This is a genomic window from Halorhabdus rudnickae (genome assembly GCF_900880625.1).
GTDB classification, from domain to species: domain Archaea; phylum Halobacteriota; class Halobacteria; order Halobacteriales; family Haloarculaceae; genus Halorhabdus; species Halorhabdus rudnickae.
The window spans coordinates 1,295,034-1,405,959 of sequence record NZ_CAAHFB010000001.1 but is presented as its reverse complement, the minus strand read 5'-3'; the positions used below and the strand labels follow the sequence as shown (position 1 = coordinate 1,405,959).

At 63.6% G+C, this 110,926-nt stretch carries 116 protein-coding genes, 1 tRNA gene, 3 pseudogenes and 1 CRISPR repeat array (1 of these 121 running past the window's edge); of the genes and pseudogenes, 50 read left to right on the top strand and 70 right to left on the bottom strand.

The genetic code is table 11. The features are described from left to right. Positions 1-490: 490 nt before the first annotated feature. From BN2694_RS17905 to BN2694_RS07010, 3 genes and pseudogenes are all read left to right on the top strand, one after another. A pseudogene (locus BN2694_RS17905) lies at positions 491-595 on the top strand (TCP-1/cpn60 chaperonin family protein); the annotation flags it as partial. Positions 596-717: 122 nt separating this feature from the next. Then, positions 718-1,188 (top strand): carotenoid biosynthesis protein, encoded by a 471-nt coding sequence (locus BN2694_RS07015; RefSeq protein WP_135663731.1) that lies wholly within the window; start codon positions 718-720, stop codon positions 1,186-1,188. Between the two features lie 413 nt (positions 1,189-1,601). Next, a complete protein-coding gene (locus BN2694_RS07010) occupies positions 1,602-2,309 on the top strand; it encodes an RAD55 family ATPase (RefSeq protein WP_135663730.1) in 708 nt (235 codons plus the stop codon). A gap of 11 nt (positions 2,310-2,320) precedes the next feature. Here BN2694_RS07010 and BN2694_RS07005 read toward each other — a convergent pair whose 3' ends face one another. Next, positions 2,321-3,097 carry an SAM hydrolase/SAM-dependent halogenase family protein gene (locus BN2694_RS07005; protein WP_135663729.1) on the bottom strand — a complete coding sequence of 259 codons (777 nt, stop codon included), beginning with the start codon at positions 3,095-3,097 and terminating at the stop codon, positions 2,321-2,323. Between the two features lie 39 nt (positions 3,098-3,136). Next, positions 3,137-3,709: a nicotinamide-nucleotide adenylyltransferase gene (locus tag BN2694_RS07000; protein ID WP_135663728.1), complete on the bottom strand. Its 573-nt coding sequence runs from the start codon at positions 3,707-3,709 to the stop codon at positions 3,137-3,139. Positions 3,710-3,878: 169 nt separating this feature from the next. Between BN2694_RS07000 and lonB the strand changes: the two genes are divergently transcribed. Both lonB and BN2694_RS06990 read left to right on the top strand, forming a co-directional pair. Next, positions 3,879-5,945, top strand: a complete 2,067-nt coding sequence (lonB, locus tag BN2694_RS06995) for an ATP-dependent protease LonB (protein ID WP_135665493.1) — start codon at positions 3,879-3,881, stop codon at positions 5,943-5,945. Position 5,946: 1 nt separating this feature from the next. Then, positions 5,947-6,810: a CPBP family intramembrane glutamic endopeptidase gene (locus BN2694_RS06990; protein ID WP_135663727.1), complete on the top strand. Its 864-nt coding sequence runs from the start codon at positions 5,947-5,949 to the stop codon at positions 6,808-6,810. A 4-nt stretch (positions 6,811-6,814) separates the two neighbouring features. On the opposite strand, the gene BN2694_RS06985 is transcribed toward BN2694_RS06990, so the two are convergent. Together BN2694_RS06985 and BN2694_RS06980 are read right to left on the bottom strand one after the other, a co-directional pair. After that, complete coding sequence (locus tag BN2694_RS06985) at positions 6,815-7,279, bottom strand: MGMT family protein (RefSeq protein WP_135663726.1); 465 nt, start codon at positions 7,277-7,279, stop codon at positions 6,815-6,817. A 32-nt stretch (positions 7,280-7,311) separates the two neighbouring features. After that, complete coding sequence (locus BN2694_RS06980; protein WP_135663725.1) at positions 7,312-9,258, bottom strand: restriction endonuclease; 1,947 nt, start codon at positions 9,256-9,258, stop codon at positions 7,312-7,314. A gap of 184 nt (positions 9,259-9,442) precedes the next feature. On the opposite strand from BN2694_RS06980, the gene BN2694_RS06975 reads away from it, so the two are divergent. After that, entirely contained in the window at positions 9,443-9,637 is a 195-nt protein-coding gene (locus tag BN2694_RS06975) for a hypothetical protein (protein ID WP_135663724.1), read from the top strand. 174 nt (positions 9,638-9,811) lie between these two features. Here BN2694_RS06975 and BN2694_RS06970 read toward each other — a convergent pair whose 3' ends face one another. After that, on the bottom strand, positions 9,812-10,966 hold the full coding sequence (locus BN2694_RS06970) for a hypothetical protein (RefSeq protein ID WP_135663723.1): 1,155 nt from the start codon (positions 10,964-10,966) through the stop codon (positions 9,812-9,814). 125 nt (positions 10,967-11,091) lie between these two features. Then, positions 11,092-11,592, bottom strand: coding sequence for a FlaD/FlaE family flagellar protein (locus BN2694_RS06965; RefSeq protein WP_135663722.1), 501 nt, complete (start codon positions 11,590-11,592; stop codon positions 11,092-11,094). Positions 11,593-11,791: 199 nt separating this feature from the next. Here BN2694_RS06965 and BN2694_RS06960 point away from each other — a divergent pair, with 199 nt between their 5' ends. Both BN2694_RS06960 and BN2694_RS06955 read left to right on the top strand, forming a co-directional pair. Then, positions 11,792-12,703 (top strand): ParA family protein, encoded by a 912-nt coding sequence (locus tag BN2694_RS06960; RefSeq protein WP_135663721.1) that lies wholly within the window; start codon positions 11,792-11,794, stop codon positions 12,701-12,703. Then, positions 12,700-13,779 (top strand): chemotaxis protein CheW, encoded by a 1,080-nt coding sequence (locus tag BN2694_RS06955; RefSeq protein ID WP_135663720.1) that lies wholly within the window; start codon positions 12,700-12,702, stop codon positions 13,777-13,779. Before BN2694_RS06960 ends, BN2694_RS06955 begins: the two co-directional genes overlap by 4 nt. A 13-nt stretch (positions 13,780-13,792) precedes the next feature. On the opposite strand, the gene BN2694_RS06950 is transcribed toward BN2694_RS06955, so the two are convergent. The 10 genes from BN2694_RS06950 to BN2694_RS06905 all read right to left on the bottom strand — a co-directional run bounded on the left by BN2694_RS06950 (position 13,793) and on the right by BN2694_RS06905 (position 24,248). After that, on the bottom strand, positions 13,793-14,935 hold the full coding sequence (locus BN2694_RS06950; RefSeq protein ID WP_135663719.1) for an NAD(P)/FAD-dependent oxidoreductase: 1,143 nt from the start codon (positions 14,933-14,935) through the stop codon (positions 13,793-13,795). Between the two features lie 117 nt (positions 14,936-15,052). Then, entirely contained in the window at positions 15,053-16,024 is a 972-nt protein-coding gene (gene mvaD / locus BN2694_RS06945) for a phosphomevalonate decarboxylase MvaD (protein ID WP_135663718.1), read from the bottom strand. A gap of 223 nt (positions 16,025-16,247) precedes the next feature. Then, positions 16,248-17,741 carry an NADH-quinone oxidoreductase subunit N gene (locus BN2694_RS06940; protein WP_135663717.1) on the bottom strand — a complete coding sequence of 498 codons (1,494 nt, stop codon included), beginning with the start codon at positions 17,739-17,741 and terminating at the stop codon, positions 16,248-16,250. Then, on the bottom strand, positions 17,741-19,273 hold the full coding sequence (locus BN2694_RS06935) for a complex I subunit 4 family protein (protein WP_135663716.1): 1,533 nt from the start codon (positions 19,271-19,273) through the stop codon (positions 17,741-17,743). The genes BN2694_RS06940 and BN2694_RS06935 overlap by 1 nt, the downstream gene beginning before the upstream one ends. Then, complete coding sequence (gene nuoL, locus BN2694_RS06930) at positions 19,274-21,307, bottom strand: NADH-quinone oxidoreductase subunit L (RefSeq protein WP_135663715.1); 2,034 nt, start codon at positions 21,305-21,307, stop codon at positions 19,274-19,276. It abuts the gene before it with no gap. Between the two features lies 1 nt (position 21,308). After that, entirely contained in the window at positions 21,309-21,611 is a 303-nt protein-coding gene (nuoK, locus tag BN2694_RS06925) for an NADH-quinone oxidoreductase subunit NuoK (protein WP_135663714.1), read from the bottom strand. Continuing rightward, a complete protein-coding gene (locus BN2694_RS06920; protein WP_210408925.1) occupies positions 21,611-21,934 on the bottom strand; it encodes a hypothetical protein in 324 nt (107 codons plus the stop codon). The genes nuoK and BN2694_RS06920 overlap by 1 nt, the downstream gene beginning before the upstream one ends. Then, positions 21,931-22,215: an NADH-quinone oxidoreductase subunit J gene (locus BN2694_RS06915; protein ID WP_135663713.1), complete on the bottom strand. Its 285-nt coding sequence runs from the start codon at positions 22,213-22,215 to the stop codon at positions 21,931-21,933. Before BN2694_RS06915 ends, BN2694_RS06920 begins: the two co-directional genes overlap by 4 nt. 135 nt (positions 22,216-22,350) lie before the next feature. Continuing rightward, positions 22,351-23,169, bottom strand: a complete 819-nt coding sequence (locus tag BN2694_RS06910) for an ABC transporter permease (RefSeq protein WP_135663712.1) — start codon at positions 23,167-23,169, stop codon at positions 22,351-22,353. Further along, the gene (locus BN2694_RS06905) at positions 23,166-24,248 is read right to left on the bottom strand and encodes an ABC transporter ATP-binding protein (RefSeq protein WP_135663711.1); all 1,083 of its coding nucleotides are present in this window, start codon (positions 24,246-24,248) and stop codon (positions 23,166-23,168) included. Before BN2694_RS06905 ends, BN2694_RS06910 begins: the two co-directional genes overlap by 4 nt. A gap of 145 nt (positions 24,249-24,393) precedes the next feature. Between BN2694_RS06905 and BN2694_RS06900 the strand changes: the two genes are divergently transcribed. Further along, on the top strand, positions 24,394-25,089 hold the full coding sequence (locus BN2694_RS06900; RefSeq protein ID WP_135663710.1) for a hypothetical protein: 696 nt from the start codon (positions 24,394-24,396) through the stop codon (positions 25,087-25,089). A 36-nt stretch (positions 25,090-25,125) separates the two neighbouring features. On the opposite strand, the gene BN2694_RS17030 is transcribed toward BN2694_RS06900, so the two are convergent. Beyond that, positions 25,126-25,299, bottom strand: a complete 174-nt coding sequence (locus tag BN2694_RS17030) for a hypothetical protein (RefSeq protein WP_167879975.1) — start codon at positions 25,297-25,299, stop codon at positions 25,126-25,128. A 154-nt stretch (positions 25,300-25,453) separates the two neighbouring features. Between BN2694_RS17030 and BN2694_RS06895 the strand changes: the two genes are divergently transcribed. The 3 genes from BN2694_RS06895 (at position 25,454) to BN2694_RS06885 (ending at position 26,700) form a co-directional block, all read left to right on the top strand. Further along, positions 25,454-25,939, top strand: coding sequence for a DUF456 domain-containing protein (locus BN2694_RS06895; RefSeq protein WP_135663709.1), 486 nt, complete (start codon positions 25,454-25,456; stop codon positions 25,937-25,939). 63 nt (positions 25,940-26,002) lie between these two features. After that, positions 26,003-26,272 (top strand): AbrB/MazE/SpoVT family DNA-binding domain-containing protein, encoded by a 270-nt coding sequence (locus BN2694_RS06890; RefSeq protein ID WP_135663708.1) that lies wholly within the window; start codon positions 26,003-26,005, stop codon positions 26,270-26,272. Then, the gene (locus BN2694_RS06885) at positions 26,272-26,700 is read left to right on the top strand and encodes a type II toxin-antitoxin system VapC family toxin (RefSeq protein ID WP_135663707.1); all 429 of its coding nucleotides are present in this window, start codon (positions 26,272-26,274) and stop codon (positions 26,698-26,700) included. Before BN2694_RS06890 ends, BN2694_RS06885 begins: the two co-directional genes overlap by 1 nt. A 199-nt stretch (positions 26,701-26,899) precedes the next feature. Here the strand turns inward: BN2694_RS06885 and BN2694_RS17900 are convergent, their stop codons facing one another. The 10 genes from BN2694_RS17900 to BN2694_RS06840 form a co-directional block, all read right to left on the bottom strand. Continuing rightward, entirely contained in the window at positions 26,900-27,031 is a 132-nt protein-coding gene (locus tag BN2694_RS17900; protein WP_280176668.1) for a hypothetical protein, read from the bottom strand. Positions 27,032-27,152: 121 nt separating this feature from the next. Next, positions 27,153-27,614 (bottom strand): NuoI/complex I 23 kDa subunit family protein, encoded by a 462-nt coding sequence (locus tag BN2694_RS06880; protein ID WP_135663706.1) that lies wholly within the window; start codon positions 27,612-27,614, stop codon positions 27,153-27,155. A gap of 61 nt (positions 27,615-27,675) precedes the next feature. Further along, positions 27,676-28,737: a complex I subunit 1/NuoH family protein gene (locus tag BN2694_RS06875; protein WP_394346575.1), complete on the bottom strand. Its 1,062-nt coding sequence runs from the start codon at positions 28,735-28,737 to the stop codon at positions 27,676-27,678. Beyond that, positions 28,734-30,416, bottom strand: coding sequence for an NADH-quinone oxidoreductase subunit D (locus BN2694_RS06870; protein ID WP_135663705.1), 1,683 nt, complete (start codon positions 30,414-30,416; stop codon positions 28,734-28,736). The genes BN2694_RS06875 and BN2694_RS06870 overlap by 4 nt, the downstream gene beginning before the upstream one ends. Beyond that, on the bottom strand, positions 30,413-31,111 hold the full coding sequence (locus BN2694_RS06865; RefSeq protein ID WP_135663704.1) for an NADH-quinone oxidoreductase subunit B: 699 nt from the start codon (positions 31,109-31,111) through the stop codon (positions 30,413-30,415). Before BN2694_RS06865 ends, BN2694_RS06870 begins: the two co-directional genes overlap by 4 nt. Positions 31,112-31,114: 3 nt before the next feature. After that, on the bottom strand, positions 31,115-31,519 hold the full coding sequence (locus BN2694_RS06860) for an NADH-quinone oxidoreductase subunit A (RefSeq protein WP_135663703.1): 405 nt from the start codon (positions 31,517-31,519) through the stop codon (positions 31,115-31,117). A 127-nt stretch (positions 31,520-31,646) separates the two neighbouring features. Next, positions 31,647-32,069 (bottom strand): hypothetical protein, encoded by a 423-nt coding sequence (locus tag BN2694_RS06855; RefSeq protein WP_135663702.1) that lies wholly within the window; start codon positions 32,067-32,069, stop codon positions 31,647-31,649. Between the two features lie 75 nt (positions 32,070-32,144). Continuing rightward, positions 32,145-32,786, bottom strand: a complete 642-nt coding sequence (locus BN2694_RS06850) for an AIR carboxylase family protein (RefSeq protein WP_135663701.1) — start codon at positions 32,784-32,786, stop codon at positions 32,145-32,147. Positions 32,787-32,848: 62 nt separating this feature from the next. Continuing rightward, positions 32,849-34,042, bottom strand: coding sequence for a 5-(carboxyamino)imidazole ribonucleotide synthase (locus tag BN2694_RS06845; RefSeq protein ID WP_135663700.1), 1,194 nt, complete (start codon positions 34,040-34,042; stop codon positions 32,849-32,851). Positions 34,043-34,124: 82 nt separating this feature from the next. Next, positions 34,125-35,954, bottom strand: a complete 1,830-nt coding sequence (locus BN2694_RS06840; RefSeq protein WP_135663699.1) for a flippase activity-associated protein Agl23 — start codon at positions 35,952-35,954, stop codon at positions 34,125-34,127. A 185-nt stretch (positions 35,955-36,139) separates the two neighbouring features. Between BN2694_RS06840 and BN2694_RS06835 the strand changes: the two genes are divergently transcribed. After that, positions 36,140-37,339, top strand: coding sequence for a pyridoxal phosphate-dependent aminotransferase (locus BN2694_RS06835; RefSeq protein ID WP_167879974.1), 1,200 nt, complete (start codon positions 36,140-36,142; stop codon positions 37,337-37,339). A 7-nt stretch (positions 37,340-37,346) separates the two neighbouring features. Here the strand turns inward: BN2694_RS06835 and BN2694_RS06830 are convergent, their stop codons facing one another. The 3 genes from BN2694_RS06830 to BN2694_RS06820 all read right to left on the bottom strand — a co-directional run bounded on the left by BN2694_RS06830 (position 37,347) and on the right by BN2694_RS06820 (position 38,859). Beyond that, positions 37,347-37,802, bottom strand: coding sequence for a hypothetical protein (locus tag BN2694_RS06830; protein ID WP_135663697.1), 456 nt, complete (start codon positions 37,800-37,802; stop codon positions 37,347-37,349). 75 nt (positions 37,803-37,877) lie between these two features. After that, on the bottom strand, positions 37,878-38,306 hold the full coding sequence (locus BN2694_RS06825; protein WP_135663696.1) for an adenylyltransferase/cytidyltransferase family protein: 429 nt from the start codon (positions 38,304-38,306) through the stop codon (positions 37,878-37,880). A 43-nt stretch (positions 38,307-38,349) separates the two neighbouring features. Continuing rightward, a complete protein-coding gene (locus tag BN2694_RS06820) occupies positions 38,350-38,859 on the bottom strand; it encodes a Mov34/MPN/PAD-1 family protein (protein WP_135663695.1) in 510 nt (169 codons plus the stop codon). A gap of 124 nt (positions 38,860-38,983) precedes the next feature. Here BN2694_RS06820 and BN2694_RS06815 point away from each other — a divergent pair, with 124 nt between their 5' ends. Next, entirely contained in the window at positions 38,984-40,900 is a 1,917-nt protein-coding gene (locus BN2694_RS06815) for a DHH family phosphoesterase (protein WP_135663694.1), read from the top strand. 20 nt (positions 40,901-40,920) lie between these two features. Here the strand turns inward: BN2694_RS06815 and BN2694_RS06810 are convergent, their stop codons facing one another. From BN2694_RS06810 to BN2694_RS06800, 3 genes are all read right to left on the bottom strand, one after another. After that, entirely contained in the window at positions 40,921-42,582 is a 1,662-nt protein-coding gene (locus BN2694_RS06810; RefSeq protein ID WP_135663693.1) for a phospholipase D-like domain-containing protein, read from the bottom strand. A gap of 73 nt (positions 42,583-42,655) precedes the next feature. Then, entirely contained in the window at positions 42,656-43,933 is a 1,278-nt protein-coding gene (locus BN2694_RS06805; RefSeq protein WP_135663692.1) for a HEAT repeat domain-containing protein, read from the bottom strand. A gap of 104 nt (positions 43,934-44,037) precedes the next feature. After that, a complete protein-coding gene (locus tag BN2694_RS06800) occupies positions 44,038-44,748 on the bottom strand; it encodes a protein sorting system archaetidylserine synthase (RefSeq protein WP_135663691.1) in 711 nt (236 codons plus the stop codon). Positions 44,749-44,880: 132 nt separating this feature from the next. On the opposite strand from BN2694_RS06800, the gene BN2694_RS06795 reads away from it, so the two are divergent. From BN2694_RS06795 to msrA, 3 genes are all read left to right on the top strand, one after another. Next, a complete protein-coding gene (locus tag BN2694_RS06795) occupies positions 44,881-45,321 on the top strand; it encodes a plastocyanin/azurin family copper-binding protein (RefSeq protein WP_135663690.1) in 441 nt (146 codons plus the stop codon). A gap of 81 nt (positions 45,322-45,402) precedes the next feature. Beyond that, positions 45,403-46,020 (top strand): class I SAM-dependent methyltransferase, encoded by a 618-nt coding sequence (locus BN2694_RS06790; RefSeq protein ID WP_135663689.1) that lies wholly within the window; start codon positions 45,403-45,405, stop codon positions 46,018-46,020. Between the two features lie 201 nt (positions 46,021-46,221). Continuing rightward, positions 46,222-46,887 (top strand): peptide-methionine (S)-S-oxide reductase MsrA, encoded by a 666-nt coding sequence (msrA, locus tag BN2694_RS06785; RefSeq protein ID WP_135663688.1) that lies wholly within the window; start codon positions 46,222-46,224, stop codon positions 46,885-46,887. Between the two features lie 199 nt (positions 46,888-47,086). Here msrA and BN2694_RS06780 read toward each other — a convergent pair whose 3' ends face one another. Genes BN2694_RS06780 through BN2694_RS06765 form a run of 4 tightly spaced genes read right to left on the bottom strand, consistent with a single transcriptional unit; the run spans position 47,087 to position 49,515 of the window. After that, positions 47,087-47,707, bottom strand: coding sequence for a 30S ribosomal protein S3ae (locus BN2694_RS06780; protein WP_135663687.1), 621 nt, complete (start codon positions 47,705-47,707; stop codon positions 47,087-47,089). Beyond that, on the bottom strand, positions 47,700-47,936 hold the full coding sequence (locus BN2694_RS06775) for a KEOPS complex subunit Pcc1 (protein WP_135663686.1): 237 nt from the start codon (positions 47,934-47,936) through the stop codon (positions 47,700-47,702). Before BN2694_RS06775 ends, BN2694_RS06780 begins: the two co-directional genes overlap by 8 nt. Further along, positions 47,929-49,050, bottom strand: coding sequence for a recombinase RecJ (locus tag BN2694_RS06770; RefSeq protein ID WP_135663685.1), 1,122 nt, complete (start codon positions 49,048-49,050; stop codon positions 47,929-47,931). The genes BN2694_RS06775 and BN2694_RS06770 overlap by 8 nt, the downstream gene beginning before the upstream one ends. Continuing rightward, the gene (locus tag BN2694_RS06765) at positions 49,051-49,515 is read right to left on the bottom strand and encodes a 30S ribosomal protein S15 (protein ID WP_135663684.1); all 465 of its coding nucleotides are present in this window, start codon (positions 49,513-49,515) and stop codon (positions 49,051-49,053) included. Between the two features lie 418 nt (positions 49,516-49,933). On the opposite strand from BN2694_RS06765, the gene BN2694_RS06760 reads away from it, so the two are divergent. Further along, positions 49,934-50,005, top strand: a tRNA-Ala gene (locus BN2694_RS06760). A 498-nt stretch (positions 50,006-50,503) separates the two neighbouring features. After that, positions 50,504-51,989: a CRISPR direct-repeat array (repeat unit 30 nt; unit sequence GCTTCAACCCCACGAGGGTCCGTCTGAAAC). Positions 51,990-53,070: 1,081 nt separating this feature from the next. Here BN2694_RS06760 and BN2694_RS06755 read toward each other — a convergent pair. The 8 genes from BN2694_RS06755 to nirK form a co-directional block, all read right to left on the bottom strand. Further along, on the bottom strand, positions 53,071-54,300 hold the full coding sequence (locus tag BN2694_RS06755) for an MFS transporter (RefSeq protein ID WP_394346574.1): 1,230 nt from the start codon (positions 54,298-54,300) through the stop codon (positions 53,071-53,073). Between the two features lie 225 nt (positions 54,301-54,525). Next, positions 54,526-56,307, bottom strand: a complete 1,782-nt coding sequence (locus BN2694_RS06750; protein WP_135663682.1) for a hybrid sensor histidine kinase/response regulator — start codon at positions 56,305-56,307, stop codon at positions 54,526-54,528. Positions 56,308-56,596: 289 nt separating this feature from the next. Then, positions 56,597-57,370, bottom strand: coding sequence for an SDR family NAD(P)-dependent oxidoreductase (locus BN2694_RS06745; RefSeq protein WP_135663681.1), 774 nt, complete (start codon positions 57,368-57,370; stop codon positions 56,597-56,599). 111 nt (positions 57,371-57,481) lie between these two features. Beyond that, positions 57,482-58,594, bottom strand: a complete 1,113-nt coding sequence (locus BN2694_RS06740) for an asparagine synthase C-terminal domain-containing protein (RefSeq protein WP_135663680.1) — start codon at positions 58,592-58,594, stop codon at positions 57,482-57,484. 2 nt (positions 58,595-58,596) lie between these two features. Then, positions 58,597-59,283, bottom strand: coding sequence for a PHP domain-containing protein (locus BN2694_RS06735; RefSeq protein WP_135663679.1), 687 nt, complete (start codon positions 59,281-59,283; stop codon positions 58,597-58,599). A 107-nt stretch (positions 59,284-59,390) separates the two neighbouring features. Then, complete coding sequence (locus BN2694_RS06730) at positions 59,391-60,548, bottom strand: TIGR04347 family pseudo-SAM/SPASM protein (RefSeq protein WP_135663678.1); 1,158 nt, start codon at positions 60,546-60,548, stop codon at positions 59,391-59,393. Next, positions 60,545-60,799 (bottom strand): Htur_1727 family rSAM-partnered candidate RiPP, encoded by a 255-nt coding sequence (locus tag BN2694_RS06725; protein WP_135663677.1) that lies wholly within the window; start codon positions 60,797-60,799, stop codon positions 60,545-60,547. Before BN2694_RS06725 ends, BN2694_RS06730 begins: the two co-directional genes overlap by 4 nt. A gap of 218 nt (positions 60,800-61,017) precedes the next feature. Then, on the bottom strand, positions 61,018-62,133 hold the full coding sequence (gene nirK / locus BN2694_RS06720) for a copper-containing nitrite reductase (RefSeq protein ID WP_210408924.1): 1,116 nt from the start codon (positions 62,131-62,133) through the stop codon (positions 61,018-61,020). Between the two features lie 201 nt (positions 62,134-62,334). Between nirK and BN2694_RS06715 the strand changes: the two genes are divergently transcribed. The 5 genes from BN2694_RS06715 (at position 62,335) to purL (ending at position 66,199) form a co-directional block, all read left to right on the top strand. Further along, entirely contained in the window at positions 62,335-62,712 is a 378-nt protein-coding gene (locus BN2694_RS06715; protein ID WP_135663676.1) for a winged helix-turn-helix domain-containing protein, read from the top strand. Continuing rightward, positions 62,709-62,990 (top strand): DUF7521 family protein, encoded by a 282-nt coding sequence (locus BN2694_RS06710; RefSeq protein WP_135663675.1) that lies wholly within the window; start codon positions 62,709-62,711, stop codon positions 62,988-62,990. The genes BN2694_RS06715 and BN2694_RS06710 overlap by 4 nt, the downstream gene beginning before the upstream one ends. 116 nt (positions 62,991-63,106) lie before the next feature. Next, positions 63,107-63,406: a DUF7521 family protein gene (locus tag BN2694_RS06705; protein WP_135663674.1), complete on the top strand. Its 300-nt coding sequence runs from the start codon at positions 63,107-63,109 to the stop codon at positions 63,404-63,406. 96 nt (positions 63,407-63,502) lie between these two features. After that, complete coding sequence (locus BN2694_RS06700; protein ID WP_135663673.1) at positions 63,503-63,985, top strand: halocyanin domain-containing protein; 483 nt, start codon at positions 63,503-63,505, stop codon at positions 63,983-63,985. Between the two features lie 69 nt (positions 63,986-64,054). Next, positions 64,055-66,199: a phosphoribosylformylglycinamidine synthase subunit PurL gene (purL, locus tag BN2694_RS06695; RefSeq protein ID WP_135663672.1), complete on the top strand. Its 2,145-nt coding sequence runs from the start codon at positions 64,055-64,057 to the stop codon at positions 66,197-66,199. Between the two features lie 44 nt (positions 66,200-66,243). Here the strand turns inward: purL and BN2694_RS17025 are convergent, their stop codons facing one another. The 4 genes from BN2694_RS17025 to BN2694_RS06680 all read right to left on the bottom strand — a co-directional run bounded on the left by BN2694_RS17025 (position 66,244) and on the right by BN2694_RS06680 (position 71,457). Beyond that, positions 66,244-66,393 (bottom strand): hypothetical protein, encoded by a 150-nt coding sequence (locus tag BN2694_RS17025; RefSeq protein WP_167879973.1) that lies wholly within the window; start codon positions 66,391-66,393, stop codon positions 66,244-66,246. Further along, positions 66,394-67,659, bottom strand: a complete 1,266-nt coding sequence (locus tag BN2694_RS06690) for a Coenzyme F420 hydrogenase/dehydrogenase, beta subunit C-terminal domain (protein ID WP_135663671.1) — start codon at positions 67,657-67,659, stop codon at positions 66,394-66,396. Continuing rightward, entirely contained in the window at positions 67,659-70,031 is a 2,373-nt protein-coding gene (locus tag BN2694_RS06685) for a rhodanese-like domain-containing protein (RefSeq protein WP_135663670.1), read from the bottom strand. The genes BN2694_RS06690 and BN2694_RS06685 overlap by 1 nt, the downstream gene beginning before the upstream one ends. A 460-nt stretch (positions 70,032-70,491) precedes the next feature. Next, positions 70,492-71,457, bottom strand: a complete 966-nt coding sequence (locus BN2694_RS06680) for a sensor histidine kinase (protein ID WP_167879972.1) — start codon at positions 71,455-71,457, stop codon at positions 70,492-70,494. Positions 71,458-71,657: 200 nt separating this feature from the next. Between BN2694_RS06680 and BN2694_RS06675 the strand changes: the two genes are divergently transcribed. From BN2694_RS06675 to BN2694_RS06660, 4 genes are all read left to right on the top strand, one after another. Further along, positions 71,658-71,936 (top strand): hypothetical protein, encoded by a 279-nt coding sequence (locus BN2694_RS06675; protein ID WP_244605379.1) that lies wholly within the window; start codon positions 71,658-71,660, stop codon positions 71,934-71,936. Between the two features lie 55 nt (positions 71,937-71,991). After that, positions 71,992-73,374, top strand: coding sequence for a hypothetical protein (locus BN2694_RS06670; protein WP_210408923.1), 1,383 nt, complete (start codon positions 71,992-71,994; stop codon positions 73,372-73,374). 64 nt (positions 73,375-73,438) lie between these two features. Beyond that, positions 73,439-73,951, top strand: coding sequence for a hypothetical protein (locus BN2694_RS06665; protein WP_135663667.1), 513 nt, complete (start codon positions 73,439-73,441; stop codon positions 73,949-73,951). Then, positions 73,948-74,211, top strand: a complete 264-nt coding sequence (locus tag BN2694_RS06660) for a DUF2249 domain-containing protein (protein WP_135663666.1) — start codon at positions 73,948-73,950, stop codon at positions 74,209-74,211. Before BN2694_RS06665 ends, BN2694_RS06660 begins: the two co-directional genes overlap by 4 nt. Positions 74,212-74,248: 37 nt before the next feature. Here BN2694_RS06660 and lysW read toward each other — a convergent pair whose 3' ends face one another. Both lysW and BN2694_RS06650 read right to left on the bottom strand, forming a co-directional pair. Continuing rightward, the gene (gene lysW, locus BN2694_RS06655) at positions 74,249-74,413 is read right to left on the bottom strand and encodes a lysine biosynthesis protein LysW (protein ID WP_135663665.1); all 165 of its coding nucleotides are present in this window, start codon (positions 74,411-74,413) and stop codon (positions 74,249-74,251) included. Between the two features lie 80 nt (positions 74,414-74,493). Beyond that, positions 74,494-74,736, bottom strand: a complete 243-nt coding sequence (locus BN2694_RS06650; RefSeq protein ID WP_135663664.1) for a hypothetical protein — start codon at positions 74,734-74,736, stop codon at positions 74,494-74,496. 971 nt (positions 74,737-75,707) lie between these two features. Between BN2694_RS06650 and BN2694_RS06645 the strand changes: the two genes are divergently transcribed. Next, on the top strand, positions 75,708-76,082 hold the full coding sequence (locus BN2694_RS06645) for a hypothetical protein (RefSeq protein ID WP_135663663.1): 375 nt from the start codon (positions 75,708-75,710) through the stop codon (positions 76,080-76,082). A 62-nt stretch (positions 76,083-76,144) separates the two neighbouring features. Here the strand turns inward: BN2694_RS06645 and moaA are convergent, their stop codons facing one another. Next, complete coding sequence (gene moaA, locus BN2694_RS06640) at positions 76,145-77,272, bottom strand: GTP 3',8-cyclase MoaA (RefSeq protein ID WP_135663662.1); 1,128 nt, start codon at positions 77,270-77,272, stop codon at positions 76,145-76,147. Positions 77,273-77,429: 157 nt separating this feature from the next. Between moaA and BN2694_RS06635 the strand changes: the two genes are divergently transcribed. Genes BN2694_RS06635 through BN2694_RS06620 form a run of 4 tightly spaced genes read left to right on the top strand, consistent with a single transcriptional unit; the run spans position 77,430 to position 80,090 of the window. Further along, complete coding sequence (locus tag BN2694_RS06635; protein ID WP_135663661.1) at positions 77,430-77,900, top strand: DUF6735 family protein; 471 nt, start codon at positions 77,430-77,432, stop codon at positions 77,898-77,900. Between the two features lie 46 nt (positions 77,901-77,946). Beyond that, the gene (nucS, locus tag BN2694_RS06630) at positions 77,947-78,732 is read left to right on the top strand and encodes an endonuclease NucS (RefSeq protein ID WP_135663660.1); all 786 of its coding nucleotides are present in this window, start codon (positions 77,947-77,949) and stop codon (positions 78,730-78,732) included. A 45-nt stretch (positions 78,733-78,777) separates the two neighbouring features. Continuing rightward, entirely contained in the window at positions 78,778-79,794 is a 1,017-nt protein-coding gene (locus tag BN2694_RS06625; protein ID WP_135663659.1) for an NAD(P)/FAD-dependent oxidoreductase, read from the top strand. Positions 79,795-79,838: 44 nt separating this feature from the next. Continuing rightward, positions 79,839-80,090 carry a hypothetical protein gene (locus BN2694_RS06620; protein WP_135663658.1) on the top strand — a complete coding sequence of 84 codons (252 nt, stop codon included), beginning with the start codon at positions 79,839-79,841 and terminating at the stop codon, positions 80,088-80,090. Positions 80,091-80,148: 58 nt separating this feature from the next. Here the strand turns inward: BN2694_RS06620 and BN2694_RS06615 are convergent, their stop codons facing one another. Beyond that, positions 80,149-80,808: a hypothetical protein gene (locus BN2694_RS06615; protein WP_135663657.1), complete on the bottom strand. Its 660-nt coding sequence runs from the start codon at positions 80,806-80,808 to the stop codon at positions 80,149-80,151. A 153-nt stretch (positions 80,809-80,961) separates the two neighbouring features. After that, a complete protein-coding gene (gene nikR, locus BN2694_RS06610) occupies positions 80,962-81,459 on the bottom strand; it encodes a nickel-responsive transcriptional regulator NikR (protein WP_244605378.1) in 498 nt (165 codons plus the stop codon). 106 nt (positions 81,460-81,565) lie between these two features. Between nikR and BN2694_RS18005 the strand changes: the two are divergent. The 6 genes and pseudogenes from BN2694_RS18005 to BN2694_RS06585 form a co-directional block, all read left to right on the top strand. After that, a pseudogene (locus tag BN2694_RS18005) lies at positions 81,566-82,174 on the top strand (energy-coupling factor ABC transporter permease); the annotation flags it as partial. 66 nt (positions 82,175-82,240) lie between these two features. Further along, positions 82,241-82,498, top strand: coding sequence for a PDGLE domain-containing protein (locus BN2694_RS18125; protein WP_394346582.1), 258 nt, complete (start codon positions 82,241-82,243; stop codon positions 82,496-82,498). Next, complete coding sequence (gene cbiQ / locus BN2694_RS06600) at positions 82,485-83,279, top strand: cobalt ECF transporter T component CbiQ (protein ID WP_135663655.1); 795 nt, start codon at positions 82,485-82,487, stop codon at positions 83,277-83,279. The genes BN2694_RS18125 and cbiQ overlap by 14 nt, the downstream gene beginning before the upstream one ends. Beyond that, positions 83,276-84,082 (top strand): energy-coupling factor ABC transporter ATP-binding protein, encoded by an 807-nt coding sequence (locus BN2694_RS06595; protein WP_135663654.1) that lies wholly within the window; start codon positions 83,276-83,278, stop codon positions 84,080-84,082. Before cbiQ ends, BN2694_RS06595 begins: the two co-directional genes overlap by 4 nt. 38 nt (positions 84,083-84,120) lie before the next feature. After that, positions 84,121-85,221, top strand: coding sequence for a M20 family metallopeptidase (locus tag BN2694_RS06590; protein WP_135663653.1), 1,101 nt, complete (start codon positions 84,121-84,123; stop codon positions 85,219-85,221). Between the two features lie 45 nt (positions 85,222-85,266). Further along, on the top strand, positions 85,267-86,760 hold the full coding sequence (locus tag BN2694_RS06585) for a carboxypeptidase M32 (protein WP_135663652.1): 1,494 nt from the start codon (positions 85,267-85,269) through the stop codon (positions 86,758-86,760). 47 nt (positions 86,761-86,807) lie between these two features. Here BN2694_RS06585 and BN2694_RS06580 read toward each other — a convergent pair whose 3' ends face one another. Continuing rightward, positions 86,808-87,410, bottom strand: a complete 603-nt coding sequence (locus BN2694_RS06580) for a YIP1 family protein (RefSeq protein WP_135663651.1) — start codon at positions 87,408-87,410, stop codon at positions 86,808-86,810. An 87-nt stretch (positions 87,411-87,497) separates the two neighbouring features. On the opposite strand from BN2694_RS06580, the gene BN2694_RS06575 reads away from it, so the two are divergent. Continuing rightward, positions 87,498-88,313 (top strand): HesA/MoeB/ThiF family protein, encoded by an 816-nt coding sequence (locus BN2694_RS06575; protein WP_135663650.1) that lies wholly within the window; start codon positions 87,498-87,500, stop codon positions 88,311-88,313. Between the two features lie 100 nt (positions 88,314-88,413). Further along, on the top strand, positions 88,414-88,776 hold the full coding sequence (locus BN2694_RS06570; protein WP_135663649.1) for a hypothetical protein: 363 nt from the start codon (positions 88,414-88,416) through the stop codon (positions 88,774-88,776). Here the strand turns inward: BN2694_RS06570 and BN2694_RS06565 are convergent, their stop codons facing one another. Further along, the gene (locus BN2694_RS06565; RefSeq protein WP_135663648.1) at positions 88,777-89,070 is read right to left on the bottom strand and encodes a DUF6432 family protein; all 294 of its coding nucleotides are present in this window, start codon (positions 89,068-89,070) and stop codon (positions 88,777-88,779) included. A 100-nt stretch (positions 89,071-89,170) separates the two neighbouring features. Between BN2694_RS06565 and BN2694_RS06560 the strand changes: the two genes are divergently transcribed. Beyond that, entirely contained in the window at positions 89,171-90,040 is an 870-nt protein-coding gene (locus BN2694_RS06560; RefSeq protein ID WP_135663647.1) for a DUF7093 family protein, read from the top strand. 48 nt (positions 90,041-90,088) lie between these two features. Beyond that, the gene (locus BN2694_RS06555) at positions 90,089-90,484 is read left to right on the top strand and encodes a DUF5611 family protein (RefSeq protein ID WP_135663646.1); all 396 of its coding nucleotides are present in this window, start codon (positions 90,089-90,091) and stop codon (positions 90,482-90,484) included. Positions 90,485-90,502: 18 nt separating this feature from the next. Here the strand turns inward: BN2694_RS06555 and BN2694_RS06550 are convergent, their stop codons facing one another. The 4 genes from BN2694_RS06550 to BN2694_RS06535 all read right to left on the bottom strand — a co-directional run bounded on the left by BN2694_RS06550 (position 90,503) and on the right by BN2694_RS06535 (position 94,079). Next, complete coding sequence (locus BN2694_RS06550; protein ID WP_135663645.1) at positions 90,503-90,862, bottom strand: cell division protein SepF; 360 nt, start codon at positions 90,860-90,862, stop codon at positions 90,503-90,505. 80 nt (positions 90,863-90,942) lie between these two features. Next, the gene (locus tag BN2694_RS06545) at positions 90,943-91,920 is read right to left on the bottom strand and encodes a phytoene/squalene synthase family protein (RefSeq protein WP_135663644.1); all 978 of its coding nucleotides are present in this window, start codon (positions 91,918-91,920) and stop codon (positions 90,943-90,945) included. 262 nt (positions 91,921-92,182) lie between these two features. After that, on the bottom strand, positions 92,183-92,422 hold the full coding sequence (locus BN2694_RS06540) for a hypothetical protein (protein ID WP_135663643.1): 240 nt from the start codon (positions 92,420-92,422) through the stop codon (positions 92,183-92,185). Positions 92,423-92,768: 346 nt separating this feature from the next. After that, positions 92,769-94,079, bottom strand: coding sequence for an RNB domain-containing ribonuclease (locus tag BN2694_RS06535; protein WP_135663642.1), 1,311 nt, complete (start codon positions 94,077-94,079; stop codon positions 92,769-92,771). A 176-nt stretch (positions 94,080-94,255) separates the two neighbouring features. Between BN2694_RS06535 and BN2694_RS06530 the strand changes: the two genes are divergently transcribed. Together BN2694_RS06530 and pan2 are read left to right on the top strand one after the other, a co-directional pair. Further along, positions 94,256-95,002 (top strand): hypothetical protein, encoded by a 747-nt coding sequence (locus BN2694_RS06530; protein WP_135663641.1) that lies wholly within the window; start codon positions 94,256-94,258, stop codon positions 95,000-95,002. A gap of 142 nt (positions 95,003-95,144) precedes the next feature. Next, positions 95,145-96,371 carry a proteasome-activating nucleotidase Pan2 gene (gene pan2, locus BN2694_RS06525; protein WP_135663640.1) on the top strand — a complete coding sequence of 409 codons (1,227 nt, stop codon included), beginning with the start codon at positions 95,145-95,147 and terminating at the stop codon, positions 96,369-96,371. A 34-nt stretch (positions 96,372-96,405) separates the two neighbouring features. Here pan2 and BN2694_RS06520 read toward each other — a convergent pair whose 3' ends face one another. Next, positions 96,406-97,020, bottom strand: coding sequence for a DUF309 domain-containing protein (locus tag BN2694_RS06520; RefSeq protein ID WP_135663639.1), 615 nt, complete (start codon positions 97,018-97,020; stop codon positions 96,406-96,408). Between the two features lie 110 nt (positions 97,021-97,130). Between BN2694_RS06520 and BN2694_RS06515 the strand changes: the two genes are divergently transcribed. The 3 genes from BN2694_RS06515 to BN2694_RS06505 all read left to right on the top strand — a co-directional run bounded on the left by BN2694_RS06515 (position 97,131) and on the right by BN2694_RS06505 (position 100,900). Beyond that, positions 97,131-98,456 carry an NRAMP family divalent metal transporter gene (locus tag BN2694_RS06515; protein ID WP_135663638.1) on the top strand — a complete coding sequence of 442 codons (1,326 nt, stop codon included), beginning with the start codon at positions 97,131-97,133 and terminating at the stop codon, positions 98,454-98,456. Next, a complete protein-coding gene (locus tag BN2694_RS06510) occupies positions 98,453-99,013 on the top strand; it encodes a hypothetical protein (RefSeq protein ID WP_135663637.1) in 561 nt (186 codons plus the stop codon). The genes BN2694_RS06515 and BN2694_RS06510 overlap by 4 nt, the downstream gene beginning before the upstream one ends. A gap of 105 nt (positions 99,014-99,118) precedes the next feature. Beyond that, the gene (locus tag BN2694_RS06505) at positions 99,119-100,900 is read left to right on the top strand and encodes an ArnT family glycosyltransferase (protein WP_135663636.1); all 1,782 of its coding nucleotides are present in this window, start codon (positions 99,119-99,121) and stop codon (positions 100,898-100,900) included. Positions 100,901-100,910: 10 nt separating this feature from the next. Here the strand turns inward: BN2694_RS06505 and BN2694_RS06500 are convergent, their stop codons facing one another. The 9 genes and pseudogenes from BN2694_RS06500 to BN2694_RS06460 form a co-directional block, all read right to left on the bottom strand. Next, a complete protein-coding gene (locus tag BN2694_RS06500; RefSeq protein WP_135663635.1) occupies positions 100,911-101,231 on the bottom strand; it encodes a rhodanese-like domain-containing protein in 321 nt (106 codons plus the stop codon). A 70-nt stretch (positions 101,232-101,301) separates the two neighbouring features. Further along, positions 101,302-101,850 carry an NUDIX hydrolase gene (locus BN2694_RS06495; RefSeq protein ID WP_135663634.1) on the bottom strand — a complete coding sequence of 183 codons (549 nt, stop codon included), beginning with the start codon at positions 101,848-101,850 and terminating at the stop codon, positions 101,302-101,304. Next, positions 101,847-102,239 carry a hypothetical protein gene (locus BN2694_RS06490; protein ID WP_135663633.1) on the bottom strand — a complete coding sequence of 131 codons (393 nt, stop codon included), beginning with the start codon at positions 102,237-102,239 and terminating at the stop codon, positions 101,847-101,849. The genes BN2694_RS06495 and BN2694_RS06490 overlap by 4 nt, the downstream gene beginning before the upstream one ends. Next, positions 102,240-102,716 (bottom strand): DUF5809 family protein, encoded by a 477-nt coding sequence (locus BN2694_RS06485; protein WP_135663632.1) that lies wholly within the window; start codon positions 102,714-102,716, stop codon positions 102,240-102,242. A gap of 24 nt (positions 102,717-102,740) precedes the next feature. After that, complete coding sequence (locus BN2694_RS06480) at positions 102,741-103,181, bottom strand: DUF5810 domain-containing protein (RefSeq protein ID WP_135663631.1); 441 nt, start codon at positions 103,179-103,181, stop codon at positions 102,741-102,743. A 37-nt stretch (positions 103,182-103,218) separates the two neighbouring features. Further along, a complete protein-coding gene (gene rimI, locus BN2694_RS06475) occupies positions 103,219-103,710 on the bottom strand; it encodes a ribosomal protein S18-alanine N-acetyltransferase (RefSeq protein ID WP_135663630.1) in 492 nt (163 codons plus the stop codon). Positions 103,711-103,952: 242 nt separating this feature from the next. Continuing rightward, on the bottom strand, positions 103,953-106,583 hold the full coding sequence (locus BN2694_RS06470) for a methyl-accepting chemotaxis protein (protein ID WP_135663629.1): 2,631 nt from the start codon (positions 106,581-106,583) through the stop codon (positions 103,953-103,955). 49 nt (positions 106,584-106,632) lie between these two features. Next, a pseudogene (locus tag BN2694_RS06465) lies at positions 106,633-106,830 on the bottom strand (IS1595 family transposase); the annotation flags it as partial. 229 nt (positions 106,831-107,059) lie between these two features. Beyond that, positions 107,060-109,033: an aconitate hydratase gene (locus tag BN2694_RS06460; RefSeq protein ID WP_135663628.1), complete on the bottom strand. Its 1,974-nt coding sequence runs from the start codon at positions 109,031-109,033 to the stop codon at positions 107,060-107,062. Positions 109,034-109,228: 195 nt separating this feature from the next. Between BN2694_RS06460 and BN2694_RS06455 the strand changes: the two genes are divergently transcribed. The 3 genes from BN2694_RS06455 to BN2694_RS06445 all read left to right on the top strand — a co-directional run. Then, entirely contained in the window at positions 109,229-109,693 is a 465-nt protein-coding gene (locus BN2694_RS06455) for a deoxyuridine 5'-triphosphate nucleotidohydrolase (protein WP_135663627.1), read from the top strand. Positions 109,694-110,044: 351 nt separating this feature from the next. Beyond that, a complete protein-coding gene (locus BN2694_RS17400; protein WP_210408922.1) occupies positions 110,045-110,710 on the top strand; it encodes a helix-turn-helix domain-containing protein in 666 nt (221 codons plus the stop codon). 166 nt (positions 110,711-110,876) lie between these two features. After that, positions 110,877-110,926, top strand: the start of a protein-coding gene (locus tag BN2694_RS06445; RefSeq protein ID WP_244605376.1) for a HalOD1 output domain-containing protein. Its footprint extends 238 nt past the window's final position; the window shows 50 of its 288 coding nt (coding positions 1-50); the start codon lies at positions 110,877-110,879; its stop codon lies off the right edge, out of view.

The following is a 110,926-nucleotide window of genomic DNA, read 5'->3' as shown; positions in this document are numbered from 1 at the left end:
CAATCACGCGTGTACGCACACGGGTCTAATCCGATTTCTGGCGGATTTCGGGACAAACGTACAAGGACACCCACCTAACTTGCGAACGACTCTGCGGGTCGCCACAGTCGTTTCTCATCCGAGCCTATTACGGATCTAAGTGGGTCTATCTTCACGTTTCTGACGGGGGGATCCGACTTTCATACACGTTTCTGTTGCTGTTAAGACGACAGTTTTGATGGATTTTGTGTATTCTTTTGCAAGACATGGTGGAGTAATGTATACAACCGTAGATTGGTGGGAACAAGACCCTTCTCGGCACGCACTCCAATATGGTACTGATATCGTAGAAGGGGGATGCACGTACCATCACAATGTGACTGCCAACCACACGCGCCTCCCTAACATACTTTTGTGACTACGTCGATAAAGCAAATTGCCATACGGTGAACGCCCCCACGTCATAGATGACTGAATCCACACAGTAGTGATGTGGGAATCGCAAGACGGCTACGGCGTGATCGACCCCGCCGCGGTCAAGCACGAGGCCGTCGAGTCCGCCACCGAGGCCGCGACGATGATCGTCCGCATCGACGACGTCATCGCCGCGAGCTAACGCCGACTCAGTCTTCCGTTTCGACGGACACGCACCTTTGGCTGCTTCCTGATTGTCGTCGTCTCTTCCTCTCCGAGCGTCCGTGCGGTCGACTGAAAGCCCCGGACGCTCTATGAACGAACGTGTCATCAACTCGCCCGTTCGCCCTCGGTACGGTCGTGGTGGGTTTTGTCGCACTCGTCCATGCGTTTCTCACCTGGCCACCCGAAGCCGTGATTGCCCTCTTCGGCGGCGGAGCACTGGTCGCGTTCGTCGCCGAGGCCGTCGTGATCAATCTCGGACTTCTCGAACACCACGTCGACCCGAAAATCTACGGCGTGCCAGTCTACGTCCTCTTTGGCTGGACGGGAATCGTTTACGTCGCCTTCCGCGTGGCCCTGCTCGGGACTGGGGAGTGGCTGGCGGTCGCCGTCGCCGCTGCACTCGCGGCAGGCTACGATCTACTCGCCGATCACAGAGGCGTCGCAGACGGCTACTGGACCTACACTGATGACTTCCCAGGACCACGATTCCGTGGCGTTCCATGGTGGAACTACGTCGGCTGGATCGTGATCAGCTCGACCACGGCGGCGCTGGCGGTGCCGTTTCAGTGAGATGATGGGAGTACATCCAGAGAGACTCGTTTCTGCCGGTCGGTTCGTTCCGACATCCTGACGGGCGGCTATTCTGGGCCTGTAATCGACTGCCCTATCGGACGGCTTTCCCGGACAGCCGACGTTCGGACGATCTCCGCTAACTGCGCAGTTCAACGACCTGTGGCGTATCTCCACCGGTCTTTCACCCTTCTCAGGACACCTTCGGCGCGATGAGCGCCTCGGCGTTCTCCCGCCGGGTATCCGTTCGTCCCTTTCCAGCACAAATTGTCGCTTTCATCACTACTTTGTTAGTGAATGTCTCTCAATGTATGCAGGGGAGGGAACCTGAACGTCCAGATATGTCAATCAAATAGGGGTATCTGCACGTGTGTGTTGTAAACACAGTATAATTCATATGAAAGAGCGGGTGAATGACAATGAGGGACAACGTTTCGACGGGGATTACCGGACTGGACCGACGGCTCGACGGTGGACTCCAGCCCGGAAACCTCTTGGCGATCGTGGCGCCGCCGGACAGCGAGAGTGAGCGACTGCTGCACGTTCTCATGCAAGAGCGGCCGTCGCTGTATCTCTCGACGTTACGTCCCGTGGCAGCCATCGAAGATCACCTTGACCGTGCCAACGGCGGCATCGACGCCGCGGACGTCAGGTACGTTGGAACTCACGCGAACATGGACACCGAGTTCGTGGCTGAGTTGACCGGCGATCGATCGTACACGATGTCGTTTGATGACTCCCGGGCACCGTTCGATGCCATCTACGAGGAGATACGGACGGTCGATAGGCAGTCGAACGTGATCGTCGATCCCATGACTCCACTGGAGGCGAGCGACCGGCGCGGCACGTACCAGAGCGTCCTGAACCAACTCAAGGAGCGAGCCCTGGACACCGACAGCGTGGGAGTGCTCCACTGTATCGAACACGACCACACTCCACCGCTCCGGGAGATGACGCTCAACGTGGCGGACGCAGTCTGGCGGTTCGACCTCGTCTCGGGGTCAGACGGGATCGAGTACCACTTGCGGATCCCCAAAAATCGTAGCGGGGCGGTCATCGACGAGGAGATAACGATCCTGTTCGGACGCGAAATCTCCATCGACGACAGTCGGACTATCTAACGGCGTCGGCCTCACGTCCAGCGGAGTCGGACCCGGGACCCCGTCGAGACGCTGAATCGTTCGTCACCCCAGCCCTGATTGACTGCGAGTTCGACGTTCCCGTGGCTGCCGACCGTGACGACTCGGTTGTCGATGTCTACTTCGGCGTAGGTCCGCCGGACGGGCGCCCAGGCGCCGTTGATGCTCACGGCCTCGCCGAAGCGATCTGCCAGCACCTCGCCCGGGACGTTCGTGATCGCATTGCCGAAGTCGTCGACGACCAGCACCTCGCCGTCGGCGCCGTCCTCGCGGATCGTCGGGTCGGGGAACGTCAGGTCTGCGTATTCCTCGACAGGGGAAAACCGGTCGTGGCGTTCGAGTCCCTCGATTCCAGTCTCCTGGACGGTCGCCGCGGCCGGCGCGAAGACGTCTCGGCCGTGGAATGTGACGCTTTCCGGATCGTCGTCGGTATACTCGAATACCTCGATCTCGCCGGGTCCGTCCGTGTCGTCGGCAAGTGTGCGCGCGGCCGGGAGGAGAACGCCGTTGTCGGGGCCGACGAGGCCGTGCCCGCCGGCGCGGATCGCCAGTGCTGCCCGGTCGGTCCCGACGCCGGGATCGATCACGACGAGGTGGACGGCGGGCGGGAAGTACGGCAGGACTTCCCGGAGCCAGAAGGCGGCCGCCCGGACGTCCTGGCGGGGGAGCTCGTGGGAGACGTCGAGCAATCTGGCGTCGGTCCGGCTGGCGAGGACACCCTTCATCGCCGCAGGATAGGGTGATCCGAAGTCGGAACTGAGTGTGATCATCGGCGGGAAATAGGCGCGTGTCCGGGAAAGATGTCCGGGCTACTCGACGTTTCGGTGGCTGTCCCCGCGTTTGCCGTTGGTCGCTTCCCAGCGTTCGACGACGTCCGACTGGGAGATCGTTCGGAGGCGCTCGACGCCGTTGCACTCCTCGATGACCTCGACGACGGCGTCGGGGACGCGGTCGCGCCACTGATCGCCCTCGATGATGCGTTCGCGGATCTCGCTGCCCTCTAGGCGCTCGCGATCGAACATCCGCGACTGCCGCACCTCGATGTTGGCTTCCTCGAACAATTGGATTACCAGGGGATTGTTCGAGTACGCGAGATCGAAGTTCGGACACATGCTCTGGACGTGACTCACCCATACCGAGTGCCGTTCGAGGTCCTCGATGGGGACGACGTAGGTCGGGAGGCCGAACTCGGCGACGGCCTTGTTGACCATCATGATACGCTCGCCTGCGGTGAATGGGTCGTGGACGGTGTGGGAGTTGCCCGCGCTCCCGATACCGAGAACGAGTTCGTCGATCTCTCCATCGGCCGCGATGCGTTCGACCATCGTGTGGTGGCCGTTGTGATAGGGCTGGAAGCGGCCGATGTAGAACCCGCGGCTCATATCCAAGTACAGGCGAGGAGTTTTGATAAACCCGGCGGGTCAGAGTGCGGGGCGGCTATCGGGAACGAGACAGTGCAGTCTTGCGGTTTTCGCCGGCTGGCAAACCGGGTCGTGAGGAGAAAGTATATGAATCGACAGCACTTGTCTTTCGATGACTGACCCGTTCAAAATGAGCGAGAACATCGATACCGACGATCCGCCGCCCGACGACGAGGACACTGTCTCGGAGTCCCCCGCTTCCGGGACCGAGGACTCGTCCCCGGCGGACGCCGGTCCGACAACCGAGGGCGACGACGGGATCGACGATCTCGGCAGCGACGTCACGGTCGACGAGGAGGCGGTCGTCGCTGCCGACGAGGAGGACATACTCGGCGGGCTGGACGTCGAGACCACTGAAGACATCGAGGTTCCCGATCGGCTGGTCGATCAGGTTATCGGGCAGGACCACGCCCGTGACATCGTCAAGAAGGCGGCCAAGCAGCGTCGCCACGTCATGATGATCGGCTCGCCCGGTACGGGCAAGTCGATGCTCGCGAAGGCGATGAGCCAGTTGCTCCCACAGGAGGACCTCCAGGACGTTCTCGTCTATCACAACCCGGACGACGGCAACGAACCGAAGGTCCGGACCGTCCCGGCGGGCAAAGGCGAACAGATCGTCGACGCCCACAAGGAAGAGGCTAGCAAGCGCAACCAGATGCGATCGTTCCTGATGTGGATCATCATCGCGGTTGTCATCGGCTACTCGCTGTTCCTGGCCGGGCAGGTCTTGCTCGGCATCCTCGCCGCAGGGGTCATCTACCTGGCGTTCCGCTACGGTGCCCGGGGCAGCGACGCGATGATTCCGAACCTCCTGATCAACAACGCCGACAAGCAGACTGCGCCCTTCGAGGAGGCGACGGGGGCCCACGCTGGGGCGCTGCTGGGAGACGTCCGTCACGATCCCTTCCAGTCCGGCGGCATGGAGACGCCCAGCCACGACCGCGTCGAAGCTGGCGCGATCCACAAGGCCAACAAGGGCGTGCTGTTCGTCGACGAGATCAACACCCTGGACATCCGCTCACAGCAAAAGCTGATGACCGCGATCCAGGAGGGCGCGTTCTCGATCACCGGCCAGAGTGAGCGCTCTTCAGGTGCGATGGTCCAGACTGAACCCGTCCCGACGGACTTCATCATGGTCGCGGCGGGGAACCTCGATGCGATGGAGAACATGCACCCGGCCCTGCGCGACCGGATCAAGGGCTACGGTTACGAGGTGTACATGGACGACACCATCGACGACGAGCCAGAAATGCGCCGGAAGTACGCTCGCTTCGTCGCCCAGGAAGTCGAGAAAGACGGTCGCCTGCCCCACTTCACCGAGGAAGCTGTCGAGGAAGTCATCCTCGAGGCGCGCCGGCGCGCCGGCCGCAAGGAACACCTCTCGCTGAAACTCCGGAACCTCGGTGGTCTCGTCCGCGTGGCGGGCGACATTGCGCGTGCCGCAGACAAGGAGTACACCGAACGCGAGGACGTCCTCCAGGCCAAGGACCGCTCGCGCTCGATCGAGCAGCAGCTCGCGGACAACTACATCGAGCGCCGCAAGGACTACAAGATGACTGTCAACGAGGGCAGCGCGGTCGGCCGTGTCAATGGCCTGGCTGTTATGGGCGAAGACTCTGGCATCGTCATGCCCGTCATGGCGGAAGTCGCCCCCTCACAGGGACCGGGCGAAGTCATCGCGACCGGGAAACTCCAGGAGATCGCGATGGAGGCCGTCCAGAACGTCAGCGCAATCATCAAGAAGTTCTCAGACGAGGACATCAGCGAGAAGGACATTCACATCCAGTTCGTCCAGTCCTACGAAGGCGTCGAGGGCGACTCCGCTTCGGTGACGGTCGCGACAGCCGTCATCTCCGCGCTGGAGGACATCCCCGTCGAGCAGAACCTCGCGATGACCGGCTCGCTGTCGGTCCGTGGTGACGTGCTCCCAGTCGGCGGTGTCACCCACAAGATCGAGGCTGCCGCCAAGACCGGCCTCGACAAGGTGATCATCCCCAAGGCCAACGAGCAGGACGTCATGATCGAGGACGAGTACAAAGACCAGATCGAGATCATTCCGGTCTCACATCTCTCTGAGGTGCTCGAGGTCGCACTCGCGGGTGAACCTGAGAAGGACAGCCTGGTGGACCGGCTGAAGTCGATCACTGGTCAGGCCCTCGAACGGAAGGTCGGCCCGACCAACCCGAGCCCGCAGTAGCGTGACCCGGTGGGCCGGATTCGTCGGCCTGACCGCGCTGCTCATCTCCGTTTTGCTGGTGTTGACACGTCTCACACAGCGGCTGGTCGAGTCCGATCCGCAATTCCGGGACTCCGCCGAATCGACGGGCTCCGCCGGTCGGGGAGCAGACGACTCGCCTACGATTCCGAGCGAAGACGAATCTGTTGGGGTGTCATCACTCGACGACGGCACCGTGGTCGGTTCGACTGACCGTCCGGATGCCACCACTGGGACAGCGGAGTCGCTATCGACCGCCGCACTGGTGGCTAACGTCGCACTCACGCAGGGAACAGTCGCGGTCGTCGTGGCGGCTGGCGCGTGGTACTTCGACGTTCCGCTCGACGCGCTCGGCGTCACTGCCGCCCCTGCCAGCGTGGGTCTCCGGGCTGTTTTGACGGGCCTCGTCGTCGGTGTCGTACTCTGGTTTGGTAGCGAGGTCATGACGGCGTTGAGTGAGGCGGCCGGGTTCGGTACCGACGAGGGGCTCCGGGAACTGCTAGCCCCTGAAACGACCGGGGGATGGCTCGCCCTGCTAGGGTTCGCTCTACCGATCGTTGCCGTCAGCGAGGAGTTGCTCTTCCGGGCGGCGGCGATCGGCGTTCCCGCGGCCGGGCTGGGAACCTCGCCGTGGGTGCTGGCGATCGTCTCTTCGGTCGCCTTCGGGTTCTGTCACGGGATCCAGGGACAGGCCGGTGTACTCGTCACTGGTCTCCTCGGCCTCGCGCTGGCCGGTGTGTACGTCTCCACGGGGAGTCTGCTGGTCGTGATCGTCGCCCACTACGTTCTCAACGCGACGGAGTTCCTCGTCCAGGAGGGACTGGGCGTCGATCCGATCGGCGGCTGATCGCCTATGCCAGCCCTTCGATCGAGCACAGTTGCTGTTCGACGGCCGGCGGTGCTCCGCTCGGTCCGTCGGCCACGCGATGGTCGGGAACCAGCAGGGGGACAGGATTCTCGGCCAGGGACGTTCGAACGAGCGAGACATCTTCTCCGCGTTCGGGATCGAGACCCGGTGTCATTCGTGTGAGTTGCTCGACGCTGACTCCCTCGCCGTAGGGGATCGACCGGAGCGTCTCCAGCACGTCCCGACGGTCGGTCGGCATCGTCAGCGCTACTTCCCAACCGGAGAAGTCGATGTCCTCGCCCTCGAAGTAGGCGGTGATCTCCTCGAGGAGCGGGTGCTCGTCGTCGGCGTCTGCCGGCGGTGAATCGGGGAAGGAAACGGCGATCACGCGGCCGCTTGCGAACCCGAGTTGGACGGCCCGGTTCAGGAACGCGACCTCGCGAGCGACGATACCGGACGTGTCTTCCATACGACGACGTCGGTCGACGTGGACTTGAAGATTCACCCTTGTGAGTGACCTTCGGGGACGCTGTCGACGTCGATCGCGGAATCTACACCGGTCGAGCGAGCCAATTCGTCGAGTCGAGCGGCGTCAATCAGCGTGATACGCCGGATCATCGCCGTCTCGAATGCCGACGGATCGACCGGATCGGTCGTCACCAGTACCGGCGTGGGATCGTCACTGCGCTCTTTGGCCACGCTGTCGAGTCGACGAACGTCCCTGGCCCCGAGCGGCGCGTTCTGACACCGAACAGACAGGAGTATCGGACGCGATTCGTCCGGCCGCCTGGCGATACCGTCGGCCGTATCGTCGTCGATCCGTTCGACCGACCACCCAAGCACCTTCCAGATGTCAACGGCCGTTTCCAGCACCGCCTCGTCGACAGTGGATTTGGTTGTCTCTTCGGTCCTACCGGGCGGTCCCCGAACCGCCGCTTCGTCGGCGGGTTGGTCCCCGTTCCCGGACTCGACGGTGTAATGGGAACTTTCGAGCGTTGCAGCCCCATCGACGTCTGTTTCGTCGGCGTTGTCCTCTGGCTTGGCGTCCGATTCGTTGGTGGCCTCCTCGCCGTCACTGGCCTCGGGTTTCGAAACTTCGTCGGCGTCTGTCTGGCCGCCACCGTCTTCGGTTTCCGGGTCGTCGACCGAGTCCCGTTCGTCGTCCCCGAGCGAGTCGATTCGGGATTCGACGTCCGAGAGCCGGTCGCAGAGTGCGTCGACCGCCGACGGGGCGAGTTGCTGTGCCGTCGAAATCGCCGCCTCCAGGTGGTCGACGGCGTCGGCGAACGCGGCGCGTGCCGCCTCGACCTGTCCTTCCTCCAGACGGCGGTTCGCCTCTTGACACCGCTGGTCGGCTGCGTGTTTTCGGGCCGTCAATAATCCGGAAACGGCCGTTTCGAGGTGGTCTCGGATACCCTCGGACTCGCCGTCGAAGCGAGACTGTTCGCGCCCCCAGTCCAGTTCGAGTACTGTCCGGAACTGCTCGTGGGCGTCCCGCCAGTGGTCGATCGCCACTTCGGGGTTCTCGGCCCGTTCGGCGGCCCGCTCGGTCGCGAGTGCTCGACGGATCGGTGCCTGCCCAAGCCGTTCGAGGTCCCGTTCGATAGCGGCGAGATCCTCCCTGACCGGTGTTGCCATCTTCTCCGGAAGGTCTCCCTCGAGTACCGACTCGAGTAGTCCCTGTGCACGTTCGTAGCCGTCGGCCGCCTGTTCGTAGGCCCCTTCGTGCCAGCGTCGCTCGGCTCGTTTGACGTGTGATCTGGCGCGATCGCGGACCAGGTCTTGCTGTTCCTCGAGCCATGCCTCTCGTACTGACGTCAACCGCTGTTCCATGGCCGGGACGGAATCATCGAACGTCTCCTGGACGTCCCGGGCGGTCGAGAGGGCCGTCTGGGCCCGTTCGCAGGCTTCCTTTGCGGTTTCGATGTCCTCGGTCGTTCTGGCGCTCTCGGCCGCTGAAACAGCGTCTCGGGCTTTCGTGAGGTGGGCTTCGAACCGTGCCCAGGCGTCGGCAGCCGTCTCGATATACGACGCGACGTCTTCGGCGTCGACTGTCTCCGGATAACAGTGCCAAGTAACTCCGCTTTCGGTCCGGAGGGTCACTCGAGAGCGACGGAATCCCGTCTCGGATTCGACGTCTTCGACAGCGTCGAACGATACCTCGAACGACCGGTCGCCGTCGCCGTCACCGACGACCATCACCGCTCGTCGGCCCGTGAGCGCGAGGAGTGCTCGGTAGCCCGAGCCGGGGCTATGTACCGTCTCCGTCCCGTCCGTTTCCTGGACGATGCCCCGATGGCCACTTGCGAAGGCCATCCGCGGCTGTTCAGCGGCGTCGAGATACGTTTCCAGTGGTCGCTCGGCGAGGTATCCCTCCCCCAGCAATCCGCCGCTTCCGGTCTCCGTCAGGAGCGCGTCGTCGACGATGCCCCCGTCGTCGGCCGTCATATCAAGGTATTCCATCTGCCGTGTAATGGTTCTACGGGTGGCTTTTCCGTCAGTGAAGACATCGATTGTGCCGTCTCAGCAGTTACTCGGACGGTGCTCGTTGCCGCACAGGCCGGCACGTCGGCTGACCGACGGACGGCTGTCTGACAGCCATTTACGTGGGTGTTGTCGGAATACGGGTGTAATGCCACGGCTCGTACTGTCGCTCCCGACGGAACTGGGCCCCGGACGGACACCCCGGTCGGACGGGGCGTTCCGGACCGACTCGGCGGCCGACTGTCGTTCACTTGACCGGCCACATCCAGACGACGGGCTTGACGATCAGCCACGGATCGAACAGTGGCTTTCGTGCTGGACGGACGGGGCCGACCGGCGATAGAACGGACGCTCTACAGGCGGAGCAGGCCGAGTGCCTCGGGGCTTGACCCCGAGGCGGTTCCCTGCATGGGAGAGGGAAGATCTATCTTGTGGTCACGAGCGTAGAGATATAATGGTAAGATCACAGTGATCGCACGACCGCCTGCGGGGGCTGAAAACCAGTCGGAGATCCGTCTCAGTTCTCGGTCGATCTTGCGGCGATGCGTTGGGCACCGATCGTCGCGGCCAGATCCGGTTCCGGCGGGGCGATCGCTTCGACGTCACGGTTGAGTGCCTCGCTGGCTCGCTCGGAAAACTCGTCGACGATGCCCGGGATGCAGGCCATGCCGCCGGTGAGCACGATCGGTTGGTCCAGGGCGAGTTGGTAGACCTTCATGTGGTCGTTGGCGAGTTCGGGCAGGAACGTGTTGGCGAACTCTTCGACGACCTCGTCGACGTACTCGTCGACGGCGTCCATAACGGAGCGTTCGATCGTGAACTCGTGGGCGCCGCCGCCGGGCTGCTGGATCACGTCCGTAAACGGCTCGAAGTTCTGGAAATCAGCGTGTTGTTCCTTGTACTCGCGGGCCGTCTGGGCGTCGATGTTGACTCGCCCCTGCGTTTCGGCCTCGACGTAGTTTGCGATCCGTCGGTCGATCTCGTTGCCCGTAACGGCACCAGTCGTGAAGGGTGCGAGTTGTTCGCCACGGCGGTACGCGGAGGCCTCGAGGTTGGTCGAGCCCATGTTTACCGCGAGGAAAATCTCGTTGATGGCCTCGAGGTCGTCGCCGAACGCGGGGATCGCACCACACAGCGATTCGGGATAGCTCTGGATGAAGTCCTCGCCGATCCCGCTTTCCTCGACGACCGACTGGAGGTTGGCCAGCCCCCGCTCGTTCTCGATGGTCGGGATGGCGTAGACGACGCCGCTGTTCGCGGGCACATCGTTGGCCTCGATGACCGACTGGAAGAACCGACGGGTGAGATCTGCACCCGCCTCGTCCTCGGGGAGGCCCGAGCGCAGCGTGAACTGAACGCGGTCAGGGTACTGTTCAGCGGCGTCTTCACCAAAGATAACCTGCTCCTCGCCGCTGATCGCGTCCTCGTAGGTCGCCAGACAGGTCAGCGTCCGGACGGTCTCCAGGTCGCCGTCCGCGCCCGGCATCGCCAGGACGGTCCTGGTCGAGCCGAGCTTGACGCCGACCGGGATCGGATCCCCGGACGGTTCCGTGTCCGCCTCGCTATCGGCCTCGGTGTCGTTGGGTTCCTCGGCAGACTCTTCGGCCGTGGCCGCTTCCTCCTCGTCCGCTGGGTCACGCTCGTCGTCTGTTTCAGCGTCGTCGACACTCATACGGTGGCGGCTTGTCTCCGCGGCAGTATATAACTACGTGTCGAAAATTCAGTCCTGATATCGGCGGACCTCGACGGGCTGGCCGACCACGGTTCGTTGACGGGCTGGGCGGTTCGACGTCCCAGTCACTGCATCGACGTGAGTTTCGCGATGTGGACCAGGCTCAACAGATGGTCGTCGATCGAGAGATCCTCGCCGTCTCCTGCTTTCTCGTCGAGGCCGAGCAAGTAGTCCTCCAGGTCGTCGCTGACGTCGTCGGTGATCCAGCCGACATCGGCGTAGTAGTCGATGGCCTCGTTGGCCCCACGGAACCCGGCCGTCTCCAGCAGGAAGGCCAGCCACTCGAAGACGACGAGTTCGCCAGCATAGCTCTCTGGGAGCCCACGCAGGTACGGCTTCTCCAGTTCGCCACCGACCATGCTCTCCATGGGAAGCAACTGCCGGTAGAGCTGGGACCGGTACCCATCGTCGCCGAGGATGTCGCCGCCGAGACCCCCGGTTTCCAGCCCGGACGTCGGCGTCTCCGCCTCGACGTCCTCGTCGCCGACCGGGATCGTGGCGCCGCCGCGCTCGCGGGCCATCTTCCGGAGTTCGTCGAGGTCGTAATCCTTCGGATTGATCGTCATAGTCGTCCCTACCGAAACGTTACGGCCACTCTATGTTAAATGTTGCAGTACGGTCGGACGCACGTCTGACGGCCCGAAGCCGTCGAATCCGGCCGCTGTCCGTTTCCCGGCCACCGCACCGACGTCACCCGATTTCAGCATTTGATACCCGCGAGCGTATTTTTATTAGTTGTCGAACCCGATGTTCGCCCATCCGAGAATGAACAGCGAGACAGCGGCCCGTCCGCCCACGGTTTGTGTGACCAACGCGAAGGGCGGAACGGGCAAGACGACCATCGCGATCAACGTCGCGGGGGCGCTCAACGAACGGGGACACGATGTCCTGTTCGTCGACGTGGATCCGCAGGGCAACGCGACGGAAGGGCTCGGTCTTCTCGACGCCTACGACGCCGAGCCGCCGACGCTGTTCGACGTGTTGACCGATCACCAGGCCCGGGCGAACGTCGGTGATCTGATCGTCGAACACGAGGAGATGGACGTTCTGCCGAGTTCTATCGACCTGCTGCAGGCCGAACACGAACTGACGATCGCCGACTTGCTGGCCTGGACGAAGACCGACGACTCGGTGGCCGTCGATCCTGACGCGTTGGGCGACCTGGCGATCAACGTCACTCCCGACGGGGTTACCGGCGAGCACGCGCTTGATACTCTCGCGCTGGCGCTGGCTGAACTCGATGGCGAGTACGACTTCGTGATAATCGACTCGCCCCCGTTTTACGGGAAACTCACCGACACAGCCATTTTTGCGGCTCAGAACGTTCTCGTGCCAGCGTTGACGGAGGCGACCTCCGAGCGGGCGATCGAACTGTTGATCGATCAGATCGCCGCCCTGGAGGGGCAACTCGACATCACCGTCGACACCGTGGGTGTGGTGGCAAACCGGGTCGAACAGACCAACGAGGACGCCACGATGCTTTCGTGGCTCGAGGAGGTGTTCGCCGACTACCCTGTCTGGGAAGTGCGCAAGCGCGTTGCCCTCCAGCGGGCTTTCTCGGCCGGTACATCTATCTTCGCCTACGAGAAACGCGTGGACATGGAAGACGTCTTTCTCAGCATCGCCGAGCACTTCGAGACACACTTCGAGACGACTGCCCCTGAGGTGACAGCATGAGCGACGACGAGGACGAACGGATGGATCGTGCGCGCCGAATCCGAGACTTACGGGAGGGAACGCGCGGTCGCGGGAATGGGGACGATCGTGACGCGTCCGACGGCGCCCCTGACGAGGAGAGTAACTCCGCCGATGCGACTGTTTCCGACGGGAGCGAACCGTCCGCGGACGGTGGCGACGGGCCGGTCCAGAGCGACGACGCTGGTGCGTCCAGCGCAAGCGACGAGGCCGCCGAGCGCGACCCAGACGATCGACAGACCAACGCGAGTGAGGGCAGTGACGACGGCGACGGAGAGACGGCTGCTGGCGAACCGGACAGCGCGACCAGTGAGGAGGCCGAAGATGCCGGTCAAGGGACACCGGCACCCGGGGAGGGCGACTCGGAGCTGGATGATGACGCCGAACCCTCGGAGACGGTAGCCCCGTCGGATGGCGACGGCGTGGAGGACAGCGCCCTCGCCGCTGCCCAGGCGGCCGCCGCGGCTGCGAGCGAGTTCGAGGGGGATGGCGATGTCTCGGCGGAGGCCGACAGCGCGGCTGCAGAGACGGCATCCGCCACGACTACGGCCGACTCACCCGCGGATTCACAGGAAGAGACAGCCACACCGGCCGGAGCGACGGTCGCGGACGCGGAGGTCGACCAATCCACTGAAGCGGAGACTCGCGTTCTGGAGTTCCGTCTGGGTGAGGAACTCTACTGTCTGGATATCGAGTACGTCGAGGAGATCGTCCGCGAGGAAACAGTTACCCGCGTCCCCAACACCCCGGACTACGTCAGCGGCGTGGTCGACCTTCGCGGGCAGATCACGACGATCCTCGATCCCAAGACGTCGATCGGGATGGAACGCACAGACGACGATCAACTCATCGTCGTCTTCGACGCGGAGACCTTCGACGATCACGGCGCAATCGGCTGGCTCGTCGACGAGGTCAACCAGGTGACGCCGATCGCCGAGAGCGAGGTCAAGGAGTCACCGATTCAGGAACCGTACATCAACGGCGTCATCGAGCGCGACGACGAGTTCGTCATCTGGACGACGCCGGAACTCGCACTCGACGTCGACGGAGACGCGTAGCGTCCCTCGTCGGTTACGCTTCTGTGAGGGCCTCTTTGACGTGTTCGACGGCCTCACGGACGGCACCGATACGCGAGAGGTGTTCGGCGCCGACGAGTGTCTTCATCCCGACTGCCGCCGTCCCGGTCAGTACTTTCGGCCCCACTTTGGCGACGGCGTCGTCGCCGACGCTAATCGTCCATCCCGACTCGTCGTAGCGATAGCGCTCTAGCCGTGGCTCGAAGTCCGCATTGCCCGAACGGCGGTGCTCGAGAATCGTCGCCACGTTCCGGGCCGCAACCGAAGCCTGTCCGGTCGCCGCCTGGGCGGTCGCCGGCACGACGCGTCCGTCGGCGTCGATCACCCGCACTGCGTCACCCAGCGCGAACGTGCGTTCTCCCACCCGTAGGTTCGCTCGCACGTCGGGCCGTTCGTCACCGAGCGCGCTCGAACCCGTGATCCCGCCGGTCCAGACGAAACAGTCGTACTCGATCGAGCCGCCCTCGGCGACCTGTATCCGGTCTGCACTTGCCCCGGTGATCGTGACGCCGGTCTCGACGGTGACGCCGGCCGAGACGAGCGCTTTGCGGACGGCGTCCTGGAGACGATCGTCGTAGCCTGGCGGGACCGAATCAGCCTCTTCGAGAAGCCGGATGTCGAGACGGTCGGCAGCGCCACGTTCCCCAGCCAGCGCGGCGAGTTCGCCCGCTACCTGGACACCTGTGAGTCCGCCGCCTCCGACCACTACCCGTCCGTCGTCCGACAGCGACTCGAGGAACGCCGATCTGACTGTCTGTGGGTCGCCGGGCCGGTGGAGTGTGACGGCGTGGTCGGCGACGCCGTCGAGTCCGTAAAACGCCGGTTCGGAACCGATACACACGGCCCCGACATCGTACTCGATCGTCTCGCCGTCGGCCAGCGTCGCCACACCGGTCTCGGCATCGAGGTCGGTGACTCGGGCCTCTCGGACGGTCGCCCGATCGAACAGTTCCTCCAGCGACAGCGTGAGGTCCCCCAGGACCTCGGGACGGCGGATCGACCGATGGAGCAGGTGACGGACGATGTGAGTCCCCGATTCGTCGACGACGAGCAACTCGTCGTCGGACGACAGCGATCGTTCCAGCCGACGGGTGACACTGACGCCGGCATACCCTCCGCCGAAGATGGCGACACGCATGGGCTTGATTGGCACGCCAGTAGCCTAAAGGCACGGACCCGTTTCGTCGGGTCCCCACCAAACCCGCCGAAACAGCGCTTCGTGGGAATGAATCGACTCAAGCGTCCGTGGTGACCCTCAGAACAGCGCTGCGTCGGCATTGCGGACGCGTGCGGGCCCGCCGACGCGCCAGACACGCGTCTCGATCCCGAGGTCGCTGATTGTCGACTCCACCTGATCGACGTGCTCGGCTGTGGTGTTGATGTAGATACTCGCGCCGGTGTCGCCCGAGAAGTAGACCGGGACGCCGTCCGAGCGAAGGTTCCGCACGGTTTCGAAGACCGCCAGACTCTCGGGCTGCCAGTATACCCACCCGCTCGGGCCGGTCATCGTCGTCGCCGCCAGCGAGAGCGTATCGTGCTCGGCGATCTCGAAGGTCCGCTCGAAGTCGCCGCGGCCGAGCGCGTCGCGCATGTCCGCGAGCTGTTCGTGAACGTGAGCGAGTCGGCCCTGGAACATGTGGCTGTCTTCAGCCTCTGCGTGGGCCGCCTCGGTCTCCTTGTATGCGGGGATCACTGCGCCGACGATCCGCACGTCGTCCTCGAAGTCGACATCGAGCCGTTCCGAGCGACAGTCGGCATCGTTGCTGCCCGCTCGGAGATCAGAGAACCCGCCCGTGACCGCCCGCGCCGCGGACGTCGATCCCCGACGAGCGATCGTCGAAATTTCAGGGTGCGTGAGCTCAAGGTCGGTGGCTTCGACCAGGGCGGTCGCCAGTGCGGCAAAGCCCGACGCCGAGGAGCCAAACCCCACGTTCGTCGGGAAATTGTTCTCGCTTTCCATCCGGACGGCGTGATCGATCCCGGCCCGCTCGCGGACGTGATCGACGACGGTCCGGATGCGTTCGGCGCCACGCCCGTCGACGCGGTCGCCGTCGATGACGTAGGTGTCCTCGTTGCGATCGGGTTCGAAGGCGACGGTCGTCGTGGAGTTACTCGGTGCAGTACAGAGACTGATCGAATCGTGATACGGCGTCCGCAGGTCGGGATCGCGTATCCCGTGGTACTTCACCAGTCCCTGGATCGGGTGGGCCGTCGCTGTCGCTTTCATACCCGCTTGTGTTCCTGCCGGCACTTAGATACCGCGTAATCGGAAACCCGTCCGGCCCTCCGAAAGCGACGGGGCCGGTTCGGATTCGTTGCGTGAACAGCGCGATCTCCACTCGGAAATCAAACGACGATCCGCCGAGCACCACTCGACGACCGTCCCGACGGAGCCGACAGCGAACGTGGAGTGCCGCGGATGACGGTTTGCAGGTTCTATCCGGTCGGCCCTACACCAGCGCGCCCGCAGCGGCGATCGCTTGGTCGCTTGCGAGCCCGAAGGCCGGAAGCAATAGGACCGTGACGACCGCCGCGACGACGATGGCCACATAGAGCCCGACAGGATAGGACTCGATCTCGAACTCCTGGGTCGGTTCCTCGACCCACAGCGCCTTGACGACCCGCGAGTAGTAGAACAGCGAGAGGGCGCTGGCGATCGCCCCGACCGCGGCCAGCCACCACAGGCCGGCCCCGACCGCGGCGCCAAAGAGGACGTACTTCGAGAGGAAGCCTGCCCCGACGGGCAGGCCGGCGAGGCTGAACAGGAACACCGTCATCGCCACCGAGGCGACCGGTGCTTCCGTGGCCAGTCCGGCGTAGTCCTCGAACGTTCGGCCGACGTCCCAGTACTCCGCCAGGGCGACGAACAGGAACGCGCCGGTGTTCATGAAGCCGTAGACCAGCAGGTGTAGCATGCCAGCCCCGAGCACGAGGTCGGCGTTGGCCGTCGGCGTCAGTGCCGCCAGCGCGATCAGGACGTACCCGGCGTGGCCGACCGACGAGTAGGCGAGCATGCGCTTGACCGACTCCTGGGTGGCGGCCGCGAAGTTACCCAGGATCATCGTGGCGACCGCAAGCACCTGGAATAGGACGAGCCAGTCGATGGTACTCGCGACGGCCTCCAGCGGGAACGCAGTCGTGAAGATCCGGAAGGCCAGGACGAATCCGGCGGCCTTCGACGCCGAGGAGATGAACGCCGAGATGGGCGTCGGCGCGCCCTCGTAGGCCTCGGGCGCCCAGAAGTGGAACGGGACGCTGGCGGTCTTGAACGCGACGCCACCGACGACCATCACGATTCCGACGCCGAGAATCCCCGGCAGTGCGGTCGGATCGACCGCGCCTGCGACGGCGTCGAACTGCAGTGACCCGGTCGCGCCGTATACCAGACTGATCCCGTAGGCGAAGATCGCTGACGAGAGCGCCCCGACGAGGAAGTACTTCAGTCCGCCCTCGACGCTGCCGCGGTTGTCCTTGAGGTAGGCGACCAACGCGTAGGAGGGCAGACTCGACAGCTCCAGCGCGATGAAGGCCGTCGCGAAGCTATCGACCGAGCCAAGCAGCGTCATGCCGGTCGCCGCAAGGAAGAGCAACGAGAAGTACTCCGCCTGGTAGGGCTCGCCGTCGATGTAGTCGTAGCTCGCGAGCACGACCAAGGCGAGGACGCTGGCGACAATCGTCCCGAGCACCAGCGTCATGCCGTCGACCAGCAACTGGCCGCCAAACAGGTCGATCGGCGTAGTCTGACCCGTTCCCGCAAGCAGGTACCAGACGTTGAACCCGAGGGCGGAAAGCGCCCCGAGCAGGCCGACGCCGGTCAGCAACGCCGGACTCGTCGTGTCGGGTTCCGGTTCGATACTGTCGATCACGAACAGAGCCAGCGCCGTCGCCCCCAACACGAGAGCGGGTGCCAGCGCGGCCCAGGTCGGGAGATCGATCACAGCCATTAGACACCACCTCCGAGTTCGAGGATCGGACCAATCGCGTCTTGGATCATCCCGTAGAAGAGGTCAGGAGCGACCCCCAGGGCGATCACGCAGGCCAACAGGACCACGAGCGGCGCCACGTCGTGGACGGGCGCCCGCCCGAGTTCATAGTCGGTCTCCAGGGAGAACGGTCCGAACAGCGTCCGCTGCATCGCGAGAAGCAGGTAGCCCGCCACGATCACGATCCCGAACATCGCGAGAGCGGTGAAGATCGGCGCACCCGGCAGCACCGTCGAGGGGAACGCCCCGAGGAAGATCAGCACCTCGGCGGCGAACCCGCTCATGAGGGGCAGGCCCATGTACCCGAACGCGGCGGCGACGAAGATACCGGCCGCCACGGGCATTCGATCCGCGAGTCCGGACATGTCCCCGACCATCCGCGTGTGGGTCTGGTTGTAGATCACGCCGACGACCATGAACATCAGCCCCGAGATGAACCCGTGGCTGACCATCTGGAAGGTCGCCCCGCCCAGCCCGTGGACGGTGTAGGCGATCAATCCCAGCAGGACGTACCCCATCGACGAGATCGAGGAGTACGCGACGATCCGCTTGAGATCGCGCTGGGCCAGCGCGAGCAGCGCGCCGTAAATCACGCTCACCACCGCGAAGATCGCGATGATCTCTGCGTTGGCTTTCGCGACCTCTGGCAGCATGGTGAAGTTGAATCGCAGCAGTGCGTAGGTCCCCATCTTCAGGAGGACCCCCGCCAACAGGACCGACACCGGCGTCGGCGCCTCGACGTGGGCGTCCGGCAGCCAGGTGTGAAACGGCACCATCGGGACCTTCACTGCGAAACCGGCGAACATGGCGATGAAGGCCGCGCCCTTCAACGCGCCCGGCCCGAGACCCGCGAACTCGCCGAGTGCACCGGCGTTGAGTGCCTGGGCGATCTCCGGGAGGCCCAGCGTCGTGACGCTATCGCCCAGCCCGAAGACCAGCGCGATGAAGCCGATGAACATCGCCAGGCTGGCGACGTTGGTGTAGACGAAGAACTTGATCGCGGCGTACTTCCGGCGCGGACCGCCCCAGATGGCGATCAGGAAGTACATCGGGACGAGGACGACTTCCCAGAAGACGAACCACAGGAAGAAGTCAAGCGCCCCGAACACGCCGAGCAGTCCCGCCTCGAGCAAGAGCACGAGTGCGTAAAACTGCGACTGACGCTCGTCGATCGGCGTCCAGGCCGAGACGATCGCCGCCGTGGTCAGAATCGTCGTCAGGATTACCAGCGGCATGCTCACGCCGTCCAGGCCGACGTGCCACTGTAGCTGATAGCCCGCCAGATCGATCCATCCCATCGTGGTCTCGAAGGCTGGTTCGCCACCCGAGAGCAACGCATTGGCGACCCCGTCGAAGGCCGACCACAGGTAGAGACTCCCAAGGAGTGGCACGAGACTGAGGAGAGCGGCGAGTTTCCCGGCGTAGCGATTCGGCGCTAGCGCGACGATCCCGGAACCGACCAGAACACTTGCGAGGAGTGCTTCCAGTAGCATTCAGAACCACCCCTCGAGGAGTCCGAAGGCGACCAGCAACGCGACCAGCGAGAGGGTGATCAGCGTCGCGTAGTGAGTCACGAGCCCCGTCTGGATCCGGCGGATGCGTTCGCCGCCGAAGAGACTCACGCTGCTGACCGCGTCGACGATGCCGTCGATAACGCTCTGATCGAACGTGTCCGCCGCCCGCGAAAGCGGGAGCGTCACGTCACGTGCGAGCCAGACCTGATACTCGTCCTGGTAGTAGTTGTTCATGAGCAACGTCTTCAGCGAGCCGAGTTTGTCCGTGTGTTCCTCGGGGTCCGGGACGGCGTACAGACGGTAAGCGATCCCGGCGCCGAGCAAGGCCAATCCGAGCGAGACCGCGGCGCCCGCGAGGACAGTTCCGGTTTCTCCCAGGGGATTCGTGGCCGTGTAGCCCGCGTAGTGATGGAGGAGGTCTCCGTAGTGGTGGACGGACGTTCCGAACGAATCGGGGGCCATGTCCAGCCAGTCGTGCAGGAACGTCAGGTGGATGCCCGTGACCTTCTCGACCGGTGCGAGGTTGATCACGCCCGCGACAGCCGCCAGGATTCCAAGCACAGCGAGCGGGAGCTTGACGTTCCAGCGGACGCCGTGGGGGTCCTCGGCGGTTTCGGTCCGGGGTTCACCGTGGAAGGTGAGAAAGACCATCCGGAAGGTGTAGAAGCCGGTGAAGGCGACGGCGAGCAGACCCATCGCGTAGCCAGCGAGCAACAGCGGCGAGCCGCCCAGCCCGTGGATCAGGGTCTCGTAGAGCACCTCGTCTTTCGACCAGAAGCCGGCGAAGGGGAAGATGCCCGCCAGCGCGAGCGAGCCCGAGAGGAACGCATAGTAGGTGACGGGCATCCGGTCTTTCAGCCCACCCATGTCCCACATGTTCTCGTTGTGATGCATGGCGATGATGACTGCACCGGCCCCCAGGAACAGCAGGGCCTTGAAGATCGCGTGTGTCGTGAGGTGGAAGACCGCAGCGACGTATCCGCCGCCACCCAGCGCGAGCATCATGTAGCCGTACTGGCTGATCGTCGAGTACGCCAGCACCTGCTTGAGTTCCTGTTTGACCAGCGCCATCGACGCCGCAAACAGCGCGGTGAAGCCGCCGACCAGCGCGATCACGCCCAGCGCCGTTGGGCTGAGCAGGTAGAAGCCGTACATCCGCGCGACGAGGTAAACCCCGGCGGCGACCATCGTCGCGGCGTGGATGAGCGCCGAGACGGGGGTCGGACCTTCCATCGCGTCGGGCAGCCACGTGTGTAAGGGGAACTGGGCGGACTTGCCGATCACGCCGCCCAACACGAGCAATCCGAGCACCGTGAACCAGGCCTGTTCACCCAGGCCGAAGTACGTCGTCACGCTGTGCTCGCCTGCCAGGGCTTGCTCGGCCATGTGCGGGAAGCTCTCGGCCCCGGCGAAGAGGCCGGTACCGAAGGTCGCGAAGATCCCGACAGTCCCGACGAGGAAGAAGTAGTCCCCGAAACGGGTGACGAGGAAGGCTTTCTTCGCCGCGGAGGATGGCCCTTCCTCGCGGAACCAGAAGCCGATCAGCAGATACGAACAGAGACCGACCAGCTCGAAGAACATGAACGCCATCAGGAGGTTGTCCGCGAAGACGAACGCGAGCATGCTAAAGGAGAACAGGCCGAGTTCGGCGTAGTACCGCGGGAGCCCGGTCTCGCCCTCGTCGTTCATGTACCCCAGCGAGAAGACAAAGACCAGCAGGGCGATCAGCGAGACGATCACGAGCATCAACGCTGACAGCGGGTCGATGAGAATGCCCAGATGTAGCGAGAGTGTGTCCTGTCCCGTGACGAAGGTATAGAGATCGGCGTGATACGTCTCCCCACCCGCGACGGTCACCAGCGCCCAAATCGAGAGAACGAGCGAGCCGGCCAGGGCGGTGATGCCGGCCAGGGCGCCACGTTTCGGGAGGTAGTTCCCGCCAAACAGCGCAACCACGAACGCTGCAAGCGGTAACAGTGCGATCGCCGGCGCGAGATCGAATGCTCCTGTCATATTACCTCCGCATCGTCGTCGGCACCGTCACGTCGATGCCACCGAAGTTCCGGTCCAAGACAAGGATGATCCCCAATCCGATCGCCACCTCGGCGGCTGCCAGTGCCATCACGAACAGGGCAAAGACCTGTCCGGTGAGATTGCCGTAATGCAACGAGAACGCGACGAAGTTGATGTTCGCGGCGTTGAGCATCAGTTCGACCGACATCAAGAACATGAGGGCGTTCTTGCGGGTCAAGATGCCAAAGACACCGATGGCGAAAACGGCCGCCGACAGCAGGAGATAGCCGAGGATGCCGACCATCACTTCTCACCCCCCTCACGGACGCGATCCAGCACCGAGCCATCCTCCCGACGGGCCAGCAGGATCGCGCCGTCGAGGGCGGCGTCCAGTGCGATCGCGATCAGGACGAACGAGACGAGAAAGCCCTCAGTCACGATCGGGGACTGCCCGGCCATGTCGAACAGCGCGTAGCCGATCCCCGCCGTGATGCTGACCCCGGCCTCGAAGCCGGCCGCGTCGGGGAACGTCGCGCTGACGAACACTGCCGCGAGAACGCCGAACAACGCGAGCGCGGCCACCGCGCCCACCGGGTTCAGATCACGGACCATCCGCGGGCGGCTCACTGTCTCACCCCACGTTGATCCATCTCCGGATCGTCATCACTCCCTCGCGTCAACATGACGGCGAAGGTTATCAGGATGAGGACGCCGCCGACGTACACCAGGACCTGCATCGCCGCGACGAACGGCGCCTGGGCCATGACGTAGTGGACGGCAACACTGAGCAGCGCCACGCCGAGCAACAGCGCCGAGTGCCAGACGTCCCGGGCGAGGACGACGCCGAGGCTTGCCCCGACGGTCGTCAGCGCAAAAAGCCCAAACGTGACTGTCTCGAGTACTCCCATGCTAGGTCTCTTTGCGCCCGCCCGCCCTTTGAAGATTTCTTTATCCCGTAAATAATCCGGCAAATGAGGCCGGCTTCTGGCGTGCTGGCCCGTGATACGGCCGAATCTCCGTCCCAACCCGCCGGGGGCACCTGTTCAATAGTCCCCGAGAACCCCCAGACGGCGCGCCCGTCGGGTCGTCAGGACAAATCCGAGATAGCCAAGCGCGAGGTAGCCGATTGCCGTGCCGAACAGAATCAGCAGGGCGACCGGTTCAAACTCCCAGAGACGGACGTTATCGGTCATCGCTTGCTGGAGCATCGTACTCGATTGTGCGAGCGGGAGAAACGCGGCCCAGGATATTTCGAACACCGGGGCCGAGATCAGTCCAATGAATGCGAACTGCAGGAGAGTCGTAACGTTCCCGATGCGCTTATACAGCACGCCTAGCCCGCCCATCGCCAGGCCGATCCCCAGGACAGACGCGATCCCACACCCGGCGATCACGACCACCGTCAGGACGTTCACATCCAGGCCCGTCCCGGATATCAACAGCATCGACGCGAGGATCACCGACGACGTGAGGAACGTTCGGAACACGACGGCGACCGCCTTGGCCGCCATCACCGGGCCGAAGCCAAAGGGTGTGATATAGTGACGCTCGAGGGTTCCCCAACTCGCTTCGGACTGGACGGCACTCATCGCGCCCATGTAGGCACCTTGTGAGAGTGTCCAGAGGAAATAGCCCACGATCAGCCCCTCGATCGTATCAGTCAGGGCCTGTCCGGCGATCATCTGCCCGCCGTAGAACATCAGCGCGAAGAAGAACACGCCCATCACGAGCCCGAGAACAGCATTGACCGGGTATCGGAGCCAGATCAACAAATCCCGATAGATCACGGCCCGCATCAGGTGATAGTACCCACCAGCGGACGACTGACCACCCTCTCGACCGTCACGTTCGGCAGTTGTCATGGATTGGGCCCCCGATCGACGGCAGGTGGCGACGAACTCGTCCCGTCATCGTCGCTCGTGATCTCGAGGAAGACGTCATCGAGGTCGGGCTGCACCGTTTCGACGCCAGCGAGTACCACGTCATTTGCCTGCAATCGTTCCATCAGCCGATAGAACCGATCCGAGTCCGCCGCGACTTCGAAAGTAACCTGATCGCCCCGCTGTTCGACGCTCGTGAGGTCGAACTCCGAGCGGAGCGCCTCGACCAGTGAATCCTCGATATGACGAAGCCTGATCCGATACCCTGTGGTTTCGAAGCCATCGAGCAAGTTCGGGACTGTATCGTCGACGATGACGCGCCCCCCGTTCATGATGATCACACGATCACAGACCGCCTCGATAACGTCCATATCGTGGCTTGAAACCAGTAGCGTCAGGTCGTGTTCCCCAGCGAGACGGACCAGTTCCTGCCGAATCGTCATGGAACTCTCGACATCTAACCCAAGCGTCGGCTCGTCGAGAAACGCAACCGAGACGTCACTAGCGAGGACACTCGCCAGCGAAACCTTCTGTTTCATGCCCCGGGAGAGATCCCTGACCTGTGTATCTGCTTTCGATGCGATCTCCAAGGCGTCCAGCAGCTCGGTGTGGCGCTCCGTCAAGGCATTTGGATCGTGGCCACGAATGGCGGCAAAGTATCGAAGGTTCTCACGGACGGTGAGTCGCCAGTAGTCGTTACGTGCCCCCTCTAGCATCGCATCGACGTGCTCGTAGGCACGCCGCGGATGCTCGTCGACGTCGATCCCGTTGACTCGAACAGCACCAGCGTCAGGTCGAACGAGCCCCAAAATCGACTTGATCGTCGTCGTCTTCCCGGCACCGTTCGGACCGAGCAACCCGACTACGTCTCCGGACTCGACGGTGAACGAGACGTCCTCGACTGCGGTAACCGCGTCCGCGCCGCTCCCGAAGGACTTCGAGAGTCCCTGGACCGAAAGGGCCGGCGTTTCGGCATCGCTCCGGGGCTGTTGGGTCGGTCGACTACCGGAGCGACGATCCCGAGAGGAGTGCTGGCTCGCTTGTTGTGGGGGACCAGTCATCGATTCCGTTTCGGCTTTGTCCAGCGGTCCTGGTAAATGTATCTCACATCTCGGCGAGGCGTTTGCGTGATCGTCGCTCCGTGGATGGTCAAACAACGACTTGGCTCTCCAGAACGTATTTTCCGAAATCGCTCTCAGTGCATATATGGCGTTCGAGCGTAAACACGTCCTTCCACTCGCACTCTTCACTGTCCTCGTCGTTGGGGGCTGTCTCGGTCCGATCGGAAGCGCCGGTGAGGGCACACCGACGGCGACCGACGATCTCGCACAGCAAGCCCCAGACGACACGGACTCGGATAGCGACGACGGCCCACGCGAAACCGCGATCGATTTGAACGACTCTAGATCCGGTCCCGGTCTGGCCGACCCGATTGCGACGAACGACACGCTCGACCGGAGCGAGATTACGTACTACCCCGACAACGACACGATCCGGTATGTGGCTGCCTACCGCCATACCAACCACGAGGAGGTCCCCAACGGGACGGAGACGCCCGATCGTGAGCCGGTCTACGAGTTCGTCCCCGTCGAGGAGTGGCTGGCGGTGCAAGCGCCCTACGCCGGCGCGGACGCCGTCCACGAGCGGGTCACGTCCCGACTCGAGGGCACTCACAGTCTCTCGACCGGCGTCTCCGCGACGGACAACGGGACAAGGGTCACCGTGGCGACCCGGACGCTGTTGTCCCGGGACGGCGAGATACTCGCGAGCCCGGACGTGACGTTCGACCGGGTACAGACAGTCACGCCGACGAACGTGACTATGACGATCGACATCGGCGAGCACTCGCTTACCCACACGTACCCCGTCGAAGTCCAGCGGATGGTGGTACAACAGGAGTGACACGCGAGTCGATCCGCCAGGATCCCGTCGTGGTCGTCAGGAAACCCCGCGTTCGAAAATGAGGCCGACCGTCGTCCCTTCGCGTGCGATCGTCTCGGTGAGTTGCCAGCCCTCTCTGGCGTACTCGTTGATGATCGCATCCAGGTCGCCCATCGCCTCCCTGGTCGTCTCCGTCTCGTGGATTGTGTAGACGTATTGTTGATCGGACATACCCGAGAGTTGGTGTCCCAGCGTGAAAAGGGCTCACATGGTGTGCCACACTGCTACAGGGTGCTGTTGCACGGCGACGAAACGTCACCACGGGACTGTCGTCACGTTCACGGCCCGTCGGTGGAGATTTCCCTGCCCGGCGACGACGTGACGTATGGAAATCACCCTCTTCCTCCTGATCGCGCTGGCGTTGCTTCTCGGCGGCGTCATAGGGAGTTTCGTTCCGATGGTTCCCGCAGGCCTGCTCTCGATCGGCGGAATCGTCGTGTACTGGTGGAGCACGGGCTACGTGACCCCCGGACCGCTCGTGCTCGTCGGGTTCGTCGCCGTCGGGTTGGTCGTCGTCGCTGTCGACTACTTGGCGGGCGCGATGGCCGCCAAGGCCGGCGGTGCCTCGACACTGAGTAGTCTGGCCGGTGCCGTCGTCGGGTTCCTGTTGTTCTTTGTCCTCGGGCCGGTGGGGATCGTCCTCGGCATCACCGCCACGGTGTTCGCACTCGAACTCTACCGGGGACGGGCCAGCAACGAGAGCCTGCGGGCGGCCGGGTACGCCTTGATCGGAACGCTCGGCTCAAGCGTGATGCAATTCGTGCTAACGCTGTCGATGCTGGTGGCGTTTCTCGTTGTTCTCGTCATCTGATGGCACGGGAAGACACTCACATGTGGCGCAACATGTATAACGCGAGCATCTGTACTATCGCGTATGGCAACCGAAAGCGTCCCCGAGGAAACCACGGTCAGCGACCGGGGTATGGTCACGATCCCGGCGGATCTCCGACGCCGACTCGACATCGAACCGGGTGACAAACTCCGATGGGACACCGATGAAAAAGGAAATCTTTCCGTCGAAGTCGTGAAACAGTGCTACGGCGCGTTCGACGATTTCGAGCCGGTATCAATGGGTGGAGGCGGGTCTGAAACGCACGATCTCGCCGGTCACGAAGACGAACCGGCGTTTTCGGAGACGAACTGATGGCAGCCACAGTCGTCGATACAGGTATTCTCGTCGCAATGGCGGACGCCGACGACGAACACCACGACGTCGCCATGGAGATCGTCCGTGGAATGGATCGTGGTGACCTCCCAACCGGCCGGGTGACGAACTACGTTGCGCTCGAAACATTGAACTGGATCCACTCACGGAAACGCCACGGAAAGGCCGTAGAGACGTACGAACGCCTGAACCAGTCTGCTGGATTCGAGGTACTCCACGCGGCACAGAAGGACTTCACCAGCGCTTTGAACCTCTTCGGAACCCACACAGGACTGTCGTTCGGAGACGCAACTATCGCCGCGTACATGCAACGTGAGGGGATCGAGTACCTGTACTCCTTCGATGACGACTTCGATGTCGTCGAGCACATTACACGTCTCGAAACAGCGGCCGACCCGTTCAGCTGATCGGCCACCACCTTTTTCTGCGTCGGGTTCGCGCGGAGCGTGAACCTCTCTCTGCTCACGGCGGCGAAGCCGCCGTATGCTCGCGGGCCGATGGCCCGCTCGCATGTACGTGGAAGCGAAGCTTCCACGCTATTCGCATGGTCAGCGGGACCTTCGGTCCCGCTCGACTTGAAAAACGTGGGCCAAAAACCCCTGGCACTCACTCCGTTCGTGCCAGTGAACCGCGGCGCTTCGCGCCGCGGATGCCATTGATAGTCGACTTCGCCTTCTCCTCGCCAATCCAGGCCCCGCGATCCGGTTCTTGCGATTCCAGCGAGTCGACACCCTCCACCTTTTTCCCGCTCGGGTTCGCGCGAAGCGCGAACCTCTCGCGGCAAAAATCTGGACCAAAAATGACAGTCCCTCACGTCCGTTCGGGACTGAGAAACGCGGCCTTCGGCCGCGTACGCTTTCTACTGGTAATCCACTTCGCCTTCGCCCTCGCCGACCCAGCTACCACGGTCCGGTTCCCGCGATTCCAGCGGGTCGATATCCTTGTACCAGGGGACGTTCTTGAGTTGTTCTTTGTTGTAGGCCAGATCGTCCTTGGTGTCGCCGGTGAACTCGAAGTTCTGGGTCAGCAGAATGGCATCGGTCGGGCAGACTTCCTCACAGAGCCGGCAGTAGATACACTGGCCGACGTGGAGGTTGTACTGCTCGCCGTTGCGCTGGTCATCCATGACGATCTGGATGGTGTCGTTCGGACAGACGTTCTCACACTGGCGACACCAGATACACCGCTCCTGACTGTACTTGTGGACGCCCCGGAACCGGGGGCTGACCTCCGGCGCAGTCTCGGGATATTTCACCGTGAAGGTCTTGCCGTCCAGGGCGTGTTTCATCGTCGTCGCGAGTCCTTTGAGAATGCCGATCATTGCGTATCACCTCTGATGGCGTCGGTGGTCGTCCAACCGAGAGGGACCGTCGGGGGTGCCATCAGGCGATCACCCCGACGATAACGGCCGTCAACACCAGGTTGAGCAGCGAGAGCACGAGCAGGCCCTTCCAGCCGATTTCGATCAGTTGATCGATGCGCACCCGGGGCACCGCCGAGCGGGCCCACTGGGTGAACAGGAATACCGACCAGATCTTGATCGTGAACCAGACGATGCCCGGCAGGACCGGCCCGGCCGGCCCGCCGAGGAACAGCGTGGCGATGATCGCCCCACCGAGGAAGATATGGATGAACTCCCCCAGGTAGAACAACACGAAGTAGACGCTGGAATATTCCGTCTGGTATCCGGCGACGATCTCGGTCGGCGCTTCGGGGATGTCGAAGGGATTCCGGCCCACTTCAGCGAGGTTCGCAGCCATGAACAGCGCGAACGCGAAGGGGTTGACGAACGCGAACCAGTTGGGAATCGCGACGGGCCCGAGGGCCAACAGCGTCCCTTCCTGGGCGGCGACGATCTCGCTGAGTCGGAGCGATCCCGCAAAGAGAACGACCGAGGCCCCCGTCAACACGAGGGGAATCTCGTAGGCGATGTTCTGGGCGACGGCGCGCAGTCCGCCCAGAAACGAGTACTTGTTGTTCGAGGCGTATCCCGCCATCAACAGACCCAGCGAGGCGATCGAGGCGACTGCGAAGACGTACGCCAGTCCGATCTCGGGATCGGCTACCTGGATGCCCGAGCCCATCGGGATCACGGCGAAGCCGAGCAACGCAGATCCCGCGAGGACGATCGGGGCCAGATCGTAGGCCGGGCGGTCAGCGTTCTCCGGGATGATGAGTTCCTTCGAGAGCAACCGGACCGAGTCGACAACGATCGTCCCGATGCCGGCTGGCCCGATCCGGTTGACTGAAATCCGGTCGGTGAAGGCGGCAGTGATCTTTCGCTTGGCGTAGGGACCGGCGACTGCTGTGTTCAACAGGACGAACGTACCGACCAGTCCTGCCGCGAGGATCGATATACCGAAAACAACGAGGGGATTGCCGGTCCCCAGGCCGAGCAGGTCGAGGATGCGGTCGGTCAACGTGAAGGCCTGCAACGGGATCATCGGTCAACCTCCCCGAGCACGATGTCGAGGCTCCCCAGCGAGGCGACCATGTCCGGGATGTACTCGCCTTCGGACATGACCGGCAGCGTCTGGAGGTTCGAGAAGCAGGGACTGCGGATCTTGAAGCGCGCGGGTTTGTCGGTGCCGTCGCTGCGGATGTAGATACCGAGTTCACCTTTCGCACCCTCGACGGCCCGGTAGATCTCTTTGTCCGGGTCGGGTCGGAGCGTCCGGGGGACGTTCGACTGGATCGTTCGGTCGTCTTCGGGCCAGTCTTCCAGCAGGTCGGCACACTGCCTGATGATCTTCGCCGACTCCTCGACTTCCTTGAGACGGACGAGCAGTCGAGCGTAGTTGTCACAGCCGTCCTCCGTGATGACGTCCCAGTCGAGTTCGTCGTAATAACCGTAGGGGTCGTCCCGCCGGAGGTCGTAATCGATCCCTGATCCGCGGGCGACCGGCCCCGTCGCGCCGTAGGATTTGGCGGTCTCGGGCGGGAGGATCCCCGTGTCCACGCAGCGCATCTGGAAGATCTCGTTGCCCGAGATGAGGTTGTGATACTCCTCAAGGCGGTCCGGAATCTCTGCCGTGAACTCCCGGACTTTATCCAGGTACTCCTCGCGGGGTTCCGGCAGGTCCCAGGCGACTCCGCCTAACCGGAAGTAGTTGAACATGAGCCGCTGGCCGGTCAGGTCCTCCAGTAGGTTCTGGACGACTTCCCGGTCGCGGATGGCGTACATGAAGATGACCGTGAAGTCGCCGTACAGATCCAGGCCGAACGTCCCGACGGCGAGCATATGCGCGGCGATCCGCGTGAGTTCGGCGCCCATCGTCCGCAGTACCTGGGCGTACTCGGGGACGTCGATGTCCGCGAGGTCCTCGGCGGCCCGCGCGTAGGCCCACTCGTTGAGCAATCCGCCGGGCGTGTAGTCCCACCGGTCGGGGTAGGGCATGATCTGGTGGCGGTAGGTGCCCTGCTCGCACATCTGCTCTTCAGAGCGATGGAGGTAGCCGATGTCGGGATCCAGGTCGACGATCTGCTCGCCGTCCAGGACCGTCTTTACGTGCAGGACACCGTGAGTAGCCGGATGGTGTGGACCGATGTTGACGAACATCGTGTCCGCGTCCTCGCCGTCTCCGCGATGGTCTTCCTCAAGTGGGTTAGCGTGTTCTCGCAGCGGGACGACCTGTGGCTGGGTCTGGTTGTAGCGTTCCGAGAGGGGGTGTCCCTGCCAGGTTTCGGGCAGGAGGATCCGTCGCAGATCCGGGTGGCCCTCGTAGTTTATGCCGACGAGGTCGTAGGCCTCCCGCTCGTGCCAGTCCGCGGTGTCGTAGACCGAGGCAGCCGATTCGCTGACCGGGTTGTCCTTGCTGGTCGGGACGACGACGCTGAGTTCCTGGGTCGGATCCTCGAACTTCTTGAGGTGGTAGATCGACTCGAAGCGATCGTCGTACTCCTGGGCCGTCACCGCCGAACAGTGATCGAAGCCGGCCTCCTCCTTCAGCGTCGAGAGGACTGCCTGGACTTCGTCCGGCCGGATCACGAACCCCTCGGCGTTTTCGTGGGTCTCACGGTCGAGGACGTGCCCGTCCAGTAGTGTCTCGAGTTCGTCGTAGTCCAGCCCGTCCTCGTCGACGCCGACATCGGGCTCTGTGGGGGAACGATCCTGCAAACTCATGGCGAATCAACCCAGTTGTACCGCATCACTAGATCGTCTTCGTCGATCTGATCGGCGAGGTGCTCGACGAGTTCGTCCTCCTCGAGATCGCCGAACTCCTCGAGTTCGTAGGGCTTGACCACGACAGGCGAGGACTCGCCGTTGGCGATGCGCTCTTGTAGTTTCGCGACGCCGTAGACCAGCGCCTCGGGACGGGGTGGACAGCCCGGGACGTGAATGTCGACCGGAATGACCTCCTCGGCGCCCTTCACGACGTTGTACCCTTCCTGGAAGGGACCTCCGGAGATGGTACACGACCCCATGCCAATGACGAACTTCGGTTCGGGCACTTGGTCGTAGACACGCTTCATCCGCGGAGCGAACTTCGAGACGATCGTCCCTGGGACGATCATCACGTCCGCCTGCCGGGGCGAGGCACGGGGGACGCCCGCGTGGAAGCGATCGAGGTCGTGTTTGACCGCGTAGGTGTGCATCATCTCGATCGAGCAGCAGGCGATCCCGAACTGCAACATGAACATCGACGAGCCCCGGACCCAGTTCATGAACTGGTCGAACTTCGTGAGGATGAACGGCGAGGAGCCAAAGGCCTCCCGAAGCCGGGAGTTAAAGCGGTCGTCGACCCCCTCGCCCATACGGGCCTCACGAGTCGATTTCGTCTCGATGCTGTCGGCCGGCGGTGTATGCTCGCTACTCATGTGTCACTCGCTGTACTGTCGCTGTGCGCGCGGACTGCGCACCCACCTGACTGCGCCGTTACGCCACGCCCAGGCGAGGCCGACGGCCAGAATACCGATGAATACCACCATCGGTAGCAGGGCGGGGCCGAGGCCGACGGCGTCGACCGCGTCACTGTAGATGACCGTCCAGGGGAAGATGAGGACAGTCTCGATGTCGAAGACGACGAACAGCAACGCGACCATGTAGTACTGGATGTTGAACCGGATCCGCGTGTCGCCGGTGGGCACCTCGCCGCTCTCGTAGGTGGCTCGTTTGCTCTGTTCGGGGACGCTCGGGCGGAGCAGGGCCGAGACGGCCATCATCGCCAGTGGGATGGCCAGGCCGACCACCGCCAGGGCCCCGATCGCGATCCAGGGATTGCTCATTCGGTCTCTCTGGATCGGTTTGGGAGCGGTCCCACATAAGGGTTCAGTGTTTCAGCGGGAATCGCCCGCAGTAGCGGGCTATGTTGCCGTTTTCGGGATGTTGGATGGATCGAACTGTCGGGTCAACCTAACACCAACTTTGCACAAAGTCGGCCGCGAGTGCGTCGTCGCCACTCGGTCGATCGACCCACACGGTGAGGTTCTCGACGTCGTCTGCACAGCCGGACGGATAGTAGTGGTAGTGATCGAGGGAGTTTCCGTTGACTGCAACGCGAACGATGTAGCGACGCGCGGGGACGGCGTTGTCGTGTTCGGCTTGCTCGCCGGGTGCAAGCTGGTGGTGCCACCATTTGACCCGGGCGTCCACGAACTCCCTGCGATCGCGTCTGAGCAGCGAGACGGCGATCAGATGTTCCCGATCGTCGGCGTTTCCCACGGAGACCGAGAGGGTGTTCGACTCGGAGTCGAGGACCGAACAGCCGGCGAGCGCGGCCGGGACGGCGGCCGCCGTCCCCTGGAGGATCGCCCGCCGGGAGTGCTTGGAGGGCATTGGACGCGTCTGGGGCCACCGGCAGAAAGTGCCTTGTGGTCGCTACCCCTTGCCGAAAACCACACTACGGTGGAGTCACTCGTCTCTGAAGTCCGGCGTCCCGTTCTCGTGGAGAGTCCGCGAAACCTCGCCGACGTCCTGCTGGAGACCGTCGTGATAGTCGAGGAGACGATCCCGAAGTTCGGGGTGCTTTCGAGCGAGCAACTGGACGGCCGAGAGGGCAGCGTTGAATGACTTGCCCGCGTCGACGGCCACGAGCGGCGCGCCCTGTGGCATCCCGATCACCGAATCGACGGATTTCTCCTGGACCGGCACGCCGATCACTGGCAGCGGATAGGCGATCGAGGCTGTCATGTTCGGCAGGTCCGCGCTCTTCCCGCCCGCGCCTGCGATGATCACGTCCAGCCCACGATCCTCGGCGGTCTCGGCGTAGGCGTACATGAGTTCGGGCGTCCGATGAGCCGAGACGACGAACGTCTCGAAGCTGAACCGCGCCTCCGGCGGCGCTTCGTAATCGGTCTGTTCCTCGAAGCCCAGTTTTTCGGTCAACACATCGTGGGCTCCCGGCCGGCCGGCCTCGGAACCGGCCATAACGTCGAGGTCCGAGTCCGACCCCATGATGATCCCGATCTCCGGTGTTTCCTCTGTCGGGCGGTCCATCCTGGCCTCTGCTTCGAGTTGGTCGATCAACGAGTGGACGCTCTGGGCGGTCGTCATGCGGGAGTCTGTTCGTGGACGGTGCCTAACTCTGTCGGGATCAGTCGACCGCACCTGAGACATCAGTCCGACCGAAATGTCAACTTGTCTCGAATATCCCGCGTCCGTGCGAGTAGCTCGTCTGGAGCGTCGTCGTCTCCGACAGCCGTGATATGCCCCATCTTCCGCAGGCGATGAACTTCCCGCTTGCCGTAATAATGCATTGCCGCGCCGTCGGCTTCGAGAACGACATCGACGTTCCGGAGCGTCGCGTCCTGGCGCTGTTCGACGTCGCCCAGGACGTTCGCAGTCACCGTCGGCGAGCGGCGGTCGGTCGCCCCCAGGGGCCAGCCAGCGACCGCCCGAAGGTGCTGTTGGAACTGTGAGGTCAGCGAGCCTTCGATCGTCCAGTGTCCCGAATTGTGCGGTCGCGGAGCGATCTCGTTGAGCAGGACGTCACCGTCCGCCGTCTCGAACAACTCGATCCCGAAAACTCCCCGGCCGTCCATCACATCCAGGACGTCCAGGGCGACTTCCCGGGCGCGTTGACGAACCGCGGGATCGGCCCGGGCCGGCGAAACCGTCTCCCGGAGGATCTCCTCGCGGTGGATTGTCTCGGTGACGGGAAACGTATCGCGCTCGCCGTCGCCCTGGACCCCCATAACGGCGAGCTCACGCTCGAAATCGACGAAGGCCTCGACCATCGCCGCGCCAGACGGATCCGCCGGGCTCGCGTCGGGAGCGGCCTCGACGATCGTCTCGAAGGCGCCCGCTACGTCGTCCGGTGACTCGATCGGGACGTTCCCGCGGCCGTCGTACCCGCCCTCGCGGGCCTTCAACATCGCCGGATAGCCCAACTCCCCGAGTGCGTCCCGGAGTTCCTCGAGGGAGTCGACGCCCCGGAACCGCGGGACCGGAACTCCCGCGTCCTCGAGGCGACGCTTCTGGACGAGTTTGTCTTCGATGGTCCGGAGCGTGTCGGGATGGGGATGGACCGGCGTCCCCGTTTCCTCGCTCACCGCTTCCAGAACGCCCGTCCCGGCGAGTTCGATCTCGTAGGTAAGGTAGTCGACGCGTTCGGCGAGTTCACGGAGTGCCTCCCGGTCGTCGAAGTCGGCGACGAGTTGCTCGCGGGCGACGGGCGCGGCCGGGGCCTCGGGTGTCGGATCGATTACGATCAGATCCATCCCCAGTGGTGGGGCCGCCTCTCCGAGCATCCGTCCGAGTTGGCCGCCGCCGACGACGCCGACGGTCGGGCCGGGCAGGGTCGTTTGCATGTGCGAGGGATTCAAGCGGTGACGGTTAAGCGTTTCAAAACCGGGTGAACGACGGTTTTCGATCCGCGGCGGCGACGCCGGATCAGTCCGACTGCCAGTCCTCGTGGATCCAGAACGTGGCTTCCGAGCCGTGCGTCCGGAGCCGGTACGTGAGATCGCGATAGTCCTCCGCCAGCGCGTCGTCCGAGAGAGTGCTATCGGCGTCGCGGGTGATCACGACGGGGACGGGATCTTCGCCGCCCGTCCGCTCGAAGAGCGTTCCGGTGTCGTTGACGCAGTCGCTTTCGGCGTCGTAGGCTACGAGGTACCAGTTCAGCGGGAGCGTGTTGCCCCATTCGGTACAGACCGGCCTGAAATTGAAGTCGGCACTCTCGGGATCGTCTCTGAGATAGCCACCGTCGTCTGTACTCCCGTCGTAGATGAGTACGTCCGTCCCGTTGTGCTCGGCAGCGATCGTCTGGAGCTGCTCTAAGGCTGGCCGAAGATTGTCCCCTGGCTGGGCGTACTGAACGATCGGGTTGTCCTCGGCGCGGTTGTTCGGTGCGTAAGCCGTAGTCAGTGCCGTCGAGACGACCACCAGTCCAACGAGTCCGACGACCATCACCGCGAGGCTGGCGTCGACTCGATCTCTCGACCGAACGGCGTCGAGTCCCCAGTGACTGACCATCCCAAGACCGACCGCGGCCGGGATTGCCAGCGGAACCAGTACGTGGGTCATCCCCCACGCCCAGCCGGTATCGATCGACAGCGCCAGGGGATACCCGACCATCGACGCCCCGCCGGCATAGAACATGAACAACACCAGCGGCCGGCTCTCGGTGACGGCGTATCGTTCTCGAAGGAAGCCGACGATTGCGAACCCAACGAGCGGGGCCGCCTTGAGGGCCATCCCCCGGGCCATCCCGCCGATCCGCGTCAGATAGTCGCCGACCGTGAGTTCTTGGACGCCGCCGCCCCAGGAAACGTATTCGGGGACGGCGTAAGTGAGTGTGTGCCCGACTAGCTCGGGGAGCTTCGTCGGATCTCCGACAGCGTCCCACAGCCCAACGTTCGAACTCGGATCAGTGGGCGGATAGGTGAGTCCGTCGAGTCCGGCACCACGCGGTGCGAAAAAGAGCACGAACAACCCGACGAAGACCACCGCGAGCGCGATGGTGTGGCCGACGTATCGCGCGACAGTCGGACGGTTCAGGGCGGCGACTCGTTCGCGTGCCGCTGCCACCTTGCTCGCCGCGAATCCGAACCCACTCCGGTAGTTCCGCGGTCGGAACATCGTTGCGTCCAACAGCAACGCGCTGGCCCCGAGCCACGTGAGGACATACAGGATCGCGTTCTCCTTCGAGGCGACGCCGAGCGCCAGGGTGACTATCGCCGCATAGAGGTACCGCGGCTTTCGCGAGGCCTGGAGGCGCAGGAGGAAGCCGAACGTGGCGAACATGAACGTCGCGACCAGCAGGTCGCTGCGCATGAACCGCGAGTAGTACAGCAGGACGGGGTTCGCCGAGAAGAATGCAGCCAGGACGACCGTCTCGATGTCGTCGAGGTGGTCGCGGTACAGCAAGGCGGTAAGCGGGAGCAGTCCCCCGACGATGGCAACCGGGACGCGCGTGGCGAAGTCGTTCGTTCCGAGGAGATCAAACAGCACGCGACCAGCGTGTTGAATGAACGGGCCGTGGATGATGTACCGATAGGTGAAGTGACCGGTCTCGCGGGTGTAATCCACCCAGTGGGCCACGCGAGCCTCGTCCCAGTGGGCGACGCGAAACCCCAGGAAGGCAAAGCGGGCGAGCAGTCCGGCGATCGTCAGCGCGACGACGGCGACGACGACCGGACGTGCGCGGACGAACGCAGTGATCCGACCGACGGCGCCGCCAGGAGCGGGGGCGTCGGCGGCGTCTGCAGACTCAGACATATTGGCTTGCTGTGCGCCGGGGGATTAGAATCCTTCTGGTATCGCGCTTCTCGAAAAACGGACCCGTTCGAGGTGTGGCCGCCCATCGGAGCGGTACATCTATTAGCGCCGCGGAGCCAGGACAGAGCACGACCACGGGTGTGCCGGTCCCCCGAGCGTGATCGGCGACCCCGCAGGGAGACACTATGCACATGGACTTCGCCGAGCGCGTCACACGAGTCGAACCGAGCGCGACCATCGCGATCAGCAACCTCGCCGCCGAACTCGAGAGCGAGGGCGTCGACGTTGTCGACCTGAGCGTCGGCGAACCGGACTTCGATACGCCCGAGAATATCAAAGACGCCGCAAAGACGGCGATGGACGCGGGAGCGACGGGTTATACGCCCTCTGATGGCATCCCCGAACTCAAGGATGCCATCGTCGAGAAACTGCACGCCGACGGTCTCACGCAGTACGGCACGGAGAACGTCCTCGTGACGCCCGGCGGCAAGCAGGCGCTTTACGAAGTCTTCCAGACGCTGATCGACGGTGCTGACGGGCGTGGCCCGTCAGCTAGCGGGACTTCGTCCCGCTCTGGCGACGAGGTTTGTCTCCTCGATCCCGCGTGGGTTTCCTACGAAGCGATGGTCAAACTCGCCGGTGGATCGCTTGCGCGCGTCGACACTGCCGCTCACGGTTTCGATCTCGAACCCGCACTGGACGACCTGGAAGCGACTGTCTCCGACGAAACCGAACTGCTCGTGGTCAACTCGCCCGGCAACCCCCATGGCTCGATCTACACCGACGTTGCCCTGGAGGGCGTCCGGGACCTGGCTGTCGAGCACGACATCACGGTCATCTCTGATGAGATCTACAAGGAGATCACCTACGACGGCCACGAGGCGACCAGTCTAGGCACCCTCGACGGGATGGAAGACCGAACGATCACGCTCAATGGGTTCTCGAAGGCCTACGCGATGACGGGGTGGCGGCTGGGCTATTTCGCCGGCCCAGCGGAACTCGTCGAGCAGGCCGGAAAACTCCACTCTCATTCGGTGACGTGTGCAGTCAACTTCGTCCAGCATGCCGGGGTCGAGGCCCTGAACAACACCGACGAGAGTATCGATGAGATGCGTTCGGCGTTCGAAGCGCGCCGGGACATGCTGGTTGAGCTCTTTGCCGAGTACGGGAAGGATGTCCCCGAGCCGGAAGGTGCGTTCTACATGATGCTCCCCGTCGGCGAAGACGATCAAGCATGGGCCGAGGAAGCTGTCGAGGAGGCTCATGTCGCGACTGTGCCCGGCAGCCCGTTCGGGACGCCGGGGTACGTTCGACTCTCCTACGCTGCGAGTCGAGAACGGCTTCGGGAGGGCGTCGAGCGACTGGCCGAGGCGGACCTCTTGTAGTTCTCTCTCAGCCGACCAGCTTCACGACCCCGCCGGCAGCGATAGCGCTACCTGCCCCAAGCGTGACGAGGATCCCGATGCCCGGATCCGTGAACGCCCCGACGAGTTCCCCTTCCATGCCACCGCCGAAGACGGCTCCAGGCGAGACGACGAAGATCACGGCGACCAATGCGATCACGACGCCGGCCACGATCTCACCGATACGAGCGAGGTCGTTGTCCGGCACGCCGAGGGTCAACACGACGGCCACGACCGCCAGCCCGATCGTCAGGATCGGGCTGAAGAGTGGGAGTACCGCGTCCGAAATCATGTCGAAACCGTTCGCACTCTGCCCGTCACCGAAGCCGCCGGTGATCGTGAGCCAGGGAAGGACGGCCCCGACCACCGCAACCAGCGCACCGACTCCGATCAGTCCCGTTCCGGCATCGAATCGCCCACTGGAATACCCTGTCTGCATTGACATATGTGGCTGACTGCATGAGCACGCTACCTAAACGTTGTGGCCTGCTATTGCGTGTTCGAGTGATTGGGACTCGCCTCACTCGTGTCTCGCGAGAATTCGTTCGACGATTCGGCCCGTCGAGAGCACCGCACCCTCGTAGTCGGGTTCGTACGCGCTGGCACGGCGGACTGTACAGTCGATCTCGCGCTCGGCGAGCGCATCAGCGATGTCCTTGCGGTCGTGATGCTGATCGTAGCCCAATACCAGCACGTCGGGGTCGATCCGCTCGACGGGGACGAAGATGTCATCCGGATGGCCGAGGTGTGCCGCGTCGACGGGCTCCAACGCGGCGACCATCTCTCGGCGCTGGCGGTCCGGCAGGATCGGCGGTTGCTTGTGCGTGACGTTCTCGCCACGGGCGACGATGACGTGCAGTCGATCGCCTCTGCCGGCCGCTTCCTGGAGATAGTGCAAGTGGCCGGGGTGCAACAGATCGAAGGTGCCCTGGGCGAGCACGTCGGTCATCGAGCAGTCACCTCACCGCGGGTGGTCCACCCGCACCGTGGGATCATCGCCAGCCCTCCCGGCTTTCGCTCTCCTCGCGGAGTTCCTCGTCGATGTCCGCCTGAGTGAAGTCGAAGAAGGACTCCTCGGGCGGGTCGATGTCGACAACGTCCAGGTCGATGGGCTCGCCCTGACTGTCGAAGGCCTGCCAGTCGTCGCGTTCGTAGGGGGCGCCGACGATGATGTGGACGTCACCGCGCTGAAAACTCGCCAAATCGGCGTCGCTGGGTCTGAGGACACCGTTGGGGTGGGAGTGGATCGATCCCACGCTCTGGATGTCGTTGGGGATCATGCTCGTCTTGACGGTCGCGCTGACGGGATTGGATTCGGTGCCCGGGATAATCAGTACATCCGTGACGACCGTCCCGTCGCGGTCGAGACCGAGCGAACGGGCGTCTTCGCCCCGCAGCATGCCCATGTACTCGTGGGGATGGCTGTCCCGGCTCGCCGCCATGGCGAACGACAGCGCCGCCTCGGCGATGCCGATCACGCCTTCAGAGCGAAACAGCCGCATGGGCCAGGGTCCGGTCGGACGCCTTCTAAGGGTTCCGATGCGGACGGAACGGACGCCGACGACCGACGACGCCGACTGGCGTTTCCAAAGCTTGAAACCCCGACGACGCCGAAAGGGACCTATAATGTCGATTTCGTCTAATTCCGAAGACGAGGCCAAGGGGTCGGACGACGACCGTCCGGTCGTCTATGACCTCGATCCGCGCTGTCCCTTCGACGATGTCGAAGAGGGTGCGATGTACCACGCGACAGTCAACGGCGTCGTCGAGTACGGTGTTTTCGTCGACCTCTCGGAGGAGGTTTCCGGACTGGTTCACGAGTCGAACCTGCAGGCCTCGTATTCGACCGGCGATAAACTGATCGTCGAACTCGAGACCGTCCGCGAGGACGGCGATCTCGCGTTCGCCGAGCGCCGACCCGACGACTACCGGACGGTCGCCGTCGAGTTCGACGACAGCGTCAACGGCGACGACCTCGCGGCGTCGGTCGGCGAGTCCGTCAGCCTCGAGGGAGAGGTCGTCCAGGTCCGCCAGACTGGCGGTCCGACCATCTTTCAGGTCCGCGACGGCGCCCGAATCGTTCCCTGTGCCGCCTTCGAACAGGCCGGTGTCAGAGCCTATCCCGACATCGATGTCGAGGACTTGGTGACCGTCCGGGGCCGCGTCGAGGAACGCGATGACGCCTACCAGATCGAGGTCGAGTCCCTCGAAGTGCTCGAGGGCGAGACCGCCGACGATGTCCGCGAGCGCCTTGCATCCGCCAAGCGTGAGGCCGCCGAGCCCCACGATGTCGACCCGCTCGTCGAATGGCCGGCCCTTGAGCCGTTGCTTTCGGACCTCGAAGACGTCGCGCGTCGCCTCCGCGAAGCAGTCATCGAGGGCCGACCGATCCGAATGCGTCACCACGCCGACGGCGACGGGATCTGTGCGAGCGTCCCGCTGTCGATCGCACTGGAGAACGTCATCGAGGACGTCCACGCTGGCGGCGACGCCACGCGACACCTCCTCAAACGACTCCCCTCGAAGGCGCCCTACTACGAGATGGAGGACGTCACCCGCGACCTCAACCACGCCCTGGAGAGCCGCGAACGCCACGGCCAGAAGCTCCCGCTCCTGTTGATGCTGGACAACGGCTCGACCGAAGAGGACACTCCGGCCTACCGCAACCTGGCTCACTACGATGTCCCGATCGTCGTCGTCGACCACCACCACCCGGATCCCGAGGCCGTCGACGATCTGGTCGCCGAGCACGTCAACCCCTATCTCCACGGCGAGGACTACCGGATCACGACGGGGATGCTCTGTGTGGAACTGGCGCGAATGCTCGATCCGTCGATCACCGAGGACCTCGAACACGTGCCGGCGGTCGCCGGCCTCTCGGACCGATCGGAGGCCGACGCGATGGCCGAGTACCTCGATCTCGCAGCCGAGGCCGGGTACGACCGCCAGCGTCTCGAAGAGGTCGGCGAGGCGCTCGATTACGCCACCCACTGGCTGCGCTACGACGCCGGCGAGCCCTTCATCAGGGACGTGCTGAACGTCGACTGCGAGGACCTCGACCGCCACGCGGAGATCGTCGACTTCCTCGCAAGTCGGGCCGAGCGCGATGTCGAAGAGCAACTCGACGCCGCGATGGATCACGTCGAACACGAATCCTTGGAGAACGGCGCCCAGCTCTATCGGATCGACGTCGAGAACGCGGCCCGACGCTTTACCTATCCTGCACCGGGCAAGACGACGGGTACGATCCACGATCGGAAAGTCGAGGAGACGGGCGATCCCGTCATCACGATCGGGTACGGCCCGGACTTCGCCGTCCTCCGAAGCGACGGCGTCCGACTCGACATCCCCGAGATGGTCGAACAGTTGCGCGAGGAGATCCCCGGTGGCGGCGTCAGCGGCGGCGGTCATCTCGTCGTCGGCTCTATCAAGTTCGTCGAAGGACGGCGCGAAGACGTCATCGACGCCCTCGTCGGGAAGATGGCTGCCGCCGAGATCGACGAAGAACTGCACAGTTCGGCGGCCTTCGCCGACGAGGTCTGACTACCGGCGAGCCCGAGTCGTCAAAATCCTTCCTCGATCGCCGCGTCGACGGGGTCGTCTTCTCTCGCGGCACTGACCCCGACACTCCCGTTGAACTCGATTCGCCGGCCGACCAGCGTCGCGACCACGATTGCCACGAGGACGGTCGCGGCGAGTCCGATCGAGAGTCGCCAGACTGCGGCCCGCCAGTCGCCACGGAACACCCGCTCGTAGTATCCGGCCGGCCCCCGCCCCTCCAGGGCGACGACGACTTCCCGATTCTCCCGTGCGGAGTGGTCGTTCCAGTTGAGGCTGCCCACTAACACTTCTTCGCCGTCGATGACGACGCCCTTCGCGTGGATCTTCTCGAAGCGATCGCGGGGCCGGGCCAGCCTGACCGAGAGTGATGCGTCAGCGCGGTCGGCCCAGCGTTCGAGGTCCTCGGCCACTGCCCGGTTCTCTTCCGCGGCGTACCACGCCCGCGAGAGCAGGAGTCTGACATCGACACCACGCTCGGCGGCCCGTTTCAGCGCCCGTACGAAGGCCTGGTCGGGACCGCCGACGCCGACCTGGATGACGTGGATCGACGCCTCGGCGGCGTCGAGACGGTCGATAACGGATGATTCTGCGTTATCGGGGGCGACGAGCAACGCCGCGCCGGTCGCCCGATGGGTCTCCGGTCGATAGTGCTGACCGAACTCTCCATCTGTTCGCCCTCCTTCGCTGAACTTCTCTCCCTCGCGAAACCGCTCCCAGGAAACGGCGTCACGCCACCCGAAATCGGCCTGGAACGTCGCCGCGAGGTCAGCGACGAGGTTCCGCTGGGTGAGCAAAACGCCCCAGCCGCGGCTGGAGGCTCCCCCCGTCCCCGCGGGTTTCCAGTTCTCCGTCAGTACCAGCGCTCGATCGTCGACGACGGCGTATTTTGCGTGGTGGTGATCGACGCGAGCGTACGGCCCGTCGACAATCCGGACGGTGACGCCGTTGGCCGCGAGCCGATCGAGCAGTTCTGCCTGAGCTGTGGACATCCCCCCGACCGGGCCACCTTCGAGCAGTACCTGGACGTCGACGCCGCGTTCTTCTGCGGCGATCAGTGCGTTCGCCGCCGTTCGGGAACTGAACGTGTATCCCGCAAGCAGGATACGATCGTCCGCGCTGGCGAGCACGTCGCTCGGCAGGCCGCCCGCGTCGGGCAACACGAACGTCCGTACCTGTCCGGGACCCGCAGTCCGGATGGGAAAGTCCGTCCCGCCGAGAAGTTCCCACGTGATCCGGTCGTCCTCGACGCGCTCGATTTCGCCTTCCGGGGCATCCCTGTAGCTGATTCGAGCGACGACTTCCCGTCCATCACTGACTGTCAGGTTCTCGCCACTGTTGGCGAGCGCGAGGTGTCCATCGAGTCCGTATACTGTCGCGTCGGTCAGACTTCTCGCTCTGTCGGGGTCCGTCGAGAAGGCGATCCGTCCCGACGCCGTCACGTTCGGCAGGGCGACGGTGGCGTCGTCGTCCGATAGCGTCCAGCCTGTCAGGTCGGTGTCCTCCGGGACAGAAAGGATCACGTACTCGCCCGCGTCGCCGTCGACGACCGGATTGGGATAGACGGCGACGATTTCGGCCCCCGTAGAATCCGGGTTCCCGGCAGTGATTGGTGTGCAGCTGATGAGGACCCCCACAATCAGCAGGACGACGACCACACGACGCACGCTGGCGTCTGGCTCCGGTCACCTACTTGAACCCGAGGACTGTTCTCCGGAACAGGACTGACACAAAACCAGATCAGACGCCTGCCGCCTTCTCGGCTTCGACCTGTACCACGTACGAGCGGTCATTGGCGTACTCGGCGGCAATGTGCATCGACCGCTCGGTACCGATCTGGGTCAGCGCCCACGCCGCACTGGCCCGCACCTCGTCGACGTCGTCTTCGTCGAGGACATCTGCGAGTGGATCGATTGCACGGGTGTCCCCGAGCAGGCCGAGCGCGCGAGCGGCCGCGCTCCGGACGCCGCTATTCTCGGCTGCCAGCCGGTTCGCGACCGCCTGCGTGGCCTCGTGATCGCCGATCTCGCCCAACGCTTGCAGCGTAACTCGCTGGAGCGCGGGATCGCCATCGCCGTCGATGAAGTCGACGAGCGTCTCGATCGCTCGCTCGTCGCCGATCTTCCCCAGCACGCGGACAGCCTGCTTGTCCCGGCGACTCGCGCGCTGTTCGACCGCCTCGAAGGCCTCCGGCGGGGCGATCCGCTCGAAGGTATCGAGGATGTTCTCCTCCATGAACTCCGAATCCAGAAGATCGAGCGCCAACAGAATCGGTTCGACGTCTGCAGGGTCGCGGCTCTCCTTGTATCGCTTCTCCCAGACGAGAACGGCATTCAACTCCGGCGGGAAGTCCTTGCGGTGTTCGCCCTCGATGACGTCATAGAACCCTTCGTATTCGAGTTTCCGTCGGACTGAGAGGTCGTCGTACCCTTCGGCAGCCTCGAGAGCGTCGGTCAGCGTCTCCGCCGCGTCCAGCAGCGTCGCGATGGCCTCGCTGTCTTCGTCGGGATCGAGGTCCAACCCGGCAATTGCCTCGCTTGCCGCGGAGAGTGCGTCGTCCGCTTGCGCGACGGTGTCGGCCGCTGCCACGTCGATGTGGTCACCAACGGTGTCGCCGAACCCCGCGACGGCATCGAGAACCTGTGCCTCGCCGTCGTCGGTCCAGCGTGTATCCGCGACGGTGCCCGCGGCTGCCTCGACTTCGTCGGCTACGTCCTCGACGTAGGGACCGCGCTGGTCCGCGATATCGTCACGGAGATCTGACAGACGTGATTCCAGCTCCTCCTGCGGATCGTCTTCGTCCTCGTCGGGTTCGGGCAGATCGGCGTCTTCGAGATCGGTCTCGATCTCTTCGAGGTCCGACTCGACCTCGTCGAGGTCGGCCTCGGTCTCGGCGTCCTCGAGTGCCGTCTCGGCCACATCGAGGCGCTGTTCGAAGGCTTCGACCGTCCCTGGCTCGGCGTCGATCGCCTCGTCGGCCTCGCCGTCCCCGTCGGCCTCGCTGTCCTCGTCGCTCATGGCTCGTTCTGCGGCGCTCGCGGCCAAGAGCGTTTCCCTTCCTGCAATGGATCACCGCGATCGATGCCGGACTATGCGGTCCGATACGGCGTGTGCGGCGAAAGCTACGACTCGACACGGGGATACAGCCACGGTGCGAGCAGGAGATAGGCAAGCGCTGCGAGCAACAACGCCCGCGGGAAGAGCCGATGGAAGACGACAGGGAAGGCAACCGCGCCGATCTGAACCACGCCCATCGCAAGGGCGTCCCGTGCCCGCAGGTCGGGATAGGGGATCCGCGTGACCATCAGGTACGCGAGGACGAAACTCGCAAGCAAGATCCACCCAACCCGGAGATCCCCCGCGAGCGTCGCGGCCGCGAGGACGGTCGCGACGAGTGTCGTCTGGACACCTTCAGTCGTTCGCGCACCGACGTCGTAGGCGGTGTACATCGCCAGGCGGACGACCGCCGCCGCGACGATTAGCGCTGGAACCCCCACGGCCCCAGCCAGGTGGATCGGGTCGGCAATCCCGAGCAGTTCCCCACCGTTGCCCCACTGCACGCGGGCGAGCCCGACAACCATCGCGGCCGGAGCAACGCCAAAAGAGACGGCGTCCGCAAGCGAGTCGACGAACTCGCCGACGGGCGTCGAGCCGTACCGCCGCGCGACCAGCCCATCGAGGCCGTCGGCGATCGCCGCCAGGAGAATCAGCCGGGCGGCCAGCCGCGGTTCGAACGGCGCGAGGACGGCCGCCACGAACCCAACCAGGGCATTGACGACCGTCACGATGTCGGCGGCGCCAAGCCGACCCAGGAAGCGCGGCCGGAGATCCATATCCGTGGGGTCGGCGAGGTTTGTCTTAGTCCGTTCGATCTGCCGGTGCCCTCCGAAGGATCCGACCGGACCGTGCCGGTGAACTCGACGGGAACCGGGGGGCATTTGTCGATCCCCGCCCAAATCAGGACAATGGATAGACGTGCGTTCCTCGCGAGTGCGGGTGCGCTCGCTGTCGGGTTATCCGGTTGTCTCGCCATGGGGGACAACGATGGGGACTACGACATCGGCATGTCCGATTCGCGGTTTCTCCCCGAGGAGTATCGCGTCCAGCCGGGGACGACGGTCGTCTGGAAGAACACGAGCGCCCGCTCTCACACTGTCACGGCTTACGACGCCTCACTCCCGGACGAAGCAGACTATTTTGCGTCCGGCGAGTACGCGGACGAGGACGCAGCCCGCGAGGCCTGGTTCGAGTCGGGTGGCGGCGCGATCTACTCCGGGGAGACCTACGCTCACACGTTCGAGCAACCCGGAACCTACCCCTACGTCTGTCTCCCACACGAGTCCGACGGGATGGATGGCATGATTATCGTCGAGGAGAGCGAGGGCGATACAGTGACCGGGCAGTGAGTCTCTCTCGCGGCTTCGGTAGATGGTTGTCCCCTGCCTGCGTAGCGACGACGTTTCCTGTCTTGGTCCCGTTTCCGGGATATGGATCCGTCGCGGAACCGTCGGGAGTGGGCCGAGCGGACTGGCGAGTTTTCGCCAGCGTATTACGCCGACCTTGGTTCGAACAAGGTGAGCGCTAGCCTCGTCACCCTGCTCGATCATTTCACCAGCAGGGACGCCTCAATCCTCGAGTTGGGCTGCAGTTCCGGGCGACACCTGGCACACCTCTTGGAGAACGGGTTCGATGATCTCGCGGGAATCGATATCAACGACGACGCCTTCGAAGTGATGGCCGACACCTATCCGGCTCTCGCCGAGGCGGGAACGTTCCATGCGGGCGCACTCGAGGACCTCGTCCCCGAATTTCCGGACGACGCCTTCGACGTCGTCTACGCGGTCGAGACACTCCAGCACGTTCACCCCGACGACGAGTGGGTGTTCGAAGAACTCGGCCGCATCGCCGGTGATCTGCTGGTGACGGTCGAAAACGAAGGGCCCGATCCGGGCAGGGATGGAACAGACGGAACGGTCGACTCCGCCGACGGCGAGCTCCCGATCTTTCGTCGCCACTGGGGACGTGTCTTCACCGAACTCGGACTCGAACAACTACTCGAGAAACCCGGCAAACCCGATACGATTCGTGCGTTCGCAACGCCCTAGCGGCCGTCGCGTCTCGTCGCCTTCGTGCTGAGCGTCTGTCGTCGCCGTGACCTCCTGTTTGTTTCTTGACCTCCCTGAAGTGTGACGGTCACTCTGACCGACAGCGACGCCGAGCGACGATTCCTCTCGCGGATTGTCGTTCTTTGGACTGTAGACCTGAAACGGCGACAAGCCCATAGTTCATCGGACACTGGAACGGGTATGTCCGGTATCGCATTGCCCACCAGCCAGACGACGACGCTGGCTCGTGATGCCCAAGCGTTGGCGCCCGCGGAAACCGAGACGGCGACGTTCGGCATGGGCTGTTTCTGGGGTCCTGACGCCCTGTTCGGAGCCAAAGAGGGGATCGTCAGGACGCGAGTGGGCTACGCCGGTGGCACCACACGCGATCCGAGTTATTACGCCCTGGGTGATCACACCGAAGTGGTCCAGATCGAATACGATCCCGAAACCTGGACGTACGACGAACTGCTGGAAATCGTCTGGGCGAATCACGACTGGACAACGTCCCAGAAGCGCCAGTACCGCGGTGTACTTCTCGCCCACGACGACACACAGCGTGAGATCGCCGAGCGTTCGCGGGCGGGACTCGCTGATCGAACCGGACAGTCCGTCGACACCGCGGTGGAGTCACTCGATCAGTTCTATCCCGCCGAGGACTATCACCAGAAGTACGAACTCCGAACGCTGCCGGTCGTGGCCGACGAACTCGAGGACCTGTACGGCGATGCCTTTCCTGCGTCGACGGTTGCCGCCCGCCTCAACGGCTTCGCTGCCGGCCACGGAACCGAACAGCAGCAGCGTAACCTCCTGGCGACGCTGGACCTGCCACCGACTGTCATCGACGAGGTCCGACGTCGGCTCTGAGGCCATCACGGATCAAGAACCCGCCTCAGCCAGGACTTCGGTGCAGCAACCCTGTGAACGATCCGAACCGCCCGTCGAAGGTCATTATCTGGATAATCATTATCGTGATAATGACCGAATCGTCTTGGACCGAATCAGCCCGATCGCGATACGCGATGCTGGGTGCCCTGACTGGCGTCGAAAAGCGAAAGCAGCGCGGCTATTCCTCGACTTCGACGCTGGTTTCCTCTTCTTCGGCCACCTCTTCGGGGTGGGCTTCCAGCGTCGCCTTCTGGATCTCGACGCGGCGCAGCGGGTAGATCGTCGTCGCCTCGTTGTAGATCGCACTCGAGAGGCGACCCTCGACGACGCTGTCGATGAGGTCCTCGAAGGTGCGCTCCTCGGCGGCCTCCTCGATCATGTCGACCATCTGCTCGCGGATGGCCTGCTCCTGGCTGGCGTCGGCCTTCTTGGTCGTCAGGGCGACGGGCTGGATCTGGACGCGGTAGTCGTCGGTCGTCAGCACCGTCACGTAGGCCTCGACCTTCGAGGAGCCACGGCGCACGAGGCTGCGGAGGTAATCCCGCGTGAGTTCGTGCTTGATGAACTCCGTGTAGGCCGTGTCGCTGCCGATGTCCGTGATCCGGAAGGTCAGCTTGGTGTTGTTCTCGCCGGCGTCGTTCCGGAGGTCACCGAGGGTCGTCTCGATGGTCCGGTCGATCGCCTTCTGCGGTTCGTCTGCCAGTGTCTCACCGATCTCCGCCCGGTCGAACTCCTCGGGCGCGAGGACGGTGTACCACTGTTTCTCCTGTCGCTGTCGTGATACTGATCGTTCACTCATGGGTGTCTCGGTCGGCTGTCGCGAGGTCGGCGGCGACCGCGAGGTTGACGACGTAGTCGTCGACTGTCGCAGCCAGTCCGCCGGTCGTCTGTCGCTCGATCCGCGTCTCGACGGTCGCGCCGTCGGTCGTCGTCGACATCTCCTCGGTGTTGTCCGGTCGCAGTGCCGCGGCGATACGCGCGGCCGTCTCCGCCTCGCCGTGGTCGGTCCTGATCGTCGCCTCACGCATCGCGGTTCACCTCGCGGATCGCCGCGACGAGGCGCTCGACATCGCCCGGGTACTGTTGTGTCGCCAGATCTGCGTCGCCAGCGACCCGTCCCGAGAGGTCGAAGGATTCCGTCGCCGTCTCGAGGACGGTCGCGGCGTCGTGCTCCCCGGTGGCGGCGAGGGCGACACGGTCCTCGTCGGCGACTAGCGCCAGCGGCTCGGGCGATCGGTAATCCCGAAGTAAGCGGGCGATGGTCTCTATCGGTCCCTCGATCTCGGCGACGACGAGCCCCGAATGGCGCTGGATCGACGCCTCGGCGAGTGTCTCGTGGGCACTCCTGGCGTGTGAGCGCCAGGCATCGAGGGCATCCGCACGAGCATCCTCGTGGCCGAGCGCGATCGCGACGGCCGCACCGGGGTCTTCCCGGACGGCAGCGTCGAGCACGTCGCCGTACCCTTCGAGAGTGACAAGCGGGCCGCCAGCGTGCGGACGGAGTGCGTCCGCGATCGACTCGGCCGCCCGTGTTGCGGCATCTCCGGCGTCGGCGACCTGTAATGCCACGATCGAGGCAAGTCGACGGCGCTCCTCATCGTCCTGCGGCTCGATCGATACGTTCTGGAGTGTGTTCCGGACGGCGTCCGGATCACCCGAGAACGGCGCGTGAAGTCGCGTCGAATGCGCCAGTCCATCGACGAGGTCGTCGGTGGGGACGGTTACACCGGGCCGGCGTTTGATTCCCGCTTCGGCGATTGCCTCGACGAGCTGGCCGGTCGGCTCCTTGCCGGACGCGAGGACGCCCGCGGCGGCAACAGCTACGCTTGCAGACTGGTCGTCAAGCGTTCGGGCAACCTCGAAAGCAGCCGCACTCGCGGGTCGCGCGGTGCCGAGCGTCTCGTCGACGCCGGGCTGGTCACGATCCAGCGCGAGTGTCACGTCGGCCTCTGTGCTACGGCTCGTCTCGCCTGTCTCGACGCCGATCTGGTAGGGGATGTCGATCGCGCTCAGGCTCCGCGCAAGGACGCCAGCGGCCGCGACGCCGTCACCCGTCGCTGCCGGGGCGAGGCGGACGAATCCGGCCTCCCGCAGGCTAGCGGCGAGGTCGGCGGCGGCTGTCTGACGACCGGTAGCGGCCATCTATTCGAGGAGCTCGACGGCGACGTCGTAGCTGTAGGTAAACTCTTCTTCCAGCTCGTCGCCGCGGTAGTAATCGACGAGGCGACGGATCTTCGCCTCCGTGTTCTGCAGGGCGCGCTTGTTCTGGTGGTCGCCGGGGTTCTCGTCCATGTGCTCGCGCAGGCGGACGGCCCGTTCCATCAGATTCCGGAGATCCTCCGGAATCTCGGGTTCGGCGTCGTTCGCTTCGAGAATCTCGGTCACTTTCTTGCCAGTGACCAGCGAGACGTCCGGGACCGGCGTGCCCTGGACGCCCTCGTCGCGAAGTTTGATGCCGATCTCGCTGGGGCTGTGGCCCTGTTCTGCGAGTTCGACAACGTACTCCTCGACGGCCTCGCTATCTACGTCGCTCCACTCCGGCGGGTCATCTGCCACCGGCTTGTCCGAATCGGACGAGCCGCGGCGGCGTGTGTGCATTCGTGCCATAGTTTGATGGTTGGAACGACACAGACCGCTACGTGTGGCCGCTCGCGGGTCCGGAAGCCGGATCCCGAACGGCCGGACACGTCCGCAATCCCGAGTCGCGCACGGCGAAAGAGGCCTGGGGTGTCTCGGTGCATCACCGGGACGCCCGCGCGACGAGTCAGATTTGCGGTCGTGTGTTCCCATCACCGATGTCGGTGTTCGCGCACTAAACGGTTTCTACTCGGACACTACAGGTCCAAGTTGAGCGAACACATTCCAAGCCCCTGCATATGAACGCTACAACCGTCTCACCACCCTATTGCGTAGGGGCCTGGGGTGGATCGTCATCCGATCGAGGAGCAAGCGTCGTTCTGTGATCACCGTCACCCTCGCTTCGATGGGTTTAAGAAATCGCATCGGGTACCCTTCAATGCGTCGCGGGCTCGTAGATCAGCGGTAGATCATCCCCCTGGCACGGGGAAGGCCGCGGGTTCAAATCCCGCCGAGTCCACTCGTTTCCTTCTCTCGCTCCGCTCGGTCAGTCACTCGTTCCCTCGGCGACCCTCGCAAATCCTCCGGATTTGCCCAGTCCCGCCGAGTCCATCCAGAACTTACTGCCGCAACAAGGGCTCATCAGAGTGCTGATTCTCCGTCATTCGGAACTCTCTGGGGCCGATTCCAAGAAAACATATCTTCCCTGTGAGGGGAGACTTCGTTCGGGGCCCGAACGCGCCCCTCCATGTCTGTCGATGCGCGCCAGGGGACAGGAGTGGTTGGCGTGAGCTTGACCGAGGTCGATCTTGCTAACAGTGGATCGGACTGACATCTGTGATTGGCTCTTTTGCGTTTGGTTCTGACGATCGCACAGGCAACTGCAACTACGGGAGTGTCGTTGCTGCCGTCGATGTCGGCGCGATCCCGGTCTTGGTCACGACTGAACTCGGAGGGAATCTTCCGGGATCCGTCTGACACTGTTCCTGCCTAACTTATAGCCAACTCATGTCTAACCGCTTCAATCCCACGAGGGTCCGTCTGAAACTCCGTGATGACTTCCTTCACACGGCGCTCGATCGCGCTTCAACCCCACGAGGGTCCGTCTGAAACGGTCTGGGTCGGTGGCATGCTGGAAGGACTGACTGGGCTTCAACCCCACGAGGGTCCGTCTGAAACCCGGGTTGGACACAATCAACAGGTCCAGATTGTACCGGCTTCAACCCCACGAGGGTCCGTCTGAAACGCGGGGTACTCCGACGTTGCGCTGTACAGCGCGCTCGCTTCAACCCCACGAGGGTCCGTCTGAAACGCGGGGTACTCCGACGTTGCGCTGTACAGCGCGCTCGCTTCAACCCCACGAGGGTCCGTCTGAAACCGCCGGCTGCTGGGCCAGCGTGTCTTGGAGTGCCGGGCTTCAACCCCACGAGGGTCCGTCTGAAACATGTGACCTCCGATCGCCTCGTCTTCCGCCTCGTCGGGCTTCAACCCCACGAGGGTCCGTCTGAAACCGTTAAGAGGAGTACCGTCGGGATACAGATTAGCTTGGCTTCAACCCCACGAGGGTCCGTCTGAAACCGTTAAGAGGAGTACCGTCGGGATACAGATTAGCTTGGCTTCAACCCCACGAGGGTCCGTCTGAAACGAGGAACAGCAAGCCGAGAGCGATCCAGGCATACCAGCTTCAACCCCACGAGGGTCCGTCTGAAACCCGCCAACACACCGCCACACAGTGGCACTTCAGATCGTGCTTCAACCCCACGAGGGTCCGTCTGAAACACGAAGGGAGCCGAGTGTTACTGGTGAGGCAGGGCTTGCTTCAACCCCACGAGGGTCCGTCTGAAACCGTATCGTCGCCGAAGACCGCGCCCGGTACTACGCGGCTTCAACCCCACGAGGGTCCGTCTGAAACGATTCCGAGGCTGATCAGCGGCTGGCTGATCATATGGCTTCAACCCCACGAGGGTCCGTCTGAAACTTTAGTTGAGCATAGTCAGGACAAGCAGGACGAGGCTTCAACCCCACGAGGGTCCGTCTGAAACCTGGGCCTTGATCTTCTCGAGGCCGTCGTCGGGGAGGCTTCAACCCCACGAGGGTCCGTCTGAAACTCTACCCTGTCGGGGCTGACAGCGGGTTTAGCGAAGCTTCAACCCCACGAGGGTCCGTCTGAAACTATCATGTTGGAATCACCGTCCTCGTTTGAGTTCGAGCTTCAACCCCACGAGGGTCCGTCTGAAACTCGCTGCCGACTGGTTGTCCCCGTCAACGTAAGCCTGCTTCAACCCCACGAGGGTCCGTCTGAAACCGGAACTTGGAGTGACTGACGAGATGGTTGTGGAAGCTTCAACCCCACGAGGGTCCGTCTGAAACTTGTCGACGAGGACACTAAGGCGATCCACGACGCGCTCGCTTCAACCCCACGAGGGTCCGTCTGAAACAGCCCGTAACTGCACTGTGGGGCTTCCTCGCGTTGGGCTTCAACCCCACGAGGGTCCGTCTGAAACCATGGCCGATTCACCGGCCTCACCCGGGTAATAGCATCGACGACACATCAAGATTGTCGTCGACCTGTAATACCCTCCAGAACCCGGGGGGTCGATGAAACGCTTGTTGGTTGTCGTGGTACGGGGATAGTACCAGCGTCGGCCGAAGGAGTCTCTAGTTACCGGCGGCACAATTTCCCACTCCCAAGATCCCTTTGTCGCCACCTGTCTCACCACCAGTTACGAATACCAGACCGTACCCACCGCCGCCCGTGCTCAATCGGTCCCATCCCCAAGACTGGCCGTTAAACCACATCCTACGGACTCGCCGACAACATCGCCTACGCCGTCGGTGAGCCCCTTCATGCCACCCACGCTCGGACACTCGCCGACCAGAATGGTGTCGAACAGGACTTCTCGCCGAGTCTACTCGACTCACTTCGTTCGTCTCGTTCCCTCAGCGGCCCTCGCGATCCCTTTGGATTCGCTCAGTCCCGGTACGTCCATCTTCGTCGTTGCTTACGAATTCTCGAGTAACGCATTCCTGATTGTTCGACGCGGGGTTTTAGCGGTCCCAGGCCCGTACAGCGGAGCGAGCAAGATTGTCTACCAGTGCTTTCCATCTCAAGCTCTTGCGAGCCCAGCCAACGAGCGTTTGGAAGCCGCTCTTCGCTCGTCGAGGTATATCTCTATTCTAAACGGCGCCCTGTCTCGCGCTCTAAAACCCTCTCACAACAAAACGAGCTGAGCCAGAAAAATCGCGGACAGTGCGATACAAAGTGCGCCCATTCCATACGTGAAGATCCCCCCATTCCGCCGGATTTTGCGCCTCTTCTTCTGGAACCCACACCCGGACGACTCCGCTAGCCAGGATCGACAGCGCCACATCCAACTGGGCCAGCGCGGCCACGTCTACTCGGAACTGGTAGACGACTACGTACCGGGCCAGGAGAACCAGTCCACTGTAGATGAAACACAGCGTGACGAACCGCGCAGGTCGCACATGTCAGACATTTACAATCAAGACTTATATTGGTGATGCACTCCGCGTACGCCGCTGATGTGCGGTTGGCTTCGCGGCCAGTGAGACTGGTCCCGTTCGTCAGCCACTGAAGACTTGGGTATCGGGTAGTTCGAGTTTGAGGAAGCGCGGGAGCGTCACGACGACGATCCCGGCTTCCAGTGCACCGACAACCACGAACGCGGGCGCGTACCCGATCGCAGTGGTGACGACGCTTCCGACGACCATGCCGGCAAGAAAGCCCAGATTGCCGAAAACGTTGAACCCGCCCATGGCCACCCCGCGCTCAACCTCCCCGGCCAGATCGCCGACCAGCGCCATCGTCGCCGGGGAGATGAGTGCGCCGAATATGCCGAGGGTAACCATCAATCCGCCGGCTATCAGCGGCGTCGGTGCCAGATACACCGCAAGAATGGCGATCCCGTAGGCGAGCGATCCGAGCACGATCGGGCGTTTCCGACCCACGGTGTCCGAAAACACGCCAAGGGGGTACTGCAACAGGGCGAAGGGGGCAAAGAAGAGTCCGAGCATGATGCCCGCGGCGGCGGCGTCGAGGCCGAACGCGTCCCGGAAGTACGCCGTCCCGATCAACGCGAAAAAGCCTGCCGTCAGTCGATCGACAAACCCAAAGACGAAGGGATACCCGAGCGCTGGGCTGGCCCGCACTCGCTCAATGACCGACCGCAAGCTCAACTCGTGCCCCGAGGGGACCCGATCCTCGAGCCCGAGTGCGAGGAGTCCGGCGAGCAACAGGCCGCCGCTGGCAACCCACAGTGGGAGCACCGTTCCGACGGCGGATAGCCCGCCGCCAACGGGCGCGCCCAGCGCCGTTCCCAGGCCGATAGCGATCCCGGCCGCCCCCATGTTCCGGCCGTGTCCCCCGTCCAGATCCGTCAGCATCGTCATCGCCAGGGAAAAGGCAGCGACCGTGAGCGTTCCCTGGAGGAACCGGAGGACGAGGACGCCCTCGAAGGGAAGCAGGCCGTTTCCACCCAGGACGGCGATCGCTGCATACCCGATCGCACTGCCGACTGCCCCGAAAACGATGAACGGGGCTCGACGACCGACACGGTCACTCAGGGCGCCCCACGGCCCGGCGAAGACGACGAACGCGAGGAACTCGACGGCCAAAAACCAGGTGCTCGCGTCGAGCCCGCCCGTCGCGCCGAGTCGCCCGACCAGGTCGGCGACGCCCGGGTAGAGGAGGACCTGTGCGAACAGCACGACGAAGATGACGAGTGCCAGCACAGTCCGGTCCCGGCGGAGCGACGGGACGTTGAGACGGTCGCGAAAGAGGCCCAGGCCAGCCATCATTCCGCTCTTGGTGTTCGGTCCGAAAATAGGCGTCGCTCGTGGGAGGGGCGACCGTCGACTGCTCGCGGACGTCACGTCTGTTCTTCGGGCGCTTCGCCGTCGTCATCTGGATCATGCTGGTTCGAACATACGGTCACCGACCCGCGAATCCTGGGGATTTTGCTCCCGTCGACGCTCCTCTTGCTACCGGGAGAGAGGGATGTCCTCATCGGCCGTCGGGGCTCAGGCCGCGTCGACGCCGGTGATCTCGAAGCGGGCGCCGCCGGACTCGCTGTCGGTCACGGCCACGTCCCACCCATGGGCGTCGGCGATTTCTGCGACGATACTGAGGCCGAACCCCGTTCCCTCGTCGGTCGTCGAGTAGCTGGCTTCGAAGACTGTTTCCCGGTCTCCTGGCGGGATTCCGGGGCCGTCGTCGGCCACGAAGAAGCCGTTCCCATCGCCGATCTCGCCGACTGTAATCGTCGTGGTCGAACCACCGTGCGTGACGGCATTGTCGAGCAGGTTTTCGAGCAATTGGGCGAGTCGGTCAGGATCCGCCCGGATCGTGATGTCCGTCTCGATCAATAGGTTCGCTTCTCCCGTCGGGAGACCTCGCCAGCGTTCCTCGAGGATGGGGCGGAGCGCGACGGGTTCGGTCCCCTCGACCGGTTGGCCTTCCTGGGCGAACGTGAGGAGGTCGTCGATCAGGGTCTCCATGCGATCGAGGGCGTCCGAGATATCCGTGAGGTGGTCGCTGTCACACTCCTCGGCCGCCAGTGTCAACCGTCCTGTCGCGACGTTCAGTGGGTTTCGAAGGTCGTGGGCGACGAAACTGGCGAACTGGTCGAGGCGTTCGTTCTGTCGTTGTAGCGTCCGCTCACGCTCCTTCAACTCGGTAATCTCGTGGGTGACGCTGACGACGCCCTCGATCTCGCCATCGGTCCGGAACGGCGTCAGGTGGTACTCCAGGGCCTCGTGGCCGTGGCCGGGAAACTCCCCCGCCACCTCGCCGCTGACTGCCTCGCGCTCGCCTGCGAGCAGTTCGGCGTAGGGATCGCCGTCGTGTTGTTCCCGGACTTTCGGGATGAGGTGGCTCTCCTCGCCCTCCAGTTTCTCGCGTGTCGTCTCGTAGAAGTCGGCCAGGTACTCGTTGACGAGCGCGAAGCGTCCGTCCTCGTCGTAGATACAGGCAGCCTCCAGCATGGTGTTGACCATCCGCTCGTAGCGCCGGAGCTCGCGCTTTCGCTCCTCCTGTTCGGTCACGTCACTGCCAGAGGCGACGAACGCGACGACCGATCCCGACTCGTCGGTGACCGGCCTGACCGTTCCCGAGAGGACGTACCGATCACGCCACGGCGGCGACCGTTCGATTTCGTATTCGACGTACTCGCCATCGGCCACACGTTCGGCCAGTTCGCTGGCCTCGGAACGGTCGACCTCGGCCCACCACGGCGTCTCCCAGAAGGGTTCGCCGATCACGTCCTCGCGGTCGACGTCGACGTACTCCATGGTCGTGTCGTTGACCCGCATGACCCGCCCGTCTGGGTCGACCACGGAGATGAGTTTGTCCGGATCGTCGAAGATCGCCCGGAACTGACGCTCGGCTCGTCGCTGTCGGACCCGTGCGCGTCGTCGTTCGACGGCGTTCTCGATCCGGTTGGCCAGGATCGCGTACTGATCGACGCCGCCCCCCTTCTGGAGGTAGTCGGTCACGCCTGCCGAGATGGCCTCGCTTGCCACCTCTTCGCTGCCTTTCCCCGTGAACAGGATGAACGGAAGGTCAGGATGATCTTCGCGCACGGTCTCCAAGAACGTGATCCCGTCCCGACCTGCCATCTCGTAATCGGAGACGACACAGTCGAAATCTCCCTTATCGAGCTGTTCCAGCCCGGTCTCGGCGTCACTGACGGTCTCTACTTTGATGCGAGTCGATTCTTCCTCGAGTAGATCCGCGGCCACAGTCCGAAACTCGACATCGTCATCGACGAGGAGCACGACCATCGAGTCGGTCGAGAAACTCATGACTGACTAATCTCCGTGTGAAATTATCACACGAAGTATAAAAAGACCACTGCCACAGTGGCAGTCGACCGGACCGTCTCAGGATGACCGACTCCTCAATAAAATTTAAATTGAATTATACGTACTGCACGAAGGTCAGTCGCTGGTCGCGAGTCGGTTCACTCCGAGGATGTTTCGATCGCTCTGGTTTCTCGCGGTCCCCCCGGCTCGCGAACCCGACGCGTCGTTGCTTTCGTTTCGACCGTGTTCCGAGACATCGTCGCTCGGAGAACACGGAGTCGGCCTCGTGTCAGCGACTGGTGAAGCCGCTGTCGACAGTCAACGCCTCGCCGTTCGTGAACGACGCGCCCTCCGAGCAGAGCCACAGCACAGCGTCGGCGATCTCCTCGGGTTTGCCCAGACGCTGTTGGGAGTGCATCCCGGCGATCTGGCCCTGTAGCTCCTCGTTGGTCGTGATGCCGGCCTCGTCGAGCAGCGGCGTCTCGATGAACCCGGGACAGATTGCGTTGACGCGGACATCCTCACCGGCGTACTCCCAGGCCGCGGTCTTTGTCAGTCCGAGGACGCCGTGCTTGGCCGCCACGTACGCCGAGGAGCCCTCGAAGCCGACCTGCCCGAGGACTGAGGACATGTTGACGATCGTTCCGCCCTCCTCTTGATCAGTCATGGCGTCGAGTTCAGCCTTCAATGCCCGCCAGACGCCGTTCAGGTTCACGCCGATCGTCGCCAGCCACTCGTCTTCTTCGACGTCGCCCGCGTGGGCCTCCGGGCCGCCGATGCCCGCGTTGTTGAACGCGATGTCCAGGCCCCCGAACTCCTCGGTGGCCGTCTCGACCATCGCCTCGACATCGTCCATGTCGGTGACGTCGACGTGGACGAACACGGCCGCTCCCTCAGTCTCGTCGTTGATTTCACTCGCCACGTCCTCACCGCGCTCGTCGTCGACGTCCGTGACGACGACGTTCGCCCCGGCCTCGGCGAACTGGATTGCCGTCTCGCGGCCGATACCCGATGCGCCGCCGGTCACCACTGCGGTTTTGTCCGCAAAATCGTAGTCTGCCATTGCGCTTGTCACTACCACCGGGTCGCACTTGGTCCTGTGAGTGATTTTCATCCACCGATAACTGCCGACACTGTTTAACCAAAGTCGGCATGGAACATAACCCGCGCGCGTTCACTCGACAAGCGACTCTATGTACTGGCCGACGTGATCGTCCATCCGCCGTTTGAACCCCGCCTGTCTGGCCAGGCGATCGAGTTCGCGAGCGACCAGCGTTCCGTACTGGAGAGCTTTCTTCTCCCGGAATGTGATCCGATCCGGCAGCCACTCGCGGGCCGACAGCCGAAGGGCGTACTTCCGTTCGCCCCGGTCGGAGACGAGCAGCCGTCCGGACAGCGCCAATCCTGCCTCGACAACCCGATCGTCGAGCAACGGCGCGACGGGCTCGACGCCCGCGCCACGTAGTGCGAGAACGTCCCGTTCGAGTTGTGCAGGCACCGATCCGAGTATTTCCCGGCGGGCACAGCGTACTGTGTCGGCTTCGACACGGGGATCCTCCGGCGCCCGGGCCACCTTCGCGTAGCCACCGAACAGTTCGTCGGCGCCCTGGCCGACCGCCAGCCGATCGAACCCGTCGGCCGCCGCCCGTCGAGCGACCAGATACAGCGGCAAGGCGATTTCGACGTCCATGGTGTTCGTCCGGCCCGTCGCCCGGACGACCGGGGGGACTGTCTCGACGAGCGCGTCGTGGTCGAGTTCGACGACGCGAACCTCGCGACCGAGTAGCCGGGCAGATTCTCGTGCCGCCTTCACGTCGTGGCTGTCCGGGAACCCGGCGACGTAAAGAGGGGCGTCCAGCCGAGCGGCCAGCAGTGCCGAGTCGATTCCACCGGAAAAGGCAATCGCCAGTCCGTCACTCTCGACGCTCCCGAGCGACGCGTCGATTGCCTCGCCAAGTCCCGTGACCGCCGCCGGTCCATCGTGGGCAACAGGCGTCGGAAGCGACCAGACCTCCCGTTGGCCTCCGTCCGGCTCGACGACGTGACCCGCGGACAGCGGTGTCGGATCGGTCAGGGTCGCGCGATCGAACGCCCACTTGTCGGGATCGTCGCCGTCGAAGAAGAGCGGCTGGCGACCGAGCACGTCCCGAACGAGATGGCCGTCGATCTCTCCCGCGAACCCGCGTGTTCCCGGGAGCGACTCGCCGGTCTCGAGGGCGCTCCGAACGGTATCGGAATCGGCTCCACGGAGCGTCACAGCAGTTTCATCCGTCAATCCGCCCGCCATAGTCACTCCAAAAGTGAGGCGAGACGGTTGCGGACTCGGCGTTTGGCTCCGCCGGCGGCCTGCCGGAAGCTGATGTGCCAGGGTGTCCGCCGGCCATCGGTTTGCGTTCGCCCTTCGACGATGGCCGAGAGGATCGCGTCGACCGACCGTTCGTCGGCGTCGACCAGCGTAATAGCCCGTCCGACCATCTCGGCGATGTGGGCGTCACTGCCCGCAGTCTGGGGGATGCCGTGCTCGCGGGCGAACGTCCGGGCCTGGCGGTTGGCCAGCCCGGTGAGCAACCGGGAGTTGTAGACCTCGATGGCGTCCGCCCGCGCCAGTTCGACTCGCGATACGTTCGCCATCACCCCACTGCGGGATTCCTGAAAGGGATGAGGGACAACAGCGATACCCTCTCGGTCGTGGATCCGGCCAAGTGTCTCGTCGAAGGTGAGTCCTTCGGGGATCCGCTCGCGCACGCCGAGCGCCAGGATGTGACCGGCCGCGCTGGTCACTTCCATACCGGGAATGCCGAGCAGGCCGTACTCCGGGGCGAGCTCGGCCGCCCGGAGGCTCGCGTCGATCTCGTCGTGGTCCGTCACTGCCAGGGCGTCGAGTCCGGCTGTCTTGGCCCTGGCGAGCAGATCTTCGACGGGGTCGCGGCCGTCGTAGGACAGCGACGAGTGGGCATGTAACTCGACGGAGAGCACGACTCTTGGTTAACTGGGCGGGGCAAAAAGGCCCCCGGTCTCCGACCGATCCCGCCAAAACGGTCACTGATCCTCGTGACGTCGGCAGTCCGGAATCGCTCAGGCGCTCAGTCCGCCGACGCCGGATCCTCGAGTCCGATTTCCTCGTCGGTGAGATAACACTGCGGATCCCGCGCCCAGAGGTCGCCGGTCGCCGCGAGCGCGCGGTGGCGCGACCCACCGCGACACATCGCGTAGTAGTCACAGTCCGGACACCGGTCGGGGACGTGATCCTCCCGGTCACGCAGTTTCGCCAGGATCGGGTTGGACTCGTCCTCCCAGATGGCGCTGAACGGGCGGTCCCGGACGTTCCCCAGCGCGTAGCGCTGCCAGTGGGGCGTGAGGTGAACGTTGCCCTGGTAGTCGACATCGGCGATCGCGTCGCCGGCCTGGTCGCCGCCGATGTCCTCTAAGGTTTCCCGGACGGACGTGGCCCGGTCCTCGCCGAGTTCCTCCATAGCGTACTGGTAGACGTAGCCCGCGTCGGCGTAGTTGCCCGTGAGGAGTGTCTCGATGTTGTGACCACGCTCGTGAGCGTCCAGTGTCTGGTCACAGACCCGCCGGACGGCCCGGCGACGCGCGTCATGGTCGACGTCGAGGTCCATGATCTCGGCGTCGTCGTACTCCAAGTGGGCGAACTCGAAGCGCTCGACGCCCTCCAGATCCATCATGTCGAGCAGTTCCTCCATGTCAACCGCGTTCTCGTCGGTGATGGTAAACCGGACCGCGACAGGCAGATCGACGGCCTGGGCGGCCTCGATTCCCGAGAGCGCATCCTCGAATGCGCCCTCTCGACCCCAGATCTCGTCGTGGCGCTCGGGGAGGCCGTCGACGGCGACGGCGACGTAGGAGAGGCCGGCTTCGGCCAGCGCCTCGCTCTTTTCGGCCGTCAGCAGCGTGCCGTTCGTCTCGAGGATGGTCTCCAGTCCCGCGGCGGTCGCGTGGGCGACCAATTCGGCCAGGTCATCACGCAGTAGGGGTTCCCCGCCGGAAATTCGGAGCACTTCGACACCGTAATCGGCCAGATCGTCGATGAATCCCTTCGCTTCGGCTGTCGTCAGCTCGCCTTCGGCACGGCCAGGCCCAGCCGGCTCGCGGTACGCACACTCGAGGTTGTCACCACCGGTAACGTGCCAGACGACAGTCGCCCCTCGCGCCGATGCCAGAGGAATCGTGGACGCCGCGTCGTCGTCTTCGGTCCCCAGAAGCGCACTGACCGGGATCATGCCGTCTCACCCGGTGTCAGCGCCGGATCGGTGTATCGGGCCACCGCCTCCGCGGGCGTCAGCCACAGCGCGAGTGGGTCCTCGAACAGCGTTGCCGCCTGTTCGTGTGCCGTTTCTCGATCGTCGGCTGTGACGCTGCCGACGTGCGTCAGCGGTTCCTCGGCTGCCTCGCGAGCGAAGACTTCCCACTCGCGGGACTGCCGCCCTCGCGGCTGGTTGCCTTCCTCGAACGTGTTCGCGTCGTCCGTCATTACCACCCACTTCTCCGTAAACCTACAAACGATTCCCGCGGATTCCCACGTGCTGGGAACAGGATGATTCCGTCGACACGGCCGATAGGAGCCGTCTACTCCAAGAATAATATCGCCAAAAGGAGCAATATAGTCCGGTTGTTGTGATTTATATCAGATAAATTTAGATAAGGGGGACGGAAGACGGCCGAAGTGAGTCGAGTTGACTTGCAGGAGATTCATTCGTACAGCGGGTCTTCGTGGTCGGTACCGCCGAAGCCGGGGTCGAACGTGTCGGGCTGTTCCTCACCGACGGCGTCGATCTCGGCCATCAGGCCCTTGCGGGCGACCCGCGAGAGAGCGTGATCGACCAGTTTGACGCGTTCCGGGACGGGGAACTCCATGGTGCCGACGAAGCAACTGCCCGGCGGGACCGCCATCGTCTGGACAAACTTGTCCGGTTGGGACACAACGGCACCGTTGGGCCAGGCCTCGGTCCAGACGTTGCCGATGGGATGGAAGTTCGAGGTGAGGTTCGGCCCACCCGTGACCATGTAGACGCGAGCCGTATCGCCGGTCTCGACTTCGAGGGGGCCGTATCGATCGGCGGCGTAGGCGTACTTCTCGCCGTTGAGCAGGACGTAGGAGGGATTCTCCGCGGCCATCGACTCCATGTCGAAGGCGTGGTGGCCTTCCTGACCGGTCGACAGGTCGGTGTAGATTTCGTGTTGGCCGACGTAGAACTCGTGGTCGACAGAGGGCAGCCCGTCTTCGGGTTCGACGAGGATCATGCCGAACATGCCCGCGCTGATGTGGTAATCCAGGTTGGGCACGGCACAGTGGTAGATGTACGCACCGGGGTACTCCGCCCGGAAGCGCATCGAGTTCTCTGCGCCCGGCGCCGCGTTGGTCGCGATCGATCCGCCACCGGTGCCGTAGACGGCGTGGAAGTCGACGTTGTGGACCATGGCGTTCTCCGGGAGGTTATCCATGGTGAACTCGACGGTGTCGCCCCGTCGGACGCGGATCATCGGCCCCGGAACCTGCCCACCAAAGGTCATGTAGTCGAAGGTTACGCCGGGTTCGATCTCGGCAGTGACCTCCTCGGCCTCGAGAGTGATCTCGTGCGTTGTTGGTTCGTTGCGGTCGATCGGATCGGGGATGTCGGTCGGATCGGCCGCCACGCTATCGGCGTCGGTTTCCCGGGGTGGTCGTGGCGTCGTGGTCGTCTCTTCGGCTAGGTCACCGGCGTCCGGTGCGGCCAGACAGCCGGCTATCGACGCCGCCCCGCCGGCACCGATCGCGCCGAGCAGTCGCCGCCGCGTCGTCGCCAGGATGCCGTCTGAATTAGGCATGCCTAAAACACTGTGTCTCAGACGGGTCAACCGACTGGCGAACATGTTCATCCAGGCGACACGCGAAAACACTATCTATTCGGACGGCCGAAACCGAAACACAAATTCAGGGGAAGCGCCCAGAGTAGGGTATGCTCCCGTCGCGACGATCGTGCGAGACCGTCATCGCCGGATCCCCAAGACGGGGAGGGCCGGAATGAAATGGTCCGCGATCCGTTCGCCGCCGACGAGGCGCCCGATCTCCAGGACGTACTGGACGCACTGGACGACCCGGAGTGTCGGCGTATCGTCGAGGAACTTGACGAACCCATGACTGCATCGGAGATCTCGGAGGCGAGTGACATCCCCCTTTCGACGACTTACCGGAAACTCGATCTGCTGACCGAGGCCTCGCTGTTGACCGAGGGCGTCGAGATTCGGCCCGACGGTCAACACGCCTCGACTTACGAGGTGGCCTTCGAGGAAGTCATCATCGGCCTCTCGGACGACCGGGAGTGCGAGGTCCAGATCGCTCGCCGGGCCCGGACGGCCGACGAACGCTTAGAGAACCTGTGGTCGGAGGTGCGCAAGGAAACATGAGCCCACACGTCTCGATAACGGTCATCGCACTGAAGACGCTCACCCTCCTGCTGGGTGGCTTGATCACCTTCCTGGCCTATCGGGCCTACCGGCGGACCCACTCACAGTCCCTGGGCGCGCTCGCCGCTGGCTTCGCCGTCGTGACGTTGGGCGCGTTACTGGCGGGTATCAGCGACCTGATCGTCGAACTGCCGATCCAGCAGACGCTGTTGCTGGAGTCGACGCTGACGGCCGGTGGCTTCGCGGTCATCGTCTACTCGCTCTATACCAGCGATTGAACCGCCTTCCGGGCCGCAGTTTCAGTGCCGTCGATTTTGCGATCGTTTCCCACGACGTGGAAATCCGCTGGCGATTATATCACCACTGCAACCACACGTTCGTCTAGAGCCTGAGAATGCAAAGCAGCGTCGTCGTCGTCACCGCGGCCGAGATGATCGTCCTTGGCTGTACGGGTATCCTCGCGTATCTCGCCTTTCGGGCCTACCGGCGGACAGGCTCTCCCTCGTTGCGCACGTTCATGGTCGGACTGGCGCTGGTCGCTTTCGGCTCCCTGCTTGGTGGTGTGCTCCACCAGTTCGGCGCGTTCAGTTTCGACGTGAGCGTCGGGATCGACAGTGCGTTCACCGCGCTGGGGTTCGTGGTCGTCGTCTATGCCCTGTACGCTGACGGTGCCCGCGATAGTTTTTCCCCTTGACCGCCTGTGGTTGTGCGTGCCAAGTGACGGCAGCAACCGACGGCCAGATCGTCCCATCCCGACGCGGTTTTCAGCGACGAGCCCCGACTCTCCATTATGGAAGGCAGACGGCAGTTTCTCTCCACGCTCGCGGCCGGCCTCGCGGCTGGCTCGCTGGCTGGCTGTTCGAGCGGGTCGAGTACGGAAACCGAGAGTCAATATTCGGAATACACCGACATCCCTGACTCGGTCACGGAGTACCTCTCGGATACGAGTAACTTCGACGGGACTGGCGTCGATCGGACCGACGCCGCGGAGGTCTCGGTCACGGTCGGCGCGCAGGGCAACGGCGCCAACTACGCCTTCGGTCCGCCCGTCGTCGCGATCAGCCAGGGAACGACCGTCGTCTGGGAGTGGAACGGTCGCGGTGGCGCCCACAACGTCGTCTCGAAAGACGACCGTGATCCGTTGGACAGCGGCACTGCCATCACCAGCAGTAGCAAGACGTACGAGTACACCTTCGAAGAACCGGGAGCCTACTCCTACGTCTGTATTCCGCACCGCATCAACGGCATGAAAGGTGCAATTATCGTCGAGTGAGGTTGCGGCACGATACGTGCCGCGTTCGCATAGTAAGCGATAAGCGGCCCGGGCGGCGAGAGACCGCCAATGGCTCTATCGGAGTCCGATCGCGCGGTCGTCGTCGACGAACTCGGCCGCGATCCCACGCCCCCCGAGGCGGCGCTGTTCGAGAACCTCTGGAGCGAGCACTGCTCGTATCGCTCCTCGCGTCCGCTGTTGGGCGCTTTCGAGAGCGACGGCGAACACGTCGTCGTCCCGCCGGGCGACGACGCCGGCGTCGTCTCGCTGCCCGAGGCCGAAGACACCTACCTCGCGATGGGAATCGAGAGTCACAATCACCCTTCCTACGTCGATCCCTACGACGGCGCGGCGACGGGCGTCGGCGGCATCGTCAGGGACATCCTCTCGATGGGTGCGTTCCCAATTGCACTCGCTGACTCGCTTTACTTCGGTGACTTCGGCCGGGAGTACCCCCGGTACCTGCTGGAAGGCGTCGTCGAGGGCATCTCGGACTACGGCAACTCCATCGGGGTCCCGACTGTGGCCGGCTCGACCACCTTCCACGAGGATTACGAGGAGAATCCCCTCGTGAACGTGGCTTGCGTCGGCCTGCTCTCGGCCGACCGGCTCGTTACCGCACAGGCCCAGCGGGCGGGAAACAAGCTCGTCCTCGTCGGGAGTTCGACCGGCCGGGACGGGCTGGGCGGGGCCTCCTTCGCCAGCGAGGACATCGCGGAAGACGCCGAAACCGAGGACCGCGGCGCGGTCCAGGTCGGCAACCCCTACCGCGAGAAGTTGCTCATCGAGGCAAACGAGCAACTCATCGAGGAGGATCTCGTCGAATCCGCCCGGGACCTGGGGGCTGCCGGCCTCGGCGGGGCATCCACCGAACTCGTTGCCAAGGGTGGGTTCGGCGCCGACATCGACCTCGACGCGATCCACCAGCGCGAACCAGGGCTGACGGCGACGGAACTGCTGCTCAGCGAGTCCCAGGAGCGGATCGTCTACGAAGTCCGCAAGGAGAACGTCGACCGCGTCCAGGCGATCGCCGAGCGCTACGATCTCGGGTCGGCGGTCATCGGCGACGTGACCGAGGACGGAAACTACGTTTGCAGAAAGGACGGCGAGGTCGTCGTCGACGTGCCCGCCGAGTTCGTCGGCGAGGGCGCGCCGCTTGCGGATCTGAGTGCGATCGAACCCGAACAGCCCGAACCCGATCGCCCCGAGATCGACCCCGACGCGGCCTTCGAGACGGTCCTCTCCGATCCCACCACCGCGAGCAAGCGCTGGATCTATCGCCAGTACGACCACGAGGTCCAGGTCCGGACCGCCATGCGGCCGGGCGACGACGCCGCGCTGCTGGCGATCCGCGAGGCAGAGACGGGGCTGGCGATCTCGGCCGGCGCCGAGCCCACCTGGACCGAGACGGCGCCCTACGAGGGGGCGCGGGCCGCGGGCCTGGAGAACGCGACGAACATCGCCGCCAAGGGCGCGACCCCGCTGGCGGCGGTCGACTGCCTGAACGCCGGCAACCCCGAGAAGCCCGAAGTCTACGGCGAGTTCACGGGGATCGTCGACGGGTTGGCCGACGTCTGTGCCGAGCTGTCGGTCCCGGTCGTCGGCGGGAACGTCTCGCTGTACAACGACTCCGCGACGGGGCCGATCCCCCCGACGCCGACCCTGGCGATGGTCGGCACCAAGGACGGCTACGACGCCCCGCCGCTGTCACTGGCTGGCGAGGGATCGCTGGTACTGGTTGGCGACCTGGCGCTGGCCGGGGACAGCGAGCCCCGCCTCGGTGGCTCCCAACTGCTCGAAAGCGAGGGCGGGACCGACCGCTTCCCCGATCTTCCGGAAGACCCCGCCGCGCTGGTCGAGACGCTGGCCGCCGTCGCCGATCACGAGGGGACGCTGGCGGTCCACGACGTGAGCCACGGCGGCCTGGCGGTCGCCCTCGCCGAGATGGTCCACGAGGGGGCGGGTGCCGACGTCACGATCGACGCCGCGGATGCCGTCGGCGCACTGTATCACGAACAGCCGGGCCGAGTCGTCGTCGAGACGACCGATCCGGATGCCGTCCGGGACGCCTTCGACGGCGTCGCACCAGTCGCCTCGATCGGCGAGGCCGACAGGTCGGGGACGCTGTCGCTGTCGATCGGCGACGACACGCTGACCTACGACGCTGCGACGATCGCCGACCTCCGGTCGGTCATCGCTGCGGAACTAGAGTGAGAGGCCGTTCGCATTCGTGACGCCGACCGCGACGGCTGCAGCGATCAGTCGTCCCCGCGTTCTTCAGAGAGGTGTTCCCAGACCTCGGCACAGCCACACCCGTCCTCGACGCCGTCGAGGTGATCGTTCTGGCGGTTCTCCTCCGTCTCGTCGTCCTCGCTCGTCGATCGTGTCTCTGTCTCTGTCTCAGTCATTCAGCACCACTCCTCGTACTGGTGGACGCGCGCGGGATTGAACGCGACCGGCGCGCGATCTGTTCCGTCGTAGGCCTCCCGGTGGGCCATGTGGGGAATCGACAGCTCTCCCTCGGGGTCGTACTCGCGGGCCATCGCTTCGCGGGCACGATCGGCGTTCCACGCGGCGAGCTGTTCGACCGGCCCGAGATCGTCCAGTTGTCGAGTTTCGAGGGCGGACTCGGCGCGATCGAACGCTATTTCCCCCCGTTCGGTCCGGACCAGCAGTGTGGACTCTCCCTGGCCGGTGCCGACGGTCCCGACCGTGAGATCGGCCGTCTGTCCGGTCGCGTCGGCACACTCCAGACAGCCCGAAAGTATCGCGCCCGCGAAGTCCGCGAGCGGTGCGCGCTCCTCGCCGCCGTCAGCCAGGTCGATTCGGATGCCCTGGCCGACCAGATCGAGGCCAGTCACCTCATCGGGTGAGAGGTTGTACTCCCGCGCGAGAACGTGTTCGAGGCCCTCGTCGTCCAGCGCTTGCGTGCAGGTCAGTGCGATCGTCAGGTCGACGTGATCGAGTGGCCGGGGTTCGTCGAAGCGCGTCTCGCGGTAGGGACTCCGGTCGAGTGCGGTGACGCCCTCGATCACACAGGGCGTGCCGACCAGCCCAAGACTGGGATCGGCCGGGAGGTCGGCCTCGGCGATCAGCTCCCGGAGTTCGGTGAGTTGCAGGGGCTGGGTGAACAGCGTGCCCGCCCCCGCGCGGACTTCGGCGGGCGTGGTCGCCAGTTTCGGCGCAGCCAGGCCGGTCCCGTCGGTGGCTTCCCGGGCCACGATGGCGCCGTCGATCCCCTCGGGATCGTCAAGTAACGCGGCCAGCAGCGCGGTTACGACCCCGCCGTGCTGGGCGTCGGGAACGTCCTCGGCGGCGCTCGCGGCATAGGCGTCCTCGACGTGGCCGATCCCGTCGGCGACGTCCTCGGGGTCGGCTCCCTCGAGTGTGGCCAGGCGCTCGTAGCGCAAGCCGGCCCGGGGACAGGTGTCCCAGCAGCGCGAACAGCCGGTGCACATTTTCACCAGCGTCGGCCGCCGATCACTGTCAGCGATTCCGATGGAGTTCGAGGGACAGGCGGCCACGCAGGTCCCACACTGGACACAGCGGTCGGCCTCGATGACCGCCTCGTCGAGGTGACGAAAGCGGACCTTCCCGTCCGGCGGCGATACGTCGGTCGTCGGTTCCCGCGGATCGTCGCCCACGGCGGGCGCACGGGGCTGTTGTTGTGCCATCAGTCTGACCCTCCTGGCTGGGCTGCAGTCGCTGTCTCGGCCCCGGCAGGCGTGAGCACGTCCTCGAGACGGTCCTCCGAGACCCGCCGGCAGAACTCGTGGAGCTTCTCGTCGTCGTGGCCCTCGCGCTCGAAGACGGCGACCAGTCGCTCGACCGCGGCGGGCACTTCCCCGATCGGAACGCGCGGTGCGACCCAGGTGGCAAACTGCGGGTCGGCGTCGAGTTTTCCCCCGACGGCGATGTCGGCGGCGCTCTCGACACCGGCGTCGGTCTGGCGGGTCTCCCCGCGGATCCCCACGTCGTCGATCTGGGGCTGGGCACAAGAGGCCGTACAGCCGCTGAAGCGCAGGCCGACGCGATCCTGGTCGATGTCGACCCGTTCGTCCAACTCGGCCGCCCAGCGCTTCGCTCGGGCCTTCGTCTCGACGAGGGCGTAATTACAGTATTCCCGCCCGGTGCAGGTAACGACCCCGCGCGTGAACGGTCCGGGATCGGGCGAGTACGTCTCGAGAATGGGCTCGGCCCGCAGCTCCTCGAGGTCGGCGTCGGCCACGTCCGGGAGTAGAAGGTTCTGCTGGGTGCTCAGCCGAACCTCGCCGGATCCGTAGGTCTCGGCGAGATCGGCGATCGTCCGGAACTCCGTCCCGTCGATCCGGCCGACCGGGATCGAGAGCCCGACGTAGTTGGCCCCGTCGGCCTGGTCGTGGACACCGACGTGATCCGGGTGATGATGATCGACGAGGTCCTCGCCTGCCGATTCGAACGCGAAGGGAGCAAAGCGCTGGAGTTCGTCCCGGAACTGTTCGGCCCCCCACTCTTCGACGAGGAACCGCAGGCGGTTGACCGCCGTGTCGAGATAGCTCCCGTGTTCGATGAACAGATCGGCCGTCGCGCGCACCACGTCGACGACCTGCTCGGGTTCGACGAAGACGTTCAGGTCGCTGGCGATGCGCGGACTGTCCGAGAGGCCACCTCCGGCGGCGAGGTTGAAGCCCAGGCGGTCGCCCTTCCGGGCGGGGGTAAAGGCGAGGTCGTTGATCTCGGGCTGGGCACAGGCTCCCCGACAGCCGTTGACGCTGACCTTCAGCTTCCGTGGGAGGTTCGCGTATCGGCGGTCGGCGAGGAACGCCTCGGTGATCGCCTCGGCGACCGGCCGGGCGTCGAGCATCTCGTCGGCAGCGACGCCCGCCGCGGGACAGGAGACGACGTTCCGGACCGAATTGCCGCCCGTCTGGAACGTCGAGACGCCGGCCGGATCCAGCAGGTCCCAGATTTCGGGGACGTCTTCCATCCGAATCCAGTGGAACTGGATGTCCTGTCGGGTGGTCACGTCGAGATAGCTGTCGCCGAAGGGCGACCGCTCGGGGTCGCGATCGTCTGGCAGGGTGGCGTACTCCTCGGCGACGGTCCCCAGCGCGCGGGCCGCCTCGGCGGTGAGGACGCCGCCGGGAATCTTCGTCCGGAACATGAAGTAGCCGGTCTGTTTCTGCCCGTAGAGGCCGACCAGCTTGAGCTTCGCCGCGGCGTCCTCCCCGAGGGCTTCTTTGACTGCCTCGGGACCATCGCTGGCGTGTTCCCGGACGCGACGTTTGATCTCGGCGGGATCCCAGTCGTCGGTCTCAGTGCGGAGCCAGTCCTCCAAGCTTCCTTCGTAGAAGCGGACGTCCTCGTAGCCGAGGTCACTGAGAACGGCGAAGACGTAACTCAGTCGCCGGGCCGTGTTACAGTAAAGGACGATCTCCCGGTCGCGTTCGATGCCGTGTTCGGCGAGGAGCGATTCGATCTCCGCGTCAGAGCGACGTTGCCCGGTTGCCCCGTCGACGAAGGCCTCCCAGTCGATCTGGACGGCTCCGGGGATGTGGGCCTGTTCGTATTCCGGTTCCGTCCGGGTGTCGATCACGGCCGCCTCGCCCTCGACGGCCGCCTCGACGGTCTCGCGATCGGCGACCAGGTCGTCGTCGAGGTCGCCCGGTTCGTACTCGACGGGAGCTACGTCCGGTTGGCCGGTCGTGACCTCGTGGCCGCGCTCGTAAACGGTGTAGTCGCCATCCAGCAGGTACAGGTCGCCCTCGTGACCGAACGCGGCGAGCGTTGCCAGCAAGCGCGCTGCGTAGACGCCCCGATCGTCGTCGTAGGCGACCACCGGGTCCTCAGGACTGATACCGGCGTCGCCGAGCCACGCTCCTAGATCGGCTGGATCGGGTAGCATCCCTCGCGCGATGCCGGTGGGATCCCGGAACCGATCGACGGGGATATTGACCGCGCCGGGGACGTGACCGAGATCGGCGTAGGCCGAAGCCTCGCGCACATCGACGATCGCTGCCTCACGATCGCCGAGTTCGCTCGCCGAACAAAATTCGATGAGATTCATGCGTGAGTACCCGTCATTCAGGCATCGCCCCCCATAACGCGCGCTCTCGTTCCATCTCTTGCCGCCCTCAGTGACAACACAAATGTGGATATATTCCCTCAGAATATTGGATATGGCTACAAAATCGAGAAAATATTCTATCCATCCATTTCAAACGGGATGGCAACGATCGTCCGGCTGAGTAACTCGACGGAGCGAACGAATTTGTGATGAGTGGGTACCCCCCTTATTGGGGGTCATTACAAGCGATAGCCGACAGCGATCACGCTCCGTAACGCGATCGATAGTTCGTTATCGTCTCGGGGTTTCCGGCAGGCCTGCCAGAAGCGGCGTCGAAATAGTAGGCATATATTGCCGCTTCTCTGGAGCACAGTATCGGACCCACAATCGGGGCGAGACCGGGTGAAGGGAGCAGAAACGACCGTCGATGCGATCGCGATCCGTCATCGAAAAAACGGGGTCACTCATCCGTGGCGGTCGGCACGAGAACCCGAACGCTGGATCCGTTTTCGTCGACATCGAAGGACACCGAGCCGCCGACATCAGTTACGGTCCAGTGGACGAACCACAGCCCCAGGCCACTGAGATGAGCGAGTTGATCGCGTTCGTCGAACTCGATGATCCGTCTGACGTCCTCGGGGATGCCCGGACCGTCGTCAGTGACTTCGATACAGGTCATTCCTCGCGGCGCGTCGCTGGTCGAGACCCTGATCGAGACCGTTGGCGTGTCGCTGTCGGCGTGGACCACGGCGTTGGTGAGCAGTTCCTCGAGTGCCGCCGAGAGCATGTGGTTGGCAGCGACGGGTGCGGCGTCGGGCACGTCGACGGTCACCGTCACGTTGTCGGTCAGTTTGTCGTGTCGACGGACGATCATCGGGACGATCCGGGCCAGGTCGAAGGTCTCGAGGGACTGATTCTCGCTCAGGCGTCTGATCTGGCCGGCCCGTTCGATGTAGGAGATGATGGCCTCTGTCTTGCGAGTGATCGTCCCGCAGGTATCGGCGAGAGCGTCGTTTTCGAGGGTGGCTTCGACGTATTCGGCGTGGCCCTCGATGACGTTGAGGTCGTTCCGAAGATTGTGACGTAACACTCGATGGAGGACGTGCAGTTCCTCGTTGCGTCGTTGCAGTTGCTCGTTCGTCTGCTGGTGCTGTCTGGAACTCGCGACGCTGATCGCGTAGACGAATCCGGCAGTGACGACCACCTCCAGGCCCCCCTTGGCTGCCTGGACCTGACTTGCGAGTGGCTCGGTGAAGACGCGTACGAAGATGACGTCCGAGACGTACAGCCCGACGAACCCGAAGAGAAGATACACTGCGGCAATACGTCCGGGAGTCAGTTCCCACCGCGCCAACAGCTCGGTGAGATTGCTCGGAACACGCCTCTCGAGCCGGGAGGTATTATCCCGCGATACATTCTGGTCCATGTACCATCTCTTTTTCATGAACTTAAATGGCCTCTGGGTGTGTAGTGGATTGCCGGTTTTCGAGTTCGAGACGGTAGAATTCGGCAACTCGTGCGAACCTTTGACAGTAGTGGTCGCTCCGGTCGGTCGAACGTGCAGGTGGGCCGTGCCAACCCACAGGTTGAGGTGAGTCCGGACCCCACTCTCACCCGATGTTCCGAATGCTCCGCCGCCTCGGTTATGGCTGGATCGCACTACAGGGATTGTTCGCGGCTGCGCTGCCTAAACAGGTCCTCGGCCTCTCGACGAAACTCTCGCTGTGTGGCTTCGAGAACCCGGAGGACCTCGAGGCGAAACCCTGGTATCTCACCGCCGTGCGGGCCACGGGAATCGGACTGATCGCCGCGGGTCTGACGGGACTGGTGCTGGAAAGCTGTGACGACGAGGCCGAGGAACCCTCTGTCGCCATCGACGCCCCCGAACCCGACGAGGACGCCTAATCGTCGCGCCTGTAATCAGTCGGCTACTCGCCCATACACCGCCGGCTAGGCGAACATGTTCGGCGACGGTGGCAGGGGAGAGACGGTCGAACGCAAACGCATGCGAACGCTCACGCAGGATGTCGACACGGATCGGGGCCCGCCGCTGGCGGTGACGCTGCAGCATATCGTCCTCGCGGTGGCGCTGGCACTCGCCGGTCAGTTGCTGGCTGCGGCGACCGTCGGGAACCCGATCGGGCTCTCGGGGATCGCAGTCTCGCACCTCTTTCTGGCTGGGTTCGTCGGGATGACGATCATGGGTTCGATGACGCAGTTCGTCCCCGTCTGGTCCGGCGTTCCCCTCCACTCCCAGCGACTGGCCGCCCTTGAGGCGTGGCTCGTTGCCGCCGGGCTGACCGGGTTCGTTGCGACGATGGTAGCTGCCGAACTGGCGCTGTTGCACGTCGCCGGGACGCTGCTGGTTGCGGGGATCTGGGTGTTCGTCTACAACCTCGCCCGGACGCTATGGCGTGCGCGTCCCCTCGACGTCACCGAGGTTCACTTCGTGATTGCTCTGGGGGCGTTCCTCGTTTTGACCGTCCTGGGTTATCTGCTCTCGCTCGATTTCACCCAGCCGCTGTTCGCGGGCGTCTCGGTCACTCGACCCGCCGTCGCAAGCGCTCACGCCACTGTTGCGGTCTTTGGCGCGTTCGTGACGACGGTCTTCGGTGCACTCTACCAGCTCGGCGAGATGTTCACCCAGGCCGACGACGACCGACTCGATCGTGGGATCCAGCGTGTCGAACTGCTCGCCTACCCCGTCGGCGTCCTCGCTCTCGCCGTCGGTCGCCTTCTCGGAGACGCCATCCTCGCCCGGATCGGCGTCGTGCTCGTGACTGCCTCGATCGCGCTGGTCGGCGTCTACCTCGCCCGAAAGCTCTCCCGCACGCGGGCCGAGGTCTCGACGGTCCTCGTTCGGTACGCCGTCGTCGCCGTCGCGATGGTCGCCTGGGCAATCGTGACGATCCCGGCCTGGCTGGCCGAACCCGCAAACCGATTGACGGTCCTCGGAACGTCCGCCAGCGAGCCGATTCTGCTTGTCGGGGTCTTCGGGTTCGTCGTCGTCGGCACGCTGTATCACATCGTGCCATTTCTCGTCTGGCTCGAGACCTACAGCGACCGCATCGGCTACGAGTCCGTCCCGATGGTCGAAGACCTCTACGACGCCCGCCTTGCCCGGATCGATCTCCTGTTGCTGCTGGCCGGGACGGTCCTCAATGCGGTCGCTGGAGCGATCGAGGTTCCTGCCGTCGTCGAACTCGCGGGACCCATCGCCGTCGGGCTCGGCCTCGTCGTCGTCGCCGTGAACCTCGGGCAGGTCGTCGTGCGTCACGGCCCGCACTCGCCCGGCGCATTGCTGGTCCCCTCCCTCTCGCTCGGACGATCGGAAGACGCCTGACCCGGAACCTCAGACGAACATATTCGGGGAAGATGCCGGGGGGATGGAGATAGTACAATGAGGTATGCAACGGCTCGGATCGACCGGCGACACGTTCGACGACGAGGGGACGTTCGTGCCCGAACACCTGCCTGAACCGGGGGCATTTCTCGACGGTCACGACGTGCTGACCGACGACGACCACACCGAATTCCACGCGACGACGTGGGACATCTTCGAGGAACGGGGCGTCTACGACATGACTTTCGGGTACAACCTGGCGAAGTTGAACCTCGATACGCGTCATCCCAACGCCGGGTTTCGTTACGCCGAAGACGCCGACGAAGACGGCGTCCTCCGGGCGGAGTTCACCCCGACTACCGAGTTCTGTCCGGCCGGTAACTCCCTGGCGATCGGGGCATTCCGTGCCTGGAACGGCCTTCCCGAGCGCCACGACTACGACCTCGTTCGGGTCCGGGTCGCCGAGATGCACAACGAGAGTGAGTCGCTGAACGACGACCTCCAGCGTCTCGAAGAACTCTTCGAAGAGACGGATGAAGTCCCTGGCCCCGACGCATTGGGGGAGGAGTCGGCGTGAGCGACGCGGATCCCGTCGCCGCGAGCGACGCTCCCGACGGTCGCTCGCAGGTGGAACTAGACGTCCGGAACCTCGGCCCGCCGAAACCGCTCAAGCAGACCCTGGAAGCGACCGCCGACCTCGCGGACGACGCGGTACTCCTCCAGTACAACGACCGCAAACCCCAGCACCTCTACCCGAAACTCGAGGACCGCGGCCTCGCTCACGACACCGTCGAGACCGACGATGCGACGGTGACGGTGATCTGGCGCGAAGGCTGAGATTGGTTCGGCTATTCTCTGCAGAAATCCTGCGGCGTTACTCGCCCCAGTCCTCTTCGAGTTCCGGGGCGGGCTCGAGGGTCGCCGGATCGACGGCGACGACCTCCAGTTCTGCGCCACAGGTTGCACAGTCGACGATCTCTCCCACTTCGACGTTATCGTGCAGGGAGACCTCGGCCCCGCATTCTGGACAGTCACTCATACGGGCTGAGGGATGCCCGCCGATGACTTCAAGGGACTGATTCGTTGCCAGCAGGATACTGCCCAAACACAATCCGGCTCTCAATCATCGATCCCGTCTGACGTGGGATCGCCACCGTCGGTCGCCGCCTGCTCGCTCTTTTCGGGGTTCCCATTCGCTCCGGAGTCCACCACTTCTTGACTGTCGGCACCACCGACGTACTCGTAGGGTGTCCGATTCCGCTCAGTTCCCTCGTAGGCCGGATTTCGAACCCACTTGCCGTCTTCGTTCTGGATCAGGTACTTTCCGTAGTAGGATACTCGCTGGGTAACGGTATTTCGCAACGCTCAGAATACATAATTGAATCTGGAAATTATATATTCGGTATATTATATTTTGTGCTGTCTGAAGAAAACAGACAAACCAGAAGACAGGTCCTCCAAAGTACTGGCTGTTGCGTTAGCGCCATGATCGGCGCAAGCGGTCTCGTAGCCGCTAGAAAGGGTAAAAGAGGTAAAAGGCGTCGAGTTGACAAGTCTCAATCGAGATCACGTTGGATTGCGGTTGAGGATGGGCGATTCGTTCTGGACGTGAGTACACCCGAAGTCAGGAAGTCCACCTTGGAAGTCTATCAAAACGGTGTCGATAACTTCAACACCGCGATAGAGAAAGGATACCTTCGTCTAGAGGAGCAAAAGAAACCACGCGCAGTAACCACCAAGCAATCAAAAGCGAACAGTAAGCACCAAGGCACGAACAGACAAACAGATAGATGGGTTTTTCAGACTACTGAAAAATCTAGTCCCTCGAAGTTAGCAGACGTACAAGGGATAGAATCCGCTGATGCGCGACTTCCTCAACCTGAAAAGGATGAGATGAGTCGTGTACAAGCAAAAATTATTGTCGCATCTTCATGTAATAGAGATGATGTGGGGGGTTGAACAATATGGCGGGTGGATCCCAGGAGAGATCATGGTGAGGCTCTACTTGAGCCACGGAACGATTAGTGATATCAATGCTGCCGTGGTAGGAACAAGTATAGCAGGGCCAAAATTGTGGGGTCTACTCGAGGAAGCCGGGGTTGTATCAGCCGGAGCTATATCAGCCCCTGCAGCGGCGGCAATCGCCGTTGCTGTGGGTGCCCAATGGGGTTGGGTTTTGTACGAAGACGATGGCTGTGGAGTTGTCATTCATACTGGCTACAGTCCCGTCAATCCGACTTATACAGCCCCGATCGTCTCATCGCAAGGATGATATCGATAACATATTCGTCGTATAGGTAAACAGTTATTCAATTGGGGAAACAATATAAAACATGACGAAAATTGCCGGAATTCGTTCGAGCGTAATTCTTTCAGTCCTTTCTATTGCGGGAGTTGCCGTATTAGTTTATCCAGAATTGCGACGATTGAGCCAAGGGCGACCGATTGGAAGCGGACTATCCACGGTGTTCGTTGGTGCACTAGGTCTTGTACTAATAGTGGGACTGGATGGCTACAGTTGGGCCTCAAAGAGTCTAGAAATATCCAGATTTCATGATCTTCTTGCTTTCCTGCTCATTGCAATGCTCGTATTCTTAGGTAACTTGGTTGTTCTTTATCTGTACCCCGACACTCCTGCAGCAATTGGTGTGCTTATCGTTACTGGCCTCGGTGTTATCTTGATCCTGAAGGAATTGATGTCCTTATAGATTTGCGACGAAAGCCAGCAAATTCAGGAAATAACATCCAATCGACCGTATCAGACCGAGCATCACCTTCTCGTTTCTTCTGGGACTCCGCCACCATCCGTTGTCGCTTGGCCGCTCTCCACGGAACCCGAATCCGCTCCAGTATCCGCCACTTGCGAACTATCGGCACTCTCGGCGTACTCGTATGGCGCACGATCCCCCTCAGTTCCCTCGTAGGTAGGATTTCGAACCCACTCGCCGTTTTCGTCCTCGATCAGATATTCTCCGTAGTAGGGAACCCGTCGATCGACAGTATCCGTGAGCGCGGCCTCGATAGCCTCCCTGGAGCAGTCACCGAGGGACCGTAGATCGTCGTTTCGGTTGAGACAGCCCTTGAGATAGCCGTCGTGAGTGACACGGACGCGATGGCAGTTCTCACAGAACTCTCGATTCCCGACGGGATCGACGACCTCGACGAGCCCGCCGTCGGCCGCTGCCGGTGGCCCAGGCTGGCGACCGATCCAGTATCGCGTCCGGTCGTGCATTTCCCGGCAGGTGACCGCCTCGGCCTGCTCGGTCAGCCAGCCGTGGACGCGGTCGATGTCGACCGCCCACTCGGGCCGCCCGGCGAGTTCGGGCATGTACTCGATGAGTTGCAGGCGAAGTCCCTCGTTTGCGGCGACGTGCTCGACCATCTCGGGGACGTACCCCGCGGTGTGCTCGAAGACGACCATGTTGAGTTTCACCGGCGCAAGACCGGCATCGAGGGCAGCCTCGACGCCCTCCAGCACGCGATCGTAGGCGCCAGACTCGGTCAGTGTCGCGAAGTCCTCGGGATCGAGGGCATCCTGTGAGACGTTGACCCGTTCGAGACCAGCCGCTGACAGGCCTTTGGCTCGGTCGGGGAGGAACGTCCCGTTGGTCGTCAGCGAGATCGCGAGCTCGTCGGGCGACCGACGAACGATTTCTTCTAAATCAGCCCGGAGCATCGGCTCGCCGCCAGTGAACTTTACCGCTTCAAGGCCGTAATCGGTGGCGACCTCGAGAACGCGGACGACCTCCTCGGTCGAGAGTTCCTCCTCGGCGGGAGCCATCGGCCCGCGCGTGTCGCCCAGCCCTTCGTTGTGACAGTAGACGCAGTCGAAATTACACCGGTCGGTCAGCGATACCCGCAGGCCGGTGAGTTCGCGACCGAAGCCGTCCTCCAGCATCTATTCCTACCACGGGTGCCGGCGTCAAATAGGCCACGCCGAACGGCGTTCACGAGACCTGCTCGATCGCCCCACAGTTCAAGTACCAGAGCGCGACCAGTATCGCTGTCGTGTCGGGCCGATGGACGAGTACCGACGGGCAGCAAGGGGAAGGGCAGTGAGCGACCGCGCTCTCGTTGTGGCGTCCTCCGAGAAGGGGTGGCACTGCGGAGAGACGGCCTGGCACGACGATCGTATCCGGCCGGCAGCGAGTTGGCATCAGGGGGACACATTCGTCGTCCCCTCCTTTCGATCCGTCGTTCGGGGGTTCGATTTCGCCCGTTTCGAGGGGATCTACCGCCGCTCGAATGGAGTGTGGACGGCCTTTCTCGCCTGCTGGTTTGCCATCGAGCCGTGGCTCCAGGAGTCGGTGTCTGATCCCCGGGGTGATGGCGCGCTCGTGGCGATCCGATCGGCCCGGGACGCGGGAGCGTTGCGCACCTGGCTCCGGGCGGCAAGGGATACGGTCGCCGATGCCGTCCGTGCGGGGGAACTCTCGGGCGCAGACGCTCGAGAGCGATTGCTGGCGGGAGTTCGTCGTCGGGCGAGAGGACGGGAGGTGATCGCGGGTTGCAGATCGCATGAGTGACCCGTCACTCGCGACCCTTTTGTGATCGGCCCGGCTACCGACATGCGTGACCGATACGGGAGACCAAAGGGAAGGTGTCCCTGGGGACGACGAGCCTGATCCGGTTGTCGATCCGTCCGCTGACGCCGCCCGCCAGCGCGTGGCGCGTGCCGTCGATCGAGGCGACATGGTGACCATTTTCGGTCGCTGTCGCGTCGAGTACGACGGCCGCGCGACCAGTACGCTCGGCCCCGGCGATCGGCTGCTCGTCCTCAAGCCCGACGGGACAGCCCTGGTTCACACCGACGAGGGCCACCAACCGGTCAACTGGCAGCCGCCGGGGTCGACCCACGAGGTCGAACTCGCGAACGGCAACCTGCGGATCGAGAGCCACCGGACCGGTCCCGAGGAACACCTCGAGGTTACTTTCGAGTCCATCCGCCACGTCACGACTGTCGACGTGACTGATCCCGAGGAACTGTCGCTGTCAGGCACCGAAGAGGATCTCCGGGAGCGCGTCCTCGCCGATCCCGGACTGATCGAACCGGGGTTCGAGGCGCTCGCGACTGAGCGAGCGACGCCGGCTGGTGCGATCGACATCTATGGCGAGGACGAGGCCGGCCGGGCAGTGGTCGTCGAACTCAAGCGTCGGCGGGTCGGGCCGGATGCCGTCGGGCAACTCAGCCGGTACGTGGACGCGTTAGCCAGGGACCTCCACGCCGACCGGGAGATCCGTGGCATCCTCGTTGCCCCGTCGGCGACGGATCGGGCGCGGGAACTCCTCGCCCAGAAGGGCATGGAGTTCGTGGTACTCGATCCGACATCCGAGAAGAGTGACGGCCGCGTTCGCTGACCGCCGGCTGTCGGCCCATTCCTTTACTCACTGGCCGTCCAACGTATGCCCGTGCAACCGAAGGTGTGTGTCGTCGGCGCCGGTATCGCGGGAGCAGGTGCGGCCTACGCCCTCCGGGAGGCAGCCGACGTGACAGTCTTCGAAGCCGCCACGGTCGGCGGGCGGATGGTAGCGGGTCACCGCAACGGCTGTGTCTACGATTATGGAGCCAACTACGTCGACCCGCCCGACGAGCGCGTCGAAGAACGCTTGCGTTCCGTTGTCGGTGACGCTCTCGTCGAGACGACGGACGACGTGTGGATATTCGACGAAACCGGCGAGGTCGACGAAGGCCGACCGAATCAGGGCGTCAAGCTGAGCGGCCGCGACGGGATCGACCGGATCGTCCGGGCGTTTCTCGACGCCGGCGGAGCAACCGTCCGGGAACACACGCCCGTCGAGCACCTCATCCGGACGGCCGACGGCTGGCGGGTCACTGCCGGCGACGACGCGGCCGAGTACGACGCAATCGTCGTCACGCCACCTACGTGGAACCTCTTCGCCGATGCGGACTGGAACGCCGACCTCCGAGAGGATCTCGTGGCCGCCCGAAAACGGCAGTCCTACCGGACGATCGATTCGGTGGCGCTACACTATCCCTTCGAACTCGATCGACCTTATTATGCGCTGGTCAATACGGACAAAGAACACGCCGTCGGCTGGCTTTCTCGGGAATCGTGCAAACCGGGTCACGTTCTCGGGGAGGAGGCAATACTGATCGTTCAACTGAGCCCAGCCTGGAGCGCGGGGCGACCGGACGCGACGCCTGCAGCGGCGGCCGATGCAGCGGCCGAACACGCGGCGGCGCTCCTCGGGGACGATCGGTTAGCCCAACCGGACTGGTGGGACCACGAGCGTTTCAGGCACGCTCTCCCCGGCGATCGGGTCAATCCAGCGCTGTTCGAGTACGCCCTCGGGCACGACCTCGGACTCGCCGGTGACTGGCTGGCGGGAACCGGCCGAACCCACGCGGCCCTCGAGACCGGATTGGACGCCGGGCGACGTCTCGCAGCGAGAAACTGACGGCAAGGAAGAAGATTTATTTCCCGGACGCTGGACCGGCGAGTATGGCACTTGATCCGACAGCGGGCGACGCGAGTCCGCTCACTGACTACGTCGCCGAGGGAGCACGTATTGCCGCAATCTTGCTTATCTGGGGCATCATCGCCGTCGCGGTCTCCTGGGTGTTCGACGACGTCATCGCGGCCAGCCGGCCGGGAATCTTTGGGGTGAACGTTGGGGCCATCTTCTGGCTAACGGGCGTCCTCAACGGCCTCCTGTACGTCTGCTTCCGGACGGTCGATCACTACCGTCGGTGATCGACGATTTCCCGGGTAGGAACGGCTGACCGACCGTACGTCGAATCGTTCCGGATCATCATGCTCGATCCGAAAATACAGGGATTTCGAGCAAGGTTGCCTCACAGCCCTCACAGGAGACTGTCGCGACCTCGTACTCGTTACAGCACGAGGTGACGGTTTCGGTGTCGAAGGACGCCTGTCCACCGCAGTCGGGGCAAAACTCCAGGTACAGCCGTACGCTCCCGGCGAACTGACTCCGCTCGACGGGTGACCGCTCCGTCCAGTCGTCGTCCCGCTGTTCGAACACGCGACAGGCGCCGAGATCGGCGACCATCGCAGGGCGTGAGACCCACTGACCCACGAGCTGTCCGTCCTGACGGGCGTGGACGACTTGGTCGTCCGTTTCGATCCGGACTGTCCCGTCCACGGCGAAGACATCGGCGATGACTGCTTCAGGGTTCGCATCATCGAGTTCGTCGATCGCCGTTCGCCAGGCCGTCTGAAACGACGGAACCAGTTCGAAGTCATCACCGTCAGCGGTAAACTGTAAGCACTCGATGTCGACCAGTGTTCGTTCGACGTCCCGATGTCGATTATCGGCCGTTTCCTCTGTTCGTGCTCGCTTCTCCGAGAGTGCCTCCCACGTCTCCGCACACCCTCCGCCGTCAACCGATTCAGAGACCGCTTGTTTATGTTGTTCGTACCCCTGTTCGTCGTCGTGCAATTCACCCGCCATACTGAATCCGATTAGAATGATATATTTTTAAACCTACTGGTTGTGAGGCTCCCGGCTGCTCGCTCCGACTGGTGGATCGGGGACATCGCGGCGTGATGGGGTATCGAGACCATCATGGGTGGCCCACCGAGTGGGGCCGTTCAGGCCGATCCCTCAGTGTTCGTGGCCGGGCTGTCCGTGGCCGTCGTGTCCATGGTCGTGGCCGTGATCGGTCTGGGCGCGTCCGTCAGCTCCTGAATCGCCGCCGACTACGACGACTTTCACCTGCTTGACGCCCCCGATTGCCCGCAGTCGATTGGCGAGTTCATCAATCTCGCCGGCGGTACCGTCGACCACGAGCGTCTCCATGCAGCGGTCCTCAGAGAGGTGGATGTGCTGGACGGACGTGACGACATCGGCATACTCGTGTTGGATGGTCTGGAGGCGTCCCGCGACATCGCTGTCGTGGTCGTGTTCGTGAGCGATGACGATCGTCCCGTAGTGACGCGTCTCGTCGCCCCGTTCCCACTCGTAGGTCGTAAAGAAGTCCCGAAGTGCGTCCCGGGCCGCTTCCGATCGACTGGCGTAGTCCCAGTCCTCGACGATTCCGTCGAGTTGGTCGGTCATGTCGGGCGGCAACGTCAGACTTACCCGATCGAGGTCTTCGGCCATACCTCTGCTTGACCCGGCGGCCATATCAGCCTTGCAGCTTCCGTTCTCAGTATTACTCAAACTCCGAAACGTATTATTACCCGGGGCGGCCTACGCACGACTATCGATGCATATCCTCGACGGCTACCTCGATCTGTGGGTCGCTGCGGTCGCCGCCTTGGCGTCGATTGCCGTCTTGGCGCTGGCGGCCCGACGCTCCGCGGGTGCACTGGATGGACCACGCGCGCCGCTTCTCGGCGTGACCGCAGCCGCGATCTTCGCCGCACAGATGTTGAACCTCCCCATCCCCGGCGGGACGAGCGTCCACTTCGTCGGCGGGGCCTTCGCGGCTATTCTGCTCGGTCCGCATCTGGCGGCACTGGCGATGACCGCCGTCGTGGCAGTCCAGGCGCTGGTCTTTGGCGACGGTGGGATCGTCGTCCTCGGCGGGAACGTCCTTTCGATGGCGATCGTCGAAGTGTACGTCGGCTACGCTGTCTTCCGCCTACTCCGTCCGTATCACGAGCGCGCCGCCGTCGTGGCGGCGGCCTGGACAGGAATCACCCTCGCGGCCCTCACGAGTGGGGTCATGTTGGGGATTTCCAAGGCGTTCGCCTACGACGTGGGGACCGTGCTGTCGATCATGGGCTGGTGGCACGCCCTGCTCGGTGTCGCCGAGGGGGCGATCACGTTGCTCGCCTACGAGTTCGTCGCCCAGGCCCGTCCCGACCTACTGGCCGACCGGACGGCAGCGATCGATCGCCGTCGACTCCTGGCCCGTGGTGGGGCCGTCGTCGGTGGATTGGTCGTCCTGTCTCCGGCGTTCGCCTGGGCTGCCGGCCGGGTCGGATATACCGAGCCCTTAGAACACGCCGCGGAGGCGACCGGCGCGACCGCCCACGCCGTGACGACGCTGCCGGGGCTGCTGCCGGACTACGGGATCCCGGGAGTCGATCCCTACGTCGGGACGCTCCTCTCGGGGCTCGTCGGCGCGGCGCTCGTGCTGGCGATCGGCTGGCTCGCCGGACGCCCGCTGACCGCAGACCGTGAGCCACGCTGACCCCGTCAGCCGGTCGGCCGGCACGCTGGCCGACCGGACTCGTGGCGTCCTCCGGGACGAACGTGTCGCCGGACGGTCGGGCTGGCTCCAGACCGTCCACCCGGTGGTGAAACTCCTGGGTCTCTTCGCGCTGGTCATCATCACGGTCACCTTCGACACGCCGGGACCGCCGGCAGGGATGCTCGCGCTGACGGCCGGACTGGTCGCCCTCTCCCGCGTCCCACTTCGAACGCACGTGCTCCGAACGGGCGTGCCGATGGCGGTCTCGCTGGTGATCGTCGCACCACAGGCCGTGCTCTTTCCCGGACCGACCTTGGTCGGTCCGATCACCGTCCCCGGCGCGGAATACGTGGCGACGTTCGCCCTCCGGGTCGGGGCGAGCGTCTCGCTGCTCGGACTGTTGCTCTCGACCACCCGGTTCGCGTCGTTGCTCGGCGCACTCCGGACGCTCCGCGTCCCACGGACAGCCATCACGCTACTCGCGATCACCTATCGGTACCTGCTGGTCGTCTTCGAGGAACTCTCGCGACTGGTGCTCGCACGCCGAAGTCGACGAATTCGGGCCGCCACGCTCCGGGAGTCCTGGCGGGAGGCCGGATCGCTGCTGGGCGCTTTCCTCTTGGGAGCACTGGATCGCGGCGAACGCGTCGGCCGTGCGGCTCGATCGCGCGGCGGAACGGCGGGCCGGGCGTACACCCACAGGCACGCGATCGGCATCGCCGACGCCGCGTTCGCGTTCGTCGTCTTCGCGACGGTCGCCGCGGGGGTGTTGCTAACGTGAATGCCCTCGCTGCTCGCGGCCTCCGATTTACGTATCCCGACGGGACACCCGCGCTCGAGGGGATCGATCTGACGATCGAGATGGGCGAGCGCGTGGCGATCCTCGGCCCCAACGGCGCTGGCAAGAGTACGCTGCTGTCGTTGCTCGCCGGCCTGCGGGAGCCAGCAGGCGGCGAGGTGTCTTACTTCGGGACCGACGAGCCGGCCGATGAACTCCGGGATCGCATTGCCCATTGCCCGCAAGCACCGGCGGACTACCTATTCAACGCGAGCGTTCGGGAAGACCTCGAATACGGGCCGGCTCAACTCAGTATCGACCGTCGGGACGCCGAGCAACGGGTCGACGCCCTCGCCGCCGAGTTCGATCTCGAAAGCTTGCTGGAGAAGCCGCCGTTCCGACTGAGTGGGGGCGAACAACGCCGGGCGGCCCTGGCCGCTGCCCTCGCTGTCGAACCCGATCTCCTCCTGCTGGACGAACCCGTCACCGACGTGGACGCCGGCCACCGGGAGACGATTCTCGATGCCCTCGACGCGCGCCACGAGGCGGGCGCGACGATTGTTGTCTCGACTCCCGACGCCGATCTGGTCCCTCACGTCGCCGATCGGGTCGTCCTGCTGGATCGCACGGGCGCCGTCGTTCGGGACGGGCCAGTCCGAGCGGTGCTCACTGACGGTGATATCCTCCGGGACGTGGGCGTCTCGCCGCCACAACTCGTCGACGCCTTCCAGCGGGCCGGCGTTGAGGATCCGCCGCTGACCGTCGAAGAAGCTTCCGAGCGACTGCAGGACGGTTCCCGGACCTGATCCAAAGGGCTGTTACTCGTCCCTGTGTCTCCTCTGGCATGGACACCCGTGAGGTGACCCGCGAACTCGTCTCCATCCCGAGCCACCGCGGCCCCGGCAGCGACGAGTCCGCGGCTGGCGAGTGGCTCGCCGACTGGCTTGCGGAACAGACCGACGCCACCGTCGAGCACGACGGCGCCGGCAACGTACTCGCCCGGCGCGGCGAGGGAACCACACTCGCGCTGGTCGGCCATCACGACGTTGTCCCACCGGACGACCGCCAGATCACTGACGGCGAGTACGTCGTCGAGGAACGCGACGGCCGACTGTACGGACGTGGAAGCGCCGACATGAAGGGATCGCTGGCCGCGATGCTGACCGCGTTCCGGGACGCCGATCGGCCGGCTGGCGTCGAACTCGTCTTTGCCTCCTTCGCCGGGGAAGAACAGGGTGGCGAGGGCTGTCGGGCGGCGATCGAGAACGGGTTCGCACCCGACTATGCGATCGTCGGGGAGGGATCGACCGGCTATTCGGCGGCAGGCGTCACGGACGTCGCCATCGCTCACAAGGGGCGGCGCGGAAGCACGGTCGTCGCCCGCGGGGAGAGCGCCCACGCCAGCGAGGTCGCCGCGGGCGAGAACGCGATCTACCGTGCGACCGACGCCGTCGACGTGCTTCGTGATCTCGAATTCCCATCGACGACCGTCCGGGGCCACGACCTCGACGGCAGCCTCGCCGTCACGGAAATCGAGGGGGGTTCGGCCTGGAACGTGATCCCCGAACGCTGTGACGTGACTGTCGACGAGCGGACGGTCCCCGGCGAGCGTGCGCCCCTCGAACGTGTCGAGGCGATCGACGGCGTCACCTGGACCGTCGAGCAGGACCTCCCGCCGATGGCCTGCGGAGACGAGGACTTCGCCGATGCCGTGCGACGAGCCGCCGAGGGCGCTCAGGATGGCGATCCCGAGTACGTCGTCAAACCCCACGCCACCGACGCCGGCTGGCTCGCCGACAGCGGGACCGAGTGTGTCGTCATCGGCGCGGCCGAACCCAGCCAGGCCCACACGGCCACCGAGAGCGTCTCGCTGTCCGTGGTGGATCGCTGTGCCCGGATCTATCGATCGCTCGTCGCGGCATTCGACGCTCCCGGCCCGGAATGATCGCCGACCGTCGGGACTTTGGGAACCCCGACCGAACGCCGGGACATGTCGAGTGACACACCCGAGGCCTACGACGACATGCTCGAACACGTGCGACAACTCTCCTACGTCGAGGACGCCGGCGGTATCCTGCGATGGGACCAGCAGGTGATGATGCCGGCGGGTGGCACGCCGGCACGGTCGAAACAGCAGTCGGCACTCTCGACGCTCCATCACGACTTGCTGACCGACGACGACCTGGCGGGCTATCTCGACGCCCTCGAAGACGCGGCGCTCGATCCCGACCAGCAGGCCGTGGTTCGTGAAGTACGGCGGGAACACGAACGCGCCCGAAAGGTGCCCCGCGATCTGGTCGAGCGCATCTCCGAGGCAACGAGCGAGGCGTTGCCGGTCTGGGAGCAGGCCCGAGAGGAGGATGACTTCGAGCGCTACGCCCCGGTCCTCGAAGAACTGGTCGAACTCCGTCGGGAGTACGCACAAGCGATCGATCCGGACCGCGATCCCTACGAAGTGCTCTTCGAGGAGTTCGAGCCGTACCTCGGGCTGGATACCGCCGAGCGCGTCCTCGAAGAACTCCGGGCGGAACTGCCCGACCTGATCGACGCCGTCGCGGCGAGTGACGTGACCCAGCCCCGCCCGTTCGACGGGTCCTACGACGTCGACGACCAGGAAAAACTGGTCCGGACTGCCCTCGACGAACTGGGCTTCGACTGGGATCGGGGTCGCCTGGACACCTCTGCTCATCCGTTCACTTCGGGGACCCAGTTCGACGCCCGGATCACGACCCGCTTCGATCCGGAGAAACCCCTGGACTCGCTGTCATCGACGATCCACGAGTTCGGCCACGCAACTTACGCCCTTGGGCTACCAGACGAGGAGTACGGGACGCCGCTGGGCCAGCCCCGAAATCTGACTGTCCACGAGTCCCAGTCCCGTCTCTGGGAGAATCACGTCGGTCGCTCGCGAGCGTTCTGGGAGAACTTCACGCCGACCGTCGAGGACCATCTCGGCGTCGAGACCACGCCCGAGGCGGCCTACGGCGCGGCCAACCGTGTCTACGACGACAATCTCATCCGGGTCGAGGCGGACGAACTCACCTACCACATGCATATCCTCGTCCGCTTCGAGATCGAACGGGACCTGATCGCGGGCGATCTCGACGTGCGCGAGGTGCCGTCTGTCTGGAACGACAAGATGGCAGAGTACCTGGGGATCCGACCCGACACCGACGCCGAGGGCTGTCTGCAGGACATCCACTGGACGAACGGCACGTTCGGCTACTTCCCGACGTACTCGCTGGGCAGCGTCCTGGCGGCCCAACTCTATGCCGCCGCCGAGGACGAGCTCGGATCCATCGCCGAGGACGTCCGCGCCGGGGAGTTCGATGACCTCCGGACGTGGATGACCGAGCACGTCCACCGTCACGGCCGGCGCTATACCACCGACGAGCTGATCCGCGAGGCGACTGGCGAGGACTACACCGCCGAGTACTTCATCGAGTACGCCACCGAGAAGTACGGCGCACTGTACGACCTTTGAGGCCGGCGTCGCTACGCTCTGCCCTTCGTTTCCGTGTGGCCGAGCAGCTACGCCAGGTTGAAGAGAAACCCGAGTAGTCCGACGACGACCGTCAGCGTTAGCATCTTCCCGACGGGGATATCGTGGGCGACGGCGAGACCGACGCCCTGGATCACCGCTTGCCAGACGAACGTGACGAAACTCGTCAGCAGGGTAAGCGGCGATGCAGTCGTCGTCGAGTTTTCGAGGAATCCCGCGGCGGCCGCCGGATCGGCAGGCACGTCTCCTAGCACTGCGAACAGTCCGATCCCTGTTAGCGGAAGAAAGACGATGGTGACGAGTTCGGATTCGCCGACGACTGCCAACGTCGTTCCGAATCCGCCATCGCCGTCAGCGAACCAGACGAACACGTGGAGGACGGCCGCGAGGAGGAGCCACCCGACGACGACGCCGATCGCGATTCCGAAGACCGCGTCGCTGACCGTGCCGCTGACCTCTGACCGTGTTGCCGGCGAGATGTCGATCCGGTCGAAGAGGCGATTCATGAATACCCAGAGGAGTGCCGACAGGGCGAGTGCCTCTAGAAGGACAATTCCTGATGCGAACGGAAGGGAGGGCCGCTCGACCCGCTGGTAGTACTCGCGGGGATTTAGCAGGGGGGTCTTCGGCATTGTGTTGTCATCTGTCAGTAGCATCTCAGTAAACATTTCGGTGTTCCGAACGCGTCGCTTATTCCCGATCGATCCGAAACGTCCGCTATGTCACTGCCGGAACTCGATCCGGAGCAACTCGATCGGTACTCCCGACAGGTTGTCCTCGATGCCGTCGGCCCCGACGGACAGGGTGCCTTGCTGGACGCGTCGGTCCTGATCGTCGGCGTCGGCGGCCTGGGATCGCCGGTCGCCCAGTACCTCGCTGGGGCCGGCGTCGGTCGACTCGGCCTCGTCGATGGGGACAGCGTCGAACGGTCGAACCTCCAGCGCCAGGTGATCCACGGGACCGACGATATCGGGCGTCCGAAGGTCGACAGCGCCGCCGAGTTCGTCGCCGATCTCGATCCCAATGTCTCCGTCGAGACCTACGAAACCGATCTGACGCCCGATAACGCCGCGTCGCTGATCGCCGAGTACGACGTCGTCGTCGACGCGACGGACAACTTCCCGGCGCGCTTTCTCGTCAACGACGCCTGTACGCTCGCCGGGACGCCGTTCGTCCACGGCGCTGTCTATCGCTTCGAGGGACAGGTAGCCACCTTCGACGGGTCGGGTCCTTGCTATCGGTGTCTGTTCCCGGAAGCCCCGCCGGAAGGGGCGATCCCTGACTGTGCGACCGCCGGCGTTCTGGGCGTCCTTCCGGGCACGATCGGGACCATCCAGGCGACCGAGGTCCTCAAACATCTCGTCGGCGTCGGCGACGCCCTCACCGGCCGGGTGCTGCATTACGACGCCCGAACCGTCGATTTCGAGTCCGTCCCGCTCCGGGCGCGTCCGGACTGTCCGATCTGTGGCGACCAGCCCGCCATCGACGCCGTGACCGAAGCGAACTACGCGGGCGAATGCACCCTTCCGGAGTGATTTGAGACACGGTCCGGTCCGAACTCGTCATTCTCTTGTTATCATCCTCGATACTCAGAACCATGGTCTTTTGCGCTATCCTATCGAAGCTGAGATATAGATGCCCCAATTCGCGACCCGCGAGTGGCCCGTCAGCCGTGAGATGCCCGGGTACGTCGAGTTAGTCTTTTCGTTGGTCATCGTCTGGGGGTTCGCCGACACACTTTCGACAGTGGTCGCGATGACGGCTACCGGATCGGCCGCGGCGGAGATCAATCCATGGATCCGGACGCTGTTGACTCACGAGCCGCTGCTCGTGATCGTCCTCAAAGGGGCCGTGGCGCTGTACGTCGGCGTCGTGCTGGTAGCCTGTCGGGACGTGGTCGAGACGGTGCCCGGGTGGCGACTCTGGTTTCTGGGCGTGATCGCGGCGGGAACAGTCGTGGTCGTCCAGAACCTCGCTGTCGTCGCCATGGCGTTGTAATCAGAACGGGAACCTCTCGCGCATTTGCTCTACCAGTGAGTCCGGGCTATCGTCCGTTTCCGGACCGATCACGGTCTCGTCGGGACGGATGATCGTCCGCTCCTCGCGTTCTGTGACTTCGATGAGGTCCTCGGCTTTGAGATCAGCCAGTGCGGTTTCTAGCCGGTCGATGTCGATGTCGGCTCGCGAGCGGATCTCGAAGACCGTCATCCCCTCTTCGGCCCGTTCCGCGAGGGCGTCAAGCACCGCCATCTCGGCTTCGTCCCGATCGCGGTACTCCGGCTTGACTTGCATGCCTCCGCTTTCGATTGGCTGGCTCTTACGCTTGTCCCCGGGCACCGGCTGACTCTCCCAAACAGTACGCTTATATCTTGGAGGGGGCGACTTCATGGCAATGGGTATCAAGTGTTCGCTGTTCGGCCACGCGTACGGCGAGACGGCCGTCGAACGCGACCGCGAGGAACAGGGGAGCGAGGTCGTCATCACGATCCGTGAGGTCGAGACCTGCAAGCGCTGTGGAGAGACCCGCGTCATCTCCCAGAACAAGGAAGTGACGACCATCGAGACTCCCGAAGAGGTATCGGCCGCCGGGAATGGCGGGGATGGGAGTGATCCGTCAGGCGGGGACGAGGAGACGAACGAAGCCGCGGGCGGACCGACGACCGAGGCGTCAGTCGGCACCGAGATCGTCGACGCTGAAGCCGGGGGGTCGGTATCGCCGACCGAGTCGGGCGAATCCGACAACGTAACCACCGGCTCAGACGCCGGAAGCGTCGAGGATGCAGGAACGGGTCTCGACATGGCAAGCGATGAGGAGATCCCGCCCCCCTCCGAAGACGACGGCATCATTCTCGATGATGACGACGAGCCAGACCGTGAACCCGGCGAATGGCCCGAGGAGACGGGCCCATCCGAACGGGGGCACGGTCCGGAGTCGGCGGGCGGGACCGAACGGATTCCCGACGACGATTCGGGTGAATCAACCGGCGAGATAGTCGATGACTCTGCACGGACCGGGGAGACCGCTGAGGGAGCGACGACCGACGAACATTCCCCGGTAGGACGAGCCGAGGACTCGGAAGTCTGGTCGAAGGCCGATCCGGACCTGGACGCCGAACGGCCCGACGGTACGGTGACAGTGCCAGACGGGCAGTTCCGCTGTCCGGAGTGTGAGTTCACGACGCCGGTCGAGTCGTCGTCGCTTCGGGAGGGGGATTTTTGTCCGGAGTGTCACCAGGGAACGCTCCGCCACGAATCCGGGTGACGAAGCCGACGCGAAAAGGGTAAACCTACCCTTCACGAACGGCTGGCCATGCGCGAGTACAAGATGCGTCGCGGCGAATATCTCGAGGAACGGATCCCCGACATGGAGGCCACTGTCGAGGACTACTTCGGCCCGATCACCGGGACCGAGCCCTACGAGCATACCGAACTGTTCATAATCGAGGACCCGACCAATCCCGTCTTCAAGCGCGTCACCGTCGGTACCGTGCCCTACGACGGCAAGAAAGACAAACTCGCGCTCGACATCGAGGAACGCCCAGCCGAGGAGGTCATCGCCGAGGGAGACGTCGAGGCCGCCGAGGACGCCGTCTCGATCAAAAATGACTTTCTCGAGGAAGCGACCGGCCGGGACGCCAAAGCCCGCCGCGATTCGATGAAACGATCGGTCGAAGACGATCCCGACGCACCAGACGACGTCGCCTGACGCCTCCCTGGCTTTCGATTACTGCCCGAGCCGTTCGCGACTGATGGCGACGCCGGAGGGCGTGATAATCAACTGGTCGTCGTCCTTCTGGACGATGTCTCCGCCGACCTCGTTGGCCACCTGTTTGAGTTCGTCGCTGATGTGTTCCATCTCCCGATCTTTGGTGGTGTGACGCGTGATATCGGCGACGACCACGTCGCCGTCGTACACGGCGTCTTTGATCTCGATGACATCCTGTTTCTCCCCGATTCTCGCAATCCGGACCTGTGTCTTTGCTTTCTCGGCGGCCAGATTGACGTCGTCGGCGTCGAGTTCCACGTAGTCCTCGGTCCGCCGAGAGGACCCTGTACCGCTCAGAATCTTGCTCATCAATCCCATACGCGTTTGAGCGGTCGGAACGGGTATAGGTTTTACGTCAGACGCAGTGCCGAGAACGCCCGGAGCGTTCGACCGTGGCTTCAGGCGATTTGTTCGGCTGGGACACCGAAGGCCCGCTTGTGCTCCGGTTCCGCCTCGCCTTCCGTGATCGCACTCGCCGCGTAAAACGCTGCTTCCGGGTCACGGGTCCGCCGCCAGTGGTAGTACGTCTTGGGAACCAGCCACAGGCGCCGTGCCATCGACAGCGACGTATCTGCCTCGAGGACATCGTACTCGACAGCCCTGATCCGGCGGTGGTGCTCCGCATAGAGAACAGCCGACAGCAATACAGCGAACTGACAGTCCGTCGGGAGATACCGGATCCCGGCGACACCGTGGCGATACAACGCTTCCGTCCGCTGCAGTTCGGTCCGGATCGCCGCTGCTACGTCCTCGGTCGTCTCACCGCGACGGAGTGTGTCCTCGGTGATGCCGAATCGATCCAGCGTCTCGGTCGGGAGATAGACGCGATCGTAGTCCCGGATGTCCTCGCGGACGTCCCGGATGAAGTTCGTCAGCTGGAAGGCCTCGGCCAGCGACGTCGCGTGTGGCTCGGCACGCTCGCGCTCGTCGGGATCCATGACGGTCAGCATCATGTTCCCGACGGCCGCCGCGGACCCGCGCATGTACTCGACTAACTCCTCGTGAGTCTCGTAGCGCGTCCGTTCGATGTCCTGGGCCATCGCGTCGACAAAGATGTCGATCTCGGCCGGATCGAACGATTCCGTCCTGGAAAGCGAACGGAACCCCTCCAGCACTGCCCGGTCTTCAGCCGACAAGACCGTTTCATCGAAGTTCTCTCCTTTGGCAGCGCTCCGGATCGCCTCGAGTTTCGCCCGCTGTCGATCGACGGGTGGCGGATCGGGGCGATCGACCACTTCGTCGGCGATCCGGAAGAACGCGTACAGGACGTACGTCGCTTCCCGGACGCGTTCGGGGAGGACTCTCGTCGCGACGTAGAACGTCGTGCCTGCCCGCCGGTGGATCGATTTACTGGTTGTGATGGGTTCTTGTGACATCGAGATTTATCGTGGCAGGGAGGTGATTAGCGTCCGTCGTTTGTAAGGGTACCGACAGTCCTGATTTTGCTTTGCCCCTGCTTTGGCTACCGTTAGTGAACAACCAAAATAAGGGGCGTACCCAATCAGTTGGGTACTTGGGGGATGTCTTGTCATCTTGCCCTACTGTGGGGTACCTTCGCCCGCCACTTCGACGTCGGCGAGTGTCACTGATACGTGACTGAACGACGTCACACTCCGTACCGTCTCTAGACGTTGGCCGTCACCGAGAGTCGCCGACGTCTGGCGGATTGACGAACAGGCTGTCGACCAGGATCGCAACGCCGAGCAGCGATGCGCCGAAGATGCTCCCCTGCATGGAGACGGGTGTGAGAAATCCAACCACGACGGCACTGACGAACAAGAGGGGAATAGCGAGCAGATACAAATCGTACCTGGTGGTCGACGAAACCGTCGGTGTTTGTCCCCCGATCTCAGTCCAGGAACGATCTGTTGTAGCCACTGTTCTCACCTCGTGTGTCTGTGCTCGTTGTACCTTCAAAAAAATTCTGTAAGACTTCGTACAAACACACTCGAAATAATTCTCCACGTTCGCTGCTGGCCACATCGATGGTACAGAAATATATTTGAATAATATGCATACGTTTCGAGATCGAGTGATGACCTAGCAGTACTCGCCCATCATGTTTCGCCGCCATCACTTCAAAGCGCTCGTGGCAGCTCTCAAGCGCCCCATCGGCGACACACCGGAGCAGGGCGTTCCCGAGAACTCGACTCGGCTCTCCCCGCTCGGGGGTCCTCTCGCCACCGGTCGCTCGTCAGAAGAACACGCAGCGTTCGGGCTCGTTTCAGTCGACGACTTCGATCCCGCGGTTGTTTACTGCCGCGGGGTCGAGACCCACCTCCTCGAGGAAACCCTTGTACTCGCGTTCGCACTGTTCGGCGTCCTGCTGTTTGTCGCTGGCACGATCACACAGCGCCACGAGGTCCTCGGGCACGTCGTTGGTGTGGACGATCCAGTGGTTGATGAGATCGGAGAGTCGGCGGATGGGCGAGGTGAAGTGGCCGTAGATCTCGAAGTTCAGCGCGTGGTGGCCACCGAAGGGGTCGTTCATGTACTTTGCGCGGGGCATCACTTTCATCACGGCCCACTGGATCTTGTCCAGCTGGCGCTTGGGTGCGTCTTCGAGGGTGGCGTTGACGGCCTTCCGGGGGTCGTCCCAGGCTTCGCCGGGGATCGAGACGCCGTCCAAGTCCTGGATCTCCTGGAGGGCTTCGCTCCACTCGTCCGGACTGGGCTGGGGGTGAACGCGGTACATCGCCTCGAGGCCCCGATCCCACATCAGGACGTGCGTGACGGCCTTGTTGGCCTTGAGCATGCACTCTTCGATGATCGTGTGGGCACGATCCCGTCGGGGATTCAATACGAGTGAGCCGTCTTCTTTGCGTTGGTCGTGCATCTGATCGGCCAGTTCCCAGACTTGCTGGGTCTTCTCCGCGAGGTCGACTGACTGGTCCTCGAGGACGTCTTGGGCTGTCTCTGGCTCGTCGAGTAGCCGTTCGGCCTCCGTGTAGGTCAATCGTGCATCGCTGCGGATCACGGACTTGTATATCTCGATGTCTTCGTAACCCAGATTCTCGGGATCGAGGTGCATTTCGACGGTGTGGGCCAACCGGTCTTCGTTAGGTACCAGCGAACAGACTGTCTCGGCGAGGGTCGGCGGCAGCATGTGGACGGTGTACCCCGGCAGATAGACGGTGTTGGCCCGCTCGACCGCGCTGTTCCACATCGCGGTGTCCGGGGTGACGTAATGGGTTACGTCGGCGATGTGCACCCACAGCACGATTTCCTCGTCACGGCGTTCGATCGAGATGGCATCGTCGAAGTCCTGGGCGTCGATCGGGTCGGTCGTCCAGGTAGTGAGGTCCCTGAGATCCCGTCGCTCGTCGATCTCGTTCTCGATTTCGGCTCTCACGTCTTCGGTTCGTTCCTCGGCCTCCTCCAGCACCTCGGGCGGGAAGGCATCGGGGATCTCGAACTTCTCGAAGAGCTCTTCGCGCTTGTTCTCCAGGTGACGGGCCAGTTCCTCGTCGATCTCGACGGGGCCTTGCCCCTCGGGTGTCCCCGCGGCGGCCTGCTCTTCCTCTTGGGCGGTCATGGCTTCCGGTAGGGTCAGCCGATAGGTAGGCGTTTCGACAGCCCGTTCGGACCGCTGGCCCGCCGGTCGACACAGCCCACGCCACTGTCGTCCAGATTACTGCCATTCTCATCGTCTGCTTCTCGGACAACTCTCCGGAAAGTTTCTTAACGATTCCACTGGACACTCAAAGTAATATGACTGATGACACGAATCAATCCGACGAGGGTGAGGGGAACGGGGCGAACGATGCGGAGGACGGATTCGAACGCGCCGGGCTCGGAGCGACGAGCGAGAGTCCAACGGACGCCGGCCAAGACGACACGGGAGCGACCGACGCCGAGGCTGACCCACTCGCAGAACTAACGCAGCGCGAGGACCGTCTCGATCAGCGCGAACTCGGGTTGGACAAGCGTGCGGCCGACCTCCAGGAGCGAGCGGCGCAACTCGACGAGCGCGAGGCGGCTCTCACGGAACGGGCGGCAGAGCTCGAGGAGTACCGCGACGATCTGGAGGCTCGCGAGGAGCGCATCGCCCAGCGGGAAGACGAACTCGACGACCGCGAGGCGCGGATCGACGACCAGGAGGCGGCGCTTGCCGAGCGGGCTGACGAGCTCGATCGCACAGAGCGAACCCTCCAGAACTATGTCGGCGACCAGGTCGGCGACATCGAGGAAGCGATCGGCGACACGGTCGAGGAGGCGGTGTCGTCGGCGATCGTCCACTACGAGGACGACGGTTCTGATCTTGGCACGACCGGGAACCTCTTGCTCGGGCTGGCCGGTGCCGCGCTGCTGGTCGGCGGTACCGCCAACGCCGCCGCGGAGATTGCCGGAAGTTCGGCGACGATACTGTCGAGTTCGACCGGCAACCTCGGCGTCGGTGCGGCGCTGATACTGATCGGGCTCGCTGTCAACCTCGTGGCCGTGACAAAGCGGCTCTGACGTCGGCGGAGATCTCTCGCCAGCAGTTTGTACGCCGTCTCGGCCGTGATTTCGGGGTGAAACGTCAGTCCAGTCCTTCTCGGCCTGTGCGCGGCCAGACCCAAAGGCACTTTTTCCCTGACCGAATAGTTCAGACCGTCAGATGTCCCGCAGTCCCTCGTTGCCGGATCGCCCGACGCTCGACCTCGATCCCGAGATGTCACCCTCTGAACGGCTCGCGGCCCTCGAGGAACACTTTGCAGAAGTCCTTCGGGTCAACGAGGAACTCCACTCCCAGCTGGAGGCCGTCCGTGAACGGCAGAGCTCGCTTGCCGAGGAGGTCGACACACTCGAACGCGAGAATCAGGCGCTGAAGACCTCCTCGCTGTACATCGGGACCGTCGAGGAAATGACCGACGACGGCGCCATCGTCAAGCAACACGGCAACAACCAGGAAGTCCTCACGGAGTTGCCGGGCTCGCTCGTCGAGAAGGTCGAAGCCGGTGAACGGGTCGCAATCAACGATTCGTTCAACGTCAAGTCGACCCTGGAAGCCGAGACGGATGCCCGCGCACAGGCCATGCAGGTCGACGGGAGCCCGGACGTCACCTACGACGACATTGGGGGCCTCGACGAGCAGATACGGGAGGTCCGGGAAGCAGTCGAGGAACCGCTACTCAACGCCGAACAATTCCGCAAGGTCGGAATCGACCCACCTAGCGGGGTGTTGCTGCACGGCCCGCCGGGGACGGGCAAGACGATGCTGGCCAAAGCGGTCGCCAACCAGACCGACGCCACCTTCATAAAGATGGCCGGCTCCGAGTTGGTCCGAAAGTTCATCGGCGAGGGGGCGAAACTCGTCCGTGACCTCTTCGAACTCGCCGAAGAACGCGAACCGGCGATAATCTTCATCGACGAGATCGACGCGCTCGCCTCGAAGCGGACGGACTCGAAAACCTCCGGCGACGCCGAAGTCCAGCGGACGATGATGCAGTTGTTGAGCGAGATGGACGGCTTCGACGATCGCGGGGAGATCCGCATCATCGCCGCCACCAACCGCTTTGACATGCTCGATCGCGCCATCCTCCGGCCCGGTCGCTTCGACCGCCTCATCGAGGTGCCGGAACCGGATCAGGAGGGGCGTGAACACATTCTCGAGATCCACACCCGCGAGATGAACCTCGCCGACGGTGTTGACCTGGCTGCTGTCGCAACCGAGACGGACCGGCTGACCGGGGCCGAACTCGAGAGTCTGACCACCGAGGCGGGCATGTTCGCGGTTCGGGACGGCCGAACTGAGGTCAGTCGTGAAGACTTCGAGAACGCGACCGAGAAAATTACCGAAGACGATCGCGCCGACAGCGTTGGAACCCCGGTCATGTTCCACTGACCAGCTTCTTGCCGATTATACGCTCGGGTCGACGTTACTTGAACAGCCCCGAGACATCGTCGTCTCTGGCTGCCCGTCGGTCGACGTGTTCGCTCAGTCGCTGACAGATGATCTCCCGAGCGTCCGGCTGCCGGACGTAATCAAAGAGGAACGTCACGAACTGACTCCCCTCGTCTCCGGCCTCTAGGTCGTCCTGTGCGTATTCGATCGCCTGTTCGATCAGTTCCTCGTCGTCCTCTGTTTCGGCGATCGCATCCGCGGCGAGGATCGTCCCATCGAAATCAAGATCCCCCAGCTCCACGGCCTCGCCGTGACGGGTTAGCGTCGGCGGGTCGCGGCGCCCGACGACGGACGGGTCCTCTCGCAGGGCCGCCAGATAGCGCCGGACGGGCGCGAGGTCCACCCCGGCGAACGCATCGCCGTACCCGTCGAGATAGGTCGGCGCTTTCTCTGCGAGGTTTCGTGCACCCGCCTCGTTGTCTACCGTCGCGTGGTGGATCGCGACGGTGAATTGGATGAGTCCCTGTAGGAAGTCCTTGTGCTCGTCGGCGTCGCTCATGCCGATCCAGGGGTGTTCCCAGGCGTCGTGGGCGACCCGGTACTGACCCGCGTTGTACAGCGCGATCCCGGCCCGCAACGCAGCGTCCATATCGCCCCGTTGTCGACCGCCGGCCAAAACTGCGTCGCTACTGGCGGATTCCAGCCTTCCTGTGTCCCTAATCCGGCAGCGTTTTAATTATCTAGTGGTACCACCCGAGCATGAATGAGGCGACAACAGATACGACTGCCGTGTCGGGTGGGACGGTCACCCAGTATCTCCGGGAGATGGGGCCGTCGTGGGTCGCCGGGGCGATCGCCGCCGGGCCCGCGTCGATGGCGAGTCTGATCACTGCCGGTGCGAGCTACGACTACGCACTCCTGTGGGTGGTCGTGCTGTCGGCGGTGGCCGGCGCGCTGGCCCAGTACCTCGCGATGCGGCTGGGTTTGCTCACCGAGCGAGGGATCGTCGGCGTGGTCGAGGACCACCTCGGGGACTGGTGGGCGTGGATTCTGGTGGCCGACGCGGTGATCGCCGCGGGCGTCGCACAGCTAGTTATCATGAACACCGCTGCCGCGGTCTCGTCGTCGATCACCGGACTGGATGCCCGCGTGTGGGGCGTTATCTGGGCGGTCGTGCTGGCGGCAGGGTTGGCCGGCCGAGGCTACCGATTCGTCGAACTCGTTGCGAAGTTGCTGGTAACGGCGGTCGTGATCGCGTTCGTCGCCTCGCTGGCCGTCGTTCCGACCGATCCCGGCGCGGCGGCCACTGGACTCGTCCCGTCGCTGCCGGGTGGCAGTGCCCTCGTTGCGGCCGGCATCCTCGGCGGTGCGGTCCACATCACGCTCATTACGATGCACTCTTACACGATGCGAGCCCGGAAGTGGACCGCCCAGGACTACGACCTGGCGACCTTCGACGTGGGGGCGTCGATGCTGGTTGCCTTCGGGATCTACAGCGTCGCGATCTTCCTGGTGGCCGCGAGCGTTCTCTCCGATCCAGGGCTTTCGACGGTCGGGGCGGCCGAGGCGCTGGGACCGCTGGTCGGCCCGAGCGCCGAGTGGCTGTTCTTGCTCGGTCTGGGCGGCGCAGCGATCTCGACGCTGGGCGGAAACACGATCGTCCCGCCGTTCCTGCTCGCGGACAAACTCGGTTGGGGGACGACCGTCGACGACGATCGCTACCGTGCCCTCCTGGCCGGCTTCGCACTGCTGTCGGCGCCCGGCGCGTTCATCGGCGGGGACGTCCTCGGCCAACTCGTCCTCGTACTCGCCCTGGGAACGGTTGGGACCCCTTTCGCCATCGCAGTCGTGCTCTACCTGCTGAACTCCGGAGCCGTCCCCGAAGCGAACTCGGCGCTCGCGAACGTCGGCGGACTCGCGCTGCTCGCCGTCGCGGGGACGCTTGCGGCCAACTTCGTCCGCGAACAGGTGGCCGCGGGCGTCGATCCCCTTTCGGGCGCGGTGCTTGCCTTCGCGCTCGTCCTCGGCCTCGCTACCGTCGGATTGTTCGGGAAGTACGTGCTCGAACGCCCGACGGTCGCATGATCGACGGGCCGGTCGCCCTGGACGGTGCGACGCTGCTCGTCGGCCCCTCACAGGCCGGGAAGACCTGCCTGACCGCGCGGGCACTGGCTACCTGGATCGACCGTCACGGGACCGACGGCGTCGTCGTACTGGAGTTCGCTCCCGAGGTCGAACGGGACGGGCGCCTCCTCGGCGGGCGGCTGGATCGGTTCAGATCGATCCCGGACGGCGTCTGGCACGGCGTCTTGGAGGCGCACGCGCCACGAGCGGCCGCTGAGTCTCAGGATGAAGCCGTCGATCTGGCGCGTGACAACGCCGAACGAGCCCGAGAGGTCCTCGACAGTGCCCCCGAACCCACTGCGGTGTTCGCCAACGACGCAACGATCCCGTTTCAGCACGCAGCCGGTGATCCCGACCGACTCACCAGATACTGCGATCGCGCCGACTGTGCCGTGTTGAACGCCTTCGCGAGCGACGAACTCGGGACCGAAAACCCGGTGACCCGGCGGGAACAGGCCATTCTCGATCGACTCCAAGGGTGGGCCGATCGGTCGATCCGACTCTCTGGTGAGTCCTGACGGATAGGGAGTGGTGGTTCCCGGGATCAGACAACGGATAGACCGCCGCACTGACAGCCGGAGACCGGGAGACAAATAACGTCCGAGGCTGGATAGATCCGATAGATGGTCCCCCTCTGTCAGCTGTACCGCCGGGCGAAAACGCGGCTGTTCGCCGACCTGCGGGAGGATCCTTACCTCCTCTGGATCCTCGCTGTGGCAGCGTTGCTGTCGGGCTTTTGGTTCTGGCATCGCCTTCCGAACGCCGCGACCCGAGATGAATGGAGTCGGGCGATCGACCCACTGATGGCCGTCCGGTCGGTCGTCGCTGACCCCGGGTTCGGGGGACTGCAAGACGGCGTCGCCTGGGGACGCGTCTCGTTCGGGGCGACGTTCTACCTCTTCGGGTTCGCCCTGCTGCCGGTACTGGTGGTCGCCGTCCTCTCGGGACACGTCGAGGCCGTCCTCGGCCCGTTCCCGCCCGTAGACGAGTTCGGGTACTTCCCGTTGTGGCACGGGACGCCAGCCTGGTTCTGGAACGGGTATCTCGGCCTGGTACGGCTGTTCTCCGTCGTCTTTGCGGTCGGGAGCGTCTATCTCACCTATCGCATCGGAGCCGCGATCGCGGATCGGGCGACCGGTCGACTGGCCGCCGTGCTGTTGACGCTCACCTTTGGATTCCTCACGATCGCCCACGAAGGCGGCGAGGACATGCCAGCGCTGTTTTTCCTCCTGCTCGCACTGTATTTGCTGGTCCGCTACGTGCAGGACGGCGAGCGTCAGCTGTTCCTCGCCGCGAGCGCGATCGGTGGCGTCGCGATCGCGTTCAAACTCACCGCCGCGCCGGTGATCGGCCTGATCGCCGTCGCTCACCTCCTGCGAGCTTGTAGCCGAGACGACTGGCCGCGGTCGCTGTACCGGCCGCGACTGCTGGCAACTGGCGCGGCCCTGGGCGGCCTAACAATCCTGCTCGGGTTCCCGACGGCGCTGGTTGGGGAGTTCGGACTCGTCGCCGAGCGACTCTTCGGCGGGCCAGTCGGTCGGGCCACCCACACCACGGGTCCCGACGCGCCCACCTGGTGGTGGTTCCTCCGGCAGTATCTCACTGGACTCGGCTGGCCGCTGTTCGTCGCCGGTGTCGCTGGCGTCTTCGTGACGGGCGCGCTTGCGGTGCGGCGACGAGCCTCGGCCGGGACGCTTCTTGTCTTGGCCACCCTCGGCGCGTTTATCGCGCTGTTCGTCCCCTGGCACGACTTCCGTGTCCATCACCTGCTGCCGACGTTCCCGCTGGTGGCAGTGTTGAGCGCTACGGCACTGCAGGCCTTACGTGAGCGGCAGGCGACCGTTGGACGGGTGGCGATCGGTCTGCTGGTCGTGAGTTCGGCCGCCTACGCGGGCGTCGGGGTCGCCGGCTACGCCGACAGCCCGCGCGACCGGGCCGTCGACTGGCTGGACCAAAACGCCGACGACGGAGACACCATCGAAGTTTACCGCCGACACTTTCAGGACACGGCGATCCCGCACGGAGCGGCTATCAATCATCTCTTCGGGCCCGAAAACGTCTACGAGCGCGACGAGCCGTGCCCGACCTACGTGCAACTCGGGTATCGGGATCTGCTATATCTCTCCGAGGGGACCTACTTCCGAGCCAATTCAGACCGGGCTGAGTACGTCCGAGAACTGCTCGACGGCGAGTACGGCTACGAACTCGTCGCCGAATTCGGTTCGCGACCGCGGAACTTCGTCCCCGAACGCCCGACACCCGGATCACCCACGGACCTGTTCCCTCTGGGAATCGTCCCGCAGACGGGTCACTACGCCGACGAGCAGGAACTCCGGCCCAATCAGTACACGGCTATCCTGGAACTGACCGGCGAGTGCGATCAAGAGCGCAGTCCACCGTTCTGAGACGGACAGTTCAATCCACGCTGGCCTCGAGTTCGCCGTCCCAACCTTCGAGACCGCAGGCTAAACTCTCGATCGGCCCCTCGACACCTTCGTAGGCGGCGATGAGCCGGGCCGCCTGGATGCTGGCCTGCCCGTGGGGACAGACGGTGACGACCCGCTCGGCACCGTCCAGCGCGTCCACCTCGCCCGTCAGTCTCGGCAGTGGAAGGTTCTCGCTCCCGGGGATGTGTCCCCGCTCGAAGGTGTCGGGCGATCGCACGTCGACGACCCGAACGTCGCTATCGGACTCCAGTAAGTCCCGCAACTCAGCGGCGGAAAGTTCGCCATCCATGTCGCCTCTTCGGGGGACCACCGGGAAAACCACCACGGTACTACGTCGGCCTCGACCCCCTCCTGCCTCCTCAAAGCAGGCCTTCTTCGCGGGCCAGCAACAGCCCCTCGATCGTCGCGTCGTTGGCGGGGTCGGCCCGGGCTCGTTCGAGGGCGTCCGCGACCGGGACGGTCGTGACTTCGAGGAACTCGTTGTCGTCCAAGTCCGTCTCGACCGGCTCGAGCCCCTCGGCGAAGACGATCCCGCGCTCGTGGCGCATCGCGCCCGTCGCGACCCAGAAATCCTCCAGCAAGGAGGCCCCGGCGGGGTCGAAACCGGTCTCCTCGCGGAGTTCTCGCGCCCCGGCTTCAGTGTAGGACTCGCCGTCCTCGACGATCCCCGCGGGGAACTCCAGGCAGTGCTCGCGGATCGGCGGGCGATACTGCTCGACCATCACCAGTTCGTCGCCGACCAGGGGCACGACGACGACTGCTGGCGGTAGTTCGGCCCAGTAGTAGCGTTTCGTCGTTCCGTCGGGCTGTTCGACGCGGTCGTAGCCACCGTCGAACCAGCCCGTCTCGTACTCGACGCGCGATTCCAGGATCGGCCAGTCGTGGGAGTTGTCGTCCTGTCTTGTCATGATTGAGTCACCGTGAGTCGGTAGATCGTTCCTTCGAACCGGACGTAGACCGCATCGGCCTCGCTCGTGTCCATCGATCGCTGCTGAAGGGCCGTTATCTCGTCGAACGGCGAGTGAGTGAACGCCTCTTTGAAGCCGACGTAGCCTTTCCAATAGGGGTCCGATCGTCCGGGTTCGTCGGCGGTGGCGTCCGCGATTGCTGCCGTCGTATAGGGGTAACGCCGCTCGTCGAGATCACTGCCGTTGATCGCGGCGTGATCCTCGACTGGCGTTGCAGTCAGGTAGTACGGATCGCCGCTCTTGATGTAGTTCGGGAGCGCGCCCAGCGCGAGCAAGAAGACGACGATCCCGAGAATCACCAGCAGGGCGATGCGCGTCCGACGGCGCATCTATTCGCCCTCCACGGCTGGTTCGTCGGTCGTCTTCCCGCCTTGGTGGGTTCCCTCACGCTCGCCCAGAACGTCTCGATACAACTGCCCGAACGCCTGCCGTCGCAGTGTCCCGACCGCAGCCTCGCGGGCGTCCGCAAACGTGGTCGCGACGATCCGGTCGGCGAAGGCGGGCGCGTGCCAGACGACCCCCTCGACGTGTTCGCTTCCGGTCTGAACGACCGTAGCGTCCCGCTCCGTGCAGAACGCCTCGAACTCCTCGTGGGTGCCGACCCGGACTTCTAGCAGCGAGGCGAACAGCGCGTCGTGACCGGTCGCGATCACGTCGTCTGTGACCAGTCGGTCGTACTCCTCGCCGTCGAGTTCCATCGCTCGCCCGACTTCGCGGACGACGGTCCCGGCGGCCGCCTGGAGGTCGGCGTACTGCTCGCGTGCCTCGGCAACCGTCTCGGGCGCGAACAACCCCTCGGTGTCCATGTTCCGCCGTTGGACGGGCGCCCACTACTCGGTTTCGCCCGCGTCAGTTGTGACGTCCTCGTCGTCGCGTGCCGCACGCTCGCGGCGCTCTCGGGTGAGTTCGTAGGCTTCCCGGAGAGCGGCCTGGGCCTCATCGTCCAGAGGCCGGTTCGCATCTGCCCGGACGTCACCCGCTAGCTCCTCGAAGGCGACGCCCGGTTCGTGAGTGCTGTTCTGGAAGACGGCCGAATCCGGTGCGTGTGCGTGGCCCTCCGCCGCGTCGTCGACAGCAAGATCGACTTTCTCTGCCTCGTCGACGACCTGTTCGGCCAGCCCTGCGTCGTCCTCTTCGTCCCAGCCCGGAGCGTGCTCCTCGAGCCAGATCTCGTGATCGTCGTCGCCCAGTAGCGCCGTGAAGGCCAGGTGGTCCGCTAGGTGCTTGGCGTCGGCCTGCGGGGCCGCACAGACCGGGCACGCGTATCCCATGTCCGAACGCAGGCGGGCCCGACAGAAAGACCTCTCGTTACCCCCAGGTCCGGAGCATGACAAGCGCGTCCTCGCCGTCGTCGTAGTACCGCGGGACCGTCCGCCGATGGACGAACCCCGCCTGGCGGTACAGACGCTTTGCCCCCTCGTTGCTCTCCCGGACCTCGAGTTTGATCGAGCCAACGCCGGTCGAGCGGAGCGTACAGACTGCCCGCTCGAGGAGCTGTCTACCGATCCCCCGGCGTCTTTGTTCGGGATGAACGGCCAGGTCCTTGACGTGACCGAGCGCCTCGCCGTGGTTGGGGACGGAATCTGCGACGACGTACCCCACGACTGTACCGTCCGAGGGTGCGTTCCCGCGACTGATCGCCACGAGGAACGCGGGCGCGTCGAGAAACCGCTCGAAGGCCGCCACTGACCACGGCTGTGGGAACGACTGGCGTTCAATGTCGGCGACGGCCAACAGATCGGAACGCGTGGCCGGTCGGATGAAGGGGACCGTGGCTTCGCCGGGAACGACAGTCGTCACGGTGCAAGCTACGACAGGGGCCTACAAAGACGTAACGACAGTCCCACCGCCGCCAAAAGACACTTAATAACCGGCGGACAACTAGCGCATGCACCCATCCGGGTGCCACCCCACCCCCACCCCCACTATTCGTTTTTCTATCGATTCGTGACCGTCAGGTCCGGCCATGGGCCTGCGTCGATCGACAGGCTGGAACTCTTCGTTACTGGTGGCGTGGTCACGCTCCCGATAGAGCGGGACTGTCAACGATCGGTTTGATATCCAAGACGTGTTTCAATTTCGCTATTCAACTCTTGGAGCTGTCGTGAAACGGTTGCTGGCGTTGCCATCTCAGCGCGATACTCTTCGATGAGTGAGCGCACCTCTGGGAACGACTGAATGAGTGCTCCATTCGTTGCTGCACTATCGATCGTATCTTGAAGCTGAGTGAATGCAGTCACGAAGTGGGGGTTTTCTTCAAACCAACCTGACGTCTGTAACTGCCTGATTGCATCTGTTGTGACCGGGAAGTAGCCAGTCTCCTGATGCCACTGGGCCTGTTGCTCAGGCTCCAACAGCCAGTCGAAGAATGCACGCACCACCGACTCAGTTTCATTCGCAAGTCCATCACCAACCCACAACGAAGCCCCACCAACAACTACTCCATTTCGTTCATTCAAGACTGGAAGCGGTGCCGTTTCAACAGCAAAATCGGCACGCCTGACAATCGAATTGAGAGACGACGTTGACCCGATCAACATAGCTACTCGTTCATCATGGAACTCTTTTTTCGCCGTGCCACGGGCTTTGACGCCAGGATTTTGATATAACCCATCATGCTCCATCGTCACCCACCAATCAAACAACTCTCTGCCCGTCTTACTATCTATGTACGCCTCGTTCGGCGTTCCAGTGCGACCATTCTCTGCATCGACTAGTTGTTGACTGTCCTCAGCAAACCACTGCTCAACAAACCACGAGTAGTTCGCAAATGTGATCCCGAATTCTGCGACGCCTTGTGAGACAAGCTGTTCACTCGCACGTTTGACCTCGCTCAACGTCTCTGGTGGGTTCTCTGGATCCAACCTGGCTTGAGTAAACAGCTCTTTGTTGATCACCAAAATCGGGTTTGAGGAGTTGAACGGTACAGACTGGAGTGTTCCCTCAATCGTATAGTACTCCTGGACCGAATCAACGAGAGAGTGTTGTGTCTGTGCTGGCAACAACTCACCCGCCGGCTTGAACGCCCCGCTCTCATAGGCTTTCAGAGTGCTGATCTCGTTAACCTGTGTGATTGCTGGCGCATCTCCTTCTTCTGCAGCCGCCAGTGCTTCTGTCAGAGTCCCATCATAGCTCCCCATCGATGAGAGGTTGAAATGCACTCCACCATACTCTTGTTCAAACTCACGAACGAGATCCGTCAGTATCAACGCTTTCTGCCCACCCATCGCGTGCCAGAAGTCAACCTCTGTATCCGTCTTCGAAACAACTCGCTTCACGCGTTCGCCAGTCTCAAACTGCTCACTGGCACCCTCAAGACCGTCTGCCTCAGCCGTTAGCGTTTCAACTTCCGTGACGATATCTGTGATCGATTTCGTTTGAGTCTCCGTCGCTTCAGCCGCAGTCTGTGCAGCAGCACTCGTTTCTTCGCTCCCCGCACTCACATCGTCCACCATTGCAACGACTTCCTGCGTTGTCGAAGCCTGTTGATCAATCGCCTCACTGGTCTCCTGAATACTTTGACTCGCCTCGGTTGACATCTCGACAACCTCGTCCAACTCCGTAATCGCGGTTTGCACTACCTCCCGCGTGTCGTCAACTGCATCCTCCGTCGAATGCATCTTCTCAACAGCTGTTTGTGTCTGCTCGTTCACCTCTTCGATTGAGCCTGCAATATCATCGGTCGCTTCTTTCGTCTCCGTTGCCAGAGACTTAATCTCGTCCGCTACGACAGCAAACCCATCACCACTTTGATCGGCACGGGCGGCCTCGATATTCGCATTGAGCGCAAGCATATTCGTCTCCTCAGCAATATCTGTGATGAACTCCATTACCTCCTCAATCCCACCCATCAATTCATTCAAACCCTCAATTTCTGTCACCAGATCATCTGTCTGGGACTCCATAGACTCCAACACAGCAAGCGCGTCACTTGCTGCCCGCTGTGCTGAATCACCCCGCTCAATCGTCTCGCTTGCGTTCGTTGCTATCTCATCTGTCGATGCAGCCACCTCTTCGATCGTCGCTGATAAGCTTTCCAACTCATCAAGCACCTCTCCCAACTTGTCACTCTGCTCTTCAGCACCACGCGCGATATCATCGACCGATGTGTCGATTTCTTCGCTTTTGTCGCTGACAGCATGGATTTCGTCCTCAACAGTCTTTGTCGCATCCGTCACAGTCTGGCTGGCCGTTTTCAACTGCTGAGCAATCTCATTCCACCGCTTTATCATCTCATTGTAGGTGGCAACAAAGTCGGTAATCGTGTCGATATCAGAATCTATCTCAGCACGCCGAGTCAGATCACCGTCGGCATTTGCCGTGACAACGCCCTGTAACTCATTCACTGAACCCTCATAGTCGTGAAGCCGCTGGTCCTTCTCTCGCAATTCAGCCTCCAACCCCTCAACACGGTCCTCCAGATTGCGGACACGCTCCTGAGCAATATTACGCTCATTATGCAACTCTGTGATGACCGCTCGTACCTCCGTCTTGGACAGCCCATCTAAATCGAACGACTCAACACTTTCCGTCACAATCTCATTGCCACCGCTTTCAAAGTTTGATGAGGGTGTCTTTCCCATCTCTATATCCCCATCAGTCATCTCTGATCCATCTGTAGTACCCGGCTCATCTTTGAAGTTTCCCGCCAGCAAACCGAGTAGTTGTTTCATAACCCCACAAAGCCGTTCTTCATAATAAAATCTTAGGCTCTTGCCCAACTTAGCGAAACACGTTGACGACGAAGCACTCAACAAGCGCGTGCAGCGGTGCTCCAGCAAGGTTGAGCGTCCGGACGAACCCGTAGGTTCGGACGGACTACTCCAATCCTGGTTTGGAGAGACCACGGAATTTCGCCAGCCACGGATTCAACAGTGACCAGAGACACTCGACCTGGTTGATGTAAACGCCGTCATCAGTGATATATTCTTGGTCGCGTCGCAAAACTATTTAATCTTTTCTACCGTAATTTACAGTAAAAACATCATAATATCGAATATATTTGCGAAATTGTGGAAAAACAGCGGGTAATGCTGTTTGGGTAGGCATACTCCAGCATTGTTGGCGGGATGCCGTGATTCTCACGCTGTTTCACTGGGCTTGGCAAGAGCCAAAAAAGCGAGCGCCGCGAGTTTCGGGGCGGTCCCGATCAGTCGTCGGCAGGCGTCCCAGACCCGGACTGTTCGTACTGCAACTTGGTGTGGGGGAGCTTGCCGCCGTCGGCGAGGATCTCCCGTTCACGCTCGGAGGCGTCCAGGTAGCCCGTCGCCTCCCACTCGTCGTTGACCCGGATCGTGAACTCCTCGGCACCGGATCGGACGGCACCCGCTACGTCGTCGACGATCTCGATGTCGTCGCCCTGGTCGATCTTCTCGTACGTTTCCTCGTCGATCTCTAAGGGCAGCAGGCCGAAGTTGAACAGATTGGCCTTGTGGATGCGCGCGAAGCTCTGGGCCAGCACACCCTCGACGCCTAAGTACATCGGGCAGAGGGCTGCGTGCTCCCGGGAAGAGCCCTGGCCGTAGTTCTCGCCCGCAACCAGGAACCCGCCGTCGGCGTCCAGCGCACGCTGGGCGAAGTCCTCGTCGACCCGCGAGAGGGTGAACTCCGAGAGCTTGGGGACGTTCGACCGATACATCAGGATGTCCTGGGTTGCCGGGATGATGTGGTCGGTCGTGATGTCGTCGCCCATCTTCAGCAGCGTCGGCCCGCCCAGGTCAGCCTCGAGGGGATCCTTCAGCGGCACGTCGCCGATGTTCGGCCCCTTGATGAGGTCGTCGTCGACGGCGTTTTCGGGCTCGATGATGTCCGTGTCGGCACCGTAATATTCGTCGGGTAGTTCCATACCCGGTGCGTCCAGGTCACCGAGTTCCGTAGCCAAATCACGCGGGTCGACAATCTCGCCGGCGATGGCCGACGCGGTCGCGACCTCCGGGGAGACCAGGTAGACGTTGTCGTCCTCCAGGCCCGACCGCCCCTCGAAGTTCCGGTTGAACGTCCGCAGGCTGACCGAATCAGAGGCGGGCACGTGGCCGATCCCGATACAGGCCCCACAGGTGGCTTCCGAGAAGTTGACGCCGGCGGCCATCATCTCTGAGGCCCAGCCTTCCCGGGCGAGCATCTCGGAAGCCTGCTTCGAGCCGGGGGCGACGATCATCTCGGTCGTCGGATCGATCTCGCGGCCTTCGAGCATCTTCGCCGACGGAAGAATGTCCTCGTAGGCGCCGTTGGTACACGAGCCGATGATGACCTGCTCGACGTCCGTGCCTTGAACTTCCCGGACCGGAACGACGTTGTCGGGCATCGACGGCGTGGCGATCAGCGGCTCCAGATCCGAGAGGTCGACCGTGATCTGGTCGTGATACTCGGCGTCCTCGTCCGGGCCGATCTCGACGTACTCCTCGGCCCGGTCGAGTCGGGAGAGGAAGTCTTTGGTCTTCTCGTCGGTCGGGAAGATCGACGTCGTCGCGCCCAGCTCCGTGCCCATGTTGGTGATAGTCGTCCGCTCGGGCACGGTCAGCGTCTCGACGCCCGGGCCAGTGAACTCAAGAACCTTTCCGACGCCACCCTTCACCGAGAGCCGCCGGAGCAGTTCGAGGATGACGTCTTTGGCGGTCGCCCACTCCGGCAACTCGCCCTCCAGACGGACGTTGACGATCTCGGGCATCTCGATGTAGTAGGCGCCGCCACCCATCGCCACCGCGAGGTCGAGTCCGCCCGCGCCGATCGCAAGTTCGCCCAGGCCGCCGGGCGTCGGCGTGTGGCTGTCCGAACCGAGCATCGTCTTGCCCGGCGCGGCGAAGTGCTCTTTGTGGACCTGGTGGCAGATCCCGTTCCCCGGTCGCGAGAAGTACGCGCCGTACGTCCCAGCCGCCGAGCGCAGGAACCGATGATCGTCGGTATTTTTAAAGTCGAATTGATACGTCTGGTGGTCACAGTACTGGGCCGCCAGTTCCGTCTGTACCTCTTCGAGGTCGAGTGCCTCGAACTGCAGCCAGACGAGCGTCCCCGTCGTGTCCTGTGTGAGTGCCTGATCGATCTCGATGCCGATCTCCTCGCCTGGAGTCAGTTCCCCTTCGACGAGGTGGTCGTCGAGGATCTTCTCCGTGAGCGTCTGTCCCATATCGTCCAGTAAGAGGCTGCGCACGGACATAAATCCCCGGTGTTGGCGCGAATGCTGCGGGTTCGCCCTCTGGCGGTTTCTCCGTTCCCCGATGATCGACCGTGTCGGTCATGCCTGGTCGGCTTTCGGAGTCTCGAACCTGAACGTCGATCCAAACGTCGGAACGCTCTTGGTCCCGAGCGGCGATCCCCCGCTATGTTCAAGAGCGGTCACTTCGTCGCCGCACAGCTTGAGGACCTCCGTGACGACCAGATCCAGCCAAACGGTGTCGATCTGACACTCGATGCGGTATTCGAGCAGGTCGAAGCCGGTCGAGTCGGTCGTGATGGCAAGACAGTGGGCGGGCGCGAGCGCATCGAAGGCGAGGACGGCATCTTCGATCTCTCTCCCGGTGGGTACGTCGTCCGGTACGCCGAAGTCGTCCGGATTCCTGACGGCCACGTCGGGTTCCTGTTGCCCCGCTCCTCATTGCTGCGGAACTCCTGTATGCTCGATACCGCTGTCTGGGACGCCGGTTACGAAGGGCGCGGCGAGGGTCTACTCGAAGTCCACCACCGGATCGAGTTGGAAGCGGGCGCCCGCATCGCCCAACTCGTCCTCGCTGAGGCCGCACATCAGAATACCTACGAGGGATCGTATCAAGGCGAACATTTGTCGTAATCGCTGTTCGGATCGGTCGATAGCCTCGCGACCCGGTTTTGACACCCCTTATATACTACTTGATTATACAAGTGCTACTGTTATGTGGCCAGCCCCTCCAGAATGAGGGTACGGTGTTGGCGCGACCCGCTGACATCGGAGCCCGTGCCTCTGACATACCTGTGCTCCGGGTTGCCGACACCGTGCGTGGAACGGGGGGGAGCTCCGCCCGGTCCCGATTCTAGTCCAGTCACTGTATGGGTCTGTTCTCTCACGCCGTGAGTCTGGTCTGTCTTTCGGATATGTATCACGTGAGAATCGCGGAATTTATGTCACGAAGACACATCTTTCCGCCCAGATGGATTTCGGACAATGATCGCCTGTTGCCGATTCGATGCCGAGGTACTCCAGCCTACCTTCGCGGAGTATCCGGATCTCAGTCTCGAACTCGAGGGGCTTCACGCCGGTGAATCGACGCCGTTTCGTCTCGTCTTCTGGGCACGGGGGGTTCCGGCCGCTGATCTCGACGCGTCCCTCGCCGACGATCCGACTGTCGAGGATGTGCGGCGACTCGCGACGACCGCCGAGGCGCCGCTCTATCGTACTATCCATCCGGGGGATCTGCCGGCAGTGTCGATCTATAACGCCGCGATCGAACACGATGCACTGTTGCTCGCGGCGATCAGCGACGGCGAGGGTTGGGACGTCCGGTTCCGAATCCCGGATCGTGATGCCCTCTCGGCGCTCTGTGAGCGATGTCGCGACCTCGGCGTCCGGGTCGACGTCACGTCGATCCACGACCGGGACGAGGCGACTTGCTACGGGTTCGGGTTGACGCCTTCCCAGCGCGAAATCGTCACGCTCGCCTGGAATCGGGGCTACTTTTCGGTCCCGCGGGAGACCACGCTCGCCTCGCTGGCCAACGAACTCGACATCTCACAGCAGGCAGCCTCCGAACGTCTCCGCCGGGGTCTGTGGGTACTCGTCTCTAACACCGTCTGTGAACGTGACGCGGACGGGACCGCCGACAGGCAGTGATTTCTCCCAATCAGTTTATATTTCAGGGGCTGCCTTGATTCGGGATAGCGGAGACACGATCCGGACGAACCACGACGCTTTAGAGGTCCGGAACTGTCCGACGATTGTCGCTCTTTCACGGCGCGAAACTGGTAAGAGTCCCTATATACGTCACGGTCGTCGGAATATGTATATGTGCCCAGACGATCTATACGTAATTCCTGACGTGGCCGAGGG

Coding starts and splice junctions, on each gene's coding strand:
- BN2694_RS07010 (WP_135663730.1), top strand. CDS start 1,602: ATGACAATGAGGGACAACGTTTCGACGGGGATTACCGGACTGGACCGA.
- BN2694_RS07005 (WP_135663729.1), bottom strand. CDS start 3,097: ATGATCACACTCAGTTCCGACTTCGGATCACCCTATCCTGCGGCGATG.
- BN2694_RS07000 (WP_135663728.1), bottom strand. CDS start 3,709: ATGAGCCGCGGGTTCTACATCGGCCGCTTCCAGCCCTATCACAACGGC.
- lonB (WP_135665493.1), top strand. CDS start 3,879: ATGAGCGAGAACATCGATACCGACGATCCGCCGCCCGACGACGAGGAC.
- BN2694_RS06985 (WP_135663726.1), bottom strand. CDS start 7,279: ATGGAAGACACGTCCGGTATCGTCGCTCGCGAGGTCGCGTTCCTGAAC.
- BN2694_RS06980 (WP_135663725.1), bottom strand. CDS start 9,258: ATGACGGCCGACGACGGGGGCATCGTCGACGACGCGCTCCTGACGGAG.
- BN2694_RS06975 (WP_135663724.1), top strand. CDS start 9,443: ATGCCACGGCTCGTACTGTCGCTCCCGACGGAACTGGGCCCCGGACGG.
- BN2694_RS06970 (WP_135663723.1), bottom strand. CDS start 10,966: ATGAGTGTCGACGACGCTGAAACAGACGACGAGCGTGACCCAGCGGAC.
- BN2694_RS06965 (WP_135663722.1), bottom strand. CDS start 11,592: ATGACGATCAATCCGAAGGATTACGACCTCGACGAACTCCGGAAGATG.
- BN2694_RS06960 (WP_135663721.1), top strand. CDS start 11,792: ATGAACAGCGAGACAGCGGCCCGTCCGCCCACGGTTTGTGTGACCAAC.
- BN2694_RS06955 (WP_135663720.1), top strand. CDS start 12,700: ATGAGCGACGACGAGGACGAACGGATGGATCGTGCGCGCCGAATCCGA.
- BN2694_RS06950 (WP_135663719.1), bottom strand. CDS start 14,935: ATGCGTGTCGCCATCTTCGGCGGAGGGTATGCCGGCGTCAGTGTCACC.
- mvaD (WP_135663718.1), bottom strand. CDS start 16,024: ATGAAAGCGACAGCGACGGCCCACCCGATCCAGGGACTGGTGAAGTAC.
- BN2694_RS06940 (WP_135663717.1), bottom strand. CDS start 17,741: ATGGCTGTGATCGATCTCCCGACCTGGGCCGCGCTGGCACCCGCTCTC.
- BN2694_RS06935 (WP_135663716.1), bottom strand. CDS start 19,273: ATGCTACTGGAAGCACTCCTCGCAAGTGTTCTGGTCGGTTCCGGGATC.
- nuoL (WP_135663715.1), bottom strand. CDS start 21,307: ATGACAGGAGCATTCGATCTCGCGCCGGCGATCGCACTGTTACCGCTT.
- nuoK (WP_135663714.1), bottom strand. CDS start 21,611: ATGGTCGGCATCCTCGGCTATCTCCTGCTGTCGGCGGCCGTTTTCGCC.
- BN2694_RS06915 (WP_135663713.1), bottom strand. CDS start 22,215: ATGGGAGTACTCGAGACAGTCACGTTTGGGCTTTTTGCGCTGACGACC.
- BN2694_RS06910 (WP_135663712.1), bottom strand. CDS start 23,169: ATGACAACTGCCGAACGTGACGGTCGAGAGGGTGGTCAGTCGTCCGCT.
- BN2694_RS06905 (WP_135663711.1), bottom strand. CDS start 24,248: ATGACTGGTCCCCCACAACAAGCGAGCCAGCACTCCTCTCGGGATCGT.
- BN2694_RS06900 (WP_135663710.1), top strand. CDS start 24,394: ATGGCGTTCGAGCGTAAACACGTCCTTCCACTCGCACTCTTCACTGTC.
- BN2694_RS17030 (WP_167879975.1), bottom strand. CDS start 25,299: ATGTCCGATCAACAATACGTCTACACAATCCACGAGACGGAGACGACC.
- BN2694_RS06895 (WP_135663709.1), top strand. CDS start 25,454: ATGGAAATCACCCTCTTCCTCCTGATCGCGCTGGCGTTGCTTCTCGGC.
- BN2694_RS06890 (WP_135663708.1), top strand. CDS start 26,003: ATGGCAACCGAAAGCGTCCCCGAGGAAACCACGGTCAGCGACCGGGGT.
- BN2694_RS06885 (WP_135663707.1), top strand. CDS start 26,272: ATGGCAGCCACAGTCGTCGATACAGGTATTCTCGTCGCAATGGCGGAC.
- BN2694_RS06880 (WP_135663706.1), bottom strand. CDS start 27,614: ATGATCGGCATTCTCAAAGGACTCGCGACGACGATGAAACACGCCCTG.
- BN2694_RS06875 (WP_394346575.1), bottom strand. CDS start 28,737: ATGATCCCGTTGCAGGCCTTCACGTTGACCGACCGCATCCTCGACCTG.
- BN2694_RS06870 (WP_135663705.1), bottom strand. CDS start 30,416: ATGAGTTTGCAGGATCGTTCCCCCACAGAGCCCGATGTCGGCGTCGAC.
- BN2694_RS06865 (WP_135663704.1), bottom strand. CDS start 31,111: ATGAGTAGCGAGCATACACCGCCGGCCGACAGCATCGAGACGAAATCG.
- BN2694_RS06860 (WP_135663703.1), bottom strand. CDS start 31,519: ATGAGCAATCCCTGGATCGCGATCGGGGCCCTGGCGGTGGTCGGCCTG.
- BN2694_RS06855 (WP_135663702.1), bottom strand. CDS start 32,069: ATGCCCTCCAAGCACTCCCGGCGGGCGATCCTCCAGGGGACGGCGGCC.
- BN2694_RS06850 (WP_135663701.1), bottom strand. CDS start 32,786: ATGACGACCGCCCAGAGCGTCCACTCGTTGATCGACCAACTCGAAGCA.
- BN2694_RS06845 (WP_135663700.1), bottom strand. CDS start 34,042: ATGCAAACGACCCTGCCCGGCCCGACCGTCGGCGTCGTCGGCGGCGGC.
- BN2694_RS06840 (WP_135663699.1), bottom strand. CDS start 35,954: ATGTCTGAGTCTGCAGACGCCGCCGACGCCCCCGCTCCTGGCGGCGCC.
- BN2694_RS06835 (WP_167879974.1), top strand. CDS start 36,140: ATGCACATGGACTTCGCCGAGCGCGTCACACGAGTCGAACCGAGCGCG.
- BN2694_RS06830 (WP_135663697.1), bottom strand. CDS start 37,802: ATGTCAATGCAGACAGGGTATTCCAGTGGGCGATTCGATGCCGGAACG.
- BN2694_RS06825 (WP_135663696.1), bottom strand. CDS start 38,306: ATGACCGACGTGCTCGCCCAGGGCACCTTCGATCTGTTGCACCCCGGC.
- BN2694_RS06820 (WP_135663695.1), bottom strand. CDS start 38,859: ATGCGGCTGTTTCGCTCTGAAGGCGTGATCGGCATCGCCGAGGCGGCG.
- BN2694_RS06815 (WP_135663694.1), top strand. CDS start 38,984: ATGTCGATTTCGTCTAATTCCGAAGACGAGGCCAAGGGGTCGGACGAC.
- BN2694_RS06805 (WP_135663692.1), bottom strand. CDS start 43,933: ATGAGCGACGAGGACAGCGAGGCCGACGGGGACGGCGAGGCCGACGAG.
- BN2694_RS06800 (WP_135663691.1), bottom strand. CDS start 44,748: ATGGATCTCCGGCCGCGCTTCCTGGGTCGGCTTGGCGCCGCCGACATC.
- BN2694_RS06795 (WP_135663690.1), top strand. CDS start 44,881: ATGGATAGACGTGCGTTCCTCGCGAGTGCGGGTGCGCTCGCTGTCGGG.
- BN2694_RS06790 (WP_135663689.1), top strand. CDS start 45,403: ATGGATCCGTCGCGGAACCGTCGGGAGTGGGCCGAGCGGACTGGCGAG.
- msrA (WP_135663688.1), top strand. CDS start 46,222: ATGTCCGGTATCGCATTGCCCACCAGCCAGACGACGACGCTGGCTCGT.
- BN2694_RS06780 (WP_135663687.1), bottom strand. CDS start 47,707: ATGAGTGAACGATCAGTATCACGACAGCGACAGGAGAAACAGTGGTAC.
- BN2694_RS06775 (WP_135663686.1), bottom strand. CDS start 47,936: ATGCGTGAGGCGACGATCAGGACCGACCACGGCGAGGCGGAGACGGCC.
- BN2694_RS06770 (WP_135663685.1), bottom strand. CDS start 49,050: ATGGCCGCTACCGGTCGTCAGACAGCCGCCGCCGACCTCGCCGCTAGC.
- BN2694_RS06765 (WP_135663684.1), bottom strand. CDS start 49,515: ATGGCACGAATGCACACACGCCGCCGCGGCTCGTCCGATTCGGACAAG.
- BN2694_RS06755 (WP_394346574.1), bottom strand. CDS start 54,300: ATGGCTGGCCTGGGCCTCTTTCGCGACCGTCTCAACGTCCCGTCGCTC.
- BN2694_RS06750 (WP_135663682.1), bottom strand. CDS start 56,307: ATGAGTTTCTCGACCGACTCGATGGTCGTGCTCCTCGTCGATGACGAT.
- BN2694_RS06745 (WP_135663681.1), bottom strand. CDS start 57,370: ATGGCAGACTACGATTTTGCGGACAAAACCGCAGTGGTGACCGGCGGC.
- BN2694_RS06740 (WP_135663680.1), bottom strand. CDS start 58,594: ATGGCGGGCGGATTGACGGATGAAACTGCTGTGACGCTCCGTGGAGCC.
- BN2694_RS06730 (WP_135663678.1), bottom strand. CDS start 60,548: ATGATCCCGGTCAGTGCGCTTCTGGGGACCGAAGACGACGACGCGGCG.
- BN2694_RS06725 (WP_135663677.1), bottom strand. CDS start 60,799: ATGACGGACGACGCGAACACGTTCGAGGAAGGCAACCAGCCGCGAGGG.
- nirK (WP_210408924.1), bottom strand. CDS start 62,133: ATGCCTAATTCAGACGGCATCCTGGCGACGACGCGGCGGCGACTGCTC.
- BN2694_RS06715 (WP_135663676.1), top strand. CDS start 62,335: ATGGTCCGCGATCCGTTCGCCGCCGACGAGGCGCCCGATCTCCAGGAC.
- BN2694_RS06710 (WP_135663675.1), top strand. CDS start 62,709: ATGAGCCCACACGTCTCGATAACGGTCATCGCACTGAAGACGCTCACC.
- BN2694_RS06705 (WP_135663674.1), top strand. CDS start 63,107: ATGCAAAGCAGCGTCGTCGTCGTCACCGCGGCCGAGATGATCGTCCTT.
- BN2694_RS06700 (WP_135663673.1), top strand. CDS start 63,503: ATGGAAGGCAGACGGCAGTTTCTCTCCACGCTCGCGGCCGGCCTCGCG.
- purL (WP_135663672.1), top strand. CDS start 64,055: ATGGCTCTATCGGAGTCCGATCGCGCGGTCGTCGTCGACGAACTCGGC.
- BN2694_RS17025 (WP_167879973.1), bottom strand. CDS start 66,393: ATGACTGAGACAGAGACAGAGACACGATCGACGAGCGAGGACGACGAG.
- BN2694_RS06690 (WP_135663671.1), bottom strand. CDS start 67,659: ATGGCACAACAACAGCCCCGTGCGCCCGCCGTGGGCGACGATCCGCGG.
- BN2694_RS06685 (WP_135663670.1), bottom strand. CDS start 70,031: ATGAATCTCATCGAATTTTGTTCGGCGAGCGAACTCGGCGATCGTGAG.
- BN2694_RS06680 (WP_167879972.1), bottom strand. CDS start 71,457: ATGGACCAGAATGTATCGCGGGATAATACCTCCCGGCTCGAGAGGCGT.
- BN2694_RS06675 (WP_244605379.1), top strand. CDS start 71,658: ATGCTCCGCCGCCTCGGTTATGGCTGGATCGCACTACAGGGATTGTTC.
- BN2694_RS06670 (WP_210408923.1), top strand. CDS start 71,992: ATGTTCGGCGACGGTGGCAGGGGAGAGACGGTCGAACGCAAACGCATG.
- BN2694_RS06665 (WP_135663667.1), top strand. CDS start 73,439: ATGCAACGGCTCGGATCGACCGGCGACACGTTCGACGACGAGGGGACG.
- lysW (WP_135663665.1), bottom strand. CDS start 74,413: ATGAGTGACTGTCCAGAATGCGGGGCCGAGGTCTCCCTGCACGATAAC.
- BN2694_RS06645 (WP_135663663.1), top strand. CDS start 75,708: ATGACGAAAATTGCCGGAATTCGTTCGAGCGTAATTCTTTCAGTCCTT.
- moaA (WP_135663662.1), bottom strand. CDS start 77,272: ATGCTGGAGGACGGCTTCGGTCGCGAACTCACCGGCCTGCGGGTATCG.
- BN2694_RS06625 (WP_135663659.1), top strand. CDS start 78,778: ATGCCCGTGCAACCGAAGGTGTGTGTCGTCGGCGCCGGTATCGCGGGA.
- BN2694_RS06620 (WP_135663658.1), top strand. CDS start 79,839: ATGGCACTTGATCCGACAGCGGGCGACGCGAGTCCGCTCACTGACTAC.
- BN2694_RS06615 (WP_135663657.1), bottom strand. CDS start 80,808: ATGGCGGGTGAATTGCACGACGACGAACAGGGGTACGAACAACATAAA.
- nikR (WP_244605378.1), bottom strand. CDS start 81,459: ATGGCCGAAGACCTCGATCGGGTAAGTCTGACGTTGCCGCCCGACATG.
- BN2694_RS06590 (WP_135663653.1), top strand. CDS start 84,121: ATGGACACCCGTGAGGTGACCCGCGAACTCGTCTCCATCCCGAGCCAC.
- BN2694_RS06585 (WP_135663652.1), top strand. CDS start 85,267: ATGTCGAGTGACACACCCGAGGCCTACGACGACATGCTCGAACACGTG.
- BN2694_RS06580 (WP_135663651.1), bottom strand. CDS start 87,410: ATGCCGAAGACCCCCCTGCTAAATCCCCGCGAGTACTACCAGCGGGTC.
- BN2694_RS06575 (WP_135663650.1), top strand. CDS start 87,498: ATGTCACTGCCGGAACTCGATCCGGAGCAACTCGATCGGTACTCCCGA.
- BN2694_RS06570 (WP_135663649.1), top strand. CDS start 88,414: ATGCCCCAATTCGCGACCCGCGAGTGGCCCGTCAGCCGTGAGATGCCC.
- BN2694_RS06565 (WP_135663648.1), bottom strand. CDS start 89,070: ATGCAAGTCAAGCCGGAGTACCGCGATCGGGACGAAGCCGAGATGGCG.
- BN2694_RS06560 (WP_135663647.1), top strand. CDS start 89,171: ATGGGTATCAAGTGTTCGCTGTTCGGCCACGCGTACGGCGAGACGGCC.
- BN2694_RS06555 (WP_135663646.1), top strand. CDS start 90,089: ATGCGCGAGTACAAGATGCGTCGCGGCGAATATCTCGAGGAACGGATC.
- BN2694_RS06550 (WP_135663645.1), bottom strand. CDS start 90,862: ATGGGATTGATGAGCAAGATTCTGAGCGGTACAGGGTCCTCTCGGCGG.
- BN2694_RS06545 (WP_135663644.1), bottom strand. CDS start 91,920: ATGTCACAAGAACCCATCACAACCAGTAAATCGATCCACCGGCGGGCA.
- BN2694_RS06535 (WP_135663642.1), bottom strand. CDS start 94,079: ATGACCGCCCAAGAGGAAGAGCAGGCCGCCGCGGGGACACCCGAGGGG.
- BN2694_RS06530 (WP_135663641.1), top strand. CDS start 94,256: ATGACTGATGACACGAATCAATCCGACGAGGGTGAGGGGAACGGGGCG.
- pan2 (WP_135663640.1), top strand. CDS start 95,145: ATGTCCCGCAGTCCCTCGTTGCCGGATCGCCCGACGCTCGACCTCGAT.
- BN2694_RS06520 (WP_135663639.1), bottom strand. CDS start 97,020: ATGGACGCTGCGTTGCGGGCCGGGATCGCGCTGTACAACGCGGGTCAG.
- BN2694_RS06515 (WP_135663638.1), top strand. CDS start 97,131: ATGAATGAGGCGACAACAGATACGACTGCCGTGTCGGGTGGGACGGTC.
- BN2694_RS06510 (WP_135663637.1), top strand. CDS start 98,453: ATGATCGACGGGCCGGTCGCCCTGGACGGTGCGACGCTGCTCGTCGGC.
- BN2694_RS06505 (WP_135663636.1), top strand. CDS start 99,119: ATGGTCCCCCTCTGTCAGCTGTACCGCCGGGCGAAAACGCGGCTGTTC.
- BN2694_RS06500 (WP_135663635.1), bottom strand. CDS start 101,231: ATGGATGGCGAACTTTCCGCCGCTGAGTTGCGGGACTTACTGGAGTCC.
- BN2694_RS06495 (WP_135663634.1), bottom strand. CDS start 101,850: ATGACAAGACAGGACGACAACTCCCACGACTGGCCGATCCTGGAATCG.
- BN2694_RS06490 (WP_135663633.1), bottom strand. CDS start 102,239: ATGCGCCGTCGGACGCGCATCGCCCTGCTGGTGATTCTCGGGATCGTC.
- BN2694_RS06485 (WP_135663632.1), bottom strand. CDS start 102,716: ATGGACACCGAGGGGTTGTTCGCGCCCGAGACGGTTGCCGAGGCACGC.
- BN2694_RS06480 (WP_135663631.1), bottom strand. CDS start 103,181: ATGGGATACGCGTGCCCGGTCTGTGCGGCCCCGCAGGCCGACGCCAAG.
- BN2694_RS06470 (WP_135663629.1), bottom strand. CDS start 106,583: ATGAAACAACTACTCGGTTTGCTGGCGGGAAACTTCAAAGATGAGCCG.
- BN2694_RS06460 (WP_135663628.1), bottom strand. CDS start 109,033: ATGGGACAGACGCTCACGGAGAAGATCCTCGACGACCACCTCGTCGAA.
- BN2694_RS06455 (WP_135663627.1), top strand. CDS start 109,229: ATGTTCAAGAGCGGTCACTTCGTCGCCGCACAGCTTGAGGACCTCCGT.
- BN2694_RS17400 (WP_210408922.1), top strand. CDS start 110,045: ATGATCGCCTGTTGCCGATTCGATGCCGAGGTACTCCAGCCTACCTTC.